This window comes from Streptomyces sp. NPDC102402 (assembly GCF_044765765.1).
GTDB lineage: Bacteria > Actinomycetota > Actinomycetes > Streptomycetales > Streptomycetaceae > Streptomyces.
The window spans coordinates 365,904-479,448 of record NZ_JBIWKR010000004.1 but is presented as its reverse complement, the minus strand read 5'-3'; the positions used below and the strand labels follow the sequence as shown (position 1 = coordinate 479,448).

Genomic DNA, 113,545 nt, shown 5'->3' with positions numbered 1-113,545 from the left:
GGCGGCCTCGGTGTACCGGCCGGTCCGGACGTAGACCCGCCCACCGGTGGTGAGCGCGGCCATGGTGCGGCTCAGCTCGCCCAGAAGGTCATCGGGGGACTCCATGCCGCCATTCTCGCTCCCGCAGAGATGCCGGAAACAGGGGAACCGGCATGTCGGTCCGGAGTCGGCCGGGTAGAGTCACCCCCAGTCAAGCAAAGACAGCCTTACCTAAGTTCGAGGAGTATCGGTGACCAATCCTTTCGAGGACGAGAACGGCACCTATCTGGTGCTCGTCAACGACGAGGGACAGCACTCGCTGTGGCCCGCGTTCGCCGAGGTCCCGGGCGGCTGGACCGTGGCACACCAGGAGGACACCCGCCAGGCGTGCCTCGACTACGTGGAGCGGAACTGGACCGACCTGCGCCCCAGGAGCCTGGTGGAGAGCATGGCGGCCGACCGCGGCTGACGCCTCCGCGGCACGCTCGCCCGGCCGGCGCGGGCCCTCGCGCCGGCGGGATCCCCGAGAGCCGCCGCCCCTCAGCCTGTCCGGACGCCACGGGTGCGGCCCGGCGCGTCCGGACAGGTCTCAGCGTGGGGCGGCGTCGACCCGTACGCGACTGTCCGCGCCGTCGGAGAGGAACGCCGCCAGCGCGCTGCCCTGCTCCGCGACCGCCTCGCGATCGGCCCGGGAGAGTTTGCCCAGCGGGGTCACCGCCACGGTGCCGGTGTCGACCCTCCAGGTCGCGGCGACCCGTCCGTCGACGAGTACGACACGCTCGCCGGCGACCGACAGCCCCCGGTGGTGGTCGTCGATGATCCGGCTGCGGTCGTGGTAGCCGAGTACGGCGTTGTCGAAGGCCGGCAGGAACCGCACCGGCGCGGGTGTGCCGGGGTCCGGGCGTGGCGCGCCGGGCAGGTCGAGCAGTTCGCGACCGCGCTCGTCCCGGAAGGTGACGAGTTCCTCACGCAGTGCCGCCACCGCGGCGGGAAGTCCGGCGAGGCCGCACCACGCGCGCACGTCCGACGAGGCCGCGGGGCCGAAGGCGGCCAGGTAGCGCAGTACCAGCGCCCGGCCCACAGGGTCGGAGCCGTCGGACGGTGCCGGGTCGGCACTCCGGCCGAGCCATGAGGAGAGCAGTACGTTACGGACCCCCGCCCTGGTCTGCCACAGGCCGCGGGGCGGCGCCTGCACCACCGGGACGAGGGCCGCCACCACCATCTCGCCCAGGGCCCGCCGTCCCGGTGCCGGCCGGCCGTCGGAGAGGGCGCTCGTGACCTCGGCGGTCGTGCGTGGCTCCCCGTCGGCCAAGACCGCCCGGCCCGCCGCGGCGAGTTCGTCGAGGTCCGTCCCCTCGAACTCCTTCCGGTAGACGCCGAGTACCCGCTGGCGCAGCATGGCGTCGTGGCGGGTCCGCCAGGCGACGGCGTCATCGGCGGTGACGAGGTGGACCGTACGCCGCATCAGGTGCATCCGCACCACGCTGCGATCGCTCAGCAGCTCCGAAAGGGCCGGCGGTTCGAACTCCCGCAACCGTGACCAGAGTCCGATGTACGGTTCCTGCGGTTCCTGCGCCTGGAGGCCGCAGAGGTGCCCGACGGCGTCGAGGGCCGGGAGGGCCGCGCGTTCGAGGAGCAACTGTCTGGCCAGAGTCGCGCGGTTGAGGGCGCGGCGGTCGAGCACGGTCATCGTGTCACCTCGGCGCCCGGACGGCGGGAGCGGTCCGGGTCCCCGCACGGTCCCCCACCCTGTCCGCCCGTGCGGCCCGTGAGGAGGCGAGCGGGCCGGCCCGCCCTTCGGTGAGGGGGGTGGAGGGTGTGGCCATGGCGATCATCCTTCTGGTCGTTCGCGTTGCCCTGCGGGGACCACCCTCGCAGGGGAAGAGGTCAGGACGTGACCGCTTCCTCCGGCGACACCGGTGCCGTGCCGCAGGGCACGGCGCGACCGCCGCCCACGGGTCACCCCGTCCGGGCGGACCGGGCACGCGACGCGCGAGGCGTCCGTCCGGGTGGTCCCGGACGAACGCCTCAGGGTCGGAGGTGGCGAGGGGCGCAGTCCGGTCAGGACTCCCCGGCGGTCGCGGTCCTCGGGGCCGGGACCGGAGCGGCGGGCTCGTCGCGGCGCGAGCGGTGGGACATCCAGGCGGCGACCAGGGCGCCCGAGATGTTGTGCCACACGGAGAACACCGCGGCAGGCAGGGCGGCCAGCGGGCTGAAGTGGGCCGTCGCCAGCGAGGCGGCGAGCCCCGAGTTCTGCATGCCGACCTCGAAGGCCATGGCGCGGCTCGCCGGCCGGCCGAGCCCCGACATCTTGCCGGCGCCGTAGCCGAGGGCGAGCCCGAGGCCGTTGTGCAGCACGACGGCGATCAGCACGGTGACCGCGGCCGACTTGATGGCTCCGGCACTGCCCGCCACGACTGCGCAGACGATCGCCGCGATGGCCAGCGACGACAGCCAGGGCATCAGGCCCAGCACCCGGTCGACGAGCCTGCCGGCGACCAGTCGCACCACGAGGCCGCCGAGGACCGGGAGCAGCACGGTCTTGAGGATGTCCGTGATCATCGAACCCGCGTCCACCGGCAGATACGCCCCGGCCAGCAGCAGCGTGAGCGGCGGCGTCACCAGGGGGGCGACCAGGGTCGAGACGGTGGCGACGGAGACCGACAGCGCCACGTCACCGCGCGCCAGGAACGTCACCACGTTCGATGCCGTGCCGCTGGGCGCGCAGCCGACGAGGATGAGTCCGGCCGCCAGCTGCGGCGGCAGGCCGAGCAGGTGGGCGATGGCCCAGCCGAGCCCCGGCATGATCACGTAGTGCGCGACCAGACCGATCGCGACGGCCCACGGACGCTTCGCCACACCCCTGAAGTCGAGCGGGGTCATCGTCAGTCCCATGCAGAACATGACGATTCCCAGCAGGTACGGAACCGACTCCGTCCAGCCGTCGAACGTGCCGGGGGTGACGAGACCGGCTACGCCCGCCACGAGTACGAGGACGGGGAACACCGTGACGGCGCGCCTCGCCGCCTTGTCGTCGGACACCGGCTGATCAGGGGTTATCTGTTCGGTTTGCACAGGCGCGATGAGACGCCGCAGGCGTGGGCCTTCGCAAGCGAGTCTCACCATATGGACAAGTTGTCCAGGATGCGTCCGTGCCCGAGGCCGTGACCCGCAGGGGGCACACGCCCGGTGCACGGCCCGCCCGCCATGGTGGCAGGCGCGCGGTCCACAGCCCGCCTGTCATGGGCGGCAGGCGCGCGGTCCACGGCCCCGCCCGCGGTGGTCACAGGCGCAGTTCGCGCCCCTGCCATCGCCTCCGCAGCCAGCGGTCGTGACCGGCCAGGACGATCGCGCCCGGCCCCGCTCCCATGGCGGCCTCCAGCTCGTCGCAGAGCCTGGGGGAGAGATGGTTCGTCGGTTCGTCGAGCAGCAGCAGCTCGGGCGGGTGCGCCACCAGGAGCGCCAGCGCGAGCCGTCGGCGCTGGCCGACGGACAGGCGGCCGACCTGCTTGTCCAGGTCGGCGTCGCCCATCAGGCCCAGCGAACTCAGCGGTACGGCTTCCGCGCGTTCACCGCCGAGCGTCTGCGCGTAGGTGTCCCGGACCGTGCGGTCCGGCCGCTCGAACACGGTGTCCTGGGCCAGCAGTCCCACCGAGACCCCGTCCTTGCGCAGCACCTCGCCCTCCGCCGCCAGCTGCCCGGCGAGCACGGCGAGGAGCGTCGACTTCCCCGCCCCGTTGCCACCCGTCACGAGCAGCCGCTCGGTCGCCGACACGTCGAGCCGGCCGACCGCGAGCCGGCCCGGCACCCGCACGTCGCGCAGGGAGACGACGGTTCCCTCCGCCGACGGCCCGCCGAGAGCGGTGCGGCGGAACCGCAGCGGCTGCGGGGGCTCGGCGGTCCGGTGCCGTTCCAGCTCCCCCAGCCGGCGTGCGGCGTTGCGGACCCGCCGTGAGATCTGGCTCTGGACCCGTCCGCCCCGATGGCCGTAGCCCATCTTCTCGTTGTCACGTGGACCACGGTCGGGGGCCACGCGGTGCGTGGTCGTGCCGATCGACCGCCGCAGGATCTCCCACTCCTCCTGCTCCTCGGCGTACTGCCGTTCCCACCGCTCTCGTTCGGCCCGCTTCTCGGCCTGGTAGGAGGTGTAGCCGCCGCCGTACCGCACCGGGCCGTCCGCGGCGGGATCGAGGTCGATCAGGTCCGTGCACACGGCGTCGAGGAAGGCCCGGTCGTGGCTCGCCACGACGAGGGCACCGGGCAGGCCGCGTACCTGTTCCTCCAGGAACGCCGCGGCACTGTCGTCGAGGTGGTTGGTCGGCTCGTCCAGCAGCAGCGCGGAAGGCCTCCGGACCAGCAGGGAGGCCAGGGCCAGACGGCCGCGCTGGCCGCCGGACAGGGAGCCGAGCGCCCGCTCGCGCGCGACCCCGCCGAGGCCGAGGCCCTCGAGCACGATCGCGGCGCGCCGGTCGGCGTCCCACACCTCCTGCTCCTGCGCGGCCTGGAGGCGCCGGCCGTAGGTGTCGAGCAGCGCGGCGTAGCCGGGGGAGTCCTCCTGGGTGCCGGCGAGTTCTCCGGAGAGGCGTTCGAGCTCGGCGAGCGTGTCGCGGACCTCGCTCAGCGCCTCGTCCAGCACGTCGTCGATCGTGGCCGCGGAGTCGAACGGCATCTCCTGGTGCAGGAAACCCGGATCGGCGGGGCGGATGACCGTGCCCGCGTCGGGTTCGTCCGCCCCGGCGAGCAGGCGGAGCAGCGTCGACTTCCCGACGCCGTTCTCTCCGATCAGGCCGATGCGGCGGCCGGGGGCGGCGGTGAGGGAGAAGCCGTCGAAGACCCGCCCGCTGCCGAACGAGCGGACGATGTCGCGTGCGATCAGGGGTGCGGAGGCGTCGGACATGGGCATGACCTCGTGTGGCATGCGGGCAGGCGGGCTCCTGCCCGAAACGGACGTGGGGAGGGGGAATGACGTGGCGCCTCACGGCCACGGTGCTGTCGCGCACCGGCCGAGGGCCGATCACATCCGGGTGTCACCCGGAGATGTCGTCGTCTCCCACCATGTCCGGTCTCCTCGCCGAGGGATCAGTGTCCGAAGGACCCTAGCAGCCGGTGCTCCGCCGGTCGCGGGAGTTCCTCGGGGCGACCTCGGCGGCGGACGTCTCGCGAAGGTGCGCGCGAATCCCCTGCCCCGGGACACGGCTGCTCCGTACGAGCACGTACATGGGTCATACAGATGGCGGCCCGGCCGAAGGGTTCCCGCCGGTCCGGTGACCGTCACGCGGGGAAGCGGCGCCCGGAGGGCTGGGCGGCCCCTGAGGGGCTCGTGCCCGCCGGCCGCCCAGCCGCGTACCCCGGGACGGCTCCCTCCGGGGATGCGGAGGGCGGTGGTTGCGGGCAGCGTGGGGGAGTGCCGCAGCTGCCGAGGACCCAGTGGATCCCCGTAGGACTCATCGTGCTGGCCGTGGTGGTCGACCTGGCCACCCCGCACGACGTGACGTCCGCGCCGCTGCTCATGGCCGCGCCGGTCGCCGCCGCACCGCTCCTCGGGATCCGCGGGATCATCGGCGTCGGCATCACGGCGATGATCGTCCACGCGGTCCTGGCGAGAGTCGACGGGACCTTCGGGTGGCGTGCGGGCGTGGCCAACCAGATCACCCTCGCGGCCGTCACCGCGCTCGCCGTCCTGATCCACCGCACGCTCCGCAGGCAGGACGCACGTGCCCGCCGCGCACAGCAGGTCGCGGCCGTCGCCCAGCGGGCCGTCCTGCCCAGGCCTCCGTCACGCCTGGGAGACCTGCACGTGGACGCCCGCTACGTGCCCGCCGAGAGCGAGGCCATGATCGGCGGTGACCTGTACGTCGTGCAGAGCACCCCGTACGGAATCCGGGTGATGGTCGGCGATGTGCGGGGCAAGGGCCTCGGCGCGGTCAGCGCCGTCAGCGCCGACCTGGGCGCCTTCCGGTACGCGGCGGACGAGGCCGAGGATCTGCCGCGTCTGGTGAGCCGACTGGAACGGGCTCTTCTGCGTGAGGGCGGACGACGCGGCGGCCAGCAGCAGGCGGAGGGCTTCACGACGGCTCTCATCGCGGAGTTCTCCATGGACCTGGAGACCGTGCGCCTGGTCAACCGGGGTCATCCGCCGCCGGTGCTGATCGATGCGCGGGGTGGCGCCACGCTCCTCGGGACGTCCGAAGAGGCGCCCCCGCTGGGGATGAGCGACCTGGGTGCGTGGTCCGCCCCGGTCGACAGCTTCGCGTTCCCCGTCGGCTCCACCCTGCTCTGCTACACCGACGGTGTCACCGAGTCCCGGGACGCCGCCGGACGCTTCTACGACCCCGTCGCCCGTCTGCCGCTCGTGCTCGGCAGACGGCTGCGTCCGGGCGCGCACCTGGCGCCGGGGCAGATCCTCGACCTGCTGATCCATGACGTCCGTCGCCATGCCGGCGACCGGCCGCAGGACGACCAGGCCATGCTGGCCCTGTACCGGGCCCGCGACACCCATGCGTCCGCTCCGCCCGAGGGGCCTGCCCCGGCCGCCGCCCCCGGCTGAACCGGCACCGTACGACGGGAACCGCGCCGGTGGTCCGCTGCCCGGCACGGACGGGGACGGCGGGCAGGTCCGGTGCTCCACCCGTTTGCCGGGCGGAACGCTGGACATGATCCGTTCGTGACGGAGAGTGGTGGCGCGATGACGTGGCGACTGAAGAGCGAGCGTCCGGAGCCGGCCGGTTATCTGACGGTCCGGTGCCGAACCTACGTGCAGCCCGACGGCAGGGAATCGGACTGGGACATCCTGGAGGGCTCCCGGACGGTCGCCCTCGTCGCGTTCACGGAGGAGGGCCGGGGCATCCTCGTACGCCAGTACCGCCCGGGTCCGGGCAAGGTGCTGGCGGAGCTTCCCGGCGGAATGATCGAGCCAGGGGAGGACGTCCTGCACGCGGCGGCGCGGGAACTCCTGGAGGAGACCGGCTACCGGGCGGGGACGGCCGAGGTCGTCATGAGGACCTACCTGGCCTCCTACGCGACCCACGTGAGATACGCGGTGCTGGCCAGGGAGTGCCGCAAGGTCGCCGAACCCACCCCCGACGCGGAGGAGTTCGTCGATCCGTTCACGCTGGCACCGGACGCCTACGTCGATCACCTGCTCGGAGGCGAGTACACGGACGCCGACGTGGGCCTGGCGGGACTCGTCGCCGCGGGCCTGCTCCGCAGGGGGACCTGAGGCACCGCCGTCCGCCGTACAGCCCGCCCCGCCCTGATGTGCGCGCGGTTCCCTTCCGGTTCAGACTCGGCTCATGCGTAACGACAGAGTTCCTCCGGGTCCCGGCGGAGGCGCGGCCGCCGGACCCCCCGCCGGGCGGGGCGCCGCCCGGCAGACGCTGGCCCTGGCGGCGATGCTCTTCGCCGTCTCGATGACCTTCATCGACCAGACGATCGTCTCCATCGCCGCGCCGGACATCATCGACGAACTGGGACTCTCCTCCTCCGGTATGCAATGGGTCGTCAACGCGTACCTGCTCTCGCTCGCCGCCTTCTTCGCACTCGGCGGGCGGCTGTCCGACATCATCGGCCACCGCAGGGTGATGGTGATCGGCACCTTGCTGTTCGTCGTCTCCTCCGTCCTGTGCGGATGCGTCCCCACCGGTGACTTCGGGCAGACCTGGCTGATCATCTTCCGTGCCGCCCAGGGACTCGGTGCGGCGCTGATGTTCCCCGCCGCGCTCGCCGTCGTCATCGCCGTCTTCCCGGTGGAGAAGCGTGGCCGGGCGCTGGCGCTGTTCTTCGGTCTGTCGGGTGCGCTGACCGCGGTCGGACCGCTGCTCGGCGGCTGGCTGACCGCCTGGACCTGGCGGGCCATCTTCTGGGTGAACGTCCCGGTCGCGGTCGTCGCCCTCGTCCTGGCGGCCATGGCCCGCATCCCGGAGTCCCGTCGGCGGGCGAGGCTGGACGTGCCCGGGGCGGTCCTGGTGGCCGTGGGCATGGGGCTGAGCGTGCTCGGGTTCCAGCAGGCGTCCGCGTGGGGCTGGAGCAGTGTCGCCACCTGGGCCTGCGTCCTCGGCGGGCTCGCCGTCCTGGTGGTGTTCTGCCGCTACGAACTCCGGGTCGCGGAACCGCTCATCGAGCTGAAGGTCTTCCGCGACCGGGCGTTCACCGTCGACATGCTCGTCCTCTTCTTCGCGATGCTGGCCTTCGTCCCCGTGTTCTTCTTCGCCTCCGTCTACGCCCAGGTCTCGCTCAGCGCCTCACCGAACCAGGCCGCGCTGTACCTGCTGTACTTCTTCATCGGCTTCGGGATCGCCTCCCAGTGGGGCGGCCGGATCCTGGACCGGCGAGGAGCACGGCCGGCGATGATGGCCGGTACGGCGCTCGGCGCGCTGGGGTTCGCCCTGTGGGCGAACAAACTGACGGACCTCTCGATGCACGACCAGTGGCCCTATGCCGCACTCGCCGGCGCGGGCATCGGCTTCCTCCTCGCGCCGGCCTCCACCGACGCGGTCAACCGGTCGATCGGAGCCTCGTACGGCGAGGTCACCGGAATCACCCAGACCGTGCGCAACTACGCGGCCAGTATCGGGATCGCCGTCTTCGGGACGGTCCTCACCCATGTCACCACCGACAAGGTCGTGGAGACCCTCACGTCCAAGGGCGTTCCGGCGGGCGTGGCGAACGACGCCGCCCGGTCGGTCGCGGAGGCCGTCACGGGACACGCTGACGCCCGGGAACCGGCCGGTGACGGCCGGATCGCGACGCTCATGCGGGACTCGATGGACGCGGTGAGGTTGGACTTCGCGGAGGCGAACCAGTGGGTGTTCTACGGAATGGCCATCGCGCTGGCCGTCGCGTACGTGTGCGCGCATCTGCACCCGGGGACCCGGGTGACCGGAGAGACCGGAGCGGAGTCGCCCGCGCACCCCGTGGCACGCGCCCGGGGCGACGGTGACTGAGGAGGGTCCATCGGACGAGTACCCATGCCTCACGGAGGTCACGGGTGTGCGACGGCTCTCGCCGGGGAGGCGGGAGACATGCACTCATGGACTCTCGACGACATGCCCGACCTCTCCGGCACCACCGCGGTGGTCACCGGCGCCAACAGCGGAATCGGAGCGGTGACCGCACTCGTCCTGGCACGCTCCGGCGCGCGGACGATTCTCGCCTGCCGCGACCCGGAGCGCGGAGGGCGCGCCCTGGACGCCGTGCGCCGCGCCGCGCCCGGTTCGGACGCACGGCTCGTGGGTCTCGACCTCGCGGACCTCTCCTCCGTCGCCGAGGCCGCCGGCCACATCGCGAAGGAGACCGACGGCAGGCTCGACCTGCTGGTCAACAACGCGGGAGTGATGGCCCTGCCCCTGCTGCGGACGGCCGACGGATTCGAGATGCAGTTCGGCACCAACCACCTCGGGCACTTCGCGCTGACGCACCATCTGCTGCCCCTCCTCGGTACGGGCGGACCCTCGCGGGTCGTGACCGTGTCGTCGCTGGCGCACCGCATCGGGCGTATCGACTTCGCCGGCCTCAACGCCGAGGACGGCTACGACAAGTGGCGTGCCTACGGGCAGTCCAAGCTCGCCAACCTGCTCTTCACCGCGGAACTGCAGCGCCGTGCCGACGCGGCGGGCAGGCCGGTCCTGTCGCTGGCCGCCCATCCCGGCCTCTCCGCGACGGAGCTCGGACAGGCGGGCCCCCGGCTGGCCGGGCGTGCCTGGGCGGCGAAGCTGGAACGGCTGACGCGCCTCTACACCCAGCGTCCGTCCGCCGGCGCGCTCCCCATCCTGTACGCGGCCACGCTGACCGACGCGCTCGGCGGAAGCTACTACGGGCCCCGGCTGCTGGGCGAGACGAGGGGAGGTCCCGCTCCCGCCCGCATGTCGGCCCGTGCGCAGGACATGGACACGGCGCGCGCACTGTGGGACGTGTCGGCGCGTCTCACCGGGACGGACGCCGACGCCGTCTGAACGCGGCGCCGCCCTTGCCCGCCCCGGAGGGGAAGGGCAAGGGCGGGCTGAGCGTGATCAGACGGACGTCAGTCGCAGGTCGGCGCCGCCGGCCCGCAGCCCCTCGGCGGCGGCCTCGGCCAGGGAGCCGTCGGTGACGATGGTGTCGAACGCGCTGAGCGGTGCCACCCGGAACTTGCCGAACGTCCCGTACTTCGACGCGCCGGCGACCAGCACGCTCGACCCCGTGCACTCCATCGCCGCCTGCTTGACCTCCACCTTCGCCGCCGACGGGGTGGTCACCCCGCGCAGCAGGTCCCAGGAACTGGTGCTGATGAAGGCGATGTCGAGTGCGAGCTGACGCAGCGTCGTGGCCGCGAGCCGGCCCACACTCGACCGGTTGGACGGGTCCACCTGGCCGCCGATGTGTATGACGTCGAGGTGCGACGAGGCCATCAGCCGGTCGACGGTCGTGAAGTCGTTGGTGACGACCGTCAGCGACTCGTGGCGCGCGAGCAGCGGCACCATGGCCAGCAGTGTCGTCCCCGCGTCCAGGTAGACCGTCATGCCCTCTCGCACGAGCTCGGCGGCGGATGTGGCCATGGCCTGCTTCTCGGGCTGCTCCATCTCCGACTTGGCCTGGAAGCTGGGCTCGCTCTGGAGGTGACTGGCGATCCGCGCCCCGCCGGGCACGGAGAACACCAGTCCCTGACGCTCCAGTTCCGCGATGTCGCGGCGGACGGTCATGTGGGAGACGCCGAAGAGCTGGGTGATCTGCTGCACGCTCAGTACTCCGTCGCGCCGCAGATGCTTCAACAGGAGCTCGCGCCGTTGATCGGGGATCAGGGGCAACTGCTCTTCCTCGGCCACTGCTTCTTACCTTTCCTCGCGCGACCACCGCGGTCGCTGCTCGATTGTGCCGTCCCGCCTTGCCGTGTCCCAACACGGCGCGGTGTCAGGACCCCACGAACGTGCTCAGCAGGAGTACGCCGCCGAGGCTGAGCAGTGACTGCAGGGACAGCATCAGGGTCCAGGTGCGGAACGTCTGGGCCACCGAGAGCTGGTAGTACTCCTTGAACAGCCAGAATCCGGAGTCGTTGACATGCGACAGCATCACCGCTCCCGACGCCGTCGCCAGCACCAGCAGTTCGGGGGAGAGGCCCGGGTAGGCGCCGATCAGCGGAGCGACGATTCCGGTGGCGGCCGCGGTGGCCACGGTCGCCGAGCCGAGGCAGATGCGCAGCAGCGCGGCGACCAGCCAGGCGAGCAGCAGCGGCGGGATCGACCAGTCCACCGCGTAGTCGGAGATCAGCTTGTCGATGCCGGTCGCGGTGAGCATCGCCTTGAGACCGCCGCCGGCGCCGAGGATCAGCACGATCCCGCCGACCGGGCCGAGGCCCTTGCCCGCCATCTTCTGGAGCTGGTTCAGACCGAAACCGGAGCGCAGTCCCAGAGCGAAGAAGGCGAAGATCACCGCGGCCAGCAGGGATATGACCGAGGAGTCGCAGGCCTCGAAGACCGCGTAGGGCAGGGAGCCCTCCGTGGTGTTCGCGGTGCCGACGGTCCCGATCAGCATCAGGACGGGCGGCAGCAGCACGGTGATCAGGGCGAGCACGAAGGAGGCCGGCCGCTTGCGGTTCTCCGGCTCGGGGCTCGTCTCCGGGATGGGGCCCTTGTCGAGGTCCGGGGCCGGGCCGAACCATCGCGAGGCGAACTTCGTCAGCAGCGGTCCGCTGATCACCGCGATCGGGATGCCGATGATCAGGCCGTACATGATGGTCAGGCCGGTGTTCGCCCCGTACGCGGAGACCGCCAGCGTGGGGGAGGGGTGCGGCGGGAGCAGGCCGTGGGAGATGTACAGACCCGCGGCGAGGGGCAGACCGACGTACAGCAGGTGCGTGCCGGTGCGCTTGGCGACGGCGTACACCAGCGGCACCAGCATCACGAAGCTGACGTCGAAGAGGTGCGGCATTCCGATGAGCAGGGCGGCGGCGGTGATCGCCGTCGGGATCCACTTGACCGGGCGTGCGCCGATGAAGACGGTGGCGATCCTGTCGGCTCCGCCTGAGCCCAGCAGGATGCCGCCGAGGATGGTGCCCAGCCCGATCGTCGGTCCGGTGCTCTTCAGCGCGTCGCCGAAGCCGTCCTGGAAGTGCTCGACGGTGTCGCCGGGACCGAGGCCCGCCGCGAGACCCAGGCCCAGGGCCGACAGCGCCAGCGCCAGGAACGGATGGAGCTTGGCCTTGGTGATCAGCAGGATCAGGACGACGACCGCGGCCGCGCCCAGCAGGAGATTCTGGAGGTCGGTACTCATCATCGGCTCACGTGGGAGGCAGGGGCGTCGGTGGCGCGCGAGGCACGCCCGGCGGTCCAGGCGTGCAGCAGGTCCGCGTCCGGGTCGGCGAGGTCGCCGAGGGTGATCAGGGCGCCGGCCCGGACATCCCGCCCGAGGGTGGTGTGCGCCGCGAGGTACAGGGGTGCCGCGTCGGCGGGAGCGTCCTCGTCGCGGAGCAGGACGGCCTGGACGCCGGTGACGTCGTGGTGGTGGCCGCCCATGTCCAGCACCGTGCCGGCGGGGAGGTCGCGCTCGGCCCGCCCGGCGAGCATGGCGTGGGCGCGCGGATCGGTGCCGCCGGAGGGCCGTCCGTGGAGCACCGCGGACAGGAGCGAGACCGGTGTCTCGACGCCCATCAGGTGGTACGGCAGGTAGACCGCCGCGTAGCGCCCGTCCCGGCTGACCACATGTCCCTTGCCTCGAAGCGTCTCCCAGGTGACGGGGTCACCGGTGCGTACGACGACGAAGACACCGCCGGCGAACGAGGCCTCGTCCGGCAGCCGCAGCGCGCTGAACACGTCGACGGCACCGGAGCGGTGCAGCAGACCGCCGTCCTCGCGCAGGGCGTAGACATCGGCGAGTTCGGCGATCCGGGCGACCGGGTAGTGCAGGCGCTCGACGTCCGGACGGAAGCCCGTGTTGGTCGCGACCACCGCCATCTCGCAGTAGTCGGCGGTGGCACCGGTCGGCAGCGCGGTCACGGCGGCCGCGCGGGCGGCGAGCGTGGCGCGCACGTCGTCGCCGAGGCCCATCAGCCCGGCGAGCTCGGGCGCGGGGACCGTCGTGTCGAGCTGGGTGACCGAGCCGGTCGCGGGGTCGAAGACCAGGTCGTACTCGCTGGACTTGCCGATCGCCACGACGTCCAGGCCCAGCAGCTCCGCCCAGGTCACCAGCGCGATGAGGTTCGCGGGCTGGTCGCCGTCGGCCGTGGTGTAGACGACGCCGTTGTCGCGGGCCAGGTCCGCGAGGTGCAGCCCGGCGACGGAGTCGACCTCCTTGCTGACCATGGCGACGTGACGGCCGCCGGTCAGCGCCTCGCGGGCCATCGCGTATCCGTCCGCCGGGCTTCCGGTCGCCTCCACGAGGATGTCCCAGGGCGCGGCGGTCAGCAGCGCGCCGTCCGCCACCAGGGCGACGGCCCCCTCGTCCGAGGCCCGCGCGACCTCGCCGGCATCCGCGCAGACGGCCAGGCTCTCTGCCGGGTAGCCGAGCTCGACGAGCATGCCCCGCAGCCGCTCCACGTCACGGTCGCACAGGACGGCAGGAGCCAGACGCCCGATGCGCGGGGTCTGCGCCAGCAGGGTCCGGGCGAAGCCGCCGCCGGCTCCGGACAGTGCGTAGCGCACGGTCCGGTCGCCGGTTCCGGCGAACAGGTGATGCAGGTTCATGGGCTCTCCTAGACGGGCACACGGCTCGGTTCAACGGCTCCGGCAGACGCGGTCTCGGCTACGGCACGAGCACCACAGGGGAGCGTGTTAACAAGATGTACCAGCAGATCCCGTCTGCGTAAAGTCTGTTAACATTTTTTCACACGCAGGTTGCCGGGGAACTCCACCTGGTACCGCACCCCCCAACGCAAGGAGGTCCGATGCCGACCCTCGGGGCCATCGCCGACGACTTCACCGGAGCAACCGACCTCGCCACCATGCTCGTCGCCCGGGGCCACCGGACCGTGGTGACCGTGGGACCGGACGCCCTCTCCGACGGCCCCGGGCCGGCGGCCGTGCGTGATGCCGACGCGGTGGTGGTGGCCCTCAAGTCGCGCACCGCGCCGGTGCAGGAGGCCGTCGGAACGTCACTCGCGGCCCTGCGTGCCCTGCGCCGGTCCGGCTGCGAGCGCTTCTACTTCAAGTACTGCTCCACCTTCGACTCCACCCCGCGCGGCAACATCGGCCCGGTGGCCGACGCACTCCTCGCGGAACTGGGCGAACGCCGCACGGTGGTCGTCCCCTCGTTCCCCGCCACCGGACGCACCGTCTACAAGGGCCGCCTCTTCGTCCACGACGAACTCCTCGACGAGAGCCCCATGCGGCACCACCCGCTCACGCCGATGCGGGACTCCCATGTCGGCCGGCTGCTCACCCCGCAGACCGGTCACCCCGTCCGCCTCGTCGGGCTCGACACCGTACGGAAGGGCGGCGACGCCCTGCGTGCCGCTCTCGACGCCCCCGATCTCGCCGACGCCCTGGTCGTGGTGGACGCCGTGAGCGACGAGGACCTGGTGACCGTCTGCGCGGCCACCGCCCACCTCACCCTCGTCACCGGCGCGGCCGGACTCGCCCTCGGTCTCACCGGCCCGCACGCCGAAGCCGCCCGCGCGACGCCCGCCTCCCGCCCCGGCGACCCCGGCGTCGTCCTCTCCGGCAGCGCGTCGTCCGCCACGCGCGCCCAGGTCGCCCACGCGCGCGGCCACCTGCCGCACCGCAAGCTCGACCTGGCCGCCCTGCGCGCCGACTTCGCCGGGACGGTCGCCGGACTCGTCGCCTTCGCGCGACGGGCCTGGGACGAAGACCCCGCGAAGCCGCCTCTCATCTACGCCGTCGACGACCTCGGCGACCTCGAACACCCGGCGTCGCACGACGGCCCCGCCGCCTCCGAGATCGTCGAGCGGGCCCTCGCCACCTGCGCCACCGACCTGGTGGGAGCAGGCGCACGCCGCCTCCTGGTGGCCGGCGGCGAGACCTCCGGAGCCGTCGTCACCGCCCTCGGCGTCCGCACCCTGTCCATCGGCTCGCCCATCGCCCCCGGCGTCACCTGGGCACGTGCCGAAGGCCGGGCGCACGACCGGGACCACACCGTGGATCTCGCCCTCAAGTCGGGCAACTTCGGGGACACCACCATCTTCACGGAAGCCTGGAGCGCACTGGCATGACCGACCCCCGCACCGACCTCGCCGTCGCGGGCGCCCGGCTCGCGGCCCTCGGGCTCAGTCCCGGTTCCTCCGGAAATCTCAGCGTCCGGGTCGACGACCGCATCCTCATCACCCCCACCGGCGCCGACCTCGCCGAGATCGACCCCGACGGGCTCAGCGTGCTCGGCCTCGACGGCGCCCACCTCGACGGACCGAGGCCGTCGAAGGAGTTCCCGCTGCACAGCGCCTTCTACCGGCGGGACGCCGGCACCCGCGCCGTCGTCCACCTGCACTCCCGGAACGCCACCGCCGTGTCCTGTCTCCCCCCGTGGTCGCGGCGGAGCGCGGTGCCGCCACTGACCCCGTACTTCGTCATGCGGGTCGGCCAGACCCCGCTCGTCCCCTACGCCCCGCCCGGCGACGCGGGACAGGCAGAGGACCTCGCGCGGCTGCCCTTCCCGTTCCGCGCCGCGCTGCTCCAGAACCACGGGCCCGTCATGGCGGGCCCCACGATGGCCCGGGCCGTCGACGCGGCGGTGGAACTGGAGGAGGTGTCCGCTCTGCTCCTGGCCCTGGGGGAGCGGTCCCCGCGTCTGCTGACGGACGAAGAGGCGCGTGTGCTCGCCGAGAAGTACGACGCCCCGTGGGGCGAGCGCTGAAGGTGCGTGGCGCGGCGGCCGGGTGAGGAGCGTCTCACCCGGCCGCCGAAGCTTGCTATGCAACCAGTTGCATAAGACGATCGGGGCATGGCGCTCGAACACGCGATCCTCGTCTCCCTGCTGGAGCAGCCGGGCTCCGGCTACGAGCTGGCCCGGCGGTTCGAGCGGTCCATCGGGTACTTCTGGACCGCCACGCACCAGCAGATCTACCGCGTCCTCAAGCGCATGGAGAGCGACGGCCTGCTCGACGTCCGCGACGTCCCGCAGGAGCGCCGGCCGGACAAGAAGGAGTACTCCGTCGCCGGCCCCGGCCGCGCCGCCCTCGCCGACTGGCTGCACGAGCCGATCGAACCCGAGAGCCTCCGCCACGACCTCGCCGTGAAGATCCGGGGCGCCGCCTTCGACGACCCGGCCGCGCTGCTGGACGAGGTCGAGCGGCACCACCAGGTACACAGCGACCGGCTCGCGCACTACCTCGCCGGGGAACTGCGTGACTTCACCGGGCCCGGCGCCCCCGCACCCCTCGACGCCGGTCAGGAGCTCCAGCACGTCGTGCTGCGCGGCGGCATCGCGTACGAGCGGATGACGGTCGCCTGGCTCGACGACGTACTCGCCACCCTCCACAGGCTCACCTGAACCCGTCCCGCACCCACCTCCCGCCCACCTCTCCCCGGAAGGCGTATCACCATGGCCGACCCGCTGCTGTTCAACCCGCACGCCTACGACCCGGCGCACTTCGATCCCGAGACCCGCAGGCTGCTGCGCGCCACCGTCGACTGGTTCGAGGCCCGCGGAAAGCGCCGGCTCATCGAGGACTACCGGTCCCGCGCCTGGCTGGGGGACTTCCTCGAGTTCGCCTCGAAGGAAGGCCTCTTCTCCACCTTCCTCACCCCCGCCTCCGCCGCGGAGCACGAGGACCAGCGCTGGGACACCGCCCGGATCGCCGCGCTCAACGAGATCTTCGGGTTCTACGGACTCGACTACTGGTACGCCTGGCAGGTGACCATCCTCGGCCTCGGCCCGGTCTGGCAGAGCGACAACGCCGCCGCCCGCAGCCGCGCCGCACGGCTCCTCTCCGAGGGAGAGGTGTTCGCCTTCGGGCTGTCGGAGAAGACGCACGGCGCCGACATCTACTCCACCGACATGCTCCTGGAGCCTGACGCGGACGGCGGCTTCCTCGCCTCCGGCTCCAAGTACTACATCGGCAACGGCAACGCGGCCGGCCTCGTCTCCGTCTTCGGCCGCCGCACCGACGTCGAAGGCCCCGACGGCTACGTCTTCTTCGCGGCCGACAGCCGCCACTCCGCCTACCAGGTGGTGAAGAACGTCGTCGACTCCTCCAAGTACGTCAGCGAGTTCCGCCTCGACGGCTACCCGGTCGGCCCCGACGACGTGCTGCACACCGGCCGCGCCGCGTTCGACGCGGCTCTCAACACCGTCAACGTGGGCAAGTTCAACCTCTGCACCGCCTCGATCGGCATCTGCGAGCACGCGATGTACGAGGCCGTGACCCACGCGCAGAACCGCATCCTCTACGGCCGCCCCGTGACCGCCTTCCCCCACGTCCGCCGGGAGCTGGCCGACGCCTACGTCCGGCTCGTCGGCATGAAGCTGTTCAGCGACCGCGCCGTCGACTACTTCCGCTCGGCCGGACCCGACGACCGCAGGTACCTGCTCTTCAACCCGATGACGAAGATGAAGGTGACCACCGAGGGCGAGAAGGTCATCGACCTGATGTGGGACGTCATCGCCGCCAAGGGCTTCGAGAAGGACACCTACTTCGCCCAGGCGGCCGTGGAGATCCGCAGCCTGCCCAAGCTGGAGGGAACGGTTCACGTCAACCTCGCCCTCATCCTGAAGTTCATGCGCAACCACCTGCTGGAACCGGTGGCGTACGAGCCCGTGCCGCCCCGTCCGGACGCCGTGGACGACGCTTTCCTCTTCCGGCAGGGCCCGGCCCGCGGTCTCGGCTCGGTGCGCTTCCACGACTGGCGCCCCGCCTACGACGCGTACGCGGCGGTCCCCAACGTCGCGCGCTTCCGGGAGCAGGCGGACGCCCTGTGCGCCTTCGTCGCCGAGGCCGCGCCCGACGAGCAGCAGAGCCGCGACCTGGACTTCCTGCTCTCCGTCGGCCAGCTCTTCGCTCTGGTGGTCCACGGCCAGCTGATCCTGGAACAGGCCCGGCTGACCGGCCTGGACGAGGACGTGCTCGACGAGCTGTTCTCCGTACTCGTCCGGGACTTCTCCGCGAACGCCGTCGAGCTGCACGGCAAGGACTCCGCCACCGCCGAGCAGCAGGCCTGGGCCGTCGCCGCGATACGGCGTCCCGTCGTCGATGGGGACCGCTCGGCGAGGGTCTGGGACCGCGTCGAGGCGCTGTCCGGGGCCTACGAGATGGCCCGGTAGCCCCCGACCGGGGACAGGGCCGGTCCGGACCGCTTCGCTCGCGCTCGCGGGGGCATATGGAAGGTCCGGCGGCCGGATCCGGCCGGCTGCCAGGAGGAGGGCGACCATGGATACGGTCTGGACCCGTCCGGCACAGCTGGACGGCTCGCTGAATGACGACGTGATCGGTTACGGCGTGGAGGCACCGGACGGGAGTGTGGGAACCGTCGTCAGGCTCTCGCCGGTCCCGGGCTTCGACCATCTGGTGATCGACGCGGGAGTCTGGAAGTTCGGTAGGAGCGTCGTCGTGCCGGCGGGCGTGGTGACCGCCGTCGACGCCGGCGAACAGGTCGTCAAGGTCGGGTGCACCAAGGAGCAGATCAAGGACGCCCCGCGCTTCGAGCGCGACCAGGACACGGGCGACCTCTTCTACCTGCGGAAGCTCGGCGCATACTACGAATCCCTGGTCACCGCCGTCGAATGACGTGGAGGCCGGTACCACTGCCGTGGTGCCGGCCCCTCGCCGTCCCGCCCCGCGTCAGACGGACGGCACGCGGCGGCTCCTGCGGCCGAGTACGGCCTTGACCGGGACGAGCGCCAGCCATGACCACATGGCGGTCGCGGGAGAGAAGGCGTAGGCGAGCGGCACGGTGGCGCCGAAGACCAGAGCCGTTCCTGCCAGGTCGTCGGCGATGGAGCGGGCGGTCCGCTCCGCGGCGTGATCCTTCGGCCATGACCGGCGCAGTCCGGTCCTCAGCACGGCCAGTTCCAGCAGATTGGTGACGCTCACGGCGCCCGCGTAGACCGCTACGGCCAAGGGCTCGGAGGCGTACTCGGAGAGGAGCGACGTCGGGAAGGGGATGAGGGCGATCGCGCCCAGCCAGATGAGCGCGAATCTCAGCGGCAGCGCGTCGAACCGGGGGACGAGCTCCATGATCCGGCGGTGGTCACGCCAGAAGGCGGCCAGGATCATGAAGCTCAGGGCGTAGGCGCCGAGGTCCGGCAGGACGTCGACCACGGCTTCCCGGAATCCCCCGGCGCTCAGTCCCGGCGGCACTCGGACATCGAGCACCAGCAGGGTCATGGCGATGGCGAAGATCCCGTCGGACAGCGCGGTGAGCCGTTCCGTGATCTTCTCGTCGCCCGTTCCCGCCCGGCTCTCGTCCACCCGCACAGCGTCCCGGGGCCGAGGTCGTACCGGGTGGGATTAGGCCGACGGCGGGCATGCCGGACGCGGGCGGGACGTCACCGGGCCGGGCCCGCTGACATCCGCTCAGGCGGTGAGCAGGCTGTCGTCCTGCTGGGCCCCGACGGGCCGGCGCAGGCCGGGGGACACCGTGGCGCGCATGCCCAGCATCGAGTCCGCCACCTGGAGGGCCTGCTGGACGGCCTGGGTGCCGGTCATCACGCACAGGGTGTAGGCGGCGTCCTCCACGACCCGGGAGGTGGCCTCGGTCGAGCGGCGGGCGTCCTCGATCCGGGCGTCGGCGTAACGGGCCAGGGCCACTCTCAGGTCCTGAGGACTGGGTGTCAGCACAGCGGGTTCTCCTCTGGTTCGATCCGTGCGCGGGGCGGTGCGGTGCGCCGGAATACGGGCCGTCAGCCGGAAGATTCGGCAGCGCGGTTCGCGCGCCGTCATCTGATCCGGCGTCACCCGTCTACCCCCTCGCCGGCGGAGTACGCGCCCGCCTGCGTGTGCACCCGTGGTTGCCGTTCCGGGCGTTCTACCGTTCACCGATGCGATCTGTCCCCTGGTGGGTCCTGCTCTCCTCGGTGAGTGCCCCGCTCCTCCTCGTCGGCGGCTGGGCGGTCTCGGCGGAGCTCCAGGGACCCGCCTACGACCCCGCGTCCACGACGATCAGTGTCCTGGCCGCCGATGGTGCCGGTGGGTACTGGGTGATGACGTCGGCCCTGCTCGCACTGGGAGCCTGCCATGTGGTCACCGCGTGCGGACTGCGCCCCGCCGCGCCGTCCGGGCGGGTGACCCTGGCCTGTGGCGGGTTCTCGGTGATGATGCTGCCCCTGTTTCCTGCTCCGAGCAGCGGTGGCTCGTTCTCCCACGGTGTGGTCGTGTCGGTGGGATTCGTGCTGCTGGCCGTGTGGCCGGTCCTGGCTGTGCGGCGCGACGCCGGCCGGCGGCGGATCGCGCCCGTCCGTGAAACCGGCCCGGGGGCAGAGGCGACGGCGCGGCTCCCCGGCCGGGAGGCACCCTGGGGACTGCGGCCCGCGCCGTCCACGACGGCCGCCGCGCTGATGTGGCTCGGCGGTGCCTGGTTTCTGCTGGCCCTGCTTCTGCTCGGGGCCGCGGGAGCGGCCGAGCGCGTCATCACCTTCGCGCAGTCGTTCTGGCCACTCGTGGTGGTCGTCTCCTGCTTCCGGCACGCGGACGTCGGCGGGTGGCGGGACTGACCCCGCGAGGAGACCGGTGGGACAGACCTCGGTGGGCCCTTCCCGGAGGAGGGCCCATCGAGGAGGGCGTGGTGCGGAGCTACGGCTTACGGCCGACCGCCACGTAGCCGGCGCTGATCACGTCGTCCTGGCCGGGGACCGGCTCACCGAGCTCGGGGTGCCAGGTCTCGGCGGCCACGATGCCCGGCTCGACGATCTCGAGCCCGTCGAAGAAGCGGGAGAACTGATCACGGGTGCGGGGGGCCAGGGTGAGCGTGTTGGCCTTGTACATCGCGTCGACCTTGCGGGCCTCGGCCGGGTGGAAGTCGGCCGTGAGGTGCGAGATCACCACGTGGCTTCCGGGTGCGAGCACCTCGGTCAGCCGGCCCACCAGTTCGTAGGCGCCGTCCTCGTCACTCACGAAGTGCAGCAACGAGATCAGCGAGAGCGCGACCGGCCGGCTGAAGTCCAGCGTCTTGCCCGCGTGTTCGAGGATGACGTCCACGTTCCTCGCGTCCGCCTCGACGTAGTCGATGGCGCCCTCCTCGGTGCCCTTGAGCAGGGCTTCGGCGTGGGCCAGGACGATCGGATCGTTGTCGCAGTAGACGACCCGGGTGTCGGGCGCCGCCTGCTGGGCCACCTGGTGGAGGTTGGGTTCGGTGGGTATCCCCGTACCGATGTCCAGGAACTGCCGGATTCCGTTGCTCGTCAGCCATCGGGTGGCGCGGTGCATGAACGCCCGGTTCACCTTCGCCATGACCGGAACCCCGGGTTCGACGGCGAGCATCTGCCGGCCCATGGCCTCGTCCACCGGATAGTTGTCCTTGCCCCCGAGGAACCAGTCGTACATCCGGGCGGGATGAGGTCTGCTGGTGTCGATGCGCAGGGCGGGGGCATCGTTCTCAGGTCGGGACATGGCGGACTCCTGGATGGGCGCGGCAGCGGATGATCAGCTTGCGAACAGGATAGGGAACGGGGGCGCCGAGCACGACGACCGCAGGCCAACTGATCTGCCGCGGAGGGTGACTTCGCCGGCGCTGTCGCCACTCCCGTCCAATTCCGTTCAGCGGGCGTTGTGTTCGAGGCCGGGCGCTTGTCCTGCGGCTTCAGTTCGAGAGCCCCTCCGCAGATGTTCGGGGTGGTGGCCTGCGGACTCGCGGTCGGCCCCCTTCCACAGACGCTCGCTCGCCGCCGGCACGCGCCGGCGACTGGTGCACCGGCTCGTGAACGAGCCCGACATCGCGGTCCGCGACCGCACTGCTCACAAGTTGTCGAGGGGCGCGCGACGCATATGACCGCAAATGGGTCCCTTCTGCGCTATTCGTTGTCCATGAGTGAGCTCGATTACGCCGACAGGTCCGACTTCGAGGATGCCGACCGCGGCTTCGTCGCCGCCCTCTCGCCCGCGGTCGTCCGGACGGACGGCGGGCGGGTGGTCTGGGACGGGGACGCGTATGCGTTTCTCGACGGGGACTGCCCTGCCAGCGCCCACCCCAGCCTGTGGCGGCAGAGCCAGCTGTGCAACAAGCAGGGCCTTTTCGAGGTCACCGAGGGGATCTACCAGGTCCGGAACCTGGACCTGTCGAACATGACGCTGGTCGAGGGTGACACCGGGGTCGTCGTCATCGACCCGCTGATCTCCGCCGAGACCGCAGCCGCCGCACTCGCGCTGTACCGCGAGCACCGCGGCGACCGCCCCGTCACCGGTCTGATCTACACCCACTCGCACGGCGACCACTTCGGAGGCTCCCGCGGCGTTCTGCCGCACGGCCACGCCCCGGTACCGGTGATCGCGCCGGCCGGGTTCCTCGAGCACGCGGTCGCGGAGAACGTGTACGCGGGCGGCGCGATGACCCGCCGCGCGGTCTACATGTACGGCGCGGAACTGGACAAGGGCCCTGCCGGTCATATCAGTGCCGGCCTGGGGATGACGACGTCCAAGGGCACGATCACCCTCGTTCCGCCGACCGTGGACATCACGCGCACCGGTCAGGAGGAGACCGTCGACGGTGTGCGGATCATCTTCCAGATGACACCGGGCACCGAGGCACCCTCGGAGATGAACTTCTACTTCCCCGACCGGCGGGCCCTGTGCATGGCGGAGAACGCGACGCACAACATGCACAACATCCTGACCCTGCGCGGGGCGGTGGTCCGCGACACCCGCATTTGGGCGCACTACCTGGGCGAGACGATCACCCTGTTCGGCGACCGGGCCGAGGTCGCGTTCGCCTCCCACCACTGGCCCACCTGGGGCCGAGACCGCATCATCGAGCACTTGGCCGGCCAGCGCGACATGTGGGCCTACCTCCACGACCAGACTCTGCGCATGACCAACCAGGGACTGACCGGCACGGAGATCGCCGAACAGATCGAACTTCCGCCGGCGGTCGCGAACCGGTGGGCCAACCGCGGCTACTACGGCTCCGTCAGCCACAACGTCAAGGCCATCTACCAGCGCTACATGGGATGGTTCGACGGCAACCCGTCGCACCTGTGGGAGCACCCGCCGGTCGAGCAGGCCCAGCGGTTCGCCGCGGACTACGGTGGCGTCGCGGCCCTGGTCGCCAAGGGCGAGCAGTACGCGGCCGCAGGGGACCTTCGGTTCGCCGCGACGCTGCTGGGGCACGCGGTCTTCGCCGCCCCGGACGACTCGATCGCCAGGCAGGCGCTGGCCGCGGTGTACGAGAAGCTCGGATTCGGCGCGGAGAACGGTCCGTGGCGCAACTTCTACCTGATGGGCGCTCAGGAACTGCGCGGAACCGTCGCGCACACCGCGCTGGAGACGACGAACCCCGAAATGGCGATGGCCCTCACCATCGACATGCTCATCGACTCGCTCGCCATCCGCATCGACGGTCCACGCGCGTGGGACGAGAAGCTCACCATGATCTGGAACGTCACCGACGAGAGCCGCACCTGGCACCTGTTGCTCTCCAACGGCGCCCTCACCTATCGCAGCGCCGACACCGTCCCGCAGCCGAACGGCTCCGGCCAGGACGCGGACCTCACCTTGACCTTGACCAAGCCGCAACTGCTGGCAGTCCTGGCGGGCAAGGGACTGGACGACGTGCACGTCCAGGGCGATCCGCAGGTCTTCGATACTCTCGTGGGCCTGCTCGACACCCCCGACCCCGACTTCGCCATCGTCACGCCTTGACCCCCGACGCCCCGCACGCTCCGGCTGCCGCGCCCGGCCGCCGGAGTCAGGAGCCCGTACCCGGGGCGGCGGCCCCGTGAGCGCGACGCAGACGGCCATGGACCCCGTGGGTTTCGGATCCTTCGAGTGCGCAACTCCGCATGGCCGGAATCACCGGCATACTGCCGGATCATGGCGCGGTCCGGCGGTGCCCGCGGGGCCCGGGACGGGACGGTGGGGCGGCTTGCGGGAACCGCCGCTCCCGCCGTCCCGTCCGGGGTGGTGCGCCGGTCAGCCGGTGCTGCAGGAGACGGAGGGCCAGGTCCAGTTGCCGTTGGCCTGGATGGTGGCGCCCCAGGTGTTGCCGCTGCCGTTGGATCTGGCGGTCAGGGTCTGTGCGTTGGGGTAGGTGGCGGAGGTGTTCCAGGTGGAGAGGACCTTCGCGGGGGAGGGGACGTTCATGGTGACGGTCCAGGTGCTCGAGCCCGACACGGAGACGTTGAGGTTGTAGCGGTCGCTCCATCTGTCGCCCGCGGTCACGGTGGCGGTGCAGCCGCCGGTCCCGCCACCACCGGTGCCGCCGCTGTCGGGTGCCACGGCACGGCCTGTCTGCGGGGAGATCATGCCGGCGCAGAGCCCCCGGCTCGCCAGGCCCTGGGCGATGCGCGGGATCGCGGCGAGCGTGTTGGCCGGCCAGTCGTGCATGAGGATGATCTGGCCGTCGGTGAGCCGGGCGTTGGCCGCCACGATCGCGTCCGTGCTCGCGTTGTTCCAGTCCTGCGAGTCGACGTCCCAGATGATCTGGGTGAGCCCGAACTTGGCCGCGGCCGACCGCACCGTCGCGTTGGTCTCACCGTACGGAGGGCGGAACAGCTTCGGTGTGCCCCCGCCGCCCGCGGCGATGGCCTGCTGAGTGCGGGAGAGCTCGGATTCGACCTGGGCCTGGCTCTGCTGGATCAGGTGCGGGTGGGTGTAGCTGTGGTTGGCGACCCACATGCCGGCGTCGACCTGCGCCCGGACCTGGGCGGGCTGGGAGGCGGCGTACTGCCCCTGGTTGAACATCGTGGCACGCAGCCCGTTCTGCTTCAGGGCGTTGAGCAGGCCGGGCGTGCTGCCCGAGGGGCCGTCGTCGAAGGTGAGCCCGACGTATCCGTTGCACGCGGCGGCCGGGGCGGCGTGCGAGGGCGAGGGGGTGGCTGCGACCGTGGCGGCCATCGCGGCTACGGCGAACGCCGTGACCAGGGGCCGTGGAGAGAGGCGTGGCGTGATGCGCATGAGGGGCTCCTTCGCGTCCTGGAGGATGGGGGGAATCGGCTGAGGGCGGGGCCGCGGTGGACAAGGACCGCCGCGGCCCCGCGGATGCCGGTCAGCCGGACGTCAGCCGGTGCTGCAGGAGACGGAGGGCCAGGTCCAGTTGCCGTTGGCCTGGATGGTGGCGCCCCAGGTGTTGCCGCTGCCGTTGGATCTGGCGGTCAGGGTCTGTGCGTTGGGGTAGGTGGCGGAGGTGTTCCAGGTGGAGAGGACCTTCGCGGGGGAGGGGACGTGCATGGTGACGGTCCAGGTGCTCGAACCCGATACGGAGACGTTGAGGTTGTAGCGGTCGCTCCATCTGTCGCCCGCGGTCACGGTGGCGGTGCAGCCACCGGTCCCGCCGCCACCCCCGCCGCCGCCGGAGGTTCCGCCCACCGTGATGTTGGAACTGCCGCTGCTCTGGTAGCCCTCGGTGGCCATGATCATGTAGTTGAAGGTGCCCAGGTTCATACCGTTGCGGGCCCACGCGTCGAAGTGGTTGCCCGTGGTGATCGTTCCGCCGGTGCGCTTCGACTGGCGGACGCTCCAGAACTGCTTGAAGGTGCGGGTTCCCTCGATCGAGGGGGCGTTGACGCGCGTCGTCTCGTAGATGTCGTACGTTCCGCCGTCGCTGGTGACGGTGCCCTTGAAGGTGCCCGTCGGGCGGTAGGTGCCCCAGTTGTCGACGATGTAGTACTCCACGAGGGGGTTCGTCGACCATCCGTAGAGGGTCAGGTAGGCGTTGCCGGACGGGTTGAAGGTGCCGGAGTAGGTCACGCTCCTGCGTCCGCCCGTGCTCCAGCCCTTGCCCGCGACGAAGTTGCCGGTGTTGCTCCAGGTGGTGCCGTAGCCGCCGCCGGATGACAGGTTCATCGAGACCGAGCCGGGGCTGTCGGTCCAGAAGGAGTAGTAGTAGCCGTTGTCGGTTCCGGTCTGGTTCGAGTTGACGACCGTGTCGGCGGCGGCTGTGCCGGGCAGGGCGAGCACGGCCAGGGCGGCCGTCGCCATGGCTAAGGCATTGCGGATGAACCGTCGGAGCCGGCCGTGTGCGCTACTGCGACTCGTCGACCGTGCGGGTATGTCGTTCATTGCGTGTGCTCCTCCTCGTGTGCGAGACGCCGGGTGTGTCCGGGCAGCGCGGGACGCCTTCCGCGGGGATGTCGGTGGAACAGGCCGGGCCGCGCCACAACGTCTGAGCACGGTCACCGTCAGCGCCGGGTCGGGCAGACCAGGATCGACAGTTGTTGTGGTCTGCCAACGGCGAACAGTGTTGAACTGGGTCCGTCTCGTGTCAATACTTTCGACACTCGTTACGAAAGCGTCGAGCGATTCGGAGGGGCGATTCTAAGGAATCATGCCTGTTCGGTGGCCCTATGGCTCGATCGGAATGCAGACTCCCGCAGCATGGTGAAAGAATCGGATCCGAGATCCTGGTCTGGATTATCGAAAGTTTCGAACTCTTTCGGTGGTGTTGCGACAAGAAGGGCACGGCGAAGGGCGGACGGTGAGGGGATCAGACCGTCACGCGATCGGTGATGCGTCCGGCCGGTTCCCCGCGTCCCGCGTCCACGGCCGCAGTTTCTCCGGATTGCGGACGGCCCAGATCCGGGTGACCCGGCCGTCGGTGACCTCGAACGCGGCCACGGTCATGACGGCACCGGCACGCCGGGCCACCAGGCCCGGCGCACCGTTGACCGACCGCTCCAGGAGTTCGAGCCCCGGCGCCCTGTCGGCGATGGCGACCATGTAGCGGGCGATGCGCGCGCCGCCTTCGACCGGGTGCAGGGCGGCGCCGGCCATGCCGCCGCCGTCGGCGGTCATCACGGCCGCCGGGTCGAGGAGATCGACGAGGGCGGCGATGTCCTTCGTCTCCCAGGCATCCTTGACGCGCCGCACCGCCTCGGCATCCTGCCCGGCCCTCGTCACCGGAGTGCGAGGGGCGGAGAGTCGCCGGCGGGCGGAGGCCGCCAGTTGCTTGCAGGCGGCAGGGCTCCGGTCGAGGACGCCGGCGATGTCGGCGAAGGGATAGCGGAAGACGTCGTGCAGGACGAACGCCACCCGCTCGGCGGGGGTCATCGACTCCAGGACGACGAGGAAGGCCATGGCCACCGATTCGTCCAGGACCAACTGGTCGGCGGGGTCGTCGCCGTGGTTCCGTCCGGTGCGGTCGGGCAGCGGCTCGGGCAGCCACGCACCGACGTAGCGTTCCCGGCGGACCCGTGCCGAGCCGAGGACGTCCAGGCAGATGCGGCCGGTCACCGTCGTGAGCCAGGCGCCAGGGGTCCGGATCTCCGCCCGCCGGCTTCGTGGCAGCGCGTACCAGCGGGCGTACGCCTCCTGTACGGCGTCCTCGGCGTCGGTGAGGGAACCGAGCAGCCGGTACGCCACATTGATCAGTTGGCGCCGTTCGCCCGCCGGCCCGTCGGTGCTGTTCCCGGTCATCCCCATGCTCCCGATCGTGCCCCGGCCTTACCTTTCGGGGGCCCGTGTCGTCGGGCCGGTGAGACCATATCGATCAACTGCCCCTCGGGGGCGGAACAGGGGACCGTGACATGGCCACGCAGGTGACCGTACGGCGCAGCTTCTCGTTCCTGCAGACCGCGACAGCACTGCAGACCCTGACCATCTTCCTCCAGGCGGTCTCCGCCGGACTGTTGCTGTCGACGCCGTACGGAGAGGCGCTGCACAGTGCCGGAGCCCGCGTGATGTACGGGGCGTCGATGCTCTGCGTGCTCGCGGCGGTGCTGGCGTGGAAGCCGGGCGGTGGCTCGCCCCGGCCCGTGCTGTATGCATCGGGCCTCCTCGCTCTCGCCTCGCTCCAGGTCGTGCTCGGTATCGCGCACGTACCGTCGGTCCACCTCCCCCTGGGAGTCCTGATGTTCGGGCTGAGCGTGCTGGGTCTGGTGCGCCGCTGAAGCCGGATGCCGGGTGCACGCCGGGGCCCGCTCACCTCGTGTGCCGGTGAGCGGGCCCTTGACGGGTGGAGACGTGTGCGCCGGCGAGCAGCACGCGTCAGTCCGTGCGCATCTCCTTGAGCGCGCTGTTGAGTTCCAGCACGTTGACGCGGGGCTCGCCCATGAATCCGAGGGTGCGGCCCTCGGTGTGACCGGCCACGAGCCTCTCGACCTGCCGTACGGAGAGACCGTTCCGCTCGGCGACCCGGTGGACCTGGAGCTCCGCGTACGCCGGGGAGATGTCAGGGTCGAGGCCCGAGCCGGAGGAGGTGACGGCGTCGGCCGGGACGTCTTCGGGCCGCACCGTGTGAGCAGGGGTGGAGTTGTCGGCCACGACTGCGGCCTTCGCCTCGGTGACCCACGTGATCAGGTCGGCGTTGTCCGCGGCGCGGTTGGTGGCACCGGAGAGGATCAGTGAGTAGCGGGAATTGACGCTGTTGCTGCCCAGGCCGTTCGAGGGGCGGGGCTGGAACCACCGCAGGTCCGGCCTCGGTGCCTCGTCCGGATCGCCGGGGTCGCGCTTCGGCAGGTCGTAGGTCTGTCCGATCAGTGAGGACCCGACGGTGCGTCCGCTGTCGTCGCTGATCTCCGAGCCGTCGGCCTTGTCGTGGAAGAGCGCCTGTGCGACGCCCGTGACGGCGAGCGGGTAGAGGACGCCGCAGACGACGCTCAGCACGAGCAGTGCGCGCAGCCCCGCTCCGAGCAGGCGGGCGGTGTTCTTGAGAGAGGTGTTCATGGCTGATCAGCCGTTTCTGGTTCAGGAGAGCCCGGGAACGAGGGAGATGAGCAGGTCGATGACCTTGATACCTATGAAGGGGGCGATCAGGCCGCCGAGCCCGTAGATCCCGAGGTTGCGGCGGAGCAGCCTGTCGGCGCCGGTCGGCCGGTACCGGACGCCCTTGAGGGCGAGCGGCACGAGGGCGATGATGACGAGCGCGTTGAAGACGACGGCCGACAGGATCGCGGATTCCGGTGACGCGAGGCCCATCACGTTGAGCTTGTCCAGGCCCGGGTACACCACCGCGAACATGGCCGGGATGATGGCGAAGTACTTCGCGACGTCGTTGGCGATCGAGAACGTGGTCAGGGCGCCCCGGGTGATGAGGAGTTGCTTGCCGATCTCGACGATCTCGATCAGTTTGGTGGGATCGGAGTCCAGGTCCACCATGTTCCCGGCCTCCTTGGCGGCCGAGGTGCCGGTGTTCATCGCCACCCCGACGTCCGCCTGGGCCAGAGCGGGAGCGTCGTTGGTGCCGTCACCCGTCATCGCGACGAGCTTGCCACCGGCCTGCTCCCGTTTGATGAGGGCCATCTTGTCCTCGGGTGTGGCCTCGGCCAGGAAGTCGTCGACGCCCGCCTCCTCGGCGATCGCCTTGGCGGTCAGCGGGTTGTCCCCCGTGATCATGACGGTCCTGATGCCCATTCGGCGCAGTTCGGTGAACCGCTCCCGCATGCCGTCCTTGACGACGTCCTTGAGGTGGACGACCCCGAGTATCCGGGCGCCCTCCGCGTCCTCGACGGCGACCAGCAGGGGCGTGCCGCCGACCTCGGAGATCCGGTCGGCGAGGGGACCGGCGTCGTCCGCGACGTGACCGCCCCGCTCCCTCACCCAGGCGACGACCGAACCCGCGGCGCCCTTGCGGGCCTTGACGCCGTTCACGTCCACCCCCGACATGCGGGTCTGTGCCGCGAAGGCGACCCATTCGGCCTGGGGGAGTTCGCCACGGTGGCGTTCGCCCAGGCCGTACCGCTCCTGTGCGAGCACCACGATCGAGCGGCCCTCGGGGGTCTCGTCGGCCAGCGACGACAGCTGCGCGGCTTCGGCCAGTTCCGCCTCCGTCACCCCCGCCGACGGGAGGAACTCCGCGGCCCGCCGGTTGCCCAGCGTGATGGTGCCGGTCTTGTCGAGAAGCAGCGTCGAGACGTCGCCCGCCGCCTCCACGGCGCGCCCCGACATGGCCAGGACGTTGCGCTGGACGAGGCGGTCCATGCCCGCGATGCCGATCGCGGAGAGGAGCGCGCCGATGGTCGTCGGGATCAGGCAGACCAGCAGAGCGGTGAGGACGATCAGCGACTGCCCGGCGCCGGCGTGGATCGCGAACGGCTGGAGCGTCACGACGGCGAGCAGGAAGACGACGGTCAGCGACGCCAGCAGGATGTTGAGCGCGATCTCGTTGGGGGTCTTCTGCCGGGCCGCTCCCTCCACCAGGGCGATCATCCGGTCGATGAAGGTCTTGCCCGGCTCGGTGGTGATCCTGACGACGATCCGGTCGGAGAGCACCTTCGTGCCTCCGGTGACGGCACTGCGGTCGCCGCCCGATTCCCGGATCACGGGAGCGGACTCGCCGGTGATGGCGGACTCGTCGACCGACGCGACCCCCTCGACGACATCGCCGTCGCCCGGGACGATGTCACCGGCCTCGCAGACGACCAGGTCGCCGACGCGCAGCTCCGTGCCGGGCACCGCCACCTCGTCGCGGCCGTCCAGACGGCGGGCGACCGTGTCGGTCCTGGCCTGGCGCAGGGTGTCGGCCTGTGCCTTCCCGCGGCCCTCGGCGACCGCCTCGGCGAGGTTGGCGAAGACCGTCGTGAGCCACAGCCAGGCAGTGATGGCCCAGCCGAACCAGTCCCCTGGATCCCGTAGCGCCAGCAGGGTGGTGACCACCGAGCCGACGAGCACCACGAACATGACCGGGGACTTGATCATGACGCGCGGATCGAGCTTGCTCAGCGCGTCAGGGAAGGACCTGAGCAGCTGCTTCGGGTCGAAGAGCCCCCCGCCGGCACGGCCTGGACCTGCGCCGGGTCCTGCCGGGTCCGCGTGCGGGGCACGGGTGGGGGTGACGGTGCTCATGAGGCTAGTCCTTCGGCGAGCGGACCCAGCGCCAGGGCCGGGAAGTAGGTCAGACCGGTGATGATGAGGATCGTGCCGACGAGCAGGCCGGAGTAGAGGGGCTTGTCCGTCCGCAGGGTGCCCGCCGTGGCCGGGACGGGGCGCTGCTCCGCGAGCGAGCCGGCCAGGGCCAGCACGAACACGATCGGCAGGAAGCGGCCGAGCAGCATCGCGATGCCGATCGTGGTGTTGAACCACTGCGTGTCGGCGTTGAGCCCGGCGAAGGCGGAGCCGTTGTTGTTGGCGCCCGAGGTGTAGGCGTAGAGGATCTCGGAGAATCCGTGCGCACCGCTGTTGGTCATGGAGTCCGGCGGAGTGGGCAGGGCCGTCGCGACCGCGGTGAAGCCCAGGGCCAGTGCCGGAGTGATCAGGATGTAGCACGCGGCGAGCTTGATCTCGCGGGTCCCGATCTTCTTGCCGAGGTACTCGGGCGTACGGCCGACCATGAGGCCCGCGATGAACACCGCGATGATCGCCATGACGAGCATGCCGTAGAGGCCGGAGCCGACGCCGCCGGGGGCGATCTCGCCCAGTTGCATGCCGAGCATGGTGATGCCGCCGCCGAAGCCCGTGTACGAGGAGTGGAACGAGTTGACCGCGCCGGTCGAGGTAAGGGTGGTCGCCACGGCGAAGACCGACGACCCGCCGATGCCGAAGCGGTTCTCCTTGCCCTCCATCGCCCCGCCCGCGATCTGCAGGGCCGGTCCGTGGTGGGCGAACTCGGTCCACATCATCAGGGCCGTGAAGGCGATCCAGATCGTGGCCATCGTGGCGAGGATCGCGTACCCCTGCCGCAGGCTCCCGGCCAGGCGGCCGAAGGTGCGGGTCAGCGCGAACGGGATCAACAGGATCAGGAAGACCTCGAAGAGGTTGGAGAAGGGGGTCGGATTCTCGAAGGGGTGGGCGGAGTTGGCGTTGAAGTAACCGCCGCCGTTCGTCCCCAGCTCCTTGATGACCTCCTGTGAGGCGACCGCTCCGCCGTTCCACTGCTGGGTGGAGCCGTCGAACTGACCGACCCCGTGGATTCCTGAGAAGTTCTGGATGACACCGCACGCCACCAGCACGATCGCGCCGAGCACGGAGATCGGCAGCAGGATCCGCAGCGTGCCTCGGACCAGGTCGGTCCAGAAGTTGCCGAGTTCACCGGTACGGGAGCGTGAGAATCCGCGTACGAGAGCCACGGCGACCGCCATGCCGACCGCGGCGGAGACGAAGTTCTGCACGGCGAGGCCGCCGGTCTGCACGACGTGTCCCATGGCCTGCTCGCCGTAGTACGACTGCCAGTTGGTGTTCGCCACGAAGGAGGCCGCGGTGTTGAACGCCTGGTCCGGGTCGATCGACACGAAGCCGAGCGAACCGGGCAGCACCCCCTGCAGGCGCTGGAGCGCGTAGAGGAAGAGGACGCTCACCGCGGAGAACGCGAGTACGCCGCGCAGATAGGCGGGCCAGCGCATATCTGCCGACGGATTGGCTCCGATGGCACGGTAGATCCACTTCTCCGGTTTGTAATGCCTTTCGGAGGAGTAGACCCGTGCCATGTGGTCACCGAGCGGACGATATGCCAGGGCCAGTGCGGAAATCAGCGCGAGAAACTGGAGTGCACCAGCTGTTACGGGGCTCATATCGGGCTTCAGAACCTCTCCGGGTACACAAGCGCAAGGACGAGGTACACCAGAAGGGAGACGGCCACGACCAGGCCGGTGATGTTCTCCGCGGTCACAGCTTCGTCACCCCCCTTGCGACGAGAGCCACCAGTGCGAAGACCGCGACAGTGGTGACGACGAAGGCCAGATCGGCCATCGTGAGCTCCTGGGGGAAGTGAATGAAATGGAATCGGCCGGTGCGGCCGATCAAAAGCAAACCGCACGGGAGGTGGCCAGTTGAGTTTCGTTGACGGGCTCCATACGAGGGCCCCGTCATTCTTTACGCCGTCCATACGGAGGGGATTTCGGGCGGGCCGGCGCCACCCGCTCCGCACCGCATGACGTGCCGACTCGAAACCGGAGAGGGGTGGCGTATTCCTGTTCCCCGGGTCCTCGGTTCCGGTGCGGTCCTGTCCGGTGCGGTGCGGTCCGGTCCCGTCCCGTCCGGTCCCGTCCGGTCCCGTCCCGTCCCGTCCGGTCTTCCCCCCCCGACGTCCCGGCTGCGGGAATCGTGGAGTGCGCCTCCCGGCGCACCGGCGGCGAGCGGAACCGTCGGCGACCGCCACCACCGGGCGACCTGGACCGGGACCGACCGCCCAGGCAAGTCGTGGGCGTCGCGGCAATCGGCGGTCCGGTGAGCGTCGAAGGATGCGAACGCAGAGATGACCGCTTCCCCCCTGCCGCCGCAGGCTCACCGAACGAGACCTTAGGGCTTTCGGGATTTGCCTAATCTGATTAGGCAAACGCATAATCGAACCCGCCGAAGGGGATGGTGGGCATGGCAAGAGCAGGGCTGAACACGGAACGCCTGACACGGGCGGGAGCGGAACTGGCCGACGAGGTCGGCTTCGACAAGGTGACCGTCGCGGCGCTCGCCCGGCAGTTCGGCGTGAAGGACGCGAGTCTCTACTCGCACGTCAAGAGCTCCCAGGACCTCAAGACCAGGATCGCCCTGCTGGCCCTGGCGGAACTCGCCGACCGTGTCGCCGCCGCCCTGGCCGGGCGGGCGGGCAAGGACGCGCTGGAAGCGTTCGCGAACGCCTATCGCGACTACGCGCGGGAGCATCCGGGCCGCTACGCCGCGGCGCAGCTCAGGCTTGACCCGGAGGCGGCGGCCGCCAGCGCCGGCGGCAGGCACTCCCAGATGACGCGGGCGATCCTGCGCGGCTACGACCTGACGGAGCCCGATCAGACACACGCGGTCCGGCTGCTCGGCAGCGTCTTCCACGGCTACATCAGCCTGGAGGCGGGCGGAAGTTTCAGCCACAGCGCTCCCGGCACGCAGGAGACCTGGTCACGGGTCCTGGACGCCCTCGACGCCCTGCTGCGCAACTGGCCCGCGCCCTGACCCGGCCGGCCTCACCGGACACACACCCCGACGGACGGCGGAGCAGATGAGCCCCCACCCCCAGCTGACGACCACCCCGCTCACCGCCGGCCTGCTGCGCGGTGCCCTCGACCTGGAGCGCACCGAGCACGGTCTGCTGCCACACCGGCTGCCCGCCCGCGCCCGCGCCCAGAACACCGACGGCCAGCTGGCCATGGCGGAAAGCCAGCCCTCCGGCGTACGGATCGTCCTCCGCACCCGGGCCACCCTCGTGGAGCTCGACACGCTGCCGACCAAACGGGTGTACGCGGGCGCCCCGCCCCGCCCGGACGGCGTGTACGACCTGCTGGTGGACGGCCGTCTCGCGGGCCGGGCCGGCGTGGAGGGCGGCAACACCCTGACCATCGACCTGGCAGCGGGATCCGCCGTGGTCCGGCCGGGCCCGGTGGGCACCGTCCGATTCGACGGCCTGCCGCCCGAGCCGAAGGTCATCGAGATCTGGCTGCCGCACGACGAGACCACCGAGCTCGTCGCCCTGCGCACCGACGCCCCGGTCGAAGCTGTCCCGGACCGGGGCCGCCCGGTGTGGATGCATCACGGCAGTTCGATCAGCCACGGCACCGACGCGGCGAGCCCCACCACCACATGGCCCGCGCTGGCCGCGGCACTCGGCGGGGCGGAACTCGTCAACCTGGGGTTCGGGGGCAGCGCGCTGCTCGACCAGTTCACCGCGCGTGCCCTGCGCGACACGCCTGCCGACCGGATCAGCGTCAAGGCGGGCATCAACCTGGTCAACACCGACGCGATGCGCCTGCGTGCCTTCACCCCGGCCGTCCACGGCTTCCTCGACACGGTCCGGGAAGGCCACCCCACCACGCCGCTGCTGGTCGTCTCACCCATCCTGTGTCCCATCCACGAGGACACCCCCGGCCCCAGCGCGCCGGACCACAGCGCGCTGAGCGAGGGGAGGCTGACCTTCCGGGCCGCGGGAGACCCGTCCGAGACCGCCGCCGGAAAGCTCACCCTGAGCGTCATCAGGGGCGAACTCGCCCGCATCGTCGAGCAGCGGGCTGCCGAGGATCCCCATCTGTACTACCTCGACGGCCGCGAACTCTACGGCGAGGAGGACTCCGCCGAGCTGCCGCTCCCCGACGCACTGCACCCCGACGCCGCCACGCACCGCCGGATGGGCGAACGCTTCGCGCGACTCGCGTTCCGCACGGGCGGCCCCCTCGCGGTTGACGGGCCGTGCCACTGAGCGGTCCGGCCACCGGACCGGGCCCGCGACTGCGGGGCCGAGGTCGCCCGCCCCCGTCGTCGGGCCCCGAGGAGGGGGCGCAGGACAGGGGCTGCGGCCCGGCTCGTACGGCCGGGGTACGTGCCGGGGCGGTTGAGAGCCCGCACACACAGGGGCATTCTTGGACGAAAGTCGCACCCGCGTGTGTGTGGGCGGCCTGCCGAGGCGGGGAGGACGAGTGATCGGCCCGTGAACATGGACGAGACGGGTCCCGCCGGCCCGCCCCCGGACGGGGCGGACCCGGCACCGGGGAGCGGGGACGGCAGACGGCCCACCGAGGCACTGACCGAGGAGGTGCTGTGCCGGATCCTGGAACAGCTGCCGGTGCCGGTGGCGTACTTCGGCCGCGACCAGCGGCTCGGCATGGCCAACGAGGCGGCGACGGCCGGCAGGACCGAGGCGTCGCTGCGCGGGCTCCGGCCCGGTGAGATCGAGCCCGGCATGTTCCTGGAGGGCGGCGAGGGCCTCTCCGCGGCGCTCGACCGGGTGATGCGGACGGGCGAGGGCGCACCCTACGACGCCCACCTCACGGTGGGGAACAGCGACCGCGTCTGGCAGCTGGCCCTCTCACCCGTCAAGAGCGCTGACGGCGCGATCCTGGGCGTGTGCGTCGTGACGCTCGACATGACCGACCAGTTCTGGGCGCGACGGCGCCTGGCCGTGCTGAACAAGGCGAGCTTGCGCATCGGCAGCACCCTCGATGTGGGGCGCACCGCCGAGGAGCTGGCCGAGCTCGCCGTCGAGGACTTCGCCGACTTCGTCACCGTCGACCTGCTCTCCGAGGTCCTGGTGGGCGACGAAGTGCGTTCGACGCAGTACCCCCACGCCATCAGCTTCGACCGGGTGGCCCAGCGGTCCGTTCTCGAAGGCTGCCCCGAGTCGGTCGTCCCGCTCGGCGAGATGCACGCCTACGCCCGGGACTCCGTGGTGGCCCGCACCCTGGCCCGTGGGGAGCCGGTCCGCTTCGTCGTGGACGGGGAGTCCCTGCCGAACTGGATGAGAAGCGATCCCGACCGCCTGCGGACGATGCGCGAGTACAGGATCCATTCAGTGCTGGTGGTGCCACTGCGAGCCCGTGGCGTCACGCTCGGCATGGCTCAGTTCTTCCGGCACCGGACACTGGAGGAGTTCGGCGCCGCGGATCTGCAGCTCGCCGCGGAACTCGTCTCGCGTGCGGCCGTGTGCGTGGACAACGCCCGTCGCTACACCAGGGAGCGGACCACCGCACTGGCTCTCCAGCGCAGCCTGCTGCCGCGCCGGGCCGCCCGGCAGAGGGCCGTGGACGTCGCCGCGCGCTACCTCCCCAACACGAACGGCGCGGGCATCGGAGGGGACTGGTTCGACGTCATCCCTCTGTCGGGAGCCCGGGTCGCCCTGGTGGTGGGCGACGTCGTCGGCCACGGGCTCCACGCCTCGGCCACCATGGGCAGGCTCCGCACCGCCGTACGGACACTCGCCGACGTCGACCTCGCACCGGAGGAACTGCTCACCCAGCTCGACGACCTGGTGCTCACCCTCGACCGCGAACAGCCGCCCGACAGCTCCGAGGGCGGACGCGTCGCGGGTGCGACCTGCCTCTACGCCGTGTACGACCCGGCGACCGGGCACTGCACGATGGCCGGCGCCGGCCACCCCGAGCCGGTGGTGGTGCGCCCGGACGGCACGGCCGAGCAGCTGCGGCTGCCCGCCGGTGCGCCGCTCGGTGCGGGTGGCCCCGGCTTCGAGGCCGCCGAGTTCGAGCTTCCGGAGGGCAGCCGGCTCGCCCTGTACACGGACGGCCTGATCAAGACCCCGGGCGGAGACGCCGACACCGCGCTCACCGTGCTGCGCGACCTGCTCGGCCGTCCGGCGCACTCGCTCGAGGAGACCTGTGACACCGTCATGGACGCCTTGGTCCCCGAGCACCCGAACGACGACGTCGCCCTGCTGCTGGCGCGCACGCGACGGCTCGACGCCGGCCACTACGCCTCGTGGGACCTTCCCGCGGACCCGGCCGTCGTCTCGACCGCCCGCAAGCGGGCCGCCGAGCAACTGATCGCATGGGGTCTGGACGACGCGGTGTTCACCACCGAGCTGGTCGTCAGCGAGCTGGTCACCAACGCCATCCGCTACGGCGGCGACCCCATCCGGCTCCGCCTCATCCTCGACGCCGCGCTCATCTGCGAGGTCGTGGACGGAAGCAGCACCGCCCCTCATCTGCGCCGCGCCCGGATCTACGACGAAGGCGGACGTGGTCTGCTGCTCGTCGCGAGTCTCACCGAACGCTGGGGCACCCGCTACAGCGGCACGGGCAAGACCATCTGGGCCGAACAGCCTCTGCCGGGAACGGAGGAGGCGGACCCGGTCTGACGCGGACGCGCCTGTCCCGGCCCGACCGCCACCCCCACCAGCCGCGCGCTCCGGCCGGCTCCCCACGCGGGGAGCCGGCCGGAGCCGGTGGGGGCCGGAGATCAGACCGCCGGGGCCGGGTACGTCGGGTACTCCACGCCGGAGACGTGCTGCACGACCCGGATGACCTGCGAGGAGTATCCGAACTCGTTGTCGTACCAGAGGTAGAGGATCGCGTTGTCACCCTCCACCTTGGTGGCGCCCGCGTCGACGATCGAGGCGTGGCGGGAGCCGATGAAGTCGCTCGACACCGCGTCGGGTGCCGTGATGAAGTCGATCTGGCGCCTGAGCGGCGAGGTCAGCGACACGTTGCGGAGGTAGTCCAGGACCTCCTCGCGACTGGTGCCGCGCGCGAGCTGCAGGTTGAGGATCGCGATGGAGACGTCCGGCACCGGAACACGGATCGAGCTGCCGGTGATCTTCGCCTGGAGGCCGGGCAGAGCCTTGGTCACGGCGGAGGCGGCACCCGTCTCGGTGATGACCATGTTGAGAGGGGCCGAACGGCCACGGCGGTCCGAGTTGTGGTAATTGTCCAGGAGGTTCTGGTCGTTGGTGAACGAGTGGACGGTCTCCACGTGGCCACGCACCACACCGTACTCGTCCGCCATCGCCTTCAGCGGCGGGACGATCGCGTTGGTGGTGCAGGAGGCGCACGAGATGATCTGCTCGTCCGGCTTGATCGTGTCGTGGTTGACGCCGTGCACGATGTTGGGGACGTCACCCTTGCCGGGCGCGGTCAGGACCACCTTCCCGATGCCGGGGCGCAGGTGCCGGGACAGGCCCTCGCGGTCGCGCCAGCGGCCCGTGTTGTCGATGAGGATGGCGTCCTTGATGCCGTGGGCCGTGTAGTCCACGGCCGTGGGGTCGTCGGAGTAGATCACCTGGATCTCGTTGCCGTTGGCGATGATCCTGCTGTTCGCCTCGTCTACGGTGATCGTGCCCTGGAACTGGCCGTGGATCGAGTCGCGGCGCAGCAGTGAGGCGCGCTTCACGATGTCCTGTCCGGCGCCCTGGCGCACGACGATGGCGCGCAGCCGGAGGCCGTTGCCGGAACCGGTCTTCTCGATCAGCAGGCGGGCCAGGAGGCGGCCGATGCGGCCGAACCCGTAGAGGACGACGTCGCGCGACTCGCGGCGCTCCGTCTTGTTGGCGCCCGTCGCGCCGGCCACGGCCTCGGCGGTGAAGTCGCCCACCGACAGGCCGCGGTCGTCGCTCCGGTAGGTCGCGGCGAGCATGCCGAGGTCGATCTGCGACGGGCCGAGGTCGAGTGCGGCCAGAGCGTGCAGGAAGGGGAGGGTCTCGGTGACCGAGAGCTCCTCGCCGGCTATCTGCCGGGCGAAGCGGTGGGTCTTGAGGATGCTGACCACCGACTTGTTCACCAGGGAGCGGCTGTGGATCAGGATCGTGACGTCCTGCTCCCGGTGCAGCTTCCCGATGAGCGGGATCATCGACTCCGCGATCTCCTCGCGGGTCTTCCAATTGGTGAACGAGTCCTCGGTGGCAGTCACAAGTCCATCTTTCGAGCTAGGCGGTGCTCATATGTTAACCGCACCGGATTCTGGCCGTTCAGCCGGTGCCGGCCGGAGGGCCCGTCCGCTCGTGTTGACGTGTGCTGATCAAGAATGGTCCGGTGTCACCCGCCGGGAGACGGGCCGGTGGCCGAACCTCACCCCCTCCCATGGCACCTCCGCCGGGAACGGCTCAGCGCGGCGCTGCCCGGCCGGGCACGGAGCGGCCCGCTCGATTCCGGGTCTCACGCCCTCGATCCGCTCCAGCCACTCCAGCAGAGCGCCGCGGAGCCCGTCCGCGACCTCGCGGTGTGAGGAGAGCCCGGCGAGGTTGTCCAGCTCATAGGGGTCTGCCGCCAGGTCGTACAGCTCGGTCTCCTTGTAATGCGTGGCGGCCGGCTCGTTCCAGGCGTCCGCCCCCGGCGCGTCCACGACGTACTTCCACCGTGCGGTGCGCACCGCACGGCCGACCCGGTCCTCGCTGATCTGGACGAAGACGGACCCGGGCCGCCCAGGATCCCGGCCCCCACCGGTCAGCGGCAGCAGGGACCGGCCCTGGACGCCCTCCGGTGCGGCGATGCCGGCGGCGTCCAGCAGGGTCGGCATCAGGTCCACCGTGCTCACCGGCTGCCGGACGAGTCCGCCCCCGGTGAAGCCCGGCCCGGTGAGTGCCAGGGGAACCCGGACGGACGCCTCGTGGGCCGATCGTTTGTACTCGCTGTTGCGGGTCCGGAAATGGGAGCCGTGATCCGCCGTCCACGCCAGCACGGTGCGTTCCTCGGTGCCGAGACTCCTCAGCGCGTCACGCAGCCGGCCCCCCCCCTCGTCCACGCGCTTGATCTGGCCGAGGTATCCGGCGAGATGACGGTGCGAACCGCCCTGCGGCGCGCCCGGTGCGAGTGCGGCGAGGTCCGGCGGCAGCCAGGAGCCCTCGTAACGCTCGCGGTAACCCGAGGGTGCCGGGTGGTCGTCGGTGGGGTTCTGGTGGTGAGGTTCCAGCAGGGAGACGAAGAGCAGGTACGGACGGTCGTGGTGGTCGGACACGAAGCGGATCGCGGCGTCGATCAACGCGTCCGAGCGGTACCCGGGAAGCCGGACCGGCTCGCCGTCCTCGTCGTACACCACCGTGCGGTAGGCGTCCGAGGTGTACTCGAGCCGGTCCGAGGCCAGCCACGTGTCGTAGCCGCCCCGCCGCTCACGGGGCACGGGACCGTCCGGCCCGTCCTCACCGGCCAGGTGCCACTTGCCGATGTACCCGGTCGTGTACCCGGCCGCGGCGAACGCCCCCGCGAGGGTCGGGATGTCCGCCGGGAGCGGCAGCCCGTTGCGGAAGACGCCGGACGCGGTGGGGAAGAGCCCGGTCTGCAGGGACGAACGAGCAGGAGCGCAGACGGGGTTGGGCGTGACCGACTGTTCGAACAGGGTTCCCTCGCGGGCGATCCTGTCGAACTCGGGGGTCACCCCCGTGCGGTTTCCGTGAGCACCGGTGGTGTCCCAGCGCTGCTGGTCCGTGAGGATCACGATCACTTGCGGGGGCGCCCCGGCGGACGGCGCGCGGGCGCCGTCCGCCGGGGCCGGCGCGTCAGGGTGCCCACTCATGCGAGCGTCGCCTCCGGGGCCGATGCGCCCGACGCGATGCCGAACGAGGGGTCGGGCACGTCCTCGGGGCTGATCAGCGTGGAGGAGCGGCCGTCGACGCCGACCGGGATGTCGCCGTCGACGGTGACGCGGCGGAGCTTGCGCTCGTGGGCGTCCGAGTCGTCCACGCCGTAGTGCTGGGTGGCGCGGTTGTCCCAGATCGCGACATCGCCGGTCTGCCACTGCCAGCGCACGGTGTTCTCCGGGCGCTCGATGTGCGACTGGAACAGGTCGAGCAGCGTGCGGGAGTCGCGGCCGGTCAGTCCGCTGATGCGCTGGACGAAGTTGCCGAGGAGCAGGACGCGTTCGCCGGTCTCGGGGTGCACACGCACCACCGGGTGCTCGGTGAGGAACTTCGTCGAGGTGAACACCTGCCGGTACTGGGCGAGGGCCTCGGGACGGGCCTCCGGACGCAGGGCCACGTAGTCGTAGTCGTTGGAGTGGACCGCGCGCAGGCTGTCGGCCAGCACCTTGAGCGGCTCGGGCAGTTCGGCGTACGCCGCACCCGTGTTGGACCACAGGGTGTTGCCCCCGTACGGCGGGATGACGACGGCGCGCAGGATCGAGAAGGCCGGGTAGGCCGGCACGAAGGTCACGTCCGTGTGCCACTGGTTGGCCCGGCCGCCGTGGTCGGAGTCGATACCGAGGGAGTAACGGCCGTCGGCGGACGGGACGGTGGGGTGGGCGACCGGTGTGCCGAGCAGCCGGCCGAACGCCTCGTGGCTGTCCTCGTCCAGGTGGTCCTGGCCGCGGAAGAAGACGACCTTGTTGGCCAGCAGTGCGGCCCGGATCTCGGCCACGGTGGCGGGATCGAGGTCGCCGCCGAGGCGCACCCCGGAGATGACGGCGCCGAGCCGTCCGCCGATCTTCTGGACGGTGACGGTGGAGGCGGGGGCGGTGGTGGCTGAGGACATGACGGGATTCCCTTCGGTTTGTGGGATCGCCCGCTACCGGCCTTAGTTAATCTTGGAGCGCAATTAATTGGCGGGGCGGGGCGTGAGACGTGTGAGAAGTGCGGAGCGCCGCAGGTGCCGCTGAACTGTGGTGCGGGGTGAGGGCGCCGGAGCCGTACGGACCGCGGGGCGGTCGATCAGCCGGCGGAACAGGGGCCCGGACACGCCACCGCGGGGGTGGAGCGGCCGGCGTGGGCGGACCGCGCATCGGAAACGGCCGTCGCGAACATGCCCCGGAGACTTCCAGCGCCCCACGGCGGACGTCAAGCACGTGCCGGTCTCCCCGAGGGGGCCGGGCGGTGGTTGAATCGGCGCTCGCACGACGTCCGCACCACCGTGGCTGACGTCCCGTCGAACAGCTCTCGACCTGCGGTTCTTCCCTCGCTCACGGAGGCGGTGCCCGCCCCGTGCGAGAACCGGCGGGAGGCCGGGACCGATTTCACGCCGCCGTAATGTTGCGACCGCCGCGCGTCGCAGGACCGTAAGGAAGGTCATCATGACAGCCGCCCCACAGATCTCCCGGGCGACCGGCGACGGCCGTCGCGAGGCCAACGCCGCCACGGTGTTGCGCACGGTGCTCGACCACGGGCCCGTCGCCCGCCGGACCATCGCCGATCTGTGCGGGCTCAGTCCGGCCGCAGTCTCCCGGCAGTGCACCGACCTGGTCCGCCTCGGCCTGGTGAGGGAGCTGCCCGGGCCGGTGGGGAGCAGCGGTGTCGGCAGGCCTCAGATTCCCATCGACCTGCACACCGACACGGCCGGTGAGCGAGGCGGGAGCGCGGGGCCGGTGGCCGGTGGTATCCACATCGGGGTGCCCGCCTCGACCTTCGGGCTCATGGACCTGCGGGGCCGGCTGCTCGCCCGGTCCCGTCTGCCGCACGACGGCCCGGCATCCGGGGACATGCCGCGCCGCATTGTCGACGGCATGCGGGGGTTCCTCGACGACACGGTCCGGGGCAGGCCTCTGCTGGGGGTCGGTGTCGCCCTCGGTGGCTGGGTCGATCCCGGTCCGGGGACGGCGGTCCGGCACGACGCGCTGGGCTGGCACCACCGTCCGCTCGCGGCCGAGATCGCCCGTGGCCTGGGCGGAATCGAGGTGCGGATCGACAACCACGCCCGTGCGATCGCCCAGTCGGAGATCCTCTTCGGCCGCCCGGCCGCCCGCCGGAGCCTGGTCCACCTCTTCGTCGGGAACGTCGTCGACGCGGCCCTCGGAATCGCCGGGGTGGTCCACCAGGGGCCCGGGTCCGGCGCGGGCGACGTGGCCCATCTGCCCGTGCCGGACTCCACGGCCCCCTGCCCTTGCGGGAGGACCGGATGCCTGGAGGCGACGGCCTCGAACACGGCGATGGCGCTGACCGCGGTGCGCCGCGGCATCGTGCCCGAACCGGACGCGTTCCTGGTGGTGGACGCGGCGGCGGCCGGGGACAGGCGCGCGGACCGGCTGCTGCGCGAGCGGGCCCGCGCGGTCGGCCGGGCGGCCGCCCTGCTGCTCGACGTCCTCAATCCTGACCTGGTCGTGGTCACCGAACACTCCAGCCTGCTCAACCCGGAGTACCTGGAGGAGATCCGCGGCGCCGCGGTAGACCTCTCCCATGTCTGCGGGGATCCCGAGCGCATCGTCGGTCCGCATGCCGGGACCGCCGCCCTGCCCGTGGCGGCCGGCGCGATCCTGCTGAACCGGCTGTTCAGGCGGCCTCTGGCGACCGTCGAGCGATAGCCCGTGGGCGGAGGGCCGAGGAAGGCGTGCGTACCAGGATGCGGACGGGACGGGTTGACCGTCCGGCGGAGCCGCTGTCATATTGCTCCCGTGAACCCGGACATGCGCCTCATCACCCGCAGGCACGTCGACCTCTGTCGACAGGCCAGCGCGGTCTGTGCTGTCCGCCACTGATCCCCGCCCGCCCCTCTCCGGCCCGCATCAGGTGCCGTTGACGCCGCACGGGCGGAGTGCCGCCCCCGGCCGGTGCCGCCGTCCCGGGTCCCGCCGCTTCCGCACGGCCTGATCAGCACTCCCATGTCTCCCCGGTCCCGGTCTCGGGCCGGTTCCCTGTTCGTACACCCTTAGTTCGTGCCGCAGCGGATCGAATTGCGAACGCGTTCCGCTCCACACCCTCACCGCCACAGGCAGGCTTCGATGACCGCGCTGTATCCCTCCATGCCCACCGGACCGTCCCGGCGCTCCACCCTGCGCGCCGCGGGCGGCGGCACCCTCCTTCTCGGACTGGGCCTGGCGGGCTGCCGCTCGGCGGTCTCGGAGGCCTCGTCCGACTCCGCCGACGCCGAGCCGAAGCGCGGCGGCACGCTCGACGTCGCCGTCAACGCCGACTTCACGCCTGCTCTGCTCTTCTCACAGAGCCAGCAGTCCCTGCAGCACAGGCTGATCTACAACACCCTGACCCGCTATGACGACCGGCTCAGCCCGAAGCCGGAGCTGGCAGCCTCCTGGACGTACGCCGAGGACGGGCGCAGCATCACGCTGCGGCTGCGCGACGACGTCACGTTCCACAACGGCCGCAGGTTCACCGCCGATGATGTCGTCTTCGCGGTGAAGAACCTGCAGGACCCGGTACGCGCCGCCCAGTTGCACGCCACCGCTGCGGCTGTCACCGGGTTCGAGAAGCGCGGTGACCACGAGCTGGTGCTCAGGCTGGCGCATCCGGTGAACAACCTCTTCGACCTGTTCGAGTTCATGATCATCACGGACCCGGAGACGGTCGAGGACGCCGTGGCCGGCAGGAAGCTCATCGGAACCGGGCCGTTCAGGCTCAAGAAGTGGAGCCCCGGCTCCGGTCTGAGCCTGACCCGGAACGAGCGCTACTGGCAGCCCGGGCGCCCCTATCTCGACGGTGTCGAACTGCGCGTCATACCTCAGGCCGACGCCCTGATCTCATCCCTGCGCTCGGGCCAGTCCCAGCTCTCCTTCAACGTGCCCGGCAAGAACCTCGGCACCATCAGGAGCGAGAAGCGGCTGACCGTCAGCGACTACGACACCGGCGCCGGCGCCATCTACCTCGGTGTCAACACGACCGTGCCGCCGCTGGACGACCGGACCGTCCGGCACGCCCTCGCCTGGGCCCTCGACCGCGACCGGCTGCTCGCGCAGACCCTCGGCGGCTACGGGCTCGCCTCCGCCGCGCCCTGGCCCAAGTCCTCTCCCGCCTTCACCGAGGCGCATCGCACCCACTACTCCCACAACCCGGGCAAGGCCAGGGAGCTGCTGCGGTCCGCCGGGCACACCAAGCTCGAACTCCCCCTGCTGCACCTCGCGCTGCCGGGCGAGACCGCGATCGCCGAATCACTCCAGTACGACCTGGAGCAGGTGGGAGTCCACGTCACACTCCAGCCCACCGACCCGGCCACCGCACAGAAGAAGCTGATCTCCCAGGACATGCCGGCCCTGTGGACCCTGGGGCACGGCTTCGCGCAGATCCAGCCCTCCACGCTCGCGGTGAGCGCCTATCCGTTCAACGAGGCCAAGAACACCTCCGAATTCCGGTCGGACGAGTACACCAGGGTGGTGCGGGAGGCATGGACGAAGCCCGAGCCGACCGCGGCCGCGGCCAACGCGCTGCACGAGAGGATCACCCGCATCCTGCTCGACGAGGCCTTCATCATCGATCTCGTCGTACGGGGTCAGGTCCAGGTCTCCGCCGCCGGGCTGCACGGCGTCACGCTGAACAAGTTCTCCTACCTCGACCTCGACAACGCCTACCTGGTGTGACATGCGCAGCTACCTGCTGCGGAGGCTGCCCTCCGCCCTCCTCGTCCTGCTCGTCGCCTCGTTCCTGATCTTCACCATCCTGCGGCTCGTCCCCGGCGACCCCGCCAGCACCCTCGCGGGGCCCGACGCCGACGCCGCCACCGTCGCGGCGATCCGGGACCGTCTCGGACTCGACGCACCGCTCCTCACGCAGTACGCGCACTGGATCGGCTCGCTGGTCACGGGCGATCTCGGCCCCTCGTACGCCATCGGGGGCCAGACGTCCGACCTGATCCGGGACGGACTCGGTGCCACCGTCGAACTCACCCTGGCCGCAATGCTCTTCGTGATACTGCTCGGCACGGCCTTCGGTGTCCTGGGTGCGACCTCCCGCAGCCGCTGGATCCGGTCCGCGGTCCGGGTGGCCATGACCGCCTCCCTCGCCGTGCCCCCGTTCATCAGCGGTGTCGTGCTCGTGCTGCTGTTCGCCGTGATCCTGGGAGTGCTGCCCCCGGGCGGCAGGACCGCCTTCCTCACCGCCCCCGACCTCGCCGTCCAGTACCTCCTGCTGCCCGCGCTCTGCCTCGCCCTTCCCAGCGCCGCCGTCCTCGGCCGCTACCTCAAGGACGGCATCGAACACGCACTGGCCGAGGACTACATCCGCACAGCCACCGCCGCGGGCGTCGCGCCCCGCCGGCTGCTGTGGCGGCACGCCCTGCCGAACGCGCTCCCGCCCGTCGTCACCCTGCTCGGCATGCAGACCGGGCACCTGCTCGGCGGAGCCGTGCTCGTCGAGGCGATCTTCGCCTGGCCGGGCCTCGGCAGGCTCGCCGAGCAGGGTCTCGTGAGCCGGGACTACCCCGTCGTCCAGGACCTGCTGCTGCTCCTGGTCGCCGTCTTCGTCCTCGTCCAGCTCCTCACCGACCTCGTCCATGCCTGGCTCGACCCCCGGATCAGGTGGGAGTGACCCATGACCGCACCGACCGACACCGTCCTCACCGGACCGCCCCCGCCGGCCGCCACCCGCAAGCCCGGCCGGCGGAGCCGCCCGCGTCACCCCTACCGCACCGCACTGTCCACCGCACGGGCCCGCACCGGCCTCGCCCTCGTCGGCGCGGTGGTCCTCGCAGGCCTGCTGGCGCCGCTGCTCGCCGGGCACGCACCCACCGACCAGAGCACGCAGAGCCTGGCCGCCCTCGGGACCCCCGGGCACCCGCTCGGAACCGACGACCTGGGCCGGGACCTGCTCAGCCGGCTCCTCTACGGCATCCGCGCCGACCTCGGGATCATCTCCGTCGCCGTACCCCTCGGTGCTGTACTGGGCTGCCTGGCCGCGCTCCTCGCAGCCGCGCACCCGGTGGCGGACACGGTCCTCCAGCGGGTCTTCGACCTCGTGCTCGCCTTTCCCGGCCTGATCCTGGCGCTCGCCGTCACCGCGATCCTCGGCCCGGGCCGCACCCCCGTCATCCTCGTCGTCGCCCTCGCCGAGATCCCGGTGTTCGGGCGGCTGCTGCGCGGCTCGGTCCTCGTCCAACGGGAGCGGGAGTACGTGACCGCCGCCCGGGTCGGCGGGAGTTCGGGGCGCCGCGTGCTGTTCCGGCACATCCTGCCCAACGCCGCGGACCCGCTGATCGTGCAGATCGCGGTCTCCCTGACCGTCGCCGTGTTCATCGAGGGTGCGATGAGCTTCCTCGGAGTGGGCGTACGGCCGCCCGAGCCCACCCTCGGAGCCGTGCTGAGCCAGTCACTGCCCTACCTCTCCGACGCCCCCCACTTCGCGGCGGGACCTCTGATCACCGTGACCGCTCTCGTCCTCGGCCTCTCGCTCGTCGCCGAGGCGCTCAACCGGGAGATACGCCGATGACCGCCCACGATCTGCTCGAAGTCCGGGACCTGGGCGTCGAGTTCACGTCCCACGACGGACCGGCCGTCAGAGCCGTCCGGGGCGTCTCCTTCCGCCTGCGCCGCGGTGGGACGCTCGCCGTGGTCGGCGAGTCCGGATCCGGCAAGTCCACCACCGCCCTCGCCCTCACCCGGATGCTGCCCGGCACCGGCCGCATCACCACCGGGCAGGTCCTGCTGGACGGCCAGGACCTGGCAGAGACCACCGACGCCGGACTGCGCGCGGTGAGGGGCGCCCGCATCGGAATGATCTTCCAGGACCCCATGACGGCCCTCAACCCCGTGATGACCGCGGGCCGCCACCTCGACGAGGTGCTACGCGCCCACGGGCACCCCGACCGGACCGCGCGACGGGTCCGCGCCGTCGAACTCCTGGACAGGGTCGGCATCCCCGACCCGCGGCGGCGCCTGGACGACCACCCGCACCAGTTCTCCGGCGGCCAGCGCCAGCGGATCCTCATCGCCATGGCTCTGGCGGGGGAGCCCGACATCCTTCTCGCCGACGAACCGACGACCGCACTGGACGCCACCGTCCAGGACCAGATCCTCACCCTGCTCGCCGACCTCAACCGGGAGACCGGCACCGCCCTCGTCCTGATCACCCACAACATGGGGGTCGTCGCCCGCTCCTGCGAACGCGTCCTCGTCATGTACGGCGGAACCGTCGTCGAGGACGGTCCCACCGCCGAGGTGCTCACCCGCCCCCGCCACCCGTACACCGCCGGTCTCCTCGCCGCGGTGCCGCGCCTCTCCGCCCCGTCCGGCACCCGCCTCACCGGCATCCCCGGCAGCCCGCCCGACCTCACGCTCCTCGGTGACGGCTGCGCCTTCGCCGACCGCTGCGCGGGCGTCGAGGACCGCTGCCGTACCACCGTGCCCCCGCTCGCCGCGCTCACGGCCGGGGTCCGGGCGGCCTGCCTGCCCGCTGCCGAGCGCACCGATCCGCTGCCGGCCCCGGCCCCTCCCGCCCGGATCGACCGCCCCGTACCCGGGGACGTCGTCCTGGAAGCCCAGGACCTGCGCAAGACGTACAAGGGGCGAGGCGTACGCGGACGGAGGGGTTTCACCGCGCTCGACGGCGTGTCGCTGACCCTGTCCGCGGGGGAGACCCTCGGGATCGTCGGAGAGTCCGGCTCCGGGAAGTCCACCCTGGCCCGGGTGCTGGCCCACGCCCATCCGGCGGACGGCGGCAGGGTGCTGCTGCGCGGTGAGGACGTCACCCGGCCCTCGCGCCGTGAACTGCACTCCGTGCGCCGCCAGGTCCAGATGGTGTTCCAGGACCCGTACGCCTCGCTCAACCCCAGGATGACGGTCGGCCAGATCGTCGCGGAACCCCTGCTCGCCTTCGGTCTCGGCGACCGCGAGGAGAGGGAGGAAAGGGTGACGGAACTCCTGCGCGTGACGGGCCTCGATCCGGCCGTCGCCGACCGGCACCCGCGCTCCTTCTCGGGCGGTCAGCGCCAGCGCATCGGCATCGCCCGGGCGCTCGCCCCCGCACCGTCCGTCCTCATCTGTGACGAACCCGTCTCCGCGCTCGACGTCTCCGTGCAGGCGCAGATCGTCGGCCTCCTCACCGATCTCCAGCGTGACCTCGGCCTCGCCCTCGTCTTCATCGCGCACGACCTCGCCGTGGTCCGGCAGGTGAGTCATCGCATCGCGGTGATGCACGGCGGGCGCATCGTGGAGAGCGGCGGCGCCGACGACATCTGCGAGAACCCGGCCCACCCGTACACCCGCGCCCTGCTGGCCGCCGTCCCGGAACCCGTGCCGCGGGCGTCGAGCCCCCTCAGGGCCGAGGCCCTCGCATGAGCGACCGTTGCGCCCAGGACGTCCCGGTGCGGGCGGCACGGCCACGGACCTGTCGCCGCTGCCGTCCGTACGCCGCGCCGAAGCGGCCCCGCCCGTCACCCGGCGCGCGCCGGCCGAACTGCCGGGCGGCGTCTCCCGGATGGGTGACGCCTTCGGCGAGGGCTACCACGCCGACCGGGACGGACAGGCGCGCGAGGCGGCCGTGGCCCCCTTCGCCGTCGAACCACCGCGGTCAGCGACGTCGCGCGGGCGTTCGCCGCGGCCACGGGCCACCGCACTCCGTGAGCGGCCGGAGTCCGGCGACTTCCGCGGTCCGCACGGAAATCGGCCGCGCGCCCGGCGGCCCGACGGTCAGAAGGGGAGACGGCCGCGCGCCCGGCGCCCGGCGGAGCCGCTGCTGCCCACGGCCTTGGAGCTGCTGCGGAAGGGCTTGCTGAAGATCCGGCCCAGCACGCCCGGAGCCTTGCCGCCGACACGTGATCCGGCCCCCAGGGTCCGCTGGGTGCCACGTTCGGGGTGGCGGGACAGGCGGGGGACGAAGAACGCGAGGACGGCCAGAACGACACAGACGGCGACGATGCCGACGATCACCATGATGAACTCCCAGGGTCGGTGTGACCTGCCGTGTGCCCGGCCGGACGACCGGTATGCGCCGCCGGTCCTGGCGGGGGTTCCGCGCGCGGGACCGACCGGCCCGACAGCGGCGGCAGGCATCTGTCGCCGCAGGGCGGGCAGGCGCGATGCATGCTCGGAAGCCACGCACGGCCCGTGACGTATCCGCTCCGGAGTCCGGCCCTGCCGGCCGCGGGCGCCGCGACGATCCCCGCGCACCACGGCGGCGGGGGCCGCCATCGGCTGCCAGGCCACCGCAGGGGCGCCTGGCACCGGCGCGTGATCGCCTACAGCCAGGTCGAGCTGGTGCAGTCCTCGGAGCGCGGCACCGGCGACCGGTGTCTGCTCCTGGTGCTCGTGCGCAAGGTGGTGGGCCATGTGGAATTCCGCCTCTGCGCCTCCTGCTCGGAGGGGGTCATCACCGAGGTGAGCATCGAGAAGCGGTTCCATCGCAGTGGGTTGGGGACCAGGGCGCTCTCCCACCTCCGAGCCAGGTATCCCGGAGTCGTCTGGCACACCACGCTCGACCGGCGTACGACGCGTGACCTCATGCGCCGGATGCGGGTTCCGTGGCAGGCCGAGGACACCCGTTGTTCCCACGCGAGCGCGTAGACCCCCAGCGGAGGCGGGCTACCGCGCGGGCCGTTCCTCGTCGGCGTCGAGGATCGAGATCTCCAGCTTGCGCAACAGCCGCGCGAGCTGCCGGCGCTCGGAGGGGGACAGCCCTGCGAGCATCCGGTTCTCGTTGTCGAGGTGTTCGGTGAACGCCGTGTCCACCGTGGCGAGCCCCTTCTCCGTCAAGCGGGAGTAGACGACCCTGCGGTCCTGGGTGTCACGCTCACGGACGATGAGCCCGTCCTTCTCCAGACGGTCGATCCGCAGCGTCACCCCCGCCGACGACACCAGCCCGGAGTCGGCGAGCTGCCCGGCCGTCAGCCGGTAGGGTTCGCCCGACCTGCGCAGCGCGGTCAGGACGTCGAACCCCGCCACGGACAGGCCGTGCCGCTCGACGGACTCGGTGAGCCCGGTGCTGTAGCGCAGGAAGGAGCGGTGCAGCCGGGCGAGGACCTCGAGCGGGCTGGTGTCCAGCTCCGGGCGCTCCCGCGCCCAGTCCTCGACGACCTTCGCCACGGCATCGTGGTCCGCGGGCCTTGACGCTGCCATCCTCATCCCCTCCGTACGGCGCGGGCCGGCGTCCCTCCGGCTTCTCACGGCACTGAGAATCTTACCGCTGAGGCGACACGCGGCTCAGCCGCGGCCGGACCGGCTCGTCACCGTCCGAGGAGCCGAGCCCCCAGGAGCGGGAGTGCTCGCGGGACAGGATCCGGTGGATCGCCGGCGGCTCACGGCGCCTCCACGACTCCTCGGGCGCTCGGAGCCGGTTGCCCGGAGCAGTGAGCAAATTGCCCCCGGGCCAACGGCCCCGAGCCGGCAGGGTCACGCGTTGAGCTCCTCCAGCGTCCTGCCCTTGGTCTCGATGGCGAACCAGGCGATCACCACACCCACCGTGCCGATCACGGCGAGCTGAGCGAAGACCAGTGCCAGGCCGCCGCCCGCCCCGATGACCGCACCGACGGCCACCGGGCCGAGAATGACGCCGAGCCGGTTCCACAGGCCGCCGAACGCCGCGCCCCTGGCCCGGTTGGACGTGGGGTACAGCTCGGGGGAGTAGAGGTAGAGGCCCGCGTTGATCGCGTAGAGGAAGAAGGTCGTGCAGGAGGCGAAGACCGCGACCTGGCCGCCCGAGGTCGCGCCCGCGACCGCCAGGACGGCGAGGGAGAGCGTCGTGCCGACGAACGCGCCGATGAGCGCGGGCCTCCGGCCGATGCGGTCGATCAGCATGGCCATGATGAAGGTGCCGAGCAGCCCGGTGACGTTGCTGAGCAGGGTGAAGACCAGCGCCGTCGTGAGATCCAGCCCGAACTCCTTCGTGTAGAGCGACGGCAGCCAGGTGGAGATGCCGTGGTTGACGTAGTACGCGACGAACCACAGCCCCGAGAGGACCGCCGTACGCCGCAGATAGCGTCCCCGGAACAGATCCTTCAGGGTGCCCTCGGGCTCGTTCGGCGCGTCCGACGAGGGGACGGGTGCGGGAAGCTCCTCGGCGGTCGCGCGGGCGACCTCCGCCTCGATCCGGGCGATGGCCGCCTCGGCCTCCGCCGTGCGACCACGGGAAAGCAGCCAGCGCGGGGACTCCTCGACGTGGCGGGGGAGCATCGCGGCGATCACGACCGGCAGAGCACCCACGAGGAACATCGCGCGCCAGCCGAAGGCCGGGACCACCCAGACGGCGAGGAGCGTGGCCGCGGCGAGTCCGGCCGGGAAGATCATCTCGTACAACAGCACGAAACGGCCCCGCTTGTCGGAGCGGGCGATCTCGTTGATGTACGTGGCCGCGACCGGTACGACCCCGCCGATCCCGAGCCCCTGCAGGAAGCGGAAGGCGGAGAACGTCTCGATGCTGCCGGAGAACGCCACGGCGAGGCTGGCCGAGCCGGTGACGGCGACGCCCAGGGCGACGGTGCGGACCCGCCCGATGCGGTCCCCCAGCCATCCGGCGGCCAGCGCGCCCAGCAGCATGCCGATCGAGGCGGAGGTGACGGCGAAGGTGGCCTGCCCGGTGCTCAGGTGCCACTCCTTCATCAGGACGGGCAGCGCGGACGCGGCCAGCAGCTGATCGAAGGCCTCGAAGAAGGTGACGGCGCCGATCAGGAACCGGACCTTGACGTGCCAGCGCGAGTGCGGCAGTCGTTCGAGTCTCGCGGCAATCGAGCCGAGAGCGGGTTTGCCGGCCACAGTCGTCATGGAGGGGGTCCTTCCGCGGGCAGATGAGTTCCGGCGACAGTAGGGGGACATACCTAAGCGGTCAATGGTTAAGAGCTTAGGAACTGTGTTCCCGGTGACTCGGCCCCCATCATTGACGCCGTGGATCCGGTGCTCAAGGGCTTCCGGGCAACGATTTGGCCTTGGGGTCTTGTGTCGAGAAACTTAAGCACTTAGATTTCTAGTGCTTCGGAAGTTAGACGGACGGCAAGCCGACGAGCCTGCCCGCGCCCGGAGTTCACCCCCTTCCCGCCTCGCCCGGAGGTCCACCCGTGCCGCAGTTCCCCACCGAAATCCTGATCGCCGGCCAGTGGCGGCGCGGTGCGGGCGAGCCCGTCGACACGATCGACCCGTCGACCGGGCGTGTCCTCGCCACCGTCCACTCCGCCTCGGCGGACGAGGTCGCGGAAGCCGCCGAAGCCGCGGCGGAGGCCGTGGCGGACCCGGCCTGGCGGGAGCTGCCCGCCCACGGGCGGGCCAGGCTGCTGCACCGGATCGGCGAGCTCACCGAGCAGGCCGCCGGTGAACTCTCGGCCCTGCAGACCGCCGACACCGGCAAGACCCTCGCCGAGACCAGGGCCCTCGCACTCAGCGCGGCAGGCACCTTCCGCTACATGGCGGCCGTCCTGGAGACCGCCGAGGAGTCGGTGACCCCGTCCCGGGGCCCGTACGTCACCGTGAGCACCCACGAGCCGATCGGCGTCGTCGGCGCGATCAACCCCTGGAACTCCCCGGTCGCCAGCGACGCGCAGAAGATCGCCCCCGCCCTCGCCGCGGGCAACGCGGTGATCCTCAAGCCCGCCGCCTGGACCCCGCTGGTCTCCCTCGCCCTCGGGAAGCTGATCTTCCGGGCCCTCGGCGAGTTCGGGCTGCCGGCCGCACTGTTCTCCGTACTGCCCGGCAGCGGACGGGTGGTCGGCGACGCCCTCGTGCGCCACCCGCTCGTCGGCCGTATCGGATTCACCGGAGGCACGGAGACCGGGCGGTCCATCGCGGAGACCGCCGCCCGGAAGCTGATCCCCGCCTCGCTGGAGCTGGGCGGCAAGTCGGCCACGATCGTGCGGGCCGACGCCGACATCGAACAGGCCCTGGCCGGAGTGCTGTTCGGGATCTTCTCGTCCAGCGGCCAGTCCTGCATCGCCGGTTCGAGACTCTTCGTGGCGCGGGAGATCTACGACTCCTTCGTCGGCGCACTCGTCGAGCGGGCGGCCGCGCTGCGGGTCGGCCCCGGTACCGACCCCACCACCCAGGTCGGCCCCCTGGTGCACCACCGCCACCGCGACTTTGTCGCCGCGTACGTCGATCTCGCCCGGTCCGAAGGCGCCCGCGTCCTGTGCGGCGGATCGGCGCCCGAGGGGGAGCTGTACGAGGGCGGGGCGTACTACCTGCCCACCGTCCTGGACGGCCTGGCGAACACCTCACGGACCTGCCAGGAGGAGATCTTCGGCCCGGTCCTGGTCGCCCTGCCCTACGACGACGAGGACGACCTGGTCCGCCAGGCCAACGACTCCGTCTACGGCCTGGCGTGCGGGATCTGGACCCGCGACCTGCGCGCCGCCGGCGCGCTGGCCCGCCGGATCGAGGCCGGCACCGTCTGGATCAACACCTACAAGCAGTTCAGTGCCTCCACCCCCTTCAGCGGGTGGAAGGACAGCGGCCTCGGCACCGAGAAGGGCCGCGACGCGATCCGCGCCTACCAACGCCAGAAGTCCCTGTACTGGGGCATCTCGGACCACCCGCTTCCGTGGGCCAACTGACCCGGCATCTGCCGTTCCTGGAGGGACTCATGCACCAGCCGACGCCCGGTCCGATCGCCCGGATCCGCTCACTGCGCTACGTCGAGCTGCACACCCCGGCCTTCACCGAGGCCGCCGACTTCTACGAGGACGTCTGGGGCCTGGAGACCGTCGAGTCCGACACCGGCGCCCGCTGGCTCCGCGGTACGAGCGACGAGCACCACGTCCTCCACCTCACCGAGCGCGACCGCGTCGGCCTCGGCCGCATCGCCTTCGCCGTCGCCACACCCGCCGAGGTCGACCTCGCGGCCCGGCGGCTCGAAGCCCGCGCGATCACGCCCGTCACCGGCCCCGGCCCGCTCGACCAGGCCGGCGGCGGCTACGGACTGCGCTTCACCGACCCGGAGGGCCGCCTCGTCGAGATCAGCGCCCAGGTCGAGGCCGTCGTGCCGCGCGGCCGGGACGGCGCCGTGCCCGTCGGGGTGACGCACGCAGTGCTCAACACCACCGACATCGACGCCGCGGTCGCCTTCTACCGCGACGTCCTCGGGCTGCGCGTCTCCGACTGGTCCGAACACCAGATGGCCTTCCTGCGCTGCAACAGCGACCACCACTGCATCGCCTTCAACCAGGCGGAGTGGACCTCGCTGAACCACGTCGCGTACGAGATGACCTCGGTCGACCACTTCATGCGAGGTCTCGGACGGCTGCGCCACCACGGGATCACCCCCCAGTGGGGCCCCGGCCGCCACGGCCCCGGCAACAACACCTTCTCCTACTTCACCGACCCGTCCGGGCTGGTCTGCGAGTACACCTCCGAGGTCGCCCAGATCGTCGAGGACGCCTGGATCGCCCGGGTGTGGCGGCGGGTCCCCGAGCTCTCCGACCTGTGGGGGACGGCGGGCCCGCCCTCCAAGGACATCCGCTGCAGCATGGCCGGCTCCCCGGACCCGGGCCCGCTCGCTTCCCCCGGCACCCGGGGCCCGGCCCCGCTCGCACCCGTGGACGCCCGGAAACCCGGCCCGCTCGCACCCTCAGACGCCCAGGAGGCCACCGCATGAGCACCGTACGCAAGGTCGCCGTCGTCGGCTGGGGCGCCATCGGCAGGGTCGTCGGGACCGCGCTCGCTGAAGGCCGCGTGACCGGCGCCGAGCTGGTCCGCGTCGTCGACAACCGCCCGCTCGGCGAGGCCGCCCCCGTGCGGCAGGCGACCTTCGAGGAGGCCATGGAGGTCTGCGACCTGATCGTCGAGGCCGCGGGCCAGGGCGTCGTACGCGAATGGGGCGAACGGGTCCTGGCCTCCGGCACCGATCTGCTGATCGCCTCCACCGGCGCCCTGACCGACGACGAGCTCACGAAGCGGCTGCTGGCCGCGGGACCCGGCCGCGTGTACTTCACCGGCGGCGCCGTCGGCGGCCTCGACCTGCTCCAGGCCGTACGCTCCCTCGGCCCGCTCGACGAGGTCAGGCTGACCACCACCAAACTGCCGTCGACCCTCGAACAGCCTTGGATGGGCGAGGAGTTGCTGCGCCGGATGCGTACGGCGACCGGACCGGTCGAGGTCATGTCCGGCACCGCCCGCGACGTCCCGGTCAAATTCCCCAAGTCGACGAACGTGGCCGCCTCGGTCGCGCTGGCCGTCGGCGACCTGGACGCTGTGCGGGTCCAGGTCGTCGCCGACCCGGCGGCGCACCACACCCGCCATGTGATCGAGGCGTCCGGCGGACACGGCGCGTACCGCTTCGAGGTCGCGCACCTGCCGGACCCCGGCAACCCCGCCACCAGCCAGGTGGTGCCGTACGCGGTGCTGCGCAGTCTCGCCGCGCTCGCCGGCCGGACCGGGCAGATCCTGTGAGCGCCACCGCCGGCGTCCACGTCGAGGAGGCGGGCGAGCACGGCCCGCTGCTGCTCTGCCTGCACGGCATCGGCTCCTCCTCGGCTGCCTTCGCCCCGCAGCTCGCCGAACTCTCCGCCCACATGAGGGTCGTGGCCTGGGACGCCCCCGGGTACGCCGAGTCCCCCGACCCCGCCGGGCCGATGAGCCTCGACGACTACGCCGACACGGCCGCCGCGCTCATCCGTGAGCGCGCCACCACCGCCCACGTCCTCGGCGTGTCCTGGGGCGGTGTGATCGCCCTGCGGCTCGCCGTCCGTCACCCGGAGCTCGTCGCCTCACTGATCGTCGCCGACTCCAGCCCGGGATCGGGCGCGGACGAGGCCAAGGCGCAGGGCATGCGCGCCAGGGCGGCCGACCTCGCCGAGCTGGGCCCCCGGGCCTTCGCCGAGGCCCGCGGCCCCCGGCTCGTCTCGCCCGGCGCGCCCGAGGACCTGGTGCGCCGCGTCGTGGACACCATGGCCGGCTCCGTACGGCTGCCGGGCTACGCCTACGCCGCCGAGTCCATGGCCTCCGCCGACCTGCGCGCCGAGCTTCCCTCGATCGCCGCCCCCACCCTCGTGCTCTGCGGCGAACAGGACCGGGTCACCGGCACCGAGGCGAGCCAGGCCATCGCCGGGGCCATCCACAGGACCGCCTACGTGATCGTCAAGGACGCCGGTCACCTGGCCAACCAGGAGCAGCCGGGCCACTTCGACGCCTGGGTGCTCTCCCACCTCCGCATCACCGCATCCATCCCCGAATAGGAGCCTCCACCATGCCCCTGACCACCGACGCGTACGACAACGGCGACGACCTCTCCGCGTACACCGACTCCCTCATCGCCACCAAGGCCTCCCGGGTCGCCGACTTCGACACCCTCTCCTTCCAGGAGAAGGCCGGCGCACAGTTCCGCCGCGGCCAGATCCGCTACGTCGGCTCCGGCGCGACCGGCAACCACGAGAGCGACAGCCGCATCCTCCCGTCCGGCGGTTTCACCTTCTCCAACATGCTGCTGCCGCCCGGCGCCGAGGGCCCGGCCCACACCCACCACGACGTCGAGGAGGCCTTCTTCGTCCTGGAGGGCGAGGTCAAGGTCGGCATCCACCGGGGCGCCGAGGAGGCCGAGTACCGCACCCTGGGCTACCGCGACATGATCGTCGTCCCCGCCGGTGTCACCCGGTCCCTCAAGAACGAGGGCGACACCGACGCCCTGTTCTGCGTCGTCATCGGCACGCGGAAGCCGCAGGTGCCGACCTACCCCGAGTACTCGCCGATGCACGGCGTGACCCGTGGCTGACCTGCCCCCGGCAGGCCGGCGCACCGTCGTCGTCACCGGAGCGGGCCGTGGCCTGGGACTGGCCATGGCCCGCCGGGCCGGCACCGACGGCTTCCGGGTCGTCCTCGCCGAACTGGAGCGCGAGCGCGGCGAGCGAGCCGCCGCGGAACTCCGCGCCGAGGGGATCGACGCCCACTTCGTGCGCTGCGACGTCGCCGACCCCGCCTCGGTGGAGGCGCTCGCCGACGCCGTGCGGGAGCTGGGCCCGCTGTACGGCCTGGTCAACAACGCGGCGCTCGCCAACGGTGTCGGCGGACAGGAGTTCCAGGACATCGACGTCGAGGTGTGGGACCGGCTGATGGCGGTCAACGCCCGCAGCCCCTGGCTGGTGTCGAAGGCCCTGTACCCGCTCCTCACCGGACCCGGCCGCATCGTCAACCTCGCCTCGGACGCCGCCCTGTACGGCTCCCCGCGCCTCGCGCACTACATCGCCTCCAAGGGCGCCGTCATCGCGCTCACCCGCGCCATGGCACGCGAACTCGGCGAGAGGGGGATCACCGTCAACGCGGTGGCCCCGGGCCTCACCGAGTGCGAGGCGACCGAGACCGTGCCCGCCGACCGGCACGACCTCTACCGCGTGAACCGGGCGATCTCCCGGCCGCAGCAGCCGGACGACCTCACCGGGGTCGTCTCCTTCCTGCTCGGCGAGGAATCCCGCTATCTGACCGGACAGGTGATCGCCGTCAACGGCGGCTTCACCATGAACTGAACCGCAGGAGGAACGAGTCATGGATCTGTGCCTCGCCGACCGCACGATCGTGGTCACCGGCGGCAGCTCGGGCGTCGGCCTCGCCACGGTCCGCGCCCTGCTCGACGAGGGCGCCCGCGTCGCCACCTGCGGCCGCGACGCCGGCCGGCTCGCCGAGGCGGCCGCCGGCCTCGGCGCCGGGAGCGACCGTCTGCTGACCGGCGTCTGCGACGTACGGGACGCCGAAGCGGTGCGCGGATTCGTCCGCCGTGCCGCCGAGGAGTTCGGCGGGATCGACGGACTGGTCAACAACGCGGGCCAGTCCCGCATGAAAGGGCTCGACGACTCCACCGCCGAGGACTGGCGCGACGAACTGGAGCTGAAGTTCGCCGGGGTGCTCAACCCCCTCCACGCCGCGCGCCCCCATCTGGCCGCGTCCGGAGCGGCGAGCGTCGTCAACATCAACGCGGTCCTGGCCAAGCAGCCCGAGACCCGGCTGATCACGACGAGTGCGGCGCGCGCCGGAATCCTCAACCTCTCCAAGTCCCTGTCCGTCGAACTCGCCGGCGACGGAATCCGGGTCAACTCCGTCTGCCTCGGACTCGTCGACACAGGCCAGTGGACCCGCCGCCACGCGGCCGCGGAGTCCGGCCTGTCGTACGAGGACTGGCAGGCTGGGCTGGCCGGGGACAGGGGCATCGCACTGGGCCGCCTCGGCCGGGCCGAGGAGGTCGCCTACGCGGTCGTCGCCCTGCTCTCCCCCCGAGCCTCCTACATCACCGGCACCAGCATCGACGTCTGCGGCGGCGTCGGCCGCTCCATCCTCTGAGGAGACACCACCATGCGTCACGACAACGGAGGCGATCTCCTCGTCACCGTCCTGCGCGAACTCGGCATCGACACCGTCTTCGGCATCGTCAGCGTCCACAACCTGCCGCTCGTCGAAGCCGTCGACCGTGAGCTGCGGTTCGTCCCCGTCCGGCACGAGGCGTCCGCCGTCAACGCCGCCGACGCCTACGGACGCGCCCGCGGCACCCTCGGCTGCGCCCTCACCTCGACGGGCACCGGCGCGGGCAACGCGGCCGGATCCCTCATCGAGGCGCTCAGCGCGGGCAGCTCCGTGCTGCACGTCACCGGCCAGGTCGAGAGCGAATTCCTCGGCAGCGGAAGGGGGTTCATCCACGAGACCAAGGACCAGCTCGGCATGCTGGAGGCCGTCTCCGCCCACGCCGCGAGCATCCCGGACGCGGCACAGGCGGGCCGGATCCTGCGCGAGGCCGCGCGCTCGGCGCTGACCGCGCCCGGTGGCCCCGCCAGCGTCGAGTGGCCGATCGACCTCCAGTACTCCGCGCAGACCGACGAACCCGCTGAGCACGCGGAGACGGCCCCGGCGGCCCCCACGGAGAGCGAACTCGCCGCATCGGGAGCCCTCCTGGCCTCCGCCCGCCGCCCGCTCGTCTGGGCCGGCGGCGGCGCGAACACCGCCCGCGGTGAACTGGCCAGGCTGCTGGAGGCGACCGGCGCCGGACTGATCACCTCCAACTCCGGCCGGGGCAGCGTCCCCGAGGACCACGAGCAGGTCATCGGGAACTTCGCCACCACACCCGCGGTGCGCGCCCTCCTCAGGGACGCGGACGTCCTGCTCACCGTCGGCACGCACTTCCGGTCGAACGAGACCGCCGACTACACCCTGGAACTCCCCGGGGCCCACCTCCAGATCGACATCGAGGCAGCCGCCCTCGGCAGGGTCTACCCGGCCACCCACGCCCTGCGCGGAGACGCCGCCGCCACCCTCACCGCCCTCCTGCCGTACGCCCGGACCGCCGAACCCGGCTGGACGGAGCGCGTCACCTCCGTACGCACCGAGGTGCGCGCGACCCTGCACGACAACATCGGGCCGCAGGCCGCGATCTGCGACGCGATCCGTGCCGCCCTGCCCCGTGAGGCCGTCGTCGCCCGCGACGTCACCATCCCCTCCAGCAGCTGGGGCAACCGGCTCCTGGAGATGTACGACCCCAAGGACAACGTCTTCCCGCGCGGCGGAGGCATCGGACAGGGCCTGGGCATGGGGATCGGCGCGGCGCTCGCCCGGCCCGGTGCGCCCACCGTCGTGATCGCCGGTGACGGCGGGCTCGCCGTCCACCTCGGCGAACTCCTCACCCTCGCCCAGGAGCGGCCCCGCCTCACCCTGATCGTCTTCGACGACGGCGGCTACGGCGTCCTGCGCAACATGCAGGACCGCCACAGCGAGCGCCGCTCCGGGGTCGACCTGACCACACCGGACTTCGAGCTGCTCGCCCGTGCCTGCGGACTGCCGTACGCCCGCATCTCCGCGGAGGAGCAGGCCGGGCCGGTGCTCACCGAGGCCATCGGTTCCGACGGCCCCACGCTCGTCGAGGTCGACCTGAACGCCCTCGGCCCGATGAAGAACCCGTTCACCCCGCCCGTGAGGATCCCGGGCCAGTAGCCCGGCCGCCCGAACTGCCGGTAAGGAGGCAACAGACCATGAGCGAGGAATCGCTGCGGCTGACCGTCCGTCGTATGACCTGGGAGGCCGAGGGAGTCCTGTCCGTCGAGCTGGTCCACCCCGACGGCAAGCCCCTGCCCGCCTGGACCCCCGGCGCGCACCTCGACGTGCACGCCGGCGGCCAGGTCCGCCAGTACAGCCTGTGCGGCGACCCGCACGCTCCGGACGTCTACCGGATCGGGGTGCTCCACGAGCCGGCCTCGCGCGGCGGTTCGCGCTTCGTACACACCCAGCTGCGGCCCGGCCAGCAGATCACGGTCTCCGAGCCGCGCAACCACTTCGCGCTGGAGGAAGCCGACGCCTATGTGTTCGTCGCCGGTGGCATCGGGATCACGCCGCTGCTGGCCATGGCCCGGGAGGCGGCCCGCCGGGGCGCCGCGTGGCGGATGGTCTACGGCGGCAGGAGCCGGGCCTCCATGGCGTTCACCGGCGAACTCGACGCGCTCGGCGGCGACGTCACCCTCGTCCCGCAGGACGAACACGGGCACATCGACCTGGACACCCAGCTCGCCGGCCTGCCCGACGGCACCCTGCTGTACTCCTGCGGACCCGAACCGCTCCTCGCGGCCGTCGAGCAGCGCTGCCCCGCGGACCGGCTCCGCCTGGAGCGCTTCGCCGCGCCGACGGTGGAGCGCGCCGGCGACGACGAGGCGTTCGAGGTCGAGTGCCGCACCTCCGGGCTGACGCTCACCGTCGGCGCCGGGACGTCCGTCCTGGAGGCCGCCGAAGGCGCCGGGCTCGCCGTGGAGAGCTCGTGCCGCGACGGGATCTGCGGATCCTGCGAGACCAGGGTGCTCGAAGGCACCCCCGACCACCGCGACTTCCTGCTCAGCGAGGCCGAGCGGGCCGCGGGCGCCTCGATGATGATCTGCGTCTCGCGGTGCGCCTCCGGCCGGCTCGTCCTCGACCTGTGAACCTTCCCCGCACTCAGGAGACACCGTGACCGACACCTGGCCGTACCTGGACGTCCACCAGTCCCGTACGCACGAGCCCACCCCCTACGAGTACAAGCTCGCCGCCACCCTCGAAGAGGTCTTCACCCGTGAGGGCCACGAACTCGCCGACGTGGTGCGCGGGCTCAACGCCCGCCAGGTCCACGCCGCCGACGGCAGCCCGTGGACCGAGGAGTCCTTCCGCGCCGAGATGAACCGACTGGGAGCCTGACCATGACGCTGTCGTCCTCCGCCACCGCGGACCACATCTACGCCACCGGCCTGCGCAACCAGTGGCACCCGGTCGTCCCCTCGCACTTCGTCGCCCCTGGCGCGATGCGCAAGGTGACCGCACTCGGCGAGCAGTGGCTGCTCTTCCGGCGCTCCGACGGAGCACTGTCCATGCTCGCCGACCGCTGTCCTCACCGCGGAGCCCCGCTCTCCCTCGGCAAACACCTCGGTGACCGGGTCGCCTGCTGGTACCACGGTGTCGAGGTCGAACCCGACGGCACGGTCTCCTCCGTGCCCGGGCTGCCCGGCTGCAGCCTCGAGGGCAAGAAGCTGGTGACCTCGCTGCCCGTGCGCGAGGTCGCCGGTGCGGTCCTCGCGTACTTCGGGGACGAGGAGCACCCCGAGCCCGCCGAACTCACCCTTCCGGAGCCGCTGACGGACCCCGAGGTGGACGCCTTCCTCTGCTACGCGGAGTGGGACGCGCCCTGGCGGTACGCCGTGGAGAACCTGCTCGACCCCATGCACGGGGCGTTCCTGCACCACGACTCACACACCATGTTCGACGGCGACACCACGGCCAAGTTCCGCATCAGGGAGACCGCCCGCGGCTACTTCTTCGAGAAGACCGACCAGCGAGGCGTCAACTTCGACTGGGTGGAGCTCTGCCGCACCGGAGTCGACTGGGTCGACCTCTCCATCCCGTACCCGCCCTCGGCCGGCCCCGGAGGCCCGTTCGGAATCGTCGGAATGGTCTGCCCGGTGGACGGGCGGCGCAGCGGCGTCTTCTTCTGGCGCTACCGCCGGGTCCAGGACTGGCAGCGCGCGTCCTGGCGCTTCCTGTACCGGACGCTGATCGAGCAGCGCCACTGGGACGTCCTGGAACAGGACCGCGTCATGCTGGAGGCCATGCCGGCCGACGCCGACCAGCGCGAGAACCTCTACCAGCACGACCTGGGCGTGGTCCGGCTGCGCCGCCTCTACCGCGCGGAGGCCGAGGCCCAGTCGACGGCGGGAGCCTGAACGTCCGCGCGCGGACGTTCACCCGGTCAGGGTGCCCGAGGCGCCGACGGGCTGTCAGGGCACGGCCGGAACGGGGCGCGGCGCGGCCCGGCCGGCCCGCCCGGCCGCGCCCGGCGGGGCGGTGACGCCGGCCGGGCCGTCGCCGGCCCTGCCGCGTTCGAGGTGGGTGTGGACCCGGCGCAGCAGGGCGGCGAACAGGTCGCGCTCCTCCCGCGTCAAGGGGGCGAGCAGATCCGCCTCGGTGGCGGACACGCCGGAGTTCAGCCGTGCCAGCGCGCGTCTGCCGGCGGACGTCAGCGCGACCTCGATGCGACGGCGGTCCGAGGGGTCGCGGGCGCACTCGACATAGCCGGCCCTGTCCAGATCGGTGACGCTCCTCGTCAGGTCGCTCTGGTTCATGTCCAGCCGTGAGGCGAGATCGCCCTTGGACAGCCGCCCGGCGTCGTCCAGCATGGCCAGGATGGTGAGGTGCCACAGCCGCAGCCCGTGGGCCGTCAGCGTGTCGGTGAGCCTGCGGCGTGCGGCCTTTCCCGTCGCGTACATGAGGTAGGCGTTGAGGTCCAGCACGCTCGACGGGGTCACGCCCACGGCGCCGGGACCGGTGACCGCCCCCGGGGAGCTCGGCTGCTGCAACTTTCCTCCTGACATGGCCGAGGCTCCGGAGGAGGACCGGCGCACCGGCCCGGCGGCCGGGGGCGCCGCACGGGACCTCGGCGGAACAACGAAGGGGCAATTCTTAGTAAAGCAAGCCTAACCTAAGCATGCAATGCCCGTCGAGTGCAGAGCAGTTGATGGCGTGATGGTCGCACGTCCACCCGGACCGCCTGTTCGACAGGGAGCATTAATGAGGTTAGCTTTACCTAAGTTCAGACGCGGCTGCCCTCGGTCGGTGGTCCCTGTCCTGGGTCCCCGGTGCCCACCGAGCCGCCGCCCCCGGCACGATGGGAGTGACATGTCACAGGGTTCACCCGGCGACGCACCACCGGTCCACGACCTCATAGGAATCGGCTTCGGGCCGTCCAACGTGGCCATGGCGATCGCGCTCACCGAGCGCAATTCACGCGTCGGCAGGCAGCAGGCCGTCACCGCTCAGTTCTTCGAGAGACAGCCTCGGTTCGGCTGGCACCGGGGAATGCTGATCGACGACGCGACGATGCAGGTGTCCTTCCTCAAGGACCTGGTGACGCTCCGGAACCCGTCGAGTGAGTTCAGCTTCCTGTGCTATCTGCAGAGCGAGGGGCGCCTGGTCGACTTCGTCAACGGCAAGAGCCTCTTCCCTCTGCGGGTCGAGTTCCACGCCTACTTCGAATGGGCCGCCGCCAAGGTGGACGACATGGTGTCCTACGGGCACGAGGTCCTCGCCGTGACCCCCGTCGTGCGCGACGGAGTGGTGGAGTACGTGGACGTGACGTCGCGTTCGGGTGCGGAGGTCGTGGTGCACCGCGCGCGCAACCTCGTGATCGGTACGGGCCTGCGCCCCCAGATGCCCGAAGGCGTCGGGCGCACGGACCGGATCTGGCACACCTCCGACCTGCTGGCGCGGGTGGACGGCCTGGACGGGGCCGAGCCGCCGTCCCGCTTCGTGGTGGTGGGGGCGGGGCAGAGCGCCGCCGAGAACGTGGCCTATCTCCACCGGCGCTTCCCGGAAGCCGAGATCTGCGCGGTCTTCTCCCGCTACGGCTACAGCCCCGCCGACGACAGCGGCTTCGCCAACCGGATCTTCGACCCCGGCGCGGTCGACGAGTACTTCACGGCGCCGGACGAGACCAAGCGCAAGCTGATGGGCTATCACGCCAACACCAACTACGCCGTGGTGGACATCGACCTCATCGACGACCTCTACCGCACGGCGTACCAGGAGAAGGTCCTCGGGACGGAGCGGCTGCGGTTCCTCAACGTCTCCCGCGTCGTGGACGCGGTGGAGACGCCGGACACGGTCCGCACCACGGTCGAGTCCCTGGTCACCGGGGAACGCACGACCCTCGACGCCGACGTCGTCGTCTACGCCACCGGCTATCTTCCCGCCGACACCCTGGGCCTCCTGGGGGAGGTGGGCGAGCACTGCCTGCTCGACGGCCAGGGCCGGGTCCGGGTCGAGCGCGACTACCGCGTGGCGACCGATCCCGCCCTGCGGTGCGGCGTCTACCTGCAGGGCGGCACGGAACACACCCACGGCATCACGTCGTCCCTGCTGTCGAACACCGCGATCAGGGTGGGGGAGATCCTCGACTCGATCGTCGAGCGCGGGCGGAACGACGAGGCCGGCCGCCAGTACGACGCGGTCGGCGAGGCCGGCGCCCACCTCTGAGACCGGGCCCTTCTGAGGTCGGGCCCCCTCTGAGACCGGCCCCCTCTGAGACCGCCCCCCTCTGAGGCCGGGCCCTCTCTGAGGCCGGGCCCTCTCTGAGGCCGGGCCCTCTGAGACAGGCCCCCCGTGTCCGGCCGGTCGACGAGGCTCCTCCGCCGCCCCGGCCGTCCGGCGACGCGATGCGGCCGTGCCCGCCGACACACCGTCGGCGGGCACGAGCCGGGCGTCTCAGCCGGGAATCCTCCGACGTCCGCCCCTGGCCGCCGCGACCAGCTCGGGCACCGTCGCCAGCTTGACCCGTGGGCGGCCGTCGCGGCGCCCCAGGGCCAGCTCGGCGCGCTCGATCGCCGCCAGGCCGCGAGCGTCCACAACCCGCTTGTTACGGCGCCTCACGAGCCGCTGGAACGCCTTCGCCCCTTGCTCGGGAGCGGGCAGCGCGCCGCCGACGGCATCGTCCAGCAGGGTGCCCACGGTCTCCGCGGCGCAGGTGCGGTTGGCCCCGATGCCCCCCGTGGGGCCGCGCTTGATCCATCCCACGACATAGGTCCCCGGCCGTCCCGTCACCCGGCCGCCCTCGTGGGGAACGGTGCCCGTCGCCTCGTCGAACGGCAGGCCCGGGACCGGCGTCCCGCGCTGGCCGACGGCCCGCAGCAGCAGCCCGGCCGGGATCTCCAGGCCGCTCGTGCCGCCGTCGGCCACGCCGCTCGTGTCACCGTTCCGGCCGTTCGCGCCGTCCGTGACCCGGACAGCGCCCACGGCCGTGTCACCGAGCGCTTCCACCGGCGCCGAGTGGAAGCGGAAGACGATGCGGCGGCCTTCCGGCGGCGGCTCCGACCAGTCCACCGCCTCCCGGGTGACGCCCCGCAGCAGCGCGGCCCGGTCGTCCGGCCCCGCGGCGTCGATGGCCGCGCCGGTCCGCGGGTCGTGGCCGTCGACGACCAGTTCCACGCCGTCCAGATGCTTGAGCGCGAGCAGTTCGGACCGGGTGTACGCCGCGTCCTCGGGCCCCCGGCGCCCCAGGATCACGACCTCGCGCACCGAGCCGGCGCGCAGGGCCTCCAGTGCGTGACCGGCGATGTCCCCCTCGGCCAGTGCCTCGGGTTCGGAGACCAGGATCCGTGCCGCGTCGAGGGCGACGTTCCCCGTGCCGACCACCACGACCCTCTCGGTCGACAGGTCCACGGCGTCCGGAGCGACCTCGGGGTGGGCGTTGTACCAGGAGACGAAGGTCGTCGCGCAGATGCTGCCGGTCAGGTCCTCGCCGGGAATCCCCAGCCGGCGCCCGGCCGAAGCGCCCACCGCGTAGACCACCGCGTCGTGGTGCGCGGCGATCTCCTCCGGGGTGATGTCCCGGCCCACCTCCACGCCGAGGTGCATGCGCACCCTCGGGTGGGTGTGGAATCTGGCGAAGGCGTCACCCGCCCTCTTCGTCGACAGGTGGTCGGGCGCCACACCGTAGCGGATGAGGCCGCCGGCGACGGGCAGCCGGTCGATCAGCGTCACCTCCGCGCTCGTGTGGAGCAGCAGGTCCTCGGCGGCGTACATCCCGGCCGGCCCGGTGCCCACCACCGCGACCCGCAGCGGCGCGAAGTCCGACGGCAGGCTGCGCTCGAAGGACGGCTCACCCCACACGTGGAAGTTCGGTACCGCCGGAGCCTGCTCGGCCTGCCGGTCCGCGAAGTACGCCGCGTTGAGCGGGCCGTACTCCTGCTGCGAGGCGGGGAGGCTGTCCACCGGGAAGACGGCTTCCACGGGGCAGGCGTCGGCGCAGGCACCGCAGTCGATACAGGACTTCGGATCGATGTACAGCATCTCCGTCCGGCCGAAATCCGGTTCCTCCGGCGTCGGATGGATGCAGTTGACGGGGCAGACCGATACACAGGTGGCGTCGCTGCAGCACGTCTGGGTGATGGCGTAGGTCATGTCGTCCGCTCAGATCAGATGGGCACGCTTGTAGAACATCAGCGCGGGCTTGGTGAGCAGGCGGGCCGAGGCCAGGAAGTCCATGAGGCCCGAACAACTGGAGCGCATCATCGACTTGTGGTGCTCGTTCGCCCTGGCCTCGCCGATGGCACGCTTCCCGTCGAGCCCCGCGTTGGCGTAGACGTCCTTGTTCACCATGCTGGTGACGATGACGTAGGACGCGATCGCTATGACGAGCGCGTTGATCCGGCGCCGCACCGGGCCGGCCCCGCTGAGGTGCTTGCGGGTCTCGGCGCGGGCGAACTTCATGTGCCGGGACTCCTCGACGACATGGATGTTGTTGATGGTGCGGACGAAGGGCACGACCCGCTCGTCCCGCATCCAGTCGCGCTGCATGACGTCGAGGACCTCCTCGGCGACGAGGATCGCGGCGTACGCGGCCTCACCGAACGCGAGGGTCTTGAAGGCCCGCCCCAGCTCGACCGCGAGCCGGTGAGGCCGGTAGGGCGGGGCGCCCAGCTTCTGCGCACCGCGGGCGAACATGATCGAGTGCCGGCACTCCTCGGCTATCTCGGTCAGCGCCCACTGGACGTCCGCGCTCGTGGGATCCTTCGCGTAGACGTCCCGCAGGACCATCTGCTGGAGGATCATCTCGAACCAGATGCCGGTGCTGGCCACCGAGGCGGCCTCCTGCCGCGTCAGTTCCCTGCGCTGCTCCTCGGTGAGCTCTCCCCAGTACGCGGTGCCGTACAGGGTGCTCCACTCCGGACTCGCGCCGTGGAACCCCTTGTCCAGGGGCGTGTCCCAGTCGACCTCCGTGGCGGGGTCGTACGCCAGCGTGGCGGCCGATTCGAGCAGGCGGCGGGTGAGGTGGTCCTCGGGCGGCCGGTCCTCTGCATCCGGTCGAACGGTGCTGCTTGCCATGGTGCGGCTCCTCGGTTCGTCAGCGATGTCCTTGGTGCTGTCGCATGAGCATGTAAGTGATGGCTCGTCATATGCAGTGCTGCTCGCCGGACATGGCGGCAGCAGTGGGCGGGGTCCGGCACCGGCCCCGGCCCGTGCGGCCCTCCGTCCCTCTTGTTAGACGGAAGGTATAGCAAGGATGCCGGGTGGGCCTACCCCCCAGTAAGGAATGTGAGCCGATCCCCGCGATATCTCCTCGCGTGTGCCCTGCACCCGGGCCCCGGCGGCCGGTCCGGGCCGCGAAAGCAGGGCGCGTGTTCGTCATGTCGAACATTGTTCGCAATTTCAGCGCGAGTCATTGACGCCGCCTTTTCCCGCGCCTACGGTCCCGTCCGAAGTCACGGGCGCGCGTCGAGATTTCGAACGTGCCGCCTCCCCTTCACGCGTCCCCGCACCTCAGAGACGAGTCGAGACGAGCCGCCATGCAACCACCCCTCCTCAGCCGGCGCCGAGCCCTCGCGGGCGGTGCCGGCGTCCTGGCCGCCGCCGGAGCCCTGGGCTCACTGTCCGGCTGCGCCGCCCCCGCCACCGCCGCGGGCCCGGGACAGACCCTGCTGCGGTTCTGGCATCTGTTCGGCGGCGGCGACGGCGTCAACATGCAGGGCATGCTGGACGACTTCCGGACCGGGCACCCGGACATCGCCCTGGAAGCCTCGACCCTGCAGTGGGGCGCCCCGTACTACACCAAGCTCGGCATGGCCGGTGCCGGAGGGCGGGCGCCGGAGCTCGCCGCCCTGCACCTCGCCCGGCTCGCGGGCTTCGCCCCCGGCAGGCTCCTCGACCCCTTCGACCTCGGCCTGCTGGCCGAACACGGCGTGAAGGAGCAGGACTTCCCCCCGGACATCTGGCGCCGCGGCCAGGTCGGCGGGAAGCAGTACGCCGTCCCGCTCGACACCCACCCCTTCGTCCTCTACTACCAGACCGAGGTCTGCGAGAAGGCCGGACTGATGGCGGGCGGCCGGCTCAAGCCGATCAGCGGCGCGGACGAGTTCGCCGACGCCCTGCGCGCCGCGAAGAAGGCGACCGGGCAGCCGGGTCTGGTCACCGAGACGCTCGGGCCCGACTGCATCACCCCGTGGCGCCTCTTCTCCAGCTTCTACGCCCAGACCGGCGGCACCGTGCTCTCCGAGGACGGCAAGCGCATCGCGCTCGACGACGCCAAGGCGCTCCGGGTGCTGGAGTACCTGGCCCGTCTCGTCGAGGACGGGCTGATGGTGCGCCGCGTCGACTACGCGGGATCCATCGGCGTCTTCAACGGCGGGAAGACCGCCTTCCACCTCAACGGCGAATGGGAGATCAGCACCTTCAAGACCACGGGGCTCCCGTGCTCGATGACCCGCATCCCGGCGCTCTTCGGCACGGCCGCCACCCAGGCCGACTGCCACGCCTTCGTCCTGCCGCACCAGGCGGACCGCGGCGGAGCACCGAACGAGGCCGCGCACGCCCTGGTCGCCTGGATGCTCAAGCACTCCGTGGCCTGGGCCGAGGGCGGGCACGTGCCCGCCTATCTGCCGGTGCTGGACGATCCGGCGTACCTCGCCCTGAAGCCCCAGTCCGAGTACCGCACCGTGATCGACGACGTGGCGCTGGACGAACCCGCGTGGTTCGCGGGCTCCGCCTCCCGGATGTGGATCGAGCTCGGGGCCGTGTTCTCCGGGGTCCTCACCGGCTCCCGGAGTCCGGGCAACGCCCTGACCGAGGCCAAGACGCGGCTGCGGAAACTCCTCGACACCCGCAACCCCCTCCCGGGAGCCTCGTCATGACCTCCACCACCGCGGCGGCGCCCGCACCCGTGGCGAAGCCCTCCGACCGGGCGGCCGGCCGCCCGGCCCGCACGGTGCGCAGGAAGTGGACCGAACACGGTCTCGTGTTCATCGCGCCCTTCCTCCTCGTGTACGCCATGTTCCTGATCTGGCCGCTGATATCCGGCCTTGGCATGAGCCTGACCAGCGAGAACATCACCGGCAGTGGAGGGGAGTTCGTCGGCCTCGACAACTACGCCGAGGCCGTGCGCGACCCCGACGTGTGGTCCTCGCTGTGGAACACCGTCTGGTTCACGGTCCTGTCCACCGTCCCCCTCGTCGTGGTCGGCCTCGTCCTGGCACTCCTCGCCCACCAGTTGCGGGTCGTGCAGTGGCTGTGGCGGCTCAGCTGGTTCGCGCCGTTCCTGCTGCCGTCCGGTGTCGTCTGCCTGCTCTTCCTGAACATGATCCTGCCCTCCGGCTTCGGGCTCGCCGACCAGATGCTGGCCGCCGTCGGGCTGACACCGGAGATCGGATGGCTGACCGACGAGCGGTACGCCATGCTCAGCATCGTGGCGACCACCGTCTGGTGGACCGTCGGCTTCAACTTCCTGCTCTACCTCGCGGCCCTGCAGGCCATCCCGGCGCATCTCTACGAGGCCGCCGAACTGGACGGAGCCGGCGCCTGGAAGCGCCTGAGGCACATCACCCTGCCGATGCTCACCCGCACCACCGGCCTGGTCGTGGTCCTCCAGGTCCTGGCCTCACTGAAGATCTTCGACCAGGTCTACATCATGACCGGCGGCGGCCCCGACGACTCCACCCGGCCGATCCTCCAGTACGTCTACCAGCAGGGCTTCACGGGCTACCGCATCGGCTACGCCTCGGCCGTCTCGTACATCTTCTTCGCCCTGATCCTGACCGTCTCCCTGGTGCAGCCGCTGCTGTCCCGGCGCCGAGCTGAGGAGGCCGCGAAGTGAGCGGTTCCACCACCGTCACCACCCGCCCCGCCCCGAGGTCCGAGCGGTCCGACGCCGGGGGCCGCCGCCCGCGATGGACACCCGGCAGGACGGTCCTGCTGGTCATCGCCCTGCTCCTCACCGCCGCCTGGCTGCTGCCGCTGGCCTGGGCCGTCGCCACCTCCCTCAAGCCGGAGGGCGACACGACGAAGACACCGCTCTCCTGGATCGGTTCGCGCATCACGTTCGACGCGTACAGCAAGGTCTGGGAGTCGGGCGACCTGATGGTCTGGCTCATGAACTCGGCGTACATCTCCGTCATGACCACCCTGCTGACCGTCGTGACCTGCGCGATGGCCGCGTACGGATTCACCCGCACCGACTTCCGTGGCCGGCGGCTGCTCTACGGGCTGGTGCTCGCCGGCATCATGGTGCCTCCGCAGGTCCTCATCGCGCCGCTGTTCCGCGAAATGGTGCAACTCGGCCTCGTCGACACGTACTGGGGCGTGATCCTGCCCCAGGTCGCCGTGCCCGCCATGGTGTTCATCCTCGTGAAGTTCTTCGAGGGCGTCCCCCGCGAGCTGGAGGAGGCGGCCTTCGTCGACGGCGCCGGCCGCTGGCGGGTGTTCTGGACGATCGTCATCCCGCTGTCCCGGCCCGTGCTGGCCGCCGTCGCGATCTTCACCTTCATCTCCACCTGGAACAACTTCCTCTGGCCGTTCCTCGTGACCACCGACCCGGGCGGCATGACCCTGCCCGTCGGTCTCGTCAACGTCCAGTCGACCTTCGGGGTGCGCTACGCCCAGATCATGGCCTCGCTCGTGATCGCCGGGACACCGCTCCTGATCGTCTTCGCGTTCTTCCAGCGGCAGATCGTGCGCGGGATCGCGCACACCGGCCTCGCCGGCCAGTAGCGGCGACACTCCGCCCGACGGCCCGTCCGGACACCGGCCACCGCGTCCACACGGGCCGTCAGGCGATGTCGGCGCCCCGCGCCAGCAGCAGCGCCACATCCACCGACGCCACCGCCACCGTCCCCGCGAGCGCCGTCTTGCGCCAGGCGGCCCCGGCCGGCCGTGGACCGGCGCACGCGGTCGTCGCCGCCACGGCGCAGAGAGCGACCCCGCAGAGCACGGCGACACCCGCTCCACCCGGCGCCCCCGGGGGGCCCAGGACCAGCACCGCCGTGGCCGCCGACAGCGGGACCGGCAGCAGCAGCCGGGTGCGGACCGGACCCAGCCGCTGGGGCAGACCGCGGATGCCCGCCCGCAGGTCCGCCTCGATGTCCGGCAGCACGTCGCCCAGATGGGCCGCCACGCCGAGCAGCGCACCCGCCACCACCGCCCACCAGGCCGGCCAAGGGCCGCCCGGCAGGCTCAGGGCGACCAGGCACGGCAGGCTGCCGAAGCCGATCACGTACGGCAGCCAGGACAGCACCGTCTCCTTGAACCTCAGGTTGTACACCCACGCCCCCACGACTCCGGCCAGATGCGCCGCACCCGCGGCCCCGCCGCACGCGAGCGACAGCACCGCGCAGAGGAACAGGGCCGTGAACGCGGCGCCCCACACCACGCGCCGTCCCACCGCGCCCAGCGCCACCGGTTTCCCCGGGCGCGCGGCCTCGACGTCACGGACGGAGTCGTACGCGTCGTTGCACCATCCCACCGAGAGCTGCCCGGTCAGCACGGCGGCGGCGACCAGCACCCATCGGCCGCCCGGCGGGCCCGAACTGACGGTCAGTGCGGTGACCAGCACGGTCACCGCCACGACCGGGCCCGGATGGCAGGACAGCACCAGCGCCGCCGACACCTGTGGCAGGCGTACGGCAGGGGCGTCCGAGGGCGGCCGGTCCGTGGTGTCCACGGGGCGATGGTAGGGACACATGAGCGGACGGACACGGCAGCCGCGCGCCGCATGTGCGCCGATTCGCCCGGTTCGGTAGGCAGGATATGACCATGACCTCTCCGAAGCGGTGGCCAGGGTGACCCGGATCGCGGCCGTGCACGGGGTCCTGCCGCCCCACCGCCACACCCAGCGGGACGTCACCGACATGGTGACGCGCACCTGCCTGCCCGCGGACGCCGACCGCCGTGTGCTCGACCGGATCCACGCCAACGCGGGGGTACGCACCAGGAACACGGTGCTGCCCCTGGACCGCTACGGCGGACTGGACGGTTTCGGGGCGGCGAACGACGTGTTCATCGGCGCGGCCGTCGACCTGGGCGCCGAAGCCGTACGCGGCGCCCTGCGCAAGGCCGGACTCCGCCCCTGCGACGTGGACCTGCTGATGTTCACCTCGGTCACGGGGATCGCGGCGCCCTCCGTCGACGCGCGGCTCGTCGGCCGTCTCGGCCTGCGCCCCGACGTGAAGCGGCTCCCCGTCTTCGGCCTTGGCTGCGTCGCCGGAGCCGCCGGGGTGGCGCGGCTGCACGACTACCTGCTCGGCCACCCCGGACAGGTGGCCGTGCTGCTCTCCGTCGAACTCTGCTCCCTGACCTTCCAGCGTGACGACGCGAGCCCCGCCAACATGGTCGCGACCGCGCTCTTCGGCGACGGCGCGGCGGCGGCGGTACTGGTGGGCGGGAGCCATCCGGCGCCGGCGCGGGGACCGGAGATCGTCGACACCCGCAGCCGCCTGTACCCGGACACCGGACACGTCATGGGCTGGGACATCCGGGGCTCCGGCTTCACCGTGGTGCTGGACCCGGCCGTCCCCGACGTCGTACGCCGGTATCTCGCCGAGGACGTCGGTGGCTTCCTGGAGCGGCACGGACTGAAACCCAAGGACGTCGCACGCTGGGTGTGCCATCCCGGCGGGCCCAAGGTCCTCGAGGCCGTCACTGATGTCCTGTCCCTGCCCGAAGACGCCCTCGACGTCACCTGGCGCTCGCTGGCCGAGGTCGGCAACCTGTCCTCCTCCTCGGTCCTGCACGTCCTGAGGGACACCATGGAGAAGCGGCCGCCCGAACCCGGGGCGCCCGGTCTGATGATGGCCATGGGTCCCGGCTTCTGCTGCGAACTGGTGCTGCTGCGCTGGTAGTCCGGAGGAACACATGATCTGGTACACCCTCCTGGTCCTGGCGGTCGCGGCCGAACGCCTCGCCGAACTCGCGGTGGCCCTGCGCAACACCCGCTGGAGCCTGGCCAGGGGCGGCACCGAAACCGGCCGCGGGCACTACCCGGTGATGGTGGCCCTGCACACCGGCCTGCTGGGCGCGTGCCTCGCCGAGACCTGGCTGGCCGACCGCCCCTTCGTCGCCTGGTCCGGCTGGAGCATGGTGGCGGTGGTGGCCGCCGCGCAGGGACTGCGCTGGTGGTGCGTCCGCACCCTGGGGCACCGCTGGAACACCCGGGTCATCGTCGTCCCCGGCCTGCCCCTGGTGACCGGAGGGCCCTACCGGTGGCTGAGCCATCCCAATTACGTGGCGGTCGCCGCCGAGGGGGCGGCTCTGCCGCTGGTGCACGGTGCCTGGATGACCGCGGTGCTGTTCACCGTGGTCAACGCCGCGCTCATGGCCGTACGCATCCGGTGCGAGGACGGCGCGCTGGCCCGCCTCGCCGGGGCGGACGTACGCGCGTGATCGACATCCTGGTGGCGGGCGGCGGACCGGCCGGTCTGTCGGCGGCGATCCGGGCCGCCTCGGCGGGCCTGGAGGCCGTCGTGGTCGAACCCCGTGCCGCGCCCGTCGACAAGGCCTGCGGCGAGGGCATCATGCCCAGCGGAGTGGCGGCCCTGCGCGCGCTGGGGGTCACTCCGGCCGGCCGTGAACTCCGTGGGATCCGCTACGTCGAGGGCCGCCGCCAGGCCGAAGCGGTCTTCCGGGGCAGCCCGGGGCTCGGCGTCCGGCGCACCGAACTGCACGCGGCCCTGCACCGGCGGGCTCAGGAGCTCGGGGTGCGCGTCGTCACGGGCAGAGTGGCGGAGGTGAGCCAGGGACAGGACAGCGTCACGGCGGCCGGGCTCACGGCCCGCTGGCTGATCGCGGCCGACGGCCTGCACTCGCCGCTGCGCCGCGAGCTCGGCCTGGAGCGGGGCGCTCGCGCACCCCGCCGTTACGGACTGCGCCGTCACTACCGGATCGCCCCCTGGACCGACTTCGTGGAAGTCCACTGGTCGCGCCACGGCGAGGCGTACGTGACACCGGTGGGGGAGGGGCTGGTGGGTGTCGCCGTCCTCAGCCGCCACCGGTGCTCCCACGAGCAGCACCTCGCCGCCTTCCCCGCCCTGGCCCGTACGCTCCGGGGCCTGGAGGCCGGCCCCGTACGCGGCGCGGGCCCCCTGCGCCAGAGCGCGAGCGCACCCAGAGCCGGCCGGGTCCTGCTGGCCGGCGACGCGGCGGGCTACGTCGACGCACTGACCGGCGAGGGCGTCGCCCTGGCGGCGGCCACCGCGTCCGCGGCGGTCGACTGCCTGGTCGCCGGACGGCCCGAGGCCTACCCCGCGCGGTGGGCGCGCCTTACACGGCGCCACCGTCTGCTCACCGGAGCGCTGCTGGGGGCCGCCGGGCATCCGCTGACCGCCGGACTGATCGTGCCCGCCGCCCACCGACTGCCCCCGCTCTTCGATGCCGCGGTGCGCGCCCTGCAATAGCCGCCCCCGGCCAGGAGTTCCCGGGCTCTGCCATCCTGTCCGGGTGCCGCCCACACCCCGTACACCGCAGCCCGTCACCCCCGATGCGCCGCACCCGTCGATGCGCCCGCTGATGACGCAGTCGTGGCTGGACCTGGCGTTCCTGCACTGGGCCGCGGACCCGGCGGACGTGGCCCCGCTGCTGCCCGCCGGAACCGTGGCGGACACCCTGGACGGGGTCACCTACGTCGGACTCGTGGCCTTCCGGATGTACCGCGTCGGATGGCTCCGCCTCCCCGGCATCCCCTACCTGGGCACCTTCCCCGAGACCAACGTCCGCCTGTACTCCAGGGACGCGCACGGCAGGCGAGGGGTCGTCTTCCGCTCGCTCGACGCCTCCCGGCTGATCCCCGTCGCCGTCGCCCGGAGCGCCTTCCGGCTGCCGTACGTATGGTCCCGGATGGAGATCCGGCGCGAGGCGGACACGCTCACCTACACCAGCCGGCGGCGCCTGCCCGGGCCCAGGGGCGCACACAGCCGGATCGTGGTGCGCGCCGGGGCCCGGATCGACACGCCCAGCGAACTCGAACACTTCCTGACCGCGCGCTGGGGCATGCACACCACCTTCCACGGACGGACGGTGTACCTCCCCAACGCCCACCCCCGGTGGCCCCTGCACCGCGCACAGCTCCTCGCGTGCGACGAGAGCCTGGTGACGGCCGCGGGACTGCCCGCGCCCACCGGGGCTCCGCTGAGCGTGCTGTACTCGCCCGGGGTCCCGGTGCGCTTCGGCCGGCCGAAGCGCCCGTAGAACCCGGCGACGGTCCGGCCGTGGCCGCCGGCCGCGGTCCACGGCACGCCGCCGAGCAGGCCGACGCCGCTCGTACCGCCCATGGTCCCGGTCGTCGCCGCCCTCCTCGCCGGGCAGGCCCTGATCCCGGTGCGGGATCCGGAACCGCCTGACGGGCGCGCCGGAGACCGGAGCCGCCGCGCACGGCTCGCCCGGCGTATGGCCAGGGTGTAAAAAGGGGGACATGGCCGGACGCTACGGCCGCCCGCGTTCGTTTCTCCGGATGAGAAGCCTCGCTGGTCAGGTCTTTCTCCTGCAGGTGGCGATCGTGGTGCTGATCGTCGCTGCCGCCGTGGCCGCGCTCGTGCTGCAGTCCCGTGCCGACAGCGAACGCGAAGCCCGCAACCGCTCCGTCGCCGTGGCCGAGACCTTCGCGAACGCACCGGGCACGGAAGCCGCTCTGAGGAGTCCCGATCCCACCGCCGTGCTGCAGCCGAAGGCCGAGGCGGCGCGGAAGGGATCCGGCGTCGACTTCATCGTCGTCACCGGCCGCGACCTCATCCGCTACACCCACCCGCTGCCCGACCGGATCGGCAAGAAGTTCGTCGGCGAGGTGGAACCCGCCCTGAGGGGCCACGTCGTGACCGAGGAGATCGACGGCACCATCGGGCCGCTCGTCCAGGCGGTGGTACCCGTCTTCGGACCCGGGGGCAAGGTGATCGGCCTCGTGTCCGCCGGCATCACCATCAAGAACGTCAGCGGGGTCACCGAGGGCCAGTTCCCCCTCCTGTTCGGCTCCGCCGCGGGGATACTCCTGCTCACGACGGGAGGCACGGCACTCGTCACCAGACGCCTGAAACGCCAGACCCACGGTCTCGGGCCGACCGAGATGACCCGCATGTACGAGCATCACGACGCCGTTCTCCACTCCGTGCGGGAGGGAGTGCTCATCGTCGGCGGGGACGGACGGCTGCTGCTGGCCAACGACGAGGCGCGAAGGCTCCTCGGTCTCCCTCCGGACGTCGACGGAAGGCCCGTCGAGGAGCTCGGGCTCGACCCCGGCACGACCGGCCTGCTGACCTCGGGGCGCAGCGCGACCGACGAGGTGCACTCCGTGGGCGACCGGCTCCTCGCCGTCAGCCAGCGGTCCACCGACCGCAACGGTGGACCCCCCGGCAGCGTGACGACCCTGCGGGACACCACGGAGCTGCAGGCCCTCACCGGCAAGGCCGCCCTGGCGCGCGGCCGGCTGAAACTCCTCTACGACGCGGGCACGGAGATCGGCACCGCCCTGGACGTCGTCCGGACGTGCGAGGAGCTGGCGGAATTCGCCACGTCCAGATTCGCCGACTACGCCACGGTCGACCTGGCCGAGGGGGTGCTGCGCGGTGAGGAGCCCACAGCCGTCCGCGCCGGCACCGAGGGCCTGCGCCGCTCGGCCTTCAGCGGCATGCGGGAGGACACTGGCCTGTACCCCCTGGGGTCGGTGATCCGGTTCCTGCCGAGCACGCAGATCGGCGCGGGGCTGCTCAGGGGGGACGCCGTCCTCGACACCGATCTGACCCTGCGCTCCGGCTGGCAGCAGCAGCATCCGGAACGCGCCGAGCGCATCATGGAGTCCGGGTTCCACTCCCTGATGGCCGTCCCGATGCGCGCCAGGGGAGTGATGCTCGGTGTGGCCATGTTCTGGCGGGCGCAGAAGCCGGAGCCGTTCGAGGACGAGGACCTCTCCGTCGCGGAGGAACTCGTCGCCCGCGCCGCGGTGAGCATAGACAACGCCCGCCGCTACTCACGCGAGCACAACGTGGCGGTCACCTTGCAGCGCAGCCTGCTGCCGCAGGGCCTCCCAGACCAGAGCGCCATCGACGCCGCCTACCGCTACCTTCCCGCGCAGGCCGGACTCGGCGGGCTGGGCGGGGTCGGCGGCGACTGGTTCGACATCATCCCGCTGCCCGGCGCCCGGGTGGCCCTCGTGGTCGGGGACGTCGTGGGGCACGGGCTGCACGCCGCCGCCACCATGGGGCGCCTGCGCACCGCGGTCCACAACTTCTCCACCCTGGACCTGCCCCCCGACGAACTGCTCTGGCACCTGGACGAGCTCGTCGCCCGCATCGACCAGGACGAGTCGGCCGAGGGCTCGGAGGGAGGAGGCGGAGTCACCGGGGCGACCTGCCTCTACGCGATCTACGACCCGGTGTCCGGGCGCTGCAGCATGGCCCGGGCCGGTCACCTCCAGCCGGTGATCGTCGGCCCCGACGGCAGCGCCGCCTTCGCCGACGTACCCGGCGGCCCGCCCCTGGGGCTGGGCGGCATGCCCTTCGAGACCCTCGACATGCGGATCCCGGAGAACAGCCGCCTGGTGCTCTACACGGACGGGCTCGTGGAGGAGAGGCACCGAGACATCGACGAGGGGCTCGAACTGCTGCGCGGCACCCTGGCCGGGCACCCCGACCGCACGCCGGAGGAGACCTGCGAGGCGGTCCTGCGCGTACTCGTGCCCGCACGCGCCCGTGACGACGTCGCCCTGCTCGTCGGCCGCACCCTCCGGCTCGCCGCCGAGAACGTGGCCGAGTGGGACGTACCCTCGGACCCCTCCGCGGTCGCGGAGGTCCGCGCCCAGGTGTCCCGCAAACTGACCGAGTGGGATCTGGCCGAGGAGGCGTTCACGACGGAGCTGATCCTCAGCGAACTGGTCACCAACTCCATCCGTTACGCCACCGGCCCCATCCGAGTCCGGCTGCTCCGCGACCGGACGCTGATCTGCGAGGTCTCCGACCGCAGCAGCACCTCACCCCATCTGCGCCAGGCGGCCACCACGGACGAGGGCGGCCGCGGCCTCTTCCTCGTCGCCCAGCTGGCCGAACGCTGGGGCACCCGGTACACCGACGACGGCGGCAAGGTGATCTGGACGGAGCAGGTGCTGCAGCCCGGGATGAACGGCCCGGTGTGACACGCCGCGACCGCGTCACGTCCCCGGCCGTGCCGCCTCCCGGCGGCAGTGCAGGAAGAGGTGCGGCTCCGGTACGGCGCCGGGGTGGGCCGGTGTGAACACCGCCGTGTCCTCGTCCACGACCACGAGCCCGGCCCCGGTCGCGAGCTCCCTGAACGCCTCGGGGCCGAAGCTGGTCACCCGCACCTCCTGGCCCATGAAGACGGCGTCCACATCCTCCACGTCCAGGGGCACCGTCGCCAGGACGAGGTGCCCGCCCGGCCGGAGCGCGCCCGCCAGCCGGCGCACGAGCGAGCGCTGCTCCCCGCGCGGCATCTGCAGGAGCGAGAAGTAGACGCAGACCGCGTCGAAGCTCCCCTCCTCCAGCGGTATCCGTCGGATGTCGGCGTGCCGGAAGGCCGCCCCGGGAACCCGGCGTGACGCGAGTTCCACCATGACGGACGAGACGTCGACCCCGAGCACCTCGTGTCCCGCGGCCGCCAGGGTGTGGGCGGTGGGCCGGCCCGTTCCGCTGCCGACGTCCAGGACCCTGCTCCGCGGAGCGAGCCCTCCGAGCAGCCGGACCAGTGAGGCCTCGTGCGCGGCCGAGCCCGCGAACGCGCGCTCGTAGTCACCGCCGATGGCGTCGAACGCCGCGGCCGCCGCGTGCTGGTGTGCATCGGTCATGAGGACGTCGCCTTCCGGACGGGTACTACGGGATGCGGGCGACCGCGACGTACACGCCGCTGAACTCCGGCAGGGGAGCCGGTGTGCCGCGGAACCACTCGGGAGCCGTCACGAGCCCCGGCTCCACGATCTCCAGGCCCTCGAAGAAGCGGGTGAACTCCTCGCGGGTGCGCAGCGCGAGACGGATGCCGCCCTTGCCGTACTCGGCCGCCCCCTGTTCCCCGCGCTCGGGGTTCACGTCCGACGCCCCCTGGGAGAGCACCACGTAGCTGCCCGGGCACAGTTCGGCCGTCAGCCTGCGCACGATGCCCACGGGGTCCACGTCGTCGGGCAGGAAGTGGAGGAGACCCAGGAGCGAGAGGGCGACGGGGCGGTCGAAGTCCAGGACCTTGTGGGCGGCCTCGATGATCGTGGAGGGTTCCAGCACGTCCGCGTGCACGTAGTCGGTGGCTCCCTCCGGACTGCTGACGAGGAGGGCCTCCGCGTGCCGCAGGACGATCGGGTCGTTGTCGCAGTACACGACACGTGACGCCGGACTGATCTCCTGGGCGATCTGGTGCAGGTTCGGCGCGGTGGGTATCCCCGTGCCTATGTCGAGGAACTGGTCCACTCCCTCCCCGGCCAGCCAGGCTGTCGCACGGTTCATGAAGGCGCGGTTCTGGAAGGCCCCGGCCTTGGCCTCGGCCGGCAGGTGCTCGGCCACCGCCTGGTCCACGGGGTAGTTGTCCTTGCCGCCGAGCAGGGAGTCGTACACACGAGCCGAGTGGGGCCTGCTGGTGTCGATGGGGGGCTGAGGTGTTCCGGTCGTCATGACGTGCTCCGCTGCAGATGGGAAGGGCCGTTCCACCTGCGCAGTCTGCCAGCAACTTCCCCCCGGTGGACAGTATTTGCCCCTGCGGTGCGCTGGTGGGAGGGGTCCAGCCGGCGTCGGGGGCCCGTTCACGGGTCAGGGAGCGCCGGCCAGGTCGTGCCGGGGCACGGTCACGGTGCGGGCGCCGGTGCCACCCGGAGCCCGCATCGGGCACCTCGCGTACGGAGATCGAGTGCGGGCGCCCCCCTCACGCCCCTCCATGACCGCCGACGGGCGCGAAACGGGCACGGCGCAGGGCGAAGCGGGCATCGGCCGCACGCCCGCCGGGCCCCGTACCCCGGGCGACCAGCGCAGGGACCGGAGCTGGAACGGGCATCAACGGGCACAGCCCAGGGGGCGAGGAAGCTGGTCGTACAGCCGTTTCTGCTTGTACAAACGATGCGTGAGCCCGAACGGACGCCGGGCCGCGAAGGATCCGGACGAGAGCAAGGATGGTGTCGTGGGCACCGAGGAACGCCGGCGAGGGATACTCGAGGCCGCCCGACGGGACGGCGCGGTCGACGTGAACCGGCTGGCCGAACGGTTCGAGGTGGCCAAGGAGACCATCAGGCGCGACCTGCACACCCTCGAGGAGCACGGTCTCGTCCGGCGCACGCACGGCGGTGCGTACCCGGTCGAGAGCGCGGGCTTCGAGACCACCCTCGCGATGCGCACCACGCACCACGTGCCGCAGAAGTCACGGATCGCCACGGCCGCCGCCGAACTGCTCGGCGACGCCGAGACGGTCTTCATCGACGAGGGCTTCACCCCGCAGCTCATCGCCGAAGCCCTCCCCCGGGACCGCCCGCTGACCGTGGTCACCGCCTCCCTCGCCGTCGCGACCGTCCTCGCGGACGTCGAGAAGACCGCCGTGCTCCTCCTCGGCGGGCGTCTGCGCGGCAGCACGATGGCCACCGTCGACCACTGGGCCACCCGCATGCTCGCCGACTTCGTCATCGACCTGGCGTACGTCGGCGCGAACGGCATCTCCCGCCAGTACGGGCTCACCACCCCGGACCCGGCCGTCGGCGAGGTCAAGGCGCAGGCCATGCGCAGCGCCCGCCGCCGGGTCTTCGCCGGCGTCCACTCGAAGTTCGGAGCGGTGAGCTTCTGCCGCTTCGCCGGTGTCTCCGACTTCGAGGCCGTCGTCACCGACACCGGGCTGCCCTCGGCCGAGGCGCAGCGCTACTCCCTGCTCGGCCCGAACGTCATCCGCGTCTGACACCACGGCGAGAACGGCCCCGCCCGAACCCACCGCCCGCTCCCCGCCCCCCGTCAGGGGCCGGAGGACCGCTTCGCCGTGCCCGGAACGGTCAGGAGGACCGTCACACGGGCACCGATCCACGAGCCGCTACGACCGATCAGGAGAACTTATGCCCCACCAGCAACGACGCCGTGGGATCCGCGTGCGTGCGGTCGCGGGCACGGCAGCGATGGCCCTCCTCACCGCCGGGTGTGCCGGAGCGGGCGGCACCGCGTTCGGAGGGGGTGACGCACTGAACGTACTCATGGTGAACAACCCGCAGATGGTCGAGCTGCAGAAGCTCACCGCCGAGCACTTCACCGAGGAGACCGGCATCAAGGTCCACTTCACCGTGCTCCCGGAGAACGACGTCCGCGACAAGATCAGCCAGGACTTCTCCAACCAGGCGGGCCAGTACGACGTGGCCACCATCAGCAACTTCGAGGTCCCCTTCTTCGCGAAGAACGACTGGCTGCACCCGCTCGACGACTACGCCGCGAAGGACACCGGCTTCGACCAGGACGACATCCTCGAACCGCTGCGGGAGTCGCTCACCGCCGAGGGCAGGCTCTACGCCGAACCCTTCTACGGGGAGTCGTCCTTCCTGATGTACCGCAAGGACGTCTTCGAGGCGAAGGGGCTGACGATGCCCCCGCACCCCACCTGGACGGAGGTCGCCGGCCTCGCGGCGGAGGCGGACGGCGCCGAGCCCGGCATGAAGGGCATCTGCCTGCGCGGACTGCCCGGCTGGGGCGAACTCGTCGCCCCGCTCACCACCGTCGTCAACACCATGGGCGGCACCTGGTTCACCGAGGACTGGGAACCGCGGCTCACCTCGCCCGAGTTCAAGAAGGCCACGAAGTTCTACGTCGACCTCGTGCGCAAGCACGGGGAGCGTGGTGCCTCCCAGTCCGGGTACGCCGAGTGCCTCAACAACATGACCCAGGGCAAGACCGCCATGTGGTACGACGCCACGGCCGGCGCCGGCTCCCTGGAGGCGGCGAAGTCCCCGGTGAAGGGGAAGATCGGCTACGTGCCCGCGCCGGTCGAGGAGACCAGGAGCTCGGGATGGCTCTACACCTGGGCCTGGGGCATCCAGAAGGCCTCCAAGAAGTCGGACGACGCCTGGAAGTTCGTCTCCTGGGCCTCCGGCAAGGAGTACGAGTCGCTCGTCGGCGAGACCAGCGGCTGGGCCGACGCACCGGCCGGGAAACGGGCCTCCACCTACGAGAATCCCGAGTACCGCAAGGCAGCCGGTGCGTTCGCGGACGTCACCGAGCGGGCCATCGCCGGGGCCGACCCGGGGAACCCGGGCGTCCAGCCGCGCCCCGTGCCCGGCATCCAGTTCGTGGGCATCCCCGAGTTCACCGATCTCGGCACCAGGGTCGCGCAGGAGATCAGCGCGGCCATCGCCGGCCGGCAGTCCGTCGACAAGGCGCTCGCCACCTCCCAGAAGCTGGCCGAGCAGGTCGCCAAGGAGTACCGATGACCACAGCAGTCGGCACCACCCCCCAGTCACCACCCCGCCCGGCCACCACGCCCGACCGCGGAAGGACGGGCCCCCGGGCCTGGGCCACCAGGGCCCCGCTCCTGCCCGCACTGGTCTTCCTGATCGTCGTCACCCAACTGCCCTTCGTGGCGACCCTGGTGATCTCGCTCTTCGACTGGAACTCCCTCAGCCCCGAGAAGCGCGCCTTCAACGGGCTCGACAACTACGCCTCGGTCTTCACCGACGCCGCGCTCCGTGACTCGGTCCTCACCACGATCCTGCTGACCGCGGGCGTCGTCATCTCCACCGTCGTCATCGGACTGGCCCTCGCGCTGCTCCTGGACCGCGCCTTCTTCGGCCGGGGCATGGTCCGCACCCTGCTCATCACGCCGTTCCTCATCGTGCCCGTCTCCGCCGCCCTGCTCTGGAAGCACGCGCTCTACAACCCGGAGTACGGCCTCCTCAACGGTGCGCTGAGCTGGGTCGGCGAGCTGTTCGGAGACACGAGCCCGAGCCAGCCGGACTGGATCGCGGACATGCCGCTGCTCGCCGTCGTCGCGGCACTGGTCTGGCAGTGGACGCCGTTCATGATGCTCATCCTGCTCGCGGGACTCCAGAGCAGGCCCGCCGAGGTCGTCGAGGCGGCGCGCCTCGACGGTGCGAGCGCCTGGCAGACCTTCCGGTACCTGACCCTGCCGCACCTGCGCAGGTACCTCGAACTCGGAGTGCTGCTCGGCGCCGTCTACATCGTGCAGAACTTCGACGCCGTATTCACCATCACCGCGGGCGGCCTCGGCACCGCCAACCTCCCCTACACGATCTACCAGACCTTCTACCAGGCCCACGAATACGGACTGGCGTCCGCCGCGGGAGTCGTGGTGGTGATCGGCACGATCATCATCGCCACCTTCGCGCTGCGGACCGTCTCGTCCCTCTTCAGTGAGGAGGCGAACCGCGCATGACCGCCACCACCGTCCCCGCGCCGCCCGCCCCGTCCGCACGACGCGTCCTGCGGCGGGCCAAACGCCGCAACACGGCGCTCGGCCTGCTGGCCTGGGCGGCGGGTCTCGCCTTCTGCCTGCCCGCGCTGTGGATGCTGCTGACCTCCCTGCACGCGGAGTCCGACGCGGCGACCAACCCGCCCTCCCTCTTCGCGCCGCTCACCCTCGACGGCTACCGGGCCTTCTTCGGCGCCGACACCGGCGTCACCCCGTGGCCGCCCCTGCTCAACTCCCTCGGCGCCTCGTTCTTCTCCACCGTCCTGGTGCTCCTGCTGGCGCTCCCGGCGGCGTACGCCCTGTCCATCCGCCGCGTCCGCAAGTGGACGGACGTGATGTTCTTCTTCCTCTCCACGAAGATGCTGCCCGTCGTCGCCGGCCTCCTGCCGGTCTACCTGTTCGCCAAGAACGCCGGGCTGCTCGACAACATCTGGCTCCTCGTCCTGCTCTACACCTCGATGAACCTGCCGATCGCGGTCTGGATGATGCAGTCCTTCCTCGCGGACGTGCCGGTGTCGGTCATCGAGGCGGCCCAGGTGGACGGCGCAAGGCTGCCGACCGTGCTGGCGCGTGTGGTCGCGCCCATGGCCGCGCCCGGCATCGCGGCCACGGCGCTGATCTGCTTCATCTTCAGCTGGAACGAACTGCTCTTCGCACGGGTGCTCACCGGCGTCGTCGCCCAGACCGCGCCCGTCTTCCTCACCGGATTCGTCACCAGCCAGGGCCTGTTCCTGGCCCAGCTGTGTGCCGCGTCCGTCGTCGTGTCCCTGCCGGTGCTCGCCGCCGGCTACGCCGCCCAGGACAAACTCGTCCAGGGCCTGTCTCTCGGAGCAGTGAAATAATGCGGGCAGCGATCGTGGAAGCCCCCGGCAAGGTCTCCGTCACCACCGTCCCCGACCCCACCCCCGGACCGCGGGAAGTCGTCGTCTCCGTCGCCTCGTGCGGCCTCTGCGGTACCGATCTGCACATCCTCCAGGGCGAGTTCGCGCCCACCCTGCCGCTCGTGCCCGGCCATGAGTTCGCCGGGGAGATCGTGGGGGTCGGACGGGACGTCACAGAACTGGCCCTCGGCGACCGCGTCGCCGTCGACCCCTCCCTGCACTGCCACGAGTGCCGCTACTGCCGCAGCGGACGCGGCAACCTCTGCGAACGCTGGGCCGCCATCGGAGTCACCGTCTCCGGCGGGGCCGCCGAGTACGCCGTCGCGCCCGTCGCCAACTGCGTCAAGCTGCCCGAGCACATCGACGTGAAGGACGCGGCCCTGATCGAGCCGCTGTCCTGCGCGGTCAGGGGCTACGACGTACTGAACAGCACCCTCGGTGCCGAGGTGCTGATCTACGGCTCCGGAACCATGGGACTGATGATGCTGGAGCTCGCCAAGCGCACCGGGGCGGCGGGCGTGGACGTCCTCGACGTCAACCCCGAGCGCCTCGCCACGGCGGGGCGCCTCGGCTGCTCCCGCTCGGCGGCCGGGGCCGACGAGCTGGACCGGCCCGGCGGCTGGGACGTCGTCATCGACGCGACGGGCAACGCCGCGGCCATCCAGGACGGCCTGGGACGCGTCGCCAAGGGCGGCACCTTCCTCCAGTTCGGGGTCGCCGACTACGCCACGACCGCGGTCATCGAGCCGTACCGCATCTACAACCAGGAGATCACCATCACCGGCTCGATGGCCGTCCTGCACAGCTACGAACGCGCCGCCGCGCTCTTCGCCACCGGGGTGCTCGACCCGGCGGTCTTCATCAGCGACCGGCTGCCGCTCGACCGGTATCCGCAGGCCATCGACCGCTTCAAGGCGGGTATCGGCCGCAAGATCGTGGTCGAGCCGTGACGGGCGGACCCGGCTCCGTCCTGGTGCTCGGCGAGGCCCTCGTCGATCTCGTACCCGTGGCCGGGGACGGCGGCATGCGGGCCGCCCAGTTCGGCGGGGCCCCGGCCAACGTCGCCGTCGGGCTGGCCAGGCTCGGCACCCCCGCCGCGTTCGCCGGCGGCCTCGGCGGCGACGGCTTCGCCCGCATGATCGAGGCCCGGCTGAGGGCGGCGGGGGTCGACCTCACGCTCTGCGGACGCTCCGGCCTGCCCACCGCGCTGGCCGTCGCCGAGCCCGGCGCCGGAGGAACGGGCTACCACTTCCACCTCCAGGACACCGCGACGTTCCGGCTGCCGGACCTCTCCGCGCGGACCGCCGGGTTCGGGGCCGTGTACGTGGGCGGCCTCGCCGCGGTCGTCGAGCCCGCGGCGTCGGTCGTCCGGGCCACGGCGCTCGCGGCCGCCGGACGCTCCCTGCTCGTCGTGGACCCCAACGTCCGCCGGGACCGCACCCTGGGCGAGGGCCACGGTACGGCGGCCCTGCGCGACCTGTGCGACCTCGCACACGTGGTCAAGGCCAGCGACGAGGACCTGGAGCAGCTGTGGCCGGGCACCGCCCCGGAGGAGACCTGCCGGAGACTCGCTGCCGGAGGGCGCCTCGTGGTCCTCACCAGGGGCGCCCGGGGCAGCACGGCGTACACCGCTTCCGCACCGCCGGTGTCGGTCGATGCCGCACCGGTCGAGGTCGTCAACACGATCGGAGCGGGCGACGCGTTCGCCGCGGGTCTGCTGAGCCGGATGTGCGCCCAGGGCTCCTTCACGGCGCATCCGGACCCGGAGGCGGTGCGGGACATGCTGTCCTTCGCCTCCCGGGCGGCCGCCTCGGTGTGCGCGCGGGCGGGCACCGAGCCCTCCCTCGCCGCCCTCACCTGAGGAGCGGTGCCGGGCGCGGACATGCGCACCCGCCCGAGGGTGCGCATCCTGACTGTGTGACCTGGAGCCCTGATGGCAGCCGAACGCCCGACGGACTGTCGCTGGTGCTCGCCCAGGCCGTGGTGAGCGCGGTCGACGCCGTCGGCGGGTACGCGGGCGGCGTCTACCTGCGCTCCCGGACCCCAGGTCTCCTGCTGATGTCGGTGCTCGCGGGGTTGCCGGGGCCGCTGCTGCGTCCCTGGTGGCGGATGCACGTGAACCGGCCGTTCCCGGTGGCGGAGGCGTACCGCTCGAACCGGCCGGTGTACCTGGGCGACGCGGAGGACGCCATGCGCCGGTTCCCGCAGCTGATGGCGGGCCTGCCGTTCCCGTTCGGGTCGCTCTACGCGCCCGTCTCCGACGGGGCCACCCCCGTGGGCGTGCTCGTCGTGCTGAGGTACGCCACCCGGGGCGTGCCGGTCGGCGGCGCGGACCGGAGGCGCATGGAAGCCCTCGCCGCGCGGCTCGGCACCGACATCGCCGCGCAGGACGCCCCCGCCCTGTGGGACGGAGACCCCCTGCTCGTACGGCTTCCGACGCGCACGGCCCGGCCGCTGCGCGTCGGACACTTCGAGTGGGACACGGGCACCGGAGCCGTCACCGCGGACGACGACACGCACGAGATCCTGGGCCTCGGGACGGACGACACGCCGGTGCGGTCCATGGAGGCCCTGACGGCGCGCCTGCTGTCCGAGGACCTGTACGGACTGTGGGCGCTGGGAAGCAGGGCCGCGCGGTCGGCGGAGCCCCACGTGCGGCGGATGCGGCTCTGGGGGCCGGACGGCCGCCCGCTCGTCCTCGAGCTCTCCGGCCACGGGGAGCACGACGGCCGGGCGGGCAGGCTCAGCGGTGTCCTGTTCGACCGGGGTGCCGGCCCGGCCGTCCCGGACGCCGCCGACCGGATCCCGCGCGCCCTGCTCTCCCACGACCGGCTCGGCCGGATCACCTACGTCAACCGAGGGGCCGAGGAGATCCTCGGCCACAGCCGGGCGGAGCTGACCGGACGGCCGCTGGGGGAGGCGCTGCCCTGGCTCGCGAACCCCTCGTACGAGGACCACCACCGGGCGGCCCTGTTCTCCGACGACCCCGTGCACTTCCTGGCCCGGCGGACCCCGACGCAGTGGCTGTCCGTGGCGATGTTCCCCGGCCACGACGGCGTCACGATCGCCCTCACCCCTTCGGGACGGCCCGGCCGCACGCCCGAGCCCGGATCCCCCCAGGGAGAGGAGCTCGGCTCACCGGCCGACCGCTCCGCCGTGCTGTACCGGCCGGTCGCCCTGGCCATCGCGCTGACGGAGGCCGTCACGGCGCGCCAGGTCTCGGCCGTGGTCACGGAGGAACTGCTGCCCGCCTTCGGAGGCAGGCAGCTGGCCATCTACCTCCAGAACGAGGGGCGCCTCTACCTGGCCTGGGAGACGGGCTTCCCCCGTGGCTTCCTGGACCGCTTCGACGGGGTCGGCCTCGACACCCACATCCCCGGCGTGGAGACGCTCACGACCGGGCGGCCGCTGTTCTTCGAGTCCATGGAACTGCTGGGCGAGGCCTATCCCGGTATCCCCATGGACACCAGCGTCGGCGCCCGCGCCTTCCTGCCCCTGATCGCCTCGGGCCGCCCTGTCGGGTCGTGCATCCTCGGATTCGACCAGCCACGCGGCTTCAGCCCCGAGGAGCGCACCGTGCTCACCGCGCTGGCCGGGCTCATCGCCCAGGCGCTCCAGCGCGCCCAGCGCTACGACACCGAGGCGGCGCTCGCCAGGGGGCTGCAGGACGCCCTGCTGCCCCACCGGCTTCCGGTCGTCGACCAGGTCGAGACCGTCGGGCGATATCTCTCGGGCACCCAGGACATCGAGATCGGGGGCGACTGGTACGACGTCATCGAGACCGGCAGCGGACTCGCCCTCGTCATCGGGGACGTCCAGGGACACGGTGTCGCCGCGGCGGCCACCATGGGACAGATCCGCAGCGCGGTCAGAGCGTTCGCGCTCATCGGGCACGCCCCGCAGGAGATCATGAGTGCCACCAACCGGCTGCTCATCGGACTCGACCCCGGCCAGTTCGCCAGCTGCTGCTACGTGTTGCTCGACCCCGACACCGGCGCGACCCTGGCCGTGCGTGCCGGACACCCGCAGCCCGTCCTGCGGCACGCGGACGGCAGGACCGAGGTCCTCGACCTGCCCGGGGGAGTCGTGCTCGGGGTCGACCCGGACGCCTCCTACCCGGTCACCGAACTGCGGCTCGGCCCGGGCGCGGTCCTGGCCCTCTTCACGGACGGGCTGGTGGAGAAGGCCGGAACGGACATCGACGAGGGCATCGAGCGCCTGCGCAGCACCCTGGCCGCGGTGGGTCACATGCCGCTCGCCGAGAGCGCGGACCGGATCATCGGACAGGCCCGCCAGGCCGAGGACCGGCCCGACGACATCGCGCTGCTCATGGCCGCCCGCCGGCCCCCGTCGCGGTGACCGGCCCGGTCACAGCCTGCCGCGGTGTCCGTCATACGGAACACCGACGGTGCGGAATGCGCCGACGGCATGCCGGTGAGGCATCCTCTGCTGGTCGGGCAGAACGGGTCCGTGGCGGTGGGTGGACCTGCCGCCGCGGTCTGTGACGGAGAAGGATTCGGAACCAGATGGCAGAGAACGTGGAACTGTTGGCCTTCGTACGGGCGCGCCTCGCGGAGGAGGAGCACATCGCGCGGGAGGCGGGCGGCGACGGCTGGCGGATGCCCGCCGAGGCGCCGGGTGAGGTGCACGACCGCACGAGCGGCATCGCGTTCGTGGTCCGGTCGCGCGGTTACGACCGGCACATCGCCTTCCAGGACCCCGCGCGCACCCTGCGCCGTATCGAGACCACCAGGGTCCTGCTGGACGAGTACGAGGAGATCGCTGCCCTGGACACCGACCGCCCGGCCCAGGACTTTCCCTCGGGTCGCGCCGTCGGCCTCGGATTCGTCGTCCGGCAGATGGCCGCCGAGCACGCCGGACACCCCGACTACCGGGTGAAGTGGTTGCCCCGGTTCTCCCACTGGGGCCCGTCGGCGGGACCGGAGTAGGGGCAGGCGGCCGTGGCGGCCTCGGTGCGCGGTCGCGGGGGGCCGGGGCGCGTCAGCCGTCCGCGGAGCGGCCGCCCGCGGCGTCGGCACGGCCCCCGGCGCCCAGGAGTCCCGTCGCCTCGAAGTGGGCCTCTCGCTCCAGCCTGGGAACCTCTCGTTTCGAGAGCGCCGTGACCACCGGGGGCATGGCCGCCCGGACCACCTGCGTCGCGCGGAGCCACCCCGGGGCGTACACGGCGGCGCTGCGTCGCTCCGCCGCGCGCACCATACGGCGTGCCACGGTCCGGGCCGGATACACCTTGCGGGCGGGCCTCGGCATGTGAGCCCGCAGCTCCCGCAGCACGGGGTGCTGGTCGGCGTCACGGATCATGTCGGTGTCCGTCCAGTTCAAGTAGCCGATCCCCACCCCGACGCGCTCGTGGGCGAGCTCGGCGCGCAGAGCGTGGGCGAACGACTCCACACCGGCCTTGGACGCGCAGTAGGCACTCATCATGGGCGCCGCGCCGATCGAGGCCAGCGACGCGATCTGCAGGAAGTATCCCCGGGTCGCGCGCAACTGGGGCAGGAAGGCCCGTGCGGTGATCGCGCTGCCGATCAGGTTCACCTCGATCACGCGCCGCCAGGTCGCCGGGTCGGACTCCGCGAAGGGTCCGCCCTCGGCCAGTCCGGCGTTGGCGATCACGACAGAGGCGGGCCCGAGGGTCTTCCGCACGTCGTCGGCCACCGCGGCCATCCCCGCCTCGTCGGTGACGTCGACCTCCCAGCAGCGGGCCGGGCCGGGGAGCGTGTCCCGGACCTGGGCCAGGGTCGATTCCTCACGGCCGATCAGGGCGACGGTTGCGCCTCTCTCGGCCAGTTCCCGCACCATCGCCGCGCCGAGACCCCGTGCGGCGCCGGTCACCACCGCGACGCGGCCCTCCAGAGGACTTGCCGTGCCAGCCATCCGCGTCTCCTCGGGGTCGACCGCGTGCGTGCTCCGCTCCACCGTCCGCGAGCGGTCCTTCCACCTAAGCACTCGTGACGGACGGGCGCCCCGTGGGGCGGGCCGGGCCGGACTGAGTACGGGGATCTCCGGGTCTGAGTACGTGACCGGATCCCGGCCCCGGCCCCCGCTGGTCGAATGGGGGCATGCCCACCGCAGCGCCGACGCGCCCCCGAATCCAGACCCTGGCCAGCGCCGGCACGGCGCTGGCCGTGACCCTTCTTCCGCTGGCCGCGGGCGTCCTGCTGGCCAGGACGATGGCCCTGGATCCGATGGCACCGGTGAACGCACTGGTCACCGGCGGTGGCCAGCGCGTCCGTCTCGCCCCCTCGCGGTGGGCGCTGAAGGCTCGAACGCACGAACTCCTTGCCCGACGGTAATGGAATGCCTGTCCAGGTAAGCGCTCTCGCGTCTGTTACACGGATCCGCCCGCTCCCGACCGGGGCGCCCGGGGGAGCGGGCCAGGGGTGAACGGAGCGCCATGACCAGGTGAACGGTCCCCCGAAAGGGTCGGTGCAACGATCAACGGTTGACAGGTCTACGACCGCCGGAATCCGTGCCTCGTGCAGTTGTGTGTGACAGAAATGTCCGTACTTCGTCACACGAACCAGGGCACCTTTCGGCCACCTCGAAAGCGGGACAAAGTTTGCGTTCTCGGCACGACGCCGAGGTCGGAAAAACGCCCGGCACTCCATTCCGGGCCCGCATGATGAGGGGTTTTCATGTCCCGTTCCGCACGACGGATCACCGCCACCGTTCTCGCCTCAGGCGCCCTGCTCGGCGCAGCGGCCCTGCCGGCCACGGCCGATGGCCGGGACCACGGCCACAACCGGCCGGCCCAGCGCTCGGCGGTCGTCCTGGGCGAGATCCAGTACGACAGCCCCGGCCGCGACAACGGGTCCAACCGCAGCCTGAACGCCGAGTGGGTCACCGTCACCAACACCAGCCGCCACTCCGTCAACCTGCGTGGCTGGACCCTCAGTGACGAGAGCCGCCGCACCTACAAGTTCGACCTGCGGCTGCCCGGACGCTCCTCCGTCCGCGTCCACACCGGTGTCGGCCGCGACACCCGCCACGACGTGTACCAGGACCGCCGCAACTACGTGTGGGACAGCAGGGACACCGCCACGCTCCGCGACAACCGCGGGCGCAAGATCGACTCCGAGTCCTGGGGCCGGCACCGCGACGGCGGCCACCGTGACGGCGGCCACCGCGGCAACCGCTGAGCAGCGACGGTAGGGAGAAGCGGCGTTCTCCCTGACTGAAGGACGGCGTACCACGGCTCACCCCGTGGTACGCCGTATCCGTGTTCCCCGGCAGCGGTCGCCTCGCGGGTGGGGCCTGTGCATCGGGGTGCGCCGAGTGATGTCAGGATGGGCTCATGACCATCAAGGCGTATTTCGACATCACCATCGACGACCAGCCCGCCGGGCGGATCGTGTTCAACCTCTTCGACGACGTGGCCCCCAAGACCGCGGAGAACTTCCGCGCGCTCGCCACCGGTGAGCAGGGCTTCGGCTACGCCGGCTCGCCGTTCCACCGCGTCATTCCGGACTTCATGCTCCAGGGCGGTGACTTCACCCGGGGTGACGGCACCGGCGGCAAGAGCATCTACGGCGAGAAGTTCGCCGACGAGAACTTCACCCTGAAGCACAACAAGCCGGGTCTGCTCTCCATGGCCAACGCCGGCCCGAACAGCAACGGTTCGCAGTTCTTCATCACCACCGTCCTCACGCCGTGGCTCGACGGCAAGCACGTGGTGTTCGGCGAGGTCGCCGACGAGCCCAGCATGGAGCTCGTCCGCAAGATCGAGTCGTACGGTTCCTCCTCCGGCAGGACCAAGGCGCAGATCGCCGTCTCGGCGTCCGGCGTTCTCTGACGTACGCGACGGGGCTCCCGGCCGGTTCTCTCGCGGCCGGGAGCCCCGCGTCGTGTCCTGGACCGGGCCCGGCCGGAAGGCGACCCGGCCCGGAGGATGCCAGGGTGGAGAGCCCGCACACCCGGTAGCGGGACGAGAGGAGCGCACGGTGCGTATCGACCTTGCCGGCAGGACAGCCGTCGTGACCGGCTCCTCGCAGGGCATCGGCCTCGCCATCGCCACGGGCCTGGCCGGCGCCGGAGCGCGCGTCGTACTGACCGGACGGAGCCGTGACCGGCTCGACGCGGCGGCGGACGTGCTGCGGGGCACCCAGCCGGAGGCCGACGTCCTCACGGCCGCCTGCGACCTCGCCACGGAGCAGGGTGCGGCGGAACTGTACGAGGCCGTGCCCGCGACGGACATCCTGGTCAACAACCTCGGCATCTTCGGTCCCCGGCCCGCGCTGGAGATCACCGACGAGGAGTGGCGGGCCTACTTCGACACCAACGTCCTCAGCGCGGTACGGCTGATCCGCCGCTACCTGCCCGGCATGACCGGGCGCGGGTGGGGCCGGGTGCAGAACATCGCGAGCGACTCCGCGCTCGTCGTCCCCGCCGAGATGATCCACTACGGGATGTCGAAGACCGCGCTCCTCGCCGTCTCCCGCGGTTTCGCCAAGGAGGCAGCGGGGACCGGTGTGACCGTGAACTCGGTCATCGCGGGTCCCACCCACACCGGTGGAGTCGAGGACTTCGTCCACGAGCTCGTGGGCGGGGACCTTCCCTGGGACGAGGCCCAGCGCGTCTTCATGCGCCGGCACCGCCCGCAGTCCCTGCTCCAGCGGCTGATCGAGCCCGAGGAGATCGCGAACCTCGTCGTCTACCTGAGTTCCCCGCAGGCGTCCGCCACGACCGGCGCGGCCGTGCGGGTGGACGGCGGCTACGTCGACTCGATCGTGCCCTGACCCTTCGGGCTGGCATGATCGGGGGCATGGACGAGCGCATCATCGCCGCGTGTGACGGGGCATCGAAGGGCAATCCGGGACCTGCCGCCTGGGCGTGGGTCGTGGCCGATGGCCAGGGGAACCCCCGCCGGTGGGAAGCGGGCCCGCTGGGCACCGCCACCAACAACGTCGCCGAGCTCACCGCTCTGCTGGAACTGCTGAGGTCGACGGACCCCGCCGTGCCCGTCGAGGTGCGCATGGACTCGCAGTACGCCATGAACGCGGTGACCAAGTGGCTTCCCGGGTGGAAGCGCAACGGCTGGAAGACGTCGGCGGGCAAGCCGGTCGCCAACCGCGAGCTGGTGGTCGGCATCGACGAACTGCTGAGCGGCCGCGGTGTGACCTTCCGCTACGTGCCGGCGCACCAGGTGGACGGCGACCCGCTCAACGCCCTGGCCGACCAGGCCGCGAGTGAGGTGGCCGTGTCGCAGCAGGCGGCGGGTACGGCGTACGGCACCGCCGACCTGCCCGTGCCGGCCCCTGCCCGCTCGACGAAGAGCCGCGTCGCCGGTGCCGGGGCCAAGGGCGCGTCAGCGGGCAAGCCGCGTTCGGGGGGCACGATCCGGGCGAAGTTCGCGGGCCGGTGCGTGTGCGGGAAGCCCTACGCGGCCAAGGACATGATCGCGAAGAATCCGAGCGGCTGGGGTCACCCGGAGTGCCGGGCCGTCCTCGCCTGAGCCCGTCCGTCCACGCCTGGCAGCGGCCGTCCTCGCCTGTGTCCGTCCGTCCACGCCAGTGAGTGTCCGCCCGGGCCCGCCGCGTCCGCCCACGACGTTCAGATGTCGGCCCAGACGAGCCGGCCGGACACACTGCTCCGGGTGCCCCAGCGCGTCGCCAGAGCGTCCACGAGCATGAGGCCCCGGCCGTCCTCGGCCACAGTCGCCAGGCTGAAGCCCTCGTCCGCGCCTTCCGTGCCGATGAGGGCGACCGGGCCGGGGCCCTCCGTGCCGTCCGGGCCGTGAGGCCCGCCGCCGACGGCGTACGACTCCGGATTCCGCGGTCCCGGAAACTCCGGGATGTGCCGCCGGCCGCGGTTCCACACGCAGATGCGCACCCGGCCGGGGGTCCGCAGGAGGCGGCACCGGATCCGGCGGCCCGCGGTGTGTTCCACCGCGTTCGTGACCAGCTCGGTCACGACCAGGGCGGCCGTCTCGACGCGGTCGTCAGGCTCTCCCCAGTGCCGCATCGCTTCCTGCACACGGTGCCTGGCGACGGGGACGCCCCGGGGGAGGCGGGGGATCCACCAGCTCTGTGCGCTACGCCGGCCCGAGCCCTCCGGGGCCAGACGCGCGCACGTGACTATTTCCGACATGTACGTACTCTCCGTGCAAAGTGCATACTTTGCAAGGGGCAGAATGCCCGGATGGTTCCGAATCGACGCTGAGACCGCTCCGACACCCCCACCCCTGTCGGAGCGACACGAGCGGAAGGGTACGTGGATGAGGCCCCGTTCCGGCCCCACCGTCGAGCACCGTGTCCTGGCGGCGCGTCTGCGGATACTCAGGGAACGCGCGGGCGTCAGCCTTCAGGCGGCGGCCGTGGCACTGGGTGCCCACCCCGCCACCGTGCGGCGCATCGAGCGCGCCGAGACCGGACTCGACGCCCATCAGGTGCGCGTCCTCCTGGAGCGCTACGCGGTGTCCGCCGCGGAGGCCGAGCCGATCATGACGGGCCTCACGGCCGCGAACCTGCCGGGCTGGTGGCACCACTGGCGGGACGCCATGGAGCCCTGGCAGCAGGAGGTCATCGGCATCGAGTCCTCCGCCGCGCTCGTCCGGACCTGGCATCCCGCCCTCGTCCCCGAACTGCTGCGCACCCCTGCCTACGAGGCGGCCCTGTGCCGGATGCTCGCCGACGCCGACGCGTCACGGCGTGACCGGCACCTCGAACTGCTGGGAGAGCGGCAGCGCCGCCTGGAGGAGCGCGGTGCCGCCCTCTGGGCGCTGCTCCCGGCCGCGGCCCTCCACACGACCGTCGGCGGCCCCGCCGTGATGGACGAGCAGCGGGCCGTGCTCGAGGCGGCCGCGTACCGGCGGCACCTCACCGTCCAGGTGGTGCCCCTGGACAACCCTCCGCATCCCATGACCGGGGTCCCGTCGCTGCACCTGCTGCGCGTCCCGGCCCCGGAGATCGGCGACCGGGCGGTCCTGGAGACCCCCGGTTCCCGGGTGGACATCATCGACGAACCGGCCGTCGTCATGGACTACCGCATCCGCCTCGACGGTGCCTGCGCCGCCGCCCCGCACCCGGGGTCCCCCCTGCCGGAAGGCGGGAAAGGTGCCGGAAAGCCGTGAACGACGGGCCCGTTGGGGGTTTCGGACGCCCGATGACGGTCACGCGCACCAGTACGGAACCCGGATCGGCCGTCCGATCCCTGCGAGAAGGAGTGAGAGCCATGGACAACTGGCGCATGCACGCGGCGTGCCGCGAAGAGGACCCCGACCTGTTCTTCCCCATCGGCAGCAGCGGTCCCGCCCTCGTCCAGGCCGAGGAGGCCAAGGCCGTCTGCGGGACGTGCCCCGTGCGGGACCAGTGCCTGGAATGGGCACTGGAGAACGGACAGGACGCCGGTGTGTGGGGAGGCATGGACGAGAACGAACGCCGTGCCCTGAAGCGCCGCCGTTCCCGTCAGCAGGCCAGGATCCACGGATGACGCCTCCTGGCTCCGGCCGCTCCGCCGGGAGACGATGAACCATGGACACCTCGGTCTGGCTCATCATCGGCGCTCTGGCGCTCCTGCTCATGGCGGGGGCCGCCGCGGTCCTTCTCGTCCGCGTGGTCCGGGCGAGGAAGCTGCTCATCGACGCCGGTATCCCCCTGCGCAACAAGGCGCTCGTGTGGGCATCGGTGATCTACACGGTGTCGCCCGTCGACCTCCTGCCGGACCCCGTGTACCTCGACGACATCGGCTTCCTGCTGCTCGCCCTGCGCTCGCTGCACGCGGCCGCGCACGCGGCCGGTGCGGGGCGGCGGCGGCCTGCTGCGACACCGGTGGAATCCGGCGGCAACCTTTCCGCATCCGGGAGCAACTGAGGGGGCGTAAGCCGTCCCCTGCCAGAAGGTGCCTCTCGTGGAGCCTCTGCTTCCCCCCTCCGGTCCCCGATCCCACCGCAGACGCCGTGTCACCCGCCCCCGCGCTCTGATCGGCGCTCTGGCGGCCGGGCTGCTCGCCGCCGGCACCCTCGTCGCTCTCGGCCCGGCCTCGCAGGCCGCCACCGCGCGGCAGGCCGAGGCACTCGACCGCGGCGTCGTCAGCGTGCACACCGACAGCGGGAACCTCGTCAGCTGGCGCTGGCTGGGCACCGACCCGGACGACGTGGCGTTCAACGTCTACCGGGCCGGTACCAAGGTCAACGCCACGCCGGTGACCGCCTCGACGAACTACTTCCACTCCGGGGCGCCCGCCACCGCCGACTACACCGTCCGCGCGGTCGTCGGTGGAGTGGAGCAGAGCGACTCCGTGCACGCGGTCCAGTTCCGCGCCGGATACAAGGACGTTCCCATCAGCCCGCCCGCCGGCGGGACGACACCCGACGGGGTCTCCTACACCTACGAGGCCAACGACGCCTCCGTGGGAGACCTGGACGGTGACGGTGCCCTGGACTTCGTACTGAAGTGGCAGCCCACCAACGCCAAGGACAACTCCCAGTCCGGCTACACGGGCAACACGATCATCGACGGGATCCGCCTCGACGGCACCCGGCTCTGGCGGATCGACCTCGGGCGCAACATCCGCTCAGGCGCGCACTACACCCAGTTCCAGGTGTACGACTACGACGGTGACGGCCAGGCCGAGGTCGCGACGAAGACCGCCGACGGCAGCGTCGACGGGGCCGGCAAGGTGATCGGCAGCTCCTCCGCCGACCATCGCAACTCCTCCGGCTACATCCTGTCGGGACCCGAGTTCCTGACGATGTTCAACGGGAGGACCGGAGCGGCGATGGGCACCGTGGACTACGTCCCGGCGCGCGGCACGGTGTCCTCGTGGGGCGACTCCTACGGCAACCGGGTGGACCGCTTCCTCGCCGGTACGGCCTACCTGGACGGCGCCAGGCCGTCACTCATCATGGCGCGCGGCTACTACACGCGCAGCGTCATCGCCGCCTGGGACTGGCGGGGCGGCGCCTTCACCCGGCGCTGGACCTTCGACACGAACAGCTCGACCAACTCCGGCAAGGGGTACGACGGCCAGGGCAACCACCAGCTGTCCGTCGCCGACGCCGACGGTGACGGCAAGGACGAGATCATGTACGGCGCGATGGCCGTCGACGACAACGGCAGCGGCCTGTGGACGACGAAGAACGGTCACGGCGACGCCATGCACGTGGGGGATCTCGACCCTTCCCGGGCGGGCCTCGAGGAGTTCAAGGTCGACGAGGACAGCTCGAAGCCGTCCTCCTGGATGGCCGACGCGAAGAGCGGCCAGATCCTGTGGTCCACCCCGGCGAGCGGCGACAACGGCCGCGGTGTGTCGGGTGACATCTGGTCCGGCAGCGCCGGAGCCGAGTCCTGGTCCTCGGCCGTCTCCGGTGTGCGCGGCCCGAAGGGCGACGTCGTCACGAGCCGCAAGCCGTCCAGTTCGAACTTCCTCTCCTGGTGGGACGGCGACACGACCCGTGAACTCCTCGACGGGACCCACATCGACAAGTACGGCACGTCCTCCGACACCCGTCAGCTGACCGGATCCTCGGTCCACTCCAACAACGGCACCAAGGCCACGCCCGCGCTGTCCGGCGACATCCTCGGCGACTGGCGCGAGGAGGTCGTCTGGCCGACGACCAACAACACCGCGCTGCGGATCTACTCCACGCCCTACGAGACGGGCACGAGGATCACCACGCTGCTCCATGACACCATGTACCGCACCGCGCTGGCCTGGCAGAACACCGCCTACAACCAGCCGCCGCACCCCAGCTTCGCCATCGGCAGCGGGATGGCGACCGCGCCCCGGCCGGCCATCACCACGCCGTAGCCGGGAAACGGCGGTTTCCCGGCTGCCCGAACGGCGGCCGCTGACGATCCGTCCGCGGCCGCCGTTCTTGTGACCTCATGCTCCCGGGGGCCCTGGCGCGAGTCTCTCGGCTCGTCGACCACCGGGAGGCAGCCGTCCGCGGTGGTGTGGTGCTCGGCCCCGGACCGCTCCGGGAACTGAGTATTCTTGAACCATAGACACCATCGCTCCGCCACTCCTCCTGCTCGACGTCGACGGCCCCCTGAACCCATGGCTGGCCAAGGCATCGAGGCGCCCCGAGGGCTACACCACCCACCGCATGCGGCCGACCGGCTGGGAGCTGCCGTACCAGAAGCCCCTCCGCGTCTGGCTGAACCACGATCATGGCGCCGAGCTGCTCCACCTCCCGTACACCCTCGTCTGGGCCACCACCTGGGGGCACGAGGCCAACGAGTGGATCGGGCCCCACCTCGGACTGCCGGAACTCCCCGTCATCGCCTGGCCCGAGGACCGGAAGAGCCCGCCGGGCCCGCCCGCGCACGCGAAGCCGCCCGTCTTCTGGAAGACCGCGACGATCGTGGAGTACGCCGCCGGGCGGCCCTTCGCCTGGATCGACGACGACCTCACCGACAGCGACCGCGCGTACGTCACCGACCACCACCCCGGGCCCGCGCTGCTGCACCACGTCGATCCGCGTGTCGGTCTGCTGCCTGCCGACTTCCTGGCCCTCACCACATGGGCGGCGGAACTGCCCGAGGTGGCGGGGTGAACGGTCCTCGGCCCGTCCTCGGCCCGTCCTTCGTTCAGGAGCCGGCCGTCAGCACGGGTGGTTCGCCCCATGGCCGGGTGAGGATGTCCCGGAGCAGTCCGGCCCGGACGCCGATGCGCTCGGCCAGGACGCCTTCCACCGCGGCGAGCATGACCTGCGCCCGCTCGTGGGCCCGCGCGCCCTCCGGGGTGGTGCGGACGATCCGGGAGCGGGCGGACGACGGGTCGGGTGTCTGTTGCAGCAGGCCCACGGAGATGAGGCTGTGCACCGCCTGGTGTGTCGTCTGACGGGTGACGCCCATCCGGCGAGCCAGCTCGGAGATGGAGGTGCCCTCCGGGTCGAGCGCCGCGAAGACCGCCGCCTGCGCCGCCGTCACGGGCTGTTCGCCCGCGGCCGTCATACCGGCCAGCAGGGCGTCGTCGAACCAGCGTTTGGCCTCGTTGAGCAACTGGGGCATGTTGGGTGGGGTGTCGGTCATGGTTCCTCGATCGGCCGGCGGTCCGCCGAGCATACGGCCCGGTCATCGACGGTACTCCGGGGAAGGAGCGGGACCCGGGCCGCTGTCCGTGCACCTCCCACCGGGCCGGCCCCGTACGCGTACTCGTCAGTCCTGGTGCCAGACAAGCGTGTAGCGCCAGAACAGACGGCGCCTCAGGCGGGCGCCCGGCAGCGACGTCCGGGCACCCCGCACGATCTCGGCGAAGCTCATGACGGGCGGAAGCGTCGGGGCGGTCATCGAAGCGGGGCGGGCTGTCCTGCGCCCCAGGTTCCTGACCAGCGCCATGACGACGTTCATCGGGATCGCCGCAGCCCCGAGGGCATGGTCGCCGGGCGTCCGCGCACGGGCCACTCCGACCACGACCAGCGTGCCGCCCGGCGCCAGGTGGGCGCGGAAGCGGGCCAGCGTTTCGGAGAACGGCAGATGGTGGAGGGCCGCCACGCATGTGATGACGTCGTACGGGCCCGGTGGCAGCCCGGCCGCCGCGTCCCGGACGGTGAAGACGACGGGGAGAGCGGGCACGGTGAGCTCCTGAGCGAGGGCCACCATGGCGGGGTCGGCGTCGATGCCCTCGACCGATGTGGCCCGGGCGGCCAGGAGCCGGGCCAGGTCACCGCTGCCGGACCCCACGTCCAATGCCCTGCCGAAGCGCTCGGGCAGACGGCGTAGCAGCCAGCGGTGGTACTGCGCGTTGTGGTCCCAGGGCCGGGCGGCATGGAAACGGTCGAGGGCCTGGAGCACGTGGGACATCGGTGTCGGCATGGCGGGATTCCATCACCCGGCGGGTCCGACGACAGGTGATTCGGGCGCCCTCCCGTAGTTCGGCCTTCGGGAGAGCCCCAGCCTGAGCGCGATCCGGCGGCGACGGCCCCTGCACGGCTGCCGCGCCCGCCGCCCGGGGCCGCGGTCAGCGGGTGAGCTCCCGGGCGAACTCGACCGAGCGGTCGAAGCACTCGGTCACGCCCTCGTCCGGGAGCCCGACCCACAGGTGCTGGGCCCCGCCGACCAGGCGCAGCTCCACCGGCGCCCCCGCCTCGCGCAGCGCGTCCGCCAGGCGGACGCTCTGCCTGCTGGGCACGAGGGTGTCGTCGGTCCCGTGCAGCAGGAGGAAGGCGGGGGAGCCCTCCGAGACGTGGTGAACAGGGCTGGCGTCCCTCGTCAGCTCCTTGTCGGCGGCCGGTGCGGCTCCCAGGAGACGCGCCTCGCGGGTGGTCGGGTCGTCGGCGTCGAAGCCGCCGCCGTGGTCCTCCGCCAGGGCGCCGAGATCGCTGGGCCCGTACCAGCAGACGCATCCCCGGACCGACGACCCGGACGACGTGAGCGCGGCCAGGGCGGCGAGATGTGCGCCTGCGGACTCACCCCACAGGACGGTCCTGGAGCGGTCCACCGCGAGCTCGTCCGCGCGGCGGCCGAGCCAGCGCAGCGCGGCGGCGAGATCGTCCCGCTGGGCGGGGAAGTGCGCCTCGCCGCTCAGCCGGTAGTCGAGGCAGGCGACCGCGAGACCCGCCTGGACGAGCCGGGCGAACGGGCCGGGACGCCAGGCCCGGAAACGGGGTCCCATGTCGTCCCGCCGACCGGTCCGCCAGCCGCCGCCGTGGACGAACACGACGAGAGGCGCGGGCCCGTCCGGCTCGGCGGGCCGCCACAGGTCCAGCTCCAGGGGACGGCTGCCGTCGGGCACGGCGTAGACGGCACCGCGCAGGAGTTCCACCCCCGGCTCCGGATGCGATGCGGGCGGGAGGGGCAGCGTGGCGGGGTCGGGCGGAGCGAGCAGCTCCAAGGGGAAGGGCGGGTGCCCGGAGCGCGTCATGACACGGTCCTTTGCTGGCTGGTGGGGGCGAGGGATCCCGTCAGGGGGCAGGGAGGCGTTCCCGGTGCCTCGGGCCGGCCGCCCACCCGGCCCCGGCGTGGACGGCCGGCCCGGGCGGAGCGCGGCGGGCCTGGTGCGACCGGTCAGTCCTGAGTGCGCCACTTCTGCCCGGGCATGAACCGGACGTCGTACCGCTGCGGCACCGTGCCGAACTTGTGCGGCTCCGGGACGAAGGGCTCGCGCGGCAGGGTCAGTTCCTCGGTAGGCGTCCCGAGGTTCTCGAAGAAGCGCTCGAAGGTGCCGCCAGGTCCCGCGGCCACTCCGATGATCTGGCTGTGGTGGCGCTCGATCCGGTAGGCGTGCGGGCAGTTCTTGGGCACGAAGCCGAAGTCGCCGGTGGTGAGCAGCTTCTCGTACTGCTCACCCTCCTGGTCCTCGACGAAGAGCCGGGCGGCGCCGCTGCCGATGTAGAAGACCTCGTAGGTGTCGGTGTGCAGGTGGGCGGGGATGATGTCGCCCTTCACGCCTTCGACGGTGAAGAAGTTGAAGGCGTTCTCCGTCTGCTCCCCTCCCGCGTACACGGTGACGAGGTCACCGAAGAGGTGCGCCCGGTCGCCCATGCCCTTCTCGATGAAGTACGGCTTGCCCGGCTCCGGGGGGATGTGGGAGCGGGTGCGGTAGGGGGTGGCGTACTCGATGGTCACGGCTTGTCCTCCGGGATCGACTCCGATGCTCACTGTCAGGCTACCTGACAATGGGCATCGGGGTGGAGGGAGAAGGTGGTCAGGCCTGACTCTTCAGGGCGGAGCGCATGTGGCGGTAGGCGCCCAGGGTGCGTCGCCGCATCCAGAGGATCCAGAAGCAGAAACCCGCCGTGGCGACCGCGAAGGCGAGCGGGAGGAGCAGTGAGCCGCCGATGATCCCGAGCGTGAGGACGCCGACCGCTACCAGGCCCATCAGGCCCAGCCAGTACGGCAGCCACCTGCCTGCCCGCTCCATCGTCCCCAGCTGGTCGTCGACCAGCCGGCGCATGGTCTCCCGCTCCTCCGGATCGGTCGGAACCTCGCGGTGACGGACCCTGCGGGTGAGGCCGGCGACTCCGCGCGCGTCGGTCCCTGCCGCGCGCCCGGCTCTGCGGCGATGGAAGACCAGGATCCCGAGCGTGACGGCGGCGTAGACCGCGCCGTGGATCACCCAGATGACGGGGTGTTCGTCCCGGCGGAACAGTGCGCCGACGCCCACGCCGACGACGAGGACCAGGACCGCCTGTGCCGGCAGGCTGCGGTCGAGCCAGAGCTTCAAGCTGTGCACGGTGTGTGCCTCCTCGGAGCCGGTGGGTGACGCTGCCGTCCCTCGGGTACCCCGCCGGGCCCGTGTCACCGCGGGCGGCTTCCAGGGATCCGGCAGGGGTCTCGCCGGGGAAAGCGCCGTACGGGCGGGCCGTCCTCATCGACGTCGAGGGCTTGATGCACTTCGACGCCGAGTGGGAACACGTCTTCCTCCGCCTGCGTTTCCACGACCGCTACGCCGCCCTCTCCCGGCCCGGCCTCGATCCGCGGCGCCTCGACCTCTACATGCTCGCCATGCGCCTGTCGCTGGTGGCCGGACCCCTGAGGCTCCTCGACGGCGACTTCCCCGACCGGGAGTTCATGCGGGGGGTCGCTGAACACAATCTGCGGGAGACGCTGGCCCTTCTGCCGTGAACCCTCCGTGGTTCCGCGGCCTTTCCGTCGGGATGGGGGGACCGGCGCTCGCCTCGACGTGATGCCTGCGCGATGGTGACGTGCCGCCTCGTGCCGGTCATGCGCGATCATGGCCGGATGGATGTTCGTTTCCTCGGCACAGCCGAGCTGGCCGACGCCCCGTCCGTGGCGGTCGTGGTCGACGTCATGCGCGCTTTCACGGTGGCCGCCTGGGCCTTCGCCCGAGGGGCGGAGAGGATCGTGCTCGCCGGGTCGCTGGACGAGGCCCTGGCGCTCAAGGCCCGGCACCCGGGCTGGGCAGCGCTCAAGGACGGTGCGCCCGCCCCCGGGTTCGACGCCGTCAACTCGCCCGGCCTGCTGCGGTCCGTCGACCTCGGCGGACGGACGGTTGTGCAGAAGACCACGGCGGGGACGGTCGGAGCCCTCGCGGTCAAGGAGGCGCCGCTGGTGCTGTGCGCCGGCTTCGTGGTGGCGGAGGCGACGGCCCGACTCCTGCGGGAGCGGGAGTGTGCTGCGGTCACCTTCGTGGTCACCGGGGAGGACGGGCGTGCCGACGAGGATCTGGCGTGCGCTCAGTACATCGCCCGGCGGGCCGCCGGGACCCCGACGGACGCGGCCGCGTTCATCCGGCGTGCGGACGAGTCGCGCGCCGCCGCCGAGCTGAGGGAGGGAGTGCGTCAAGGGGCGCACCCCGACGACGTCGCACTCTGTCTCGAACTCGACCGGTTCCCCTTCGCCATGGTGGCTGCCCCGGAGGGCTCGCTCATGGTCCTCCGTCCGTGCGCCGTGTCCTCGCCGGACGGCGGGGCAGCCTTCTGAGCGCCGCTGAGATCCCGCTCCCGCCAGGTGGATCCGGTTGCTCGCCGATCGTCCGTACCGCCTGATCACTGAATTCGTGTGCCGGCCGCGCTGCGCGGCCGGACGCCGCGGACACGCCTGCCCGGCCCCGCAGGCCCATGCGCACGCCCTGCGGGTCACGGCGCTGCGGCCTGGCGGACATACCCAGCCGGACGGTGGCCCCGCTCCGTCAGGGGCCCTGCCCCGGGCTCCGTTCACCACTCGTTCACCGCTCGGATCCGTTCGCGGCATTCCCTCGCACGCCGTGGGGACCTACGCTCGGCCGCGAATCGATCAACACCGTCGCGTCGTCGTGAGAGCGGCGCTGACAACGTTGTCCATCTCTGCCGGAGGTATCCGAGAACATGCCCCCCAGACCATCCCCGGCCCGGCGTCTCGCCGCTCGGACCGCCGCGGTCCTCGTCACCGGGGCGCTCGCCGGTGCGATCACGCCACCCGCTGCACAGGCCGATGCGCTCGTCACCCGTCCCACCGCCTACGTGGACCCGATGATCGGCACGTCGAACGGGGGCAACACCTACCCCGGCGCGGTCCGGCCGTACGGCATGATCGCCTGGTCGCCGACCAGCACCACGGGCGACCAGACGAGCACCGGGGCGGCCAACGGATACGAGTACGGCGTGACCCGGATGCGTGGCCTGAGCCTCACCCACGTCAACGGCGCGGGGTGCAACCCCGGTGCCGCGGGGGACGTGCCGATCATGCCGTTCGTCGGCGACGTCACCACCTCGCCGTCCGCGGACACGAAGGACGCCGTCTACGCCTCCGGCTTCTCGCACGACGACGAGCGCGCCGTCCCCGGCCGTTACTCGGTGGGGCTGGACTCGGGCGCCACCGCCGACCTCGCCGTGAGCGAACGCGCGGGGGTGGCCGACTTCAGCTTCCCGGCCGACAAGCCCGCCAACCTGCTCTTCCGGGTGTCCAACTCCCTCAACGGCAGCGAGGACGCCGAGATCGCGATCGACACCGCACACCGCAAGGTGACCGGTTCGGTGCTCACCGGGGCGTTCTGCGGCCGGCGCGCCAACGGGGGTACGAACAACCGCAAGAGCTACTACCGCCTCTACTTCAGCGCCTCCTTCGACCGTGACTTCGCCACCACCGGCACCTGGCGCGACAGCACCCTGACCCCGGGCGCCACGAGCGCAAGCGGTGGCGAGGGCTATGCCACGGGGGCGGACCGTGCCGGTCGGGGATCCGGCGGATGGGTCGGCTTCGACACGGCCGAGGACGACGACGTCCGGATGCGGATCGGCATCTCCTACGTGAGCCAGGCAGGCGCCGAGGCCAACCTCCGCAAGGAGATCCCGCCGAAGGCGGACGTCGGCGACGTGGCCCGGGCGGGAGCTGCCGCCTGGGACCGTGAGCTCTCCTCCGCGCGTGTCGGGGGCGGCAGTGACGCGCAGCGCACCGCGTTCTACACCGCGCTGTACCACTCGCTGATGCAGCCGAACCTGATCAGCGACACCGACGGCCGCTACCCCGGCATGGACGGGCGGCCGCAGCGCGTGACACGCGGTCAGAAAGCGCAGTACAGCAACTTCTCGGGCTGGGACCAGTACCGCGCGCAGATCCAGCTCCTGGCTCTCCTCAAGCCGAGGATCGCGGGCGACTTCGCCCAGTCGCTGTACAACTTCGCCCGGCAGAACGGCGGCGTCTGGGACCGCTGGGTCCACGTCAACGGGGCGACGCACGTCATGACGGGCGACCCCACGGCCGCCACCCTGGCGACGTTCTACGCGATGGGTGTACGGAACTTCGACTACGAGGGTGCCTTCGAGTCCCTGGCCCGCCAGGCGACCGTGCCCCACCCGGACGGCCTCTCCGACGCCGGCTGCCCCGGCCAGTGCACCGGCCAGCGGCCCAACCTGGCCCAGTACCTGGAGTCCCACTACGCGGCCCAGGACGTCTGCCACTGCTGGGGCGGCGCGGCGGAGACCCTGGAGGACGCGGTCGCCGACGACGCGCTCGGCCGCTGGGCCCGCCTGCTCGGGCGTGACGAGGAGGCCGCGGCCTTCGAGGCGCGCGGCGGATGGTGGCGCAACGTGTTCAATCCCGACGCCGGTGACGGGGCCGGGACCACCGGCTACATCCAGGCGCGCAACCTCGACGGCTCCTGGGTGACGCCCTTCAGCCCCGGCAGCGACCGGGGCTTCGCCCAGGGCACCAGCGCCACCTACACCTGGATGGTCCCGCAGGACGTACAGGGGCTGGCAGAGGCGATGGGCGGCCGGGAGACGGCGGCGCAGCGGCTGGACGGCTTCTTCCACAAGGAGGACGGCTCCTGGTCCGTCAAGGGCGGCGACGCACTGCGCTACGACCCGACCAACGAGCCGGGCATCCACGCCCCTTGGCTCTACAACGCGCTGGGCAAGCCGTGGAAGACCCAGGAGACCGTACGCGAGATCGTGAACACCGTGTACGGGACCGGCCCTCGCGGCCTGCCCGGCAACGACGACCTCGGCACGATGTCGGCCTGGTACGTCTTCTCGGCCCTGGGCCTCTACCCGCAGACACCGGGCAGCGCGACCATGCTGATCGGGGCGCCGCTCTTCCCGTCCGCGGTGCTGCGGCGGGAGCAGGGCGGGGACATCACCATCGCTGCCCCGGAGGCGGATGCGACACATCCGTACATCGACGCGGTGACGATCGACGGGCGGACGACGGACAGGTCCTGGACGGACGCCCGACTGGCGACCCGAGGAGGGGCGTTGGCCTTCCGGCTCGCGGACCGTCCGGACACCTCATGGGCCACCGGACCTGCGGCTCTTCCGCGGTGACACATCAACACGGCCTGCCCTGCGGCCCGGTGGCCGGCTCGACGCCGATCACCGGGTCAGGCGCGCCCGGGACGGAGGCCGGGAGGGGCCGAACTTTTCTATCGTTGAAAATTCTCACTGCACGACCGTTGTCAGGTGTTTGAGGCTGTGGCTCAATGTTCGACTATGTGCAGTGCTTCGCGGTTCGGAGCACTCCGGCTTCTTCGACGAGGACGACGCCTTGATACGACAACTTGCCCGCCCACGCACCGTTTTGAGAACACTCGCCTGTACGGCTGCGCTGCTCCTCCCGGTGGGCGCGACCCTGGTCCCGGCCGCTGCCGCGGCCCCCGCCGCGGAGGCGGCGGCCCCCACCGCCTCCGCGTTCGTGAAGGAGGACCCCTCCACCGAGGTGCACGGCCTCAAGGGTGAGTACTTCGCCATGTCCGCGCCGGGCGCCCGCGACTTCGCCGAGCTCGGGGCCACGGCGCTGGACCCGGAGATCAACTTCCCCGGTCTGACCGGTGCGTTCGAGTCGGCCACCGGGAAGACCGAGCACACCACAGCCCGCTGGACGGGGCAGATCGCGGCACCCGAGGACGGCGACTACACGTTCTCCGCCATCGGGGACAACGGCTTCCGTCTCTTCATCGACGACAAGGCCGTCATCGACCACTGGGAGCCGGACTGGGACAAGGAGCAGACCAGCAAGCCCGTCGCCCTGAAGGCCGGTGAACAGCACACGTTCCGGCTGGAGATGTTCCAGGACATCGGCGGGGCGAACATGTTCCTGCGCTGGTCGAGCGCGAAGCTGGCCAAGCAGATCGTCCCCGAGTCCGCGTTCACCCCGCCCGCCGACTTCGAGGTCTACCCGGTCGGGCTGAGCGTCGCCGAGAACGGCCTGAAGGTGCAGGCGACCTTCGACCACGAGGTCAGCGGCATCCAGGACGTGAAGGACCACCTCGGCATCGAGGCGGACACCACGCCGATGCCGGTGAAGTCGGTCGTCAGGGCCTCGAACAACCGCAAGGCGATCGTCGTCACCCTGGGTGCGGCCGTCCAGAAGAACCAGCAGGTCAGGTTCGCGTACGACGGTGAGGGCGGCCTGAAGAACGGTGACGAGACCGTCCCCGAGATCAGCCGCAGGGCGAAGAACCTCTCCACGCACCGGCTTCTCACCCCGTGGGGCGAGAAGGTGAACCCGAAGAACCCGATGCCCGAGTACCCGCGCCCGCAGCAGGTCCGCGACGACTGGAAGAACCTCAACGGGCCCTGGGAGTTCGCGGGAGCCACCGCCGACGAGAAGCCGGTCTTCGGCAAGTCGCTCGACGAGCGCATCACCGTGCCCTACCCGGTCGAGTCCCAGCTCTCCGGGCTGGAACGCCACGAAGACCACATGTTCTACCGCAAGCTGGTCACCGTGCCGAAGAGCTGGTCGGTCGGCAAGCGGAGCAGTGACGAACGCCTGAAGCTCAACTTCGGCGCTGTCGACTACCACGCGCGCGTCTGGGTGAACGGCAAGCAGGTCGCCGAGCACACCGGCGGTTACACCGCCTTCAGCGCCGACATCACGGACGCCCTCAAGGGCAGCGGTCCCCAGGAGATCGTGGTCGCGGTCACCGACACCACCGGTGCCGACCAGCCCACGGGCAAGCAGTCCGCCAATCCCAGCGGCATCTTCTACACCGCCTCCTCCGGTATCTGGCAGACCGTCTGGATGGAGCCCGTCGCGCCCGCGGCAGTCGACTCCCTCAGGACCACGCCCGACATCGACAAGGGCAGGCTCGCCCTGACGGTCAACTCCGAGGCCGCCTCGAAGTCCGCCCGGGTCACCGCCGTCGCCCGTGACAAGAAGGGCAAGGTCGTCGGGACCGTCACCGGCCCGGCCAACAGCGATCTGAGCCTCCCGGTGGCGAAGCAGCACCTGTGGACGCCGGACGACCCGTACCTGTACGACCTCGAGGTCACCCTCAAGGACGGCCGCTCCAAGGACACCGTCGACAGCTACTTCGGTATGCGCTCCTTCGGTGTGGCGAAGGTCGGCGGCTACCAGAAGCTGGTGCTCAACGGGAAGCCGTTCTTCTCCCTCGCCCAGCTCGACCAGGGCTTCTACCCCGACGGCCTGAACACGGCGCCCAGCGACGATGCCCTGGTCTTCGACCTGAAGGCCCAGAAGGACCTCGGCTTCAACTCCGTGCGCAAGCACATCAAGGTCGAGCCCGCCCGCTGGTACTACCACGCGGACAAGCTCGGGCTGCTGGTCTGGCAGGACTTCGTCTCCGGCAACATCACCGGTGAGAAGGGCCAGAAGGCCTTCCTCGACCAGGGTGCCGAGATGATGGAGCAGCTGCACAACTACCCCTCGATCGGCGCCTGGATCGTCTTCAACGAGGGCTGGGGCGAGTGGGACCGCACCGAGACCGGAAAGATCACCGAGAAGGTCCAGGCCGCCGACCCCTCCCGGGTCGTCAGCGCCCACAGCGGTGTCAACTGCTGCAACTCCAAGGGTGACAGCGGCAAGGGCGACATCATCGATCACCACGACTACAACAACACCGACCCGGCCTTCCCGGACGAGAACCGTGCGGCGATGGACGGTGAGCACGGTGGCTTCACCCTCCGGATCCCCGGAAACATGTGGCCGGGTGCCCCCACCGCGATCTACAGCGGTGTCGCCGACAAGGACGCGCTGACCGCCAAGTACGTCGAGAACACCCGCACGTACTACCTGGACGCGGCCCGCGCCGAGCTCTCCGGTTCCATCTACACCCAGGTGACCGACCTCGAGAACGAGCTCAACGGTCTCTGGACGTACGACCGCCGCGAGATCAAGGTCGACCCCGCGAAGGTGCGGAAGATCAACCAGGAGGTCATCGCGGCCGGTGCCGCCGCGGGTGAGCGCGACGAGATCAAGGGCGGCGCCGCCTGGGCCCTCGACGAGAACAAGGGGACCAAGGCCGCCGACAGCGGCCCGAACCACAAGGACCTCACCCTCTCCGAAGGGGCGTCCTGGGCGCCCGGCGTGCGGGGTTCGGCGCTGAAGTTCGACGGCGAGGGCCAGTACGCCGAGACCGGCGGCCCGGTCGTCGACACGACCGGTGACTACACCGTGTCGGCGTGGGCGTCGCTCGACGCCCTGCCGGACAACTACGGCACCGTCGTCAGCCAGGACGGCCGGCGCCAGGAGAACCCGTTCTACCTCCAGTACGGACAGGGCGGCTTCGCCTTCTCCACCCCGGGAGCCCACCGGGCCCGGCTCGAGATCAAGCCCGAGCTCGGCACCTGGTACCACCTGGTCGGCGTGCGCAGCGGCGACGAGATCAAGCTGTACGTCGACGGCAAGCTCGCCTCGACCGCCGCGGCCGGCACCGCCGACGTCAGCAGCGGCGCGCTCTCCCTGGGCCGCGCCAAGTGGGACGGCGGCAACACCGACTTCTGGAACGGCTCGGTCGACCAGGTGAAGGTGTTCGACAAGGCGCTCACCGACCAGGAGGTGACCGCGCTCCACGACGGCGAACAGCCGTAGGGAGCGACCCCGACGGCGAACAGCCGTAAGGAGGCACCCCCGCAGGACCGCTCCCGGCAGTGCGTGCACGCGCCGCACTGCCGGGAGCTCCGGCATGTCCGCCGGTCCCTTTCCCTCCCGGCACGCGCCGGGCGGCCGTCACACCGGGGAGACCGCGGCTCCGGTGCTCTCCCGCACGAGGACGCGGTGCGGGACCACGATCCGGCGGGCGGGCAGGGTGCCGAGGCGTCCGAAGACGCGCTCGGTCAGACACTGCACCGCCCGTTCGGCGATCTGCTCCCGGTCCGGGGCGACCGTGGTGAGGGACGGCGCGGCGTACCGGCCGTCCTCGATGTCGTCGAATCCCATCAACGCCAGGTCGTCAGGCACCCGTACGCCCCGTTCGGCCGCGACGCGCAGTGCGCCCAGGGCGAGTTCGTCACTGAAGCAGAAGACGGCGTCGGGAGGCGCCGGCAGATCCAGCAGTTCACGCATGGCCCGCGCCCCTTCCGCCCGGTGCAGGTCGGCCACCTCCACCTCGGCCACCGGACTCAGGCCGGCCTCCCGCAATCCCTGACGGAAGCCCTCGGCGCGCAGTTCGGCCGTGCCGTGGCCCAGCCGGGACTGCAGGCCGACGGCCGCGACACGGCGGCGGCCCCGTGAGAGCAGATGGCGAGCGGCGTCCCGCGCTGCCTCCACGTTGTCCAGAGCCACATGGTCGATGGAACCGTCCGGCTCCATCTCGCCCAGGACGACCAGTGGCAGGCCCCCGGCGAGCGAGGCCAGACCGGCCGGGGACGTCGACCACGGACTGATGATCATCCCGTCGACCTGGTGGCCCTCGGACCCGTCGAGGAGCCGCCGCTCCAGATCCGCCCGCCCTCCGGTCCGCTCCAGGAGCACCGTCCATCCGCGTTCCCGAGCCGCGTCGATGAGGAGACCCGCCAGTGCGCCGAAGTAGGGGGAGTGGATCTCGGGCACGACCACCCCGATGAGGCCCGTGCGTCCCTGCCGGAGGTTGCGGGCGGCGAGGTTGGGGCGGTACCCCAGCTCCTCCACCGCCGCCATGACGCGGGCGCGCGTCGCCGGGGCCACGGCCGCCGCATTGCTCACGACGTTGGAGACGGTCCGGACGGACACGCCGGCGAGCGCGGCGACGTCCTTGAGTCTCGCTGCCACAGTCGGTGGGCTCCTCTCCCTCGTGGGGCGGAGCGCCGGCGGCCCGTGCCCTCTCGCGCTGTGCACCGTAACAGCCCCGTCCGATCACGGTGTGCGCTTCCTCTTGCCACGTTGTTTGCAACGTTGCAACATGGGTGCGGCGACCGACGGGACGGTCAGGGAGCCCCCTCCACCGACCCGCCCGTCGTGCCCGTCGTCCGCCCCGTCATCCGCCCACGAAGGGACCACCGCAATGCCCGAAGCCTCCCTCGCCCCGCACCTCCGCGCGGCCGTTCAGGACCTGCACACAGCCGGCATCACCGCGTGCAAGGGCGCCTTCACCCCGCAGTGGGCCGACGCGATGCGTGAGGACATCGAGGCGGCCTTCACGGAAGCGCGTGGCCGGGAGGGCGGGGCGGTCGGCCGGGGGCCCCACCGCTTCTACGTCGAGATCCACCCCGAGCAGCTGCGGGGATTCGTGGAACTCGTGGACCATCCGTGGGTGCGCGCAGTGTCCGAGGCCGTCCTGGGGCCCGACTACCGGATCGTCGAGCTGGGATTCGACGTCCCGCTGGCCGGAGCGGTGAACCAGCCCTGGCACCGGGACTTCCCCATGCCGGACGCCACCCGCGCCGAACGCCGGCTGACCTCGCTCGCCTTCAACCTCACCGCCGTCGACACGCGGGAGGACATGGGCCCGTTCGAGATCGCGCCCGGCACCCAGTGGGACGACGACCCCCGCTTCGGGCACGGGATGTTCCCGCCCCGCGACACCTACCCGCGCTACCAGGGGCTCGCCGAGCGGAAGTACCCCCGCAGGGGAGACATCTCGGCCCGGTCCGCGCTGACGATCCACCGAGGCACGGCCAACCACTCGGCCGACTCCCGGCCGGTCCTGGTCCTCGGCGTCGACGCGCCGGGAGCGGGCAACGACGCGCAGCACGACATGGCGGTGACCAGGGAGTACTGGGCCTCGCTGCCCGGGCGGGTCCGGGCGCATCTGCACTGTCCGGTCGTGGACGAACTGACTCCCACAGTCCAGAAGCACACCATCGAAGGTCTGGTGATGGGCGACGCCTGACGCCCCCTCCCGATCAGGGGATCCGGTCTCAGCGCCCTGGTGGCCCACCTGCTCCAGCCACTGGAGCCTCCTCCTCAGGGGGCCGGCCACGGGTCCGCACGGGCCAGTGCCTCGCTCAGAGGTATGCCGGACCTGGAGGAGAGGGCGAGGCGCGTGCGCAACTCGGCACGCGTGCGGGGACGGAACTTCGGCTCCTTGGCACAGCCGCACACCGACCGGCCCTCGTAGCGCAGCCCTTGCCCCAGCACGGCGGCGACGACGGACCAGGCCCGCACGTCCCGCCGGGGCGGCGCGGCGAAGTCGTGACCCGCGCACACCAGGGTCAGCGAGCAGTTGGGGCAGGGATGCCGTCGCGCCGGGTCCGGGTGCTTCTTGAAGCTCACCCGGCAGGGCACACACGCGTAGTGGAGCTTGTACGAGGTCCCCGCGTAGTGACACACCTGCTCAGCCTATTGCGGCGGGGGGGGGGGGGGGGGGGGGGGGGGGGGGGGGCCCCGCCGCCCCCCCCCCCCCCCCCCCCCCCCGACGCGCCACGGCCGGAACCCTTCCCCTTGGTGACGCTGGACGCGGATTCCTC

The 113,545-nt window shown here is 71.6% G+C and carries 104 protein-coding genes (1 of these 104 running past the window's edge); 66 read left to right on the top strand and 38 right to left on the bottom strand.

Annotated elements, in window-relative coordinates:
• Nucleotides 1-105 carry the start of a hypothetical protein gene (locus tag ACIRJR_RS15880; RefSeq protein ID WP_403779890.1) on the bottom strand. It extends 396 nt beyond the left edge of the window, so the window shows 105 of its 501 coding nt (coding positions 1-105); its start codon is at nucleotides 103-105; the stop codon falls past the left edge of the window.
• Between the two features lie 124 nt (nucleotides 106-229).
• Here ACIRJR_RS15880 and ACIRJR_RS15875 point away from each other — a divergent pair, with 124 nt between their 5' ends.
• Nucleotides 230-448: an MbtH family protein gene (locus ACIRJR_RS15875; protein WP_403779887.1), complete on the top strand. Its 219-nt coding sequence runs from the start codon at nucleotides 230-232 to the stop codon at nucleotides 446-448.
• A 120-nt stretch (nucleotides 449-568) separates the two neighbouring features.
• On the opposite strand, the gene ACIRJR_RS15870 is transcribed toward ACIRJR_RS15875, so the two are convergent.
• The 3 genes from ACIRJR_RS15870 to ACIRJR_RS15860 form a co-directional block, all read right to left on the bottom strand.
• Nucleotides 569-1,669, bottom strand: coding sequence for a winged helix DNA-binding domain-containing protein (locus ACIRJR_RS15870; protein ID WP_403779884.1), 1,101 nt, complete (start codon nucleotides 1,667-1,669; stop codon nucleotides 569-571).
• Nucleotides 1,670-2,040: 371 nt separating this feature from the next.
• Nucleotides 2,041-3,054, bottom strand: coding sequence for a bile acid:sodium symporter family protein (locus ACIRJR_RS15865; RefSeq protein WP_403779881.1), 1,014 nt, complete (start codon nucleotides 3,052-3,054; stop codon nucleotides 2,041-2,043).
• Nucleotides 3,055-3,262: 208 nt separating this feature from the next.
• Entirely contained in the window at nucleotides 3,263-4,876 is a 1,614-nt protein-coding gene (locus ACIRJR_RS15860; protein ID WP_403779878.1) for an ABC-F family ATP-binding cassette domain-containing protein, read from the bottom strand.
• 507 nt (nucleotides 4,877-5,383) lie between these two features.
• Between ACIRJR_RS15860 and ACIRJR_RS15855 the strand changes: the two genes are divergently transcribed.
• The 4 genes from ACIRJR_RS15855 (at nucleotide 5,384) to ACIRJR_RS15840 (ending at nucleotide 9,929) form a co-directional block, all read left to right on the top strand.
• Nucleotides 5,384-6,526: a PP2C family protein-serine/threonine phosphatase gene (locus ACIRJR_RS15855; RefSeq protein ID WP_403779875.1), complete on the top strand. Its 1,143-nt coding sequence runs from the start codon at nucleotides 5,384-5,386 to the stop codon at nucleotides 6,524-6,526.
• A 117-nt stretch (nucleotides 6,527-6,643) separates the two neighbouring features.
• Entirely contained in the window at nucleotides 6,644-7,198 is a 555-nt protein-coding gene (locus ACIRJR_RS15850) for an NUDIX hydrolase (protein ID WP_403779871.1), read from the top strand.
• A 73-nt stretch (nucleotides 7,199-7,271) separates the two neighbouring features.
• Entirely contained in the window at nucleotides 7,272-8,921 is a 1,650-nt protein-coding gene (locus ACIRJR_RS15845) for an MFS transporter (protein WP_403779868.1), read from the top strand.
• Nucleotides 8,922-8,999: 78 nt separating this feature from the next.
• Entirely contained in the window at nucleotides 9,000-9,929 is a 930-nt protein-coding gene (locus ACIRJR_RS15840; protein WP_403779865.1) for an oxidoreductase, read from the top strand.
• A 57-nt stretch (nucleotides 9,930-9,986) separates the two neighbouring features.
• Here ACIRJR_RS15840 and ACIRJR_RS15835 read toward each other — a convergent pair whose 3' ends face one another.
• From ACIRJR_RS15835 to ACIRJR_RS15825, 3 genes are all read right to left on the bottom strand, one after another.
• Nucleotides 9,987-10,778: a DeoR/GlpR family DNA-binding transcription regulator gene (locus ACIRJR_RS15835; RefSeq protein ID WP_403779862.1), complete on the bottom strand. Its 792-nt coding sequence runs from the start codon at nucleotides 10,776-10,778 to the stop codon at nucleotides 9,987-9,989.
• 85 nt (nucleotides 10,779-10,863) lie between these two features.
• Nucleotides 10,864-12,222, bottom strand: coding sequence for a gluconate:H+ symporter (locus ACIRJR_RS15830; RefSeq protein WP_403780347.1), 1,359 nt, complete (start codon nucleotides 12,220-12,222; stop codon nucleotides 10,864-10,866).
• Complete coding sequence (locus ACIRJR_RS15825; protein ID WP_403779860.1) at nucleotides 12,222-13,631, bottom strand: homoserine dehydrogenase; 1,410 nt, start codon at nucleotides 13,629-13,631, stop codon at nucleotides 12,222-12,224. The genes ACIRJR_RS15830 and ACIRJR_RS15825 overlap by 1 nt, the downstream gene beginning before the upstream one ends.
• 200 nt (nucleotides 13,632-13,831) lie before the next feature.
• On the opposite strand from ACIRJR_RS15825, the gene otnK reads away from it, so the two are divergent.
• From otnK to ACIRJR_RS15800, 5 genes are all read left to right on the top strand, one after another.
• Nucleotides 13,832-15,115 (top strand): 3-oxo-tetronate kinase, encoded by a 1,284-nt coding sequence (gene otnK / locus ACIRJR_RS15820; RefSeq protein WP_403779857.1) that lies wholly within the window; start codon nucleotides 13,832-13,834, stop codon nucleotides 15,113-15,115.
• Nucleotides 15,112-15,753 carry a class II aldolase/adducin family protein gene (locus tag ACIRJR_RS15815; protein WP_403779854.1) on the top strand — a complete coding sequence of 214 codons (642 nt, stop codon included), beginning with the start codon at nucleotides 15,112-15,114 and terminating at the stop codon, nucleotides 15,751-15,753. The genes otnK and ACIRJR_RS15815 overlap by 4 nt, the downstream gene beginning before the upstream one ends.
• Nucleotides 15,754-15,840: 87 nt before the next feature.
• Nucleotides 15,841-16,389, top strand: a complete 549-nt coding sequence (locus ACIRJR_RS15810) for a PadR family transcriptional regulator (protein WP_403779851.1) — start codon at nucleotides 15,841-15,843, stop codon at nucleotides 16,387-16,389.
• Nucleotides 16,390-16,440: 51 nt separating this feature from the next.
• Nucleotides 16,441-18,159 carry an acyl-CoA dehydrogenase family protein gene (locus ACIRJR_RS15805; protein WP_403779848.1) on the top strand — a complete coding sequence of 573 codons (1,719 nt, stop codon included), beginning with the start codon at nucleotides 16,441-16,443 and terminating at the stop codon, nucleotides 18,157-18,159.
• A gap of 106 nt (nucleotides 18,160-18,265) precedes the next feature.
• A complete protein-coding gene (locus ACIRJR_RS15800; protein WP_403779845.1) occupies nucleotides 18,266-18,622 on the top strand; it encodes a hypothetical protein in 357 nt (118 codons plus the stop codon).
• A gap of 54 nt (nucleotides 18,623-18,676) precedes the next feature.
• Here the strand turns inward: ACIRJR_RS15800 and ACIRJR_RS15795 are convergent, their stop codons facing one another.
• Together ACIRJR_RS15795 and ACIRJR_RS15790 are read right to left on the bottom strand one after the other, a co-directional pair.
• Complete coding sequence (locus ACIRJR_RS15795; protein ID WP_403779842.1) at nucleotides 18,677-19,306, bottom strand: TMEM175 family protein; 630 nt, start codon at nucleotides 19,304-19,306, stop codon at nucleotides 18,677-18,679.
• A 105-nt stretch (nucleotides 19,307-19,411) separates the two neighbouring features.
• On the bottom strand, nucleotides 19,412-19,675 hold the full coding sequence (locus ACIRJR_RS15790) for a DUF5133 domain-containing protein (protein ID WP_403779839.1): 264 nt from the start codon (nucleotides 19,673-19,675) through the stop codon (nucleotides 19,412-19,414).
• Between the two features lie 200 nt (nucleotides 19,676-19,875).
• Between ACIRJR_RS15790 and ACIRJR_RS15785 the strand changes: the two genes are divergently transcribed.
• A complete protein-coding gene (locus ACIRJR_RS15785) occupies nucleotides 19,876-20,547 on the top strand; it encodes a DUF998 domain-containing protein (RefSeq protein WP_403779836.1) in 672 nt (223 codons plus the stop codon).
• Between the two features lie 79 nt (nucleotides 20,548-20,626).
• Here the strand turns inward: ACIRJR_RS15785 and ACIRJR_RS15780 are convergent, their stop codons facing one another.
• A complete protein-coding gene (locus ACIRJR_RS15780) occupies nucleotides 20,627-21,442 on the bottom strand; it encodes an SAM-dependent methyltransferase (protein WP_403779833.1) in 816 nt (271 codons plus the stop codon).
• A 414-nt stretch (nucleotides 21,443-21,856) separates the two neighbouring features.
• Between ACIRJR_RS15780 and ACIRJR_RS15775 the strand changes: the two genes are divergently transcribed.
• Entirely contained in the window at nucleotides 21,857-23,686 is a 1,830-nt protein-coding gene (locus ACIRJR_RS15775; RefSeq protein WP_403779830.1) for an alkyl/aryl-sulfatase, read from the top strand.
• 270 nt (nucleotides 23,687-23,956) lie between these two features.
• Here the strand turns inward: ACIRJR_RS15775 and ACIRJR_RS15770 are convergent, their stop codons facing one another.
• The 3 genes from ACIRJR_RS15770 to sigJ form a co-directional block, all read right to left on the bottom strand.
• Nucleotides 23,957-24,940: a polysaccharide deacetylase family protein gene (locus ACIRJR_RS15770; protein WP_403779827.1), complete on the bottom strand. Its 984-nt coding sequence runs from the start codon at nucleotides 24,938-24,940 to the stop codon at nucleotides 23,957-23,959.
• Nucleotides 24,941-25,042: 102 nt separating this feature from the next.
• Nucleotides 25,043-25,963: a glycoside hydrolase family 11 protein gene (locus ACIRJR_RS15765; protein ID WP_403779824.1), complete on the bottom strand. Its 921-nt coding sequence runs from the start codon at nucleotides 25,961-25,963 to the stop codon at nucleotides 25,043-25,045.
• Between the two features lie 513 nt (nucleotides 25,964-26,476).
• On the bottom strand, nucleotides 26,477-27,403 hold the full coding sequence (gene sigJ, locus ACIRJR_RS15760) for an RNA polymerase sigma factor SigJ (RefSeq protein WP_403779821.1): 927 nt from the start codon (nucleotides 27,401-27,403) through the stop codon (nucleotides 26,477-26,479).
• Nucleotides 27,404-27,507: 104 nt separating this feature from the next.
• On the opposite strand from sigJ, the gene ACIRJR_RS15755 reads away from it, so the two are divergent.
• Complete coding sequence (locus ACIRJR_RS15755) at nucleotides 27,508-27,870, top strand: hypothetical protein (protein ID WP_403779818.1); 363 nt, start codon at nucleotides 27,508-27,510, stop codon at nucleotides 27,868-27,870.
• A gap of 97 nt (nucleotides 27,871-27,967) precedes the next feature.
• Here ACIRJR_RS15755 and ACIRJR_RS15750 read toward each other — a convergent pair whose 3' ends face one another.
• From ACIRJR_RS15750 to kdpF, 4 genes are read right to left on the bottom strand one after another with little or no spacing between them, the layout of a single operon-like run.
• A complete protein-coding gene (locus ACIRJR_RS15750; protein ID WP_403779815.1) occupies nucleotides 27,968-28,645 on the bottom strand; it encodes a potassium-transporting ATPase subunit C in 678 nt (225 codons plus the stop codon).
• A gap of 21 nt (nucleotides 28,646-28,666) precedes the next feature.
• Nucleotides 28,667-30,763, bottom strand: a complete 2,097-nt coding sequence (kdpB, locus tag ACIRJR_RS15745; protein WP_403779812.1) for a potassium-transporting ATPase subunit KdpB — start codon at nucleotides 30,761-30,763, stop codon at nucleotides 28,667-28,669.
• A complete protein-coding gene (kdpA, locus tag ACIRJR_RS15740; protein WP_403779809.1) occupies nucleotides 30,760-32,424 on the bottom strand; it encodes a potassium-transporting ATPase subunit KdpA in 1,665 nt (554 codons plus the stop codon). Before kdpA ends, kdpB begins: the two co-directional genes overlap by 4 nt.
• Nucleotides 32,425-32,432: 8 nt before the next feature.
• Nucleotides 32,433-32,522, bottom strand: a complete 90-nt coding sequence (gene kdpF, locus ACIRJR_RS15735; RefSeq protein WP_356886531.1) for a K(+)-transporting ATPase subunit F — start codon at nucleotides 32,520-32,522, stop codon at nucleotides 32,433-32,435.
• 701 nt (nucleotides 32,523-33,223) lie between these two features.
• On the opposite strand from kdpF, the gene ACIRJR_RS15730 reads away from it, so the two are divergent.
• From ACIRJR_RS15730 to ACIRJR_RS15720, 3 genes are all read left to right on the top strand, one after another.
• Nucleotides 33,224-33,793, top strand: coding sequence for a TetR/AcrR family transcriptional regulator (locus tag ACIRJR_RS15730; protein ID WP_403779805.1), 570 nt, complete (start codon nucleotides 33,224-33,226; stop codon nucleotides 33,791-33,793).
• A 46-nt stretch (nucleotides 33,794-33,839) separates the two neighbouring features.
• Entirely contained in the window at nucleotides 33,840-35,030 is a 1,191-nt protein-coding gene (locus ACIRJR_RS15725; RefSeq protein WP_403779802.1) for a GDSL-type esterase/lipase family protein, read from the top strand.
• Between the two features lie 234 nt (nucleotides 35,031-35,264).
• Nucleotides 35,265-37,418, top strand: coding sequence for a SpoIIE family protein phosphatase (locus ACIRJR_RS15720; RefSeq protein WP_403780344.1), 2,154 nt, complete (start codon nucleotides 35,265-35,267; stop codon nucleotides 37,416-37,418).
• Between the two features lie 101 nt (nucleotides 37,419-37,519).
• Here the strand turns inward: ACIRJR_RS15720 and ACIRJR_RS15715 are convergent, their stop codons facing one another.
• The 3 genes from ACIRJR_RS15715 to ACIRJR_RS15705 form a co-directional block, all read right to left on the bottom strand.
• Nucleotides 37,520-38,965: a glyceraldehyde-3-phosphate dehydrogenase gene (locus ACIRJR_RS15715; protein ID WP_403779799.1), complete on the bottom strand. Its 1,446-nt coding sequence runs from the start codon at nucleotides 38,963-38,965 to the stop codon at nucleotides 37,520-37,522.
• 108 nt (nucleotides 38,966-39,073) lie between these two features.
• Complete coding sequence (locus ACIRJR_RS15710) at nucleotides 39,074-40,564, bottom strand: sulfatase-like hydrolase/transferase (protein WP_403779796.1); 1,491 nt, start codon at nucleotides 40,562-40,564, stop codon at nucleotides 39,074-39,076.
• On the bottom strand, nucleotides 40,561-41,517 hold the full coding sequence (locus tag ACIRJR_RS15705) for a TauD/TfdA dioxygenase family protein (RefSeq protein WP_403779793.1): 957 nt from the start codon (nucleotides 41,515-41,517) through the stop codon (nucleotides 40,561-40,563). The genes ACIRJR_RS15710 and ACIRJR_RS15705 overlap by 4 nt, the downstream gene beginning before the upstream one ends.
• A 535-nt stretch (nucleotides 41,518-42,052) precedes the next feature.
• On the opposite strand from ACIRJR_RS15705, the gene ACIRJR_RS15700 reads away from it, so the two are divergent.
• From ACIRJR_RS15700 to ACIRJR_RS15675, 6 genes are all read left to right on the top strand, one after another.
• Nucleotides 42,053-43,276, top strand: a complete 1,224-nt coding sequence (locus ACIRJR_RS15700; RefSeq protein WP_403779790.1) for an ROK family protein — start codon at nucleotides 42,053-42,055, stop codon at nucleotides 43,274-43,276.
• Nucleotides 43,277-43,378: 102 nt separating this feature from the next.
• The gene (locus tag ACIRJR_RS15695; protein ID WP_403780341.1) at nucleotides 43,379-43,450 is read left to right on the top strand and encodes a putative leader peptide; all 72 of its coding nucleotides are present in this window, start codon (nucleotides 43,379-43,381) and stop codon (nucleotides 43,448-43,450) included.
• 243 nt (nucleotides 43,451-43,693) lie between these two features.
• A complete protein-coding gene (locus ACIRJR_RS15690; RefSeq protein WP_403779787.1) occupies nucleotides 43,694-45,280 on the top strand; it encodes an ABC transporter substrate-binding protein in 1,587 nt (528 codons plus the stop codon).
• A gap of 1 nt (nucleotide 45,281) precedes the next feature.
• Entirely contained in the window at nucleotides 45,282-46,226 is a 945-nt protein-coding gene (locus tag ACIRJR_RS15685; protein WP_403779784.1) for an ABC transporter permease, read from the top strand.
• Between the two features lie 3 nt (nucleotides 46,227-46,229).
• Entirely contained in the window at nucleotides 46,230-47,123 is an 894-nt protein-coding gene (locus ACIRJR_RS15680) for an ABC transporter permease (protein ID WP_403779781.1), read from the top strand.
• The gene (locus tag ACIRJR_RS15675) at nucleotides 47,120-48,970 is read left to right on the top strand and encodes a dipeptide ABC transporter ATP-binding protein (protein ID WP_403779778.1); all 1,851 of its coding nucleotides are present in this window, start codon (nucleotides 47,120-47,122) and stop codon (nucleotides 48,968-48,970) included. The genes ACIRJR_RS15680 and ACIRJR_RS15675 overlap by 4 nt, the downstream gene beginning before the upstream one ends.
• A gap of 351 nt (nucleotides 48,971-49,321) precedes the next feature.
• Here ACIRJR_RS15675 and ACIRJR_RS15670 read toward each other — a convergent pair whose 3' ends face one another.
• Nucleotides 49,322-49,564 carry a DUF6411 family protein gene (locus ACIRJR_RS15670; RefSeq protein ID WP_403779775.1) on the bottom strand — a complete coding sequence of 81 codons (243 nt, stop codon included), beginning with the start codon at nucleotides 49,562-49,564 and terminating at the stop codon, nucleotides 49,322-49,324.
• 174 nt (nucleotides 49,565-49,738) lie between these two features.
• Between ACIRJR_RS15670 and ACIRJR_RS15665 the strand changes: the two genes are divergently transcribed.
• Nucleotides 49,739-50,194 carry a hypothetical protein gene (locus ACIRJR_RS15665; protein ID WP_403779772.1) on the top strand — a complete coding sequence of 152 codons (456 nt, stop codon included), beginning with the start codon at nucleotides 49,739-49,741 and terminating at the stop codon, nucleotides 50,192-50,194.
• 18 nt (nucleotides 50,195-50,212) lie between these two features.
• Here the strand turns inward: ACIRJR_RS15665 and ACIRJR_RS15660 are convergent, their stop codons facing one another.
• Nucleotides 50,213-50,752, bottom strand: coding sequence for a MarR family winged helix-turn-helix transcriptional regulator (locus ACIRJR_RS15660; protein ID WP_403779769.1), 540 nt, complete (start codon nucleotides 50,750-50,752; stop codon nucleotides 50,213-50,215).
• Nucleotides 50,753-51,019: 267 nt separating this feature from the next.
• Nucleotides 51,020-52,387, bottom strand: coding sequence for an MFS transporter (locus ACIRJR_RS15655; protein ID WP_403779766.1), 1,368 nt, complete (start codon nucleotides 52,385-52,387; stop codon nucleotides 51,020-51,022).
• A 290-nt stretch (nucleotides 52,388-52,677) separates the two neighbouring features.
• Here ACIRJR_RS15655 and ACIRJR_RS15650 point away from each other — a divergent pair, with 290 nt between their 5' ends.
• From ACIRJR_RS15650 to ACIRJR_RS15600, 11 genes are read left to right on the top strand one after another with little or no spacing between them, the layout of a single operon-like run.
• A complete protein-coding gene (locus tag ACIRJR_RS15650) occupies nucleotides 52,678-54,162 on the top strand; it encodes an aldehyde dehydrogenase family protein (RefSeq protein ID WP_403779763.1) in 1,485 nt (494 codons plus the stop codon).
• A 29-nt stretch (nucleotides 54,163-54,191) separates the two neighbouring features.
• Nucleotides 54,192-55,202 (top strand): VOC family protein, encoded by a 1,011-nt coding sequence (locus tag ACIRJR_RS15645; RefSeq protein WP_403779760.1) that lies wholly within the window; start codon nucleotides 54,192-54,194, stop codon nucleotides 55,200-55,202.
• The gene (locus ACIRJR_RS15640; RefSeq protein WP_403779757.1) at nucleotides 55,199-55,996 is read left to right on the top strand and encodes an aspartate dehydrogenase domain-containing protein; all 798 of its coding nucleotides are present in this window, start codon (nucleotides 55,199-55,201) and stop codon (nucleotides 55,994-55,996) included. Before ACIRJR_RS15645 ends, ACIRJR_RS15640 begins: the two co-directional genes overlap by 4 nt.
• Nucleotides 55,993-56,781: an alpha/beta fold hydrolase gene (locus ACIRJR_RS15635; RefSeq protein WP_403779754.1), complete on the top strand. Its 789-nt coding sequence runs from the start codon at nucleotides 55,993-55,995 to the stop codon at nucleotides 56,779-56,781. The genes ACIRJR_RS15640 and ACIRJR_RS15635 overlap by 4 nt, the downstream gene beginning before the upstream one ends.
• Nucleotides 56,782-56,792: 11 nt before the next feature.
• Nucleotides 56,793-57,314, top strand: a complete 522-nt coding sequence (locus ACIRJR_RS15630; RefSeq protein ID WP_403779751.1) for a cupin domain-containing protein — start codon at nucleotides 56,793-56,795, stop codon at nucleotides 57,312-57,314.
• Nucleotides 57,307-58,062, top strand: a complete 756-nt coding sequence (locus ACIRJR_RS15625; RefSeq protein ID WP_403779748.1) for an SDR family oxidoreductase — start codon at nucleotides 57,307-57,309, stop codon at nucleotides 58,060-58,062. Before ACIRJR_RS15630 ends, ACIRJR_RS15625 begins: the two co-directional genes overlap by 8 nt.
• 19 nt (nucleotides 58,063-58,081) lie before the next feature.
• Entirely contained in the window at nucleotides 58,082-58,870 is a 789-nt protein-coding gene (locus tag ACIRJR_RS15620; RefSeq protein WP_403779746.1) for an SDR family oxidoreductase, read from the top strand.
• Between the two features lie 12 nt (nucleotides 58,871-58,882).
• The gene (locus ACIRJR_RS15615; protein WP_403779743.1) at nucleotides 58,883-60,508 is read left to right on the top strand and encodes a thiamine pyrophosphate-binding protein; all 1,626 of its coding nucleotides are present in this window, start codon (nucleotides 58,883-58,885) and stop codon (nucleotides 60,506-60,508) included.
• A 38-nt stretch (nucleotides 60,509-60,546) separates the two neighbouring features.
• The gene (locus ACIRJR_RS15610) at nucleotides 60,547-61,482 is read left to right on the top strand and encodes a PDR/VanB family oxidoreductase (RefSeq protein WP_403779741.1); all 936 of its coding nucleotides are present in this window, start codon (nucleotides 60,547-60,549) and stop codon (nucleotides 61,480-61,482) included.
• A gap of 25 nt (nucleotides 61,483-61,507) precedes the next feature.
• Nucleotides 61,508-61,732, top strand: a complete 225-nt coding sequence (locus ACIRJR_RS15605; protein ID WP_203184485.1) for a recombinase-like helix-turn-helix domain-containing protein — start codon at nucleotides 61,508-61,510, stop codon at nucleotides 61,730-61,732.
• Between the two features lie 2 nt (nucleotides 61,733-61,734).
• The gene (locus ACIRJR_RS15600; RefSeq protein ID WP_403779738.1) at nucleotides 61,735-62,751 is read left to right on the top strand and encodes a Rieske 2Fe-2S domain-containing protein; all 1,017 of its coding nucleotides are present in this window, start codon (nucleotides 61,735-61,737) and stop codon (nucleotides 62,749-62,751) included.
• Nucleotides 62,752-62,805: 54 nt separating this feature from the next.
• Here the strand turns inward: ACIRJR_RS15600 and ACIRJR_RS15595 are convergent, their stop codons facing one another.
• A complete protein-coding gene (locus tag ACIRJR_RS15595; RefSeq protein WP_403779735.1) occupies nucleotides 62,806-63,384 on the bottom strand; it encodes a MarR family winged helix-turn-helix transcriptional regulator in 579 nt (192 codons plus the stop codon).
• 319 nt (nucleotides 63,385-63,703) lie between these two features.
• Between ACIRJR_RS15595 and ACIRJR_RS15590 the strand changes: the two genes are divergently transcribed.
• Nucleotides 63,704-65,059, top strand: a complete 1,356-nt coding sequence (locus tag ACIRJR_RS15590) for a lysine N(6)-hydroxylase/L-ornithine N(5)-oxygenase family protein (protein WP_403779733.1) — start codon at nucleotides 63,704-63,706, stop codon at nucleotides 65,057-65,059.
• A 228-nt stretch (nucleotides 65,060-65,287) separates the two neighbouring features.
• Here the strand turns inward: ACIRJR_RS15590 and ACIRJR_RS15585 are convergent, their stop codons facing one another.
• Both ACIRJR_RS15585 and ACIRJR_RS15580 read right to left on the bottom strand, forming a co-directional pair.
• Nucleotides 65,288-66,982, bottom strand: coding sequence for an FAD-dependent oxidoreductase (locus ACIRJR_RS15585; protein ID WP_403779730.1), 1,695 nt, complete (start codon nucleotides 66,980-66,982; stop codon nucleotides 65,288-65,290).
• A 9-nt stretch (nucleotides 66,983-66,991) separates the two neighbouring features.
• On the bottom strand, nucleotides 66,992-67,906 hold the full coding sequence (locus ACIRJR_RS15580) for a diiron oxygenase (protein WP_403779727.1): 915 nt from the start codon (nucleotides 67,904-67,906) through the stop codon (nucleotides 66,992-66,994).
• A 461-nt stretch (nucleotides 67,907-68,367) separates the two neighbouring features.
• Here ACIRJR_RS15580 and ACIRJR_RS15575 point away from each other — a divergent pair, with 461 nt between their 5' ends.
• The 3 genes from ACIRJR_RS15575 to ACIRJR_RS15565 are packed head-to-tail and all read left to right on the top strand — an operon-like array spanning nucleotide 68,368 to nucleotide 71,560.
• On the top strand, nucleotides 68,368-69,708 hold the full coding sequence (locus ACIRJR_RS15575; RefSeq protein ID WP_403779724.1) for an extracellular solute-binding protein: 1,341 nt from the start codon (nucleotides 68,368-68,370) through the stop codon (nucleotides 69,706-69,708).
• Complete coding sequence (locus ACIRJR_RS15570; protein ID WP_403779721.1) at nucleotides 69,705-70,667, top strand: carbohydrate ABC transporter permease; 963 nt, start codon at nucleotides 69,705-69,707, stop codon at nucleotides 70,665-70,667. Before ACIRJR_RS15575 ends, ACIRJR_RS15570 begins: the two co-directional genes overlap by 4 nt.
• On the top strand, nucleotides 70,664-71,560 hold the full coding sequence (locus tag ACIRJR_RS15565) for a carbohydrate ABC transporter permease (protein WP_403779718.1): 897 nt from the start codon (nucleotides 70,664-70,666) through the stop codon (nucleotides 71,558-71,560). The genes ACIRJR_RS15570 and ACIRJR_RS15565 overlap by 4 nt, the downstream gene beginning before the upstream one ends.
• Before the next feature lie 58 nt (nucleotides 71,561-71,618).
• Here the strand turns inward: ACIRJR_RS15565 and ACIRJR_RS15560 are convergent, their stop codons facing one another.
• Nucleotides 71,619-72,509, bottom strand: coding sequence for a UbiA family prenyltransferase (locus ACIRJR_RS15560; RefSeq protein ID WP_403779715.1), 891 nt, complete (start codon nucleotides 72,507-72,509; stop codon nucleotides 71,619-71,621).
• A 118-nt stretch (nucleotides 72,510-72,627) separates the two neighbouring features.
• On the opposite strand from ACIRJR_RS15560, the gene ACIRJR_RS15555 reads away from it, so the two are divergent.
• The 5 genes from ACIRJR_RS15555 to ACIRJR_RS15535 all read left to right on the top strand — a co-directional run bounded on the left by ACIRJR_RS15555 (nucleotide 72,628) and on the right by ACIRJR_RS15535 (nucleotide 78,956).
• Complete coding sequence (locus tag ACIRJR_RS15555; protein WP_403779712.1) at nucleotides 72,628-73,686, top strand: type III polyketide synthase; 1,059 nt, start codon at nucleotides 72,628-72,630, stop codon at nucleotides 73,684-73,686.
• Between the two features lie 13 nt (nucleotides 73,687-73,699).
• Nucleotides 73,700-74,227 (top strand): isoprenylcysteine carboxyl methyltransferase family protein, encoded by a 528-nt coding sequence (locus ACIRJR_RS15550; RefSeq protein ID WP_403779709.1) that lies wholly within the window; start codon nucleotides 73,700-73,702, stop codon nucleotides 74,225-74,227.
• Entirely contained in the window at nucleotides 74,224-75,237 is a 1,014-nt protein-coding gene (locus tag ACIRJR_RS15545; RefSeq protein WP_403779707.1) for an NAD(P)/FAD-dependent oxidoreductase, read from the top strand. Before ACIRJR_RS15550 ends, ACIRJR_RS15545 begins: the two co-directional genes overlap by 4 nt.
• A gap of 43 nt (nucleotides 75,238-75,280) precedes the next feature.
• Nucleotides 75,281-76,027 carry a YqjF family protein gene (locus tag ACIRJR_RS15540; RefSeq protein ID WP_403779704.1) on the top strand — a complete coding sequence of 249 codons (747 nt, stop codon included), beginning with the start codon at nucleotides 75,281-75,283 and terminating at the stop codon, nucleotides 76,025-76,027.
• A gap of 223 nt (nucleotides 76,028-76,250) precedes the next feature.
• Entirely contained in the window at nucleotides 76,251-78,956 is a 2,706-nt protein-coding gene (locus ACIRJR_RS15535; protein WP_403779701.1) for a SpoIIE family protein phosphatase, read from the top strand.
• Between the two features lie 15 nt (nucleotides 78,957-78,971).
• Here ACIRJR_RS15535 and ACIRJR_RS15530 read toward each other — a convergent pair whose 3' ends face one another.
• Nucleotides 78,972-79,622, bottom strand: coding sequence for a class I SAM-dependent methyltransferase (locus ACIRJR_RS15530; protein ID WP_403779698.1), 651 nt, complete (start codon nucleotides 79,620-79,622; stop codon nucleotides 78,972-78,974).
• A gap of 25 nt (nucleotides 79,623-79,647) precedes the next feature.
• Nucleotides 79,648-80,433: an SAM-dependent methyltransferase gene (locus tag ACIRJR_RS15525; RefSeq protein WP_403779695.1), complete on the bottom strand. Its 786-nt coding sequence runs from the start codon at nucleotides 80,431-80,433 to the stop codon at nucleotides 79,648-79,650.
• A gap of 499 nt (nucleotides 80,434-80,932) precedes the next feature.
• On the opposite strand from ACIRJR_RS15525, the gene ACIRJR_RS15520 reads away from it, so the two are divergent.
• The 8 genes from ACIRJR_RS15520 (at nucleotide 80,933) to ACIRJR_RS15485 (ending at nucleotide 90,032) form a co-directional block, all read left to right on the top strand.
• Nucleotides 80,933-81,694: a DeoR/GlpR family DNA-binding transcription regulator gene (locus ACIRJR_RS15520; RefSeq protein WP_403780338.1), complete on the top strand. Its 762-nt coding sequence runs from the start codon at nucleotides 80,933-80,935 to the stop codon at nucleotides 81,692-81,694.
• Between the two features lie 151 nt (nucleotides 81,695-81,845).
• The gene (locus ACIRJR_RS15515) at nucleotides 81,846-83,204 is read left to right on the top strand and encodes an ABC transporter substrate-binding protein (protein WP_403779692.1); all 1,359 of its coding nucleotides are present in this window, start codon (nucleotides 81,846-81,848) and stop codon (nucleotides 83,202-83,204) included.
• A complete protein-coding gene (locus ACIRJR_RS15510; protein ID WP_403779689.1) occupies nucleotides 83,201-84,166 on the top strand; it encodes a carbohydrate ABC transporter permease in 966 nt (321 codons plus the stop codon). Before ACIRJR_RS15515 ends, ACIRJR_RS15510 begins: the two co-directional genes overlap by 4 nt.
• Nucleotides 84,163-85,044: a carbohydrate ABC transporter permease gene (locus ACIRJR_RS15505; RefSeq protein ID WP_403779686.1), complete on the top strand. Its 882-nt coding sequence runs from the start codon at nucleotides 84,163-84,165 to the stop codon at nucleotides 85,042-85,044. Before ACIRJR_RS15510 ends, ACIRJR_RS15505 begins: the two co-directional genes overlap by 4 nt.
• Entirely contained in the window at nucleotides 85,044-86,033 is a 990-nt protein-coding gene (locus ACIRJR_RS15500) for a zinc-dependent alcohol dehydrogenase family protein (RefSeq protein WP_403779683.1), read from the top strand. Before ACIRJR_RS15505 ends, ACIRJR_RS15500 begins: the two co-directional genes overlap by 1 nt.
• Nucleotides 86,030-86,944, top strand: a complete 915-nt coding sequence (locus ACIRJR_RS15495) for a PfkB family carbohydrate kinase (protein WP_403779680.1) — start codon at nucleotides 86,030-86,032, stop codon at nucleotides 86,942-86,944. Before ACIRJR_RS15500 ends, ACIRJR_RS15495 begins: the two co-directional genes overlap by 4 nt.
• A gap of 56 nt (nucleotides 86,945-87,000) precedes the next feature.
• Nucleotides 87,001-89,442, top strand: coding sequence for a SpoIIE family protein phosphatase (locus ACIRJR_RS15490; RefSeq protein WP_403779677.1), 2,442 nt, complete (start codon nucleotides 87,001-87,003; stop codon nucleotides 89,440-89,442).
• A gap of 167 nt (nucleotides 89,443-89,609) precedes the next feature.
• Entirely contained in the window at nucleotides 89,610-90,032 is a 423-nt protein-coding gene (locus ACIRJR_RS15485; protein ID WP_403779674.1) for a DUF6221 family protein, read from the top strand.
• A 52-nt stretch (nucleotides 90,033-90,084) separates the two neighbouring features.
• On the opposite strand, the gene ACIRJR_RS15480 is transcribed toward ACIRJR_RS15485, so the two are convergent.
• Nucleotides 90,085-90,975 carry an SDR family oxidoreductase gene (locus ACIRJR_RS15480; protein WP_403779671.1) on the bottom strand — a complete coding sequence of 297 codons (891 nt, stop codon included), beginning with the start codon at nucleotides 90,973-90,975 and terminating at the stop codon, nucleotides 90,085-90,087.
• Nucleotides 90,976-91,160: 185 nt separating this feature from the next.
• Here ACIRJR_RS15480 and ACIRJR_RS15475 point away from each other — a divergent pair, with 185 nt between their 5' ends.
• From ACIRJR_RS15475 to ACIRJR_RS15455, 5 genes are all read left to right on the top strand, one after another.
• Entirely contained in the window at nucleotides 91,161-91,394 is a 234-nt protein-coding gene (locus tag ACIRJR_RS15475) for a hypothetical protein (RefSeq protein WP_403779668.1), read from the top strand.
• Between the two features lie 342 nt (nucleotides 91,395-91,736).
• Complete coding sequence (locus ACIRJR_RS15470) at nucleotides 91,737-92,240, top strand: lamin tail domain-containing protein (RefSeq protein ID WP_403779665.1); 504 nt, start codon at nucleotides 91,737-91,739, stop codon at nucleotides 92,238-92,240.
• Between the two features lie 155 nt (nucleotides 92,241-92,395).
• Entirely contained in the window at nucleotides 92,396-92,893 is a 498-nt protein-coding gene (locus ACIRJR_RS15465; RefSeq protein ID WP_403779662.1) for a peptidylprolyl isomerase, read from the top strand.
• A 148-nt stretch (nucleotides 92,894-93,041) separates the two neighbouring features.
• Nucleotides 93,042-93,836, top strand: a complete 795-nt coding sequence (locus ACIRJR_RS15460) for an SDR family NAD(P)-dependent oxidoreductase (protein ID WP_403779659.1) — start codon at nucleotides 93,042-93,044, stop codon at nucleotides 93,834-93,836.
• A gap of 26 nt (nucleotides 93,837-93,862) precedes the next feature.
• A complete protein-coding gene (locus ACIRJR_RS15455; RefSeq protein ID WP_403779656.1) occupies nucleotides 93,863-94,552 on the top strand; it encodes a ribonuclease H in 690 nt (229 codons plus the stop codon).
• Between the two features lie 98 nt (nucleotides 94,553-94,650).
• Here ACIRJR_RS15455 and ACIRJR_RS15450 read toward each other — a convergent pair whose 3' ends face one another.
• Entirely contained in the window at nucleotides 94,651-95,061 is a 411-nt protein-coding gene (locus ACIRJR_RS15450; RefSeq protein WP_403780335.1) for an ATP-binding protein, read from the bottom strand.
• Nucleotides 95,062-95,314: 253 nt separating this feature from the next.
• On the opposite strand from ACIRJR_RS15450, the gene ACIRJR_RS15445 reads away from it, so the two are divergent.
• From ACIRJR_RS15445 to ACIRJR_RS15425, 5 genes are all read left to right on the top strand, one after another.
• Entirely contained in the window at nucleotides 95,315-96,169 is an 855-nt protein-coding gene (locus tag ACIRJR_RS15445; protein ID WP_403779653.1) for a Scr1 family TA system antitoxin-like transcriptional regulator, read from the top strand.
• 101 nt (nucleotides 96,170-96,270) lie between these two features.
• On the top strand, nucleotides 96,271-96,528 hold the full coding sequence (locus tag ACIRJR_RS15440; protein WP_403779649.1) for a WhiB family transcriptional regulator: 258 nt from the start codon (nucleotides 96,271-96,273) through the stop codon (nucleotides 96,526-96,528).
• A 41-nt stretch (nucleotides 96,529-96,569) separates the two neighbouring features.
• On the top strand, nucleotides 96,570-96,908 hold the full coding sequence (locus ACIRJR_RS15435; protein ID WP_403779646.1) for a YkvA family protein: 339 nt from the start codon (nucleotides 96,570-96,572) through the stop codon (nucleotides 96,906-96,908).
• A 37-nt stretch (nucleotides 96,909-96,945) separates the two neighbouring features.
• Entirely contained in the window at nucleotides 96,946-98,847 is a 1,902-nt protein-coding gene (locus ACIRJR_RS15430; protein ID WP_403779643.1) for a rhamnogalacturonan lyase, read from the top strand.
• A 202-nt stretch (nucleotides 98,848-99,049) separates the two neighbouring features.
• Nucleotides 99,050-99,595 (top strand): hypothetical protein, encoded by a 546-nt coding sequence (locus tag ACIRJR_RS15425; RefSeq protein WP_403780332.1) that lies wholly within the window; start codon nucleotides 99,050-99,052, stop codon nucleotides 99,593-99,595.
• Between the two features lie 34 nt (nucleotides 99,596-99,629).
• Here ACIRJR_RS15425 and ACIRJR_RS15420 read toward each other — a convergent pair whose 3' ends face one another.
• The 5 genes from ACIRJR_RS15420 to ACIRJR_RS15400 form a co-directional block, all read right to left on the bottom strand.
• Nucleotides 99,630-100,073, bottom strand: a complete 444-nt coding sequence (locus ACIRJR_RS15420) for a MarR family winged helix-turn-helix transcriptional regulator (RefSeq protein WP_403779640.1) — start codon at nucleotides 100,071-100,073, stop codon at nucleotides 99,630-99,632.
• Nucleotides 100,074-100,199: 126 nt separating this feature from the next.
• Entirely contained in the window at nucleotides 100,200-100,856 is a 657-nt protein-coding gene (locus ACIRJR_RS15415) for a class I SAM-dependent methyltransferase (protein WP_403779637.1), read from the bottom strand.
• A gap of 145 nt (nucleotides 100,857-101,001) precedes the next feature.
• Nucleotides 101,002-101,904 carry an alpha/beta hydrolase fold domain-containing protein gene (locus ACIRJR_RS15410; RefSeq protein WP_403779634.1) on the bottom strand — a complete coding sequence of 301 codons (903 nt, stop codon included), beginning with the start codon at nucleotides 101,902-101,904 and terminating at the stop codon, nucleotides 101,002-101,004.
• 143 nt (nucleotides 101,905-102,047) lie between these two features.
• Complete coding sequence (locus ACIRJR_RS15405; RefSeq protein WP_403779631.1) at nucleotides 102,048-102,608, bottom strand: quercetin 2,3-dioxygenase; 561 nt, start codon at nucleotides 102,606-102,608, stop codon at nucleotides 102,048-102,050.
• Between the two features lie 79 nt (nucleotides 102,609-102,687).
• Nucleotides 102,688-103,215 (bottom strand): hypothetical protein, encoded by a 528-nt coding sequence (locus ACIRJR_RS15400; RefSeq protein WP_403779629.1) that lies wholly within the window; start codon nucleotides 103,213-103,215, stop codon nucleotides 102,688-102,690.
• 26 nt (nucleotides 103,216-103,241) lie between these two features.
• On the opposite strand from ACIRJR_RS15400, the gene ACIRJR_RS15395 reads away from it, so the two are divergent.
• The 4 genes from ACIRJR_RS15395 to ACIRJR_RS15380 all read left to right on the top strand — a co-directional run bounded on the left by ACIRJR_RS15395 (nucleotide 103,242) and on the right by ACIRJR_RS15380 (nucleotide 110,750).
• The gene (locus ACIRJR_RS15395; RefSeq protein WP_403779626.1) at nucleotides 103,242-103,607 is read left to right on the top strand and encodes a hypothetical protein; all 366 of its coding nucleotides are present in this window, start codon (nucleotides 103,242-103,244) and stop codon (nucleotides 103,605-103,607) included.
• Nucleotides 103,608-103,724: 117 nt separating this feature from the next.
• The gene (locus ACIRJR_RS15390) at nucleotides 103,725-104,426 is read left to right on the top strand and encodes a 2-phosphosulfolactate phosphatase (protein WP_403779623.1); all 702 of its coding nucleotides are present in this window, start codon (nucleotides 103,725-103,727) and stop codon (nucleotides 104,424-104,426) included.
• A gap of 383 nt (nucleotides 104,427-104,809) precedes the next feature.
• Complete coding sequence (locus ACIRJR_RS15385; protein ID WP_403779620.1) at nucleotides 104,810-107,245, top strand: GH92 family glycosyl hydrolase; 2,436 nt, start codon at nucleotides 104,810-104,812, stop codon at nucleotides 107,243-107,245.
• A 172-nt stretch (nucleotides 107,246-107,417) separates the two neighbouring features.
• Complete coding sequence (locus tag ACIRJR_RS15380) at nucleotides 107,418-110,750, top strand: LamG-like jellyroll fold domain-containing protein (protein ID WP_403779617.1); 3,333 nt, start codon at nucleotides 107,418-107,420, stop codon at nucleotides 110,748-110,750.
• A gap of 138 nt (nucleotides 110,751-110,888) precedes the next feature.
• Here ACIRJR_RS15380 and ACIRJR_RS15375 read toward each other — a convergent pair whose 3' ends face one another.
• Entirely contained in the window at nucleotides 110,889-111,908 is a 1,020-nt protein-coding gene (locus ACIRJR_RS15375) for a LacI family DNA-binding transcriptional regulator (RefSeq protein ID WP_403779614.1), read from the bottom strand.
• 232 nt (nucleotides 111,909-112,140) lie between these two features.
• Here ACIRJR_RS15375 and ACIRJR_RS15370 point away from each other — a divergent pair, with 232 nt between their 5' ends.
• Nucleotides 112,141-112,968: a phytanoyl-CoA dioxygenase family protein gene (locus ACIRJR_RS15370; RefSeq protein WP_403779611.1), complete on the top strand. Its 828-nt coding sequence runs from the start codon at nucleotides 112,141-112,143 to the stop codon at nucleotides 112,966-112,968.
• A 74-nt stretch (nucleotides 112,969-113,042) separates the two neighbouring features.
• Here ACIRJR_RS15370 and ACIRJR_RS15365 read toward each other — a convergent pair whose 3' ends face one another.
• Entirely contained in the window at nucleotides 113,043-113,408 is a 366-nt protein-coding gene (locus tag ACIRJR_RS15365; protein WP_403779608.1) for a hypothetical protein, read from the bottom strand.
• Between the last annotated feature and the right edge of the window lie 137 nt (nucleotides 113,409-113,545).

Coding starts and splice junctions, on each gene's coding strand:
- ACIRJR_RS15870 (WP_403779884.1), bottom strand. CDS start 1,669: ATGACCGTGCTCGACCGCCGCGCCCTCAACCGCGCGACTCTGGCCAGA.
- ACIRJR_RS15860 (WP_403779878.1), bottom strand. CDS start 4,876: ATGTCCGACGCCTCCGCACCCCTGATCGCACGCGACATCGTCCGCTCG.
- ACIRJR_RS15845 (WP_403779868.1), top strand. CDS start 7,272: ATGCGTAACGACAGAGTTCCTCCGGGTCCCGGCGGAGGCGCGGCCGCC.
- ACIRJR_RS15840 (WP_403779865.1), top strand. CDS start 9,000: ATGCACTCATGGACTCTCGACGACATGCCCGACCTCTCCGGCACCACC.
- ACIRJR_RS15830 (WP_403780347.1), bottom strand. CDS start 12,222: ATGAGTACCGACCTCCAGAATCTCCTGCTGGGCGCGGCCGCGGTCGTC.
- ACIRJR_RS15825 (WP_403779860.1), bottom strand. CDS start 13,631: ATGAACCTGCATCACCTGTTCGCCGGAACCGGCGACCGGACCGTGCGC.
- otnK (WP_403779857.1), top strand. CDS start 13,832: ATGCCGACCCTCGGGGCCATCGCCGACGACTTCACCGGAGCAACCGAC.
- ACIRJR_RS15815 (WP_403779854.1), top strand. CDS start 15,112: ATGACCGACCCCCGCACCGACCTCGCCGTCGCGGGCGCCCGGCTCGCG.
- ACIRJR_RS15810 (WP_403779851.1), top strand. CDS start 15,841: ATGGCGCTCGAACACGCGATCCTCGTCTCCCTGCTGGAGCAGCCGGGC.
- ACIRJR_RS15805 (WP_403779848.1), top strand. CDS start 16,441: ATGGCCGACCCGCTGCTGTTCAACCCGCACGCCTACGACCCGGCGCAC.
- ACIRJR_RS15800 (WP_403779845.1), top strand. CDS start 18,266: ATGGATACGGTCTGGACCCGTCCGGCACAGCTGGACGGCTCGCTGAAT.
- ACIRJR_RS15785 (WP_403779836.1), top strand. CDS start 19,876: ATGCGATCTGTCCCCTGGTGGGTCCTGCTCTCCTCGGTGAGTGCCCCG.
- ACIRJR_RS15780 (WP_403779833.1), bottom strand. CDS start 21,442: ATGTCCCGACCTGAGAACGATGCCCCCGCCCTGCGCATCGACACCAGC.
- ACIRJR_RS15775 (WP_403779830.1), top strand. CDS start 21,857: ATGAGTGAGCTCGATTACGCCGACAGGTCCGACTTCGAGGATGCCGAC.
- ACIRJR_RS15770 (WP_403779827.1), bottom strand. CDS start 24,940: ATGCGCATCACGCCACGCCTCTCTCCACGGCCCCTGGTCACGGCGTTC.
- ACIRJR_RS15765 (WP_403779824.1), bottom strand. CDS start 25,963: ATGGCGACGGCCGCCCTGGCCGTGCTCGCCCTGCCCGGCACAGCCGCC.
- sigJ (WP_403779821.1), bottom strand. CDS start 27,403: ATGGGGATGACCGGGAACAGCACCGACGGGCCGGCGGGCGAACGGCGC.
- ACIRJR_RS15755 (WP_403779818.1), top strand. CDS start 27,508: ATGGCCACGCAGGTGACCGTACGGCGCAGCTTCTCGTTCCTGCAGACC.
- ACIRJR_RS15750 (WP_403779815.1), bottom strand. CDS start 28,645: ATGAACACCTCTCTCAAGAACACCGCCCGCCTGCTCGGAGCGGGGCTG.
- kdpB (WP_403779812.1), bottom strand. CDS start 30,763: ATGAGCACCGTCACCCCCACCCGTGCCCCGCACGCGGACCCGGCAGGA.
- kdpA (WP_403779809.1), bottom strand. CDS start 32,424: ATGAGCCCCGTAACAGCTGGTGCACTCCAGTTTCTCGCGCTGATTTCC.
- ACIRJR_RS15730 (WP_403779805.1), top strand. CDS start 33,224: ATGGCAAGAGCAGGGCTGAACACGGAACGCCTGACACGGGCGGGAGCG.
- ACIRJR_RS15725 (WP_403779802.1), top strand. CDS start 33,840: ATGAGCCCCCACCCCCAGCTGACGACCACCCCGCTCACCGCCGGCCTG.
- ACIRJR_RS15720 (WP_403780344.1), top strand. CDS start 35,265: ATGGACGAGACGGGTCCCGCCGGCCCGCCCCCGGACGGGGCGGACCCG.
- ACIRJR_RS15710 (WP_403779796.1), bottom strand. CDS start 40,564: ATGAGTGGGCACCCTGACGCGCCGGCCCCGGCGGACGGCGCCCGCGCG.
- ACIRJR_RS15705 (WP_403779793.1), bottom strand. CDS start 41,517: ATGTCCTCAGCCACCACCGCCCCCGCCTCCACCGTCACCGTCCAGAAG.
- ACIRJR_RS15700 (WP_403779790.1), top strand. CDS start 42,053: ATGACAGCCGCCCCACAGATCTCCCGGGCGACCGGCGACGGCCGTCGC.
- ACIRJR_RS15690 (WP_403779787.1), top strand. CDS start 43,694: ATGACCGCGCTGTATCCCTCCATGCCCACCGGACCGTCCCGGCGCTCC.
- ACIRJR_RS15685 (WP_403779784.1), top strand. CDS start 45,282: ATGCGCAGCTACCTGCTGCGGAGGCTGCCCTCCGCCCTCCTCGTCCTG.
- ACIRJR_RS15680 (WP_403779781.1), top strand. CDS start 46,230: ATGACCGCACCGACCGACACCGTCCTCACCGGACCGCCCCCGCCGGCC.
- ACIRJR_RS15675 (WP_403779778.1), top strand. CDS start 47,120: ATGACCGCCCACGATCTGCTCGAAGTCCGGGACCTGGGCGTCGAGTTC.
- ACIRJR_RS15670 (WP_403779775.1), bottom strand. CDS start 49,564: ATGGTGATCGTCGGCATCGTCGCCGTCTGTGTCGTTCTGGCCGTCCTC.
- ACIRJR_RS15660 (WP_403779769.1), bottom strand. CDS start 50,752: ATGAGGATGGCAGCGTCAAGGCCCGCGGACCACGATGCCGTGGCGAAG.
- ACIRJR_RS15655 (WP_403779766.1), bottom strand. CDS start 52,387: ATGACGACTGTGGCCGGCAAACCCGCTCTCGGCTCGATTGCCGCGAGA.
- ACIRJR_RS15645 (WP_403779760.1), top strand. CDS start 54,192: ATGCACCAGCCGACGCCCGGTCCGATCGCCCGGATCCGCTCACTGCGC.
- ACIRJR_RS15640 (WP_403779757.1), top strand. CDS start 55,199: ATGAGCACCGTACGCAAGGTCGCCGTCGTCGGCTGGGGCGCCATCGGC.
- ACIRJR_RS15630 (WP_403779751.1), top strand. CDS start 56,793: ATGCCCCTGACCACCGACGCGTACGACAACGGCGACGACCTCTCCGCG.
- ACIRJR_RS15620 (WP_403779746.1), top strand. CDS start 58,082: ATGGATCTGTGCCTCGCCGACCGCACGATCGTGGTCACCGGCGGCAGC.
- ACIRJR_RS15615 (WP_403779743.1), top strand. CDS start 58,883: ATGCGTCACGACAACGGAGGCGATCTCCTCGTCACCGTCCTGCGCGAA.
- ACIRJR_RS15610 (WP_403779741.1), top strand. CDS start 60,547: ATGAGCGAGGAATCGCTGCGGCTGACCGTCCGTCGTATGACCTGGGAG.
- ACIRJR_RS15600 (WP_403779738.1), top strand. CDS start 61,735: ATGACGCTGTCGTCCTCCGCCACCGCGGACCACATCTACGCCACCGGC.
- ACIRJR_RS15590 (WP_403779733.1), top strand. CDS start 63,704: ATGTCACAGGGTTCACCCGGCGACGCACCACCGGTCCACGACCTCATA.
- ACIRJR_RS15585 (WP_403779730.1), bottom strand. CDS start 66,982: ATGACCTACGCCATCACCCAGACGTGCTGCAGCGACGCCACCTGTGTA.
- ACIRJR_RS15580 (WP_403779727.1), bottom strand. CDS start 67,906: ATGGCAAGCAGCACCGTTCGACCGGATGCAGAGGACCGGCCGCCCGAG.
- ACIRJR_RS15575 (WP_403779724.1), top strand. CDS start 68,368: ATGCAACCACCCCTCCTCAGCCGGCGCCGAGCCCTCGCGGGCGGTGCC.
- ACIRJR_RS15570 (WP_403779721.1), top strand. CDS start 69,705: ATGACCTCCACCACCGCGGCGGCGCCCGCACCCGTGGCGAAGCCCTCC.
- ACIRJR_RS15550 (WP_403779709.1), top strand. CDS start 73,700: ATGATCTGGTACACCCTCCTGGTCCTGGCGGTCGCGGCCGAACGCCTC.
- ACIRJR_RS15535 (WP_403779701.1), top strand. CDS start 76,251: ATGGCCGGACGCTACGGCCGCCCGCGTTCGTTTCTCCGGATGAGAAGC.
- ACIRJR_RS15530 (WP_403779698.1), bottom strand. CDS start 79,622: ATGACCGATGCACACCAGCACGCGGCGGCCGCGGCGTTCGACGCCATC.
- ACIRJR_RS15525 (WP_403779695.1), bottom strand. CDS start 80,433: ATGACGACCGGAACACCTCAGCCCCCCATCGACACCAGCAGGCCCCAC.
- ACIRJR_RS15515 (WP_403779692.1), top strand. CDS start 81,846: ATGCCCCACCAGCAACGACGCCGTGGGATCCGCGTGCGTGCGGTCGCG.
- ACIRJR_RS15510 (WP_403779689.1), top strand. CDS start 83,201: ATGACCACAGCAGTCGGCACCACCCCCCAGTCACCACCCCGCCCGGCC.
- ACIRJR_RS15505 (WP_403779686.1), top strand. CDS start 84,163: ATGACCGCCACCACCGTCCCCGCGCCGCCCGCCCCGTCCGCACGACGC.
- ACIRJR_RS15500 (WP_403779683.1), top strand. CDS start 85,044: ATGCGGGCAGCGATCGTGGAAGCCCCCGGCAAGGTCTCCGTCACCACC.
- ACIRJR_RS15485 (WP_403779674.1), top strand. CDS start 89,610: ATGGCAGAGAACGTGGAACTGTTGGCCTTCGTACGGGCGCGCCTCGCG.
- ACIRJR_RS15480 (WP_403779671.1), bottom strand. CDS start 90,975: ATGGCTGGCACGGCAAGTCCTCTGGAGGGCCGCGTCGCGGTGGTGACC.
- ACIRJR_RS15475 (WP_403779668.1), top strand. CDS start 91,161: ATGCCCACCGCAGCGCCGACGCGCCCCCGAATCCAGACCCTGGCCAGC.
- ACIRJR_RS15470 (WP_403779665.1), top strand. CDS start 91,737: ATGTCCCGTTCCGCACGACGGATCACCGCCACCGTTCTCGCCTCAGGC.
- ACIRJR_RS15465 (WP_403779662.1), top strand. CDS start 92,396: ATGACCATCAAGGCGTATTTCGACATCACCATCGACGACCAGCCCGCC.
- ACIRJR_RS15455 (WP_403779656.1), top strand. CDS start 93,863: ATGGACGAGCGCATCATCGCCGCGTGTGACGGGGCATCGAAGGGCAAT.
- ACIRJR_RS15450 (WP_403780335.1), bottom strand. CDS start 95,061: ATGCGGCACTGGGGAGAGCCTGACGACCGCGTCGAGACGGCCGCCCTG.
- ACIRJR_RS15445 (WP_403779653.1), top strand. CDS start 95,315: ATGAGGCCCCGTTCCGGCCCCACCGTCGAGCACCGTGTCCTGGCGGCG.
- ACIRJR_RS15440 (WP_403779649.1), top strand. CDS start 96,271: ATGGACAACTGGCGCATGCACGCGGCGTGCCGCGAAGAGGACCCCGAC.
- ACIRJR_RS15435 (WP_403779646.1), top strand. CDS start 96,570: ATGGACACCTCGGTCTGGCTCATCATCGGCGCTCTGGCGCTCCTGCTC.
- ACIRJR_RS15420 (WP_403779640.1), bottom strand. CDS start 100,073: ATGACCGACACCCCACCCAACATGCCCCAGTTGCTCAACGAGGCCAAA.
- ACIRJR_RS15415 (WP_403779637.1), bottom strand. CDS start 100,856: ATGCCGACACCGATGTCCCACGTGCTCCAGGCCCTCGACCGTTTCCAT.
- ACIRJR_RS15410 (WP_403779634.1), bottom strand. CDS start 101,904: ATGACGCGCTCCGGGCACCCGCCCTTCCCCTTGGAGCTGCTCGCTCCG.
- ACIRJR_RS15390 (WP_403779623.1), top strand. CDS start 103,725: ATGGATGTTCGTTTCCTCGGCACAGCCGAGCTGGCCGACGCCCCGTCC.
- ACIRJR_RS15385 (WP_403779620.1), top strand. CDS start 104,810: ATGCCCCCCAGACCATCCCCGGCCCGGCGTCTCGCCGCTCGGACCGCC.
- ACIRJR_RS15370 (WP_403779611.1), top strand. CDS start 112,141: ATGCCCGAAGCCTCCCTCGCCCCGCACCTCCGCGCGGCCGTTCAGGAC.